106 protein-coding genes and 1 pseudogene (2 of these 107 running past the window's edge) are annotated in these 115,343 nt (G+C 55.8%); 57 read left to right on the forward strand and 50 right to left on the reverse strand.

Annotated features, from left to right (window positions below):
- The 3 genes in view from EGO56_RS09075 to EGO56_RS09085 are tightly spaced (at most 3 nt apart) and all read right to left on the reverse strand, a layout consistent with a single transcriptional unit that may run on beyond the window.
- Positions 1-423: the 5' portion of a hypothetical protein gene (locus EGO56_RS09075; RefSeq protein ID WP_135908627.1), read on the reverse strand. 6 nt of this gene lie to the left of the window's left edge; only the first 423 of its 429 coding nucleotides appear in the window; the start codon lies at positions 421-423; the stop codon falls past the left edge of the window.
- A complete protein-coding gene (locus EGO56_RS09080) occupies positions 401-817 on the reverse strand; it encodes a polymorphic toxin type 44 domain-containing protein (protein ID WP_135908629.1) in 417 nt (138 codons plus the stop codon). Before EGO56_RS09080 ends, EGO56_RS09075 begins: the two co-directional genes overlap by 23 nt.
- A 3-nt stretch (positions 818-820) precedes the next feature.
- The gene (locus EGO56_RS09085; protein WP_135908631.1) at positions 821-1,306 is read right to left on the reverse strand and encodes an Hcp family type VI secretion system effector; all 486 of its coding nucleotides are present in this window, start codon (positions 1,304-1,306) and stop codon (positions 821-823) included.
- A 435-nt stretch (positions 1,307-1,741) separates the two neighbouring features.
- Here EGO56_RS09085 and EGO56_RS09090 point away from each other — a divergent pair, with 435 nt between their 5' ends.
- Positions 1,742-2,977: an MFS transporter gene (locus EGO56_RS09090; protein ID WP_135908633.1), complete on the forward strand. Its 1,236-nt coding sequence runs from the start codon at positions 1,742-1,744 to the stop codon at positions 2,975-2,977.
- Positions 2,978-3,032: 55 nt separating this feature from the next.
- Here EGO56_RS09090 and EGO56_RS09095 read toward each other — a convergent pair whose 3' ends face one another.
- The 3 genes and pseudogenes from EGO56_RS09095 to pspF form a co-directional block, all read right to left on the reverse strand.
- Positions 3,033-3,524, reverse strand: a complete 492-nt coding sequence (locus EGO56_RS09095; RefSeq protein WP_135908635.1) for an Hcp family type VI secretion system effector — start codon at positions 3,522-3,524, stop codon at positions 3,033-3,035.
- A 242-nt stretch (positions 3,525-3,766) separates the two neighbouring features.
- Positions 3,767-4,288, reverse strand: a pseudogene (locus EGO56_RS09105) (DUF2778 domain-containing protein).
- Between the two features lie 376 nt (positions 4,289-4,664).
- The gene (gene pspF, locus EGO56_RS09110) at positions 4,665-5,666 is read right to left on the reverse strand and encodes a phage shock protein operon transcriptional activator (protein WP_135908639.1); all 1,002 of its coding nucleotides are present in this window, start codon (positions 5,664-5,666) and stop codon (positions 4,665-4,667) included.
- Between the two features lie 165 nt (positions 5,667-5,831).
- On the opposite strand from pspF, the gene pspA reads away from it, so the two are divergent.
- The 6 genes from pspA to EGO56_RS09140 are packed head-to-tail and all read left to right on the forward strand — an operon-like array spanning position 5,832 to position 9,846.
- Positions 5,832-6,497: a phage shock protein PspA gene (gene pspA / locus EGO56_RS09115; protein WP_135908641.1), complete on the forward strand. Its 666-nt coding sequence runs from the start codon at positions 5,832-5,834 to the stop codon at positions 6,495-6,497.
- A 35-nt stretch (positions 6,498-6,532) separates the two neighbouring features.
- A complete protein-coding gene (pspB, locus tag EGO56_RS09120; protein WP_013357982.1) occupies positions 6,533-6,760 on the forward strand; it encodes an envelope stress response membrane protein PspB in 228 nt (75 codons plus the stop codon).
- Positions 6,757-7,107 (forward strand): envelope stress response membrane protein PspC, encoded by a 351-nt coding sequence (pspC, locus tag EGO56_RS09125; protein WP_013357981.1) that lies wholly within the window; start codon positions 6,757-6,759, stop codon positions 7,105-7,107. The genes pspB and pspC overlap by 4 nt, the downstream gene beginning before the upstream one ends.
- Before the next feature lie 54 nt (positions 7,108-7,161).
- A complete protein-coding gene (gene pspD / locus EGO56_RS09130; RefSeq protein WP_135908643.1) occupies positions 7,162-7,410 on the forward strand; it encodes a phage shock protein PspD in 249 nt (82 codons plus the stop codon).
- A complete protein-coding gene (locus EGO56_RS09135; protein WP_135908645.1) occupies positions 7,391-8,788 on the forward strand; it encodes a YcjX family GTP-binding protein in 1,398 nt (465 codons plus the stop codon). Before pspD ends, EGO56_RS09135 begins: the two co-directional genes overlap by 20 nt.
- Positions 8,785-9,846 carry a YcjF family protein gene (locus tag EGO56_RS09140; protein WP_135908646.1) on the forward strand — a complete coding sequence of 354 codons (1,062 nt, stop codon included), beginning with the start codon at positions 8,785-8,787 and terminating at the stop codon, positions 9,844-9,846. The genes EGO56_RS09135 and EGO56_RS09140 overlap by 4 nt, the downstream gene beginning before the upstream one ends.
- Before the next feature lie 39 nt (positions 9,847-9,885).
- On the opposite strand, the gene EGO56_RS09145 is transcribed toward EGO56_RS09140, so the two are convergent.
- The 3 genes from EGO56_RS09145 to EGO56_RS09155 are packed head-to-tail and all read right to left on the reverse strand — an operon-like array spanning position 9,886 to position 12,661.
- Entirely contained in the window at positions 9,886-11,307 is a 1,422-nt protein-coding gene (locus tag EGO56_RS09145) for a hypothetical protein (RefSeq protein ID WP_238349015.1), read from the reverse strand.
- A 47-nt stretch (positions 11,308-11,354) separates the two neighbouring features.
- Positions 11,355-12,305 carry a glycosyltransferase family 2 protein gene (locus EGO56_RS09150; RefSeq protein WP_135908648.1) on the reverse strand — a complete coding sequence of 317 codons (951 nt, stop codon included), beginning with the start codon at positions 12,303-12,305 and terminating at the stop codon, positions 11,355-11,357.
- On the reverse strand, positions 12,305-12,661 hold the full coding sequence (locus EGO56_RS09155; protein ID WP_135908650.1) for a GtrA family protein: 357 nt from the start codon (positions 12,659-12,661) through the stop codon (positions 12,305-12,307). The genes EGO56_RS09150 and EGO56_RS09155 overlap by 1 nt, the downstream gene beginning before the upstream one ends.
- A gap of 229 nt (positions 12,662-12,890) precedes the next feature.
- Here EGO56_RS09155 and tyrR point away from each other — a divergent pair, with 229 nt between their 5' ends.
- Complete coding sequence (gene tyrR / locus EGO56_RS09160) at positions 12,891-14,456, forward strand: transcriptional regulator TyrR (RefSeq protein ID WP_135908652.1); 1,566 nt, start codon at positions 12,891-12,893, stop codon at positions 14,454-14,456.
- A gap of 49 nt (positions 14,457-14,505) precedes the next feature.
- Here the strand turns inward: tyrR and tpx are convergent, their stop codons facing one another.
- Positions 14,506-15,009, reverse strand: coding sequence for a thiol peroxidase (gene tpx / locus EGO56_RS09165; RefSeq protein WP_013357974.1), 504 nt, complete (start codon positions 15,007-15,009; stop codon positions 14,506-14,508).
- Between the two features lie 146 nt (positions 15,010-15,155).
- On the opposite strand from tpx, the gene ycjG reads away from it, so the two are divergent.
- Positions 15,156-16,139, forward strand: coding sequence for an L-Ala-D/L-Glu epimerase (ycjG, locus tag EGO56_RS09170; RefSeq protein ID WP_135908654.1), 984 nt, complete (start codon positions 15,156-15,158; stop codon positions 16,137-16,139).
- Here the strand turns inward: ycjG and mpaA are convergent.
- Positions 16,114-16,821: a murein tripeptide amidase MpaA gene (mpaA, locus tag EGO56_RS09175; RefSeq protein WP_135908656.1), complete on the reverse strand. Its 708-nt coding sequence runs from the start codon at positions 16,819-16,821 to the stop codon at positions 16,114-16,116. The genes ycjG and mpaA overlap by 26 nt on opposite strands.
- A 152-nt stretch (positions 16,822-16,973) precedes the next feature.
- Between mpaA and EGO56_RS09180 the strand changes: the two genes are divergently transcribed.
- The 3 genes from EGO56_RS09180 to ynaL all read left to right on the forward strand — a co-directional run bounded on the left by EGO56_RS09180 (position 16,974) and on the right by ynaL (position 20,142).
- A complete protein-coding gene (locus tag EGO56_RS09180; protein WP_135910550.1) occupies positions 16,974-18,593 on the forward strand; it encodes a peptide ABC transporter substrate-binding protein in 1,620 nt (539 codons plus the stop codon).
- A 118-nt stretch (positions 18,594-18,711) separates the two neighbouring features.
- Positions 18,712-19,695, forward strand: coding sequence for a zinc transporter ZntB (gene zntB / locus EGO56_RS09185; RefSeq protein ID WP_013357970.1), 984 nt, complete (start codon positions 18,712-18,714; stop codon positions 19,693-19,695).
- A gap of 300 nt (positions 19,696-19,995) precedes the next feature.
- Positions 19,996-20,142: a proline-rich small protein YnaL gene (gene ynaL, locus EGO56_RS22730; protein WP_272949258.1), complete on the forward strand. Its 147-nt coding sequence runs from the start codon at positions 19,996-19,998 to the stop codon at positions 20,140-20,142.
- 45 nt (positions 20,143-20,187) lie between these two features.
- Here the strand turns inward: ynaL and ttcA are convergent, their stop codons facing one another.
- From ttcA to EGO56_RS09200, 3 genes are all read right to left on the reverse strand, one after another.
- Entirely contained in the window at positions 20,188-21,123 is a 936-nt protein-coding gene (ttcA, locus tag EGO56_RS09190; RefSeq protein ID WP_033783198.1) for a tRNA 2-thiocytidine(32) synthetase TtcA, read from the reverse strand.
- Positions 21,124-22,248: 1,125 nt separating this feature from the next.
- On the reverse strand, positions 22,249-22,515 hold the full coding sequence (locus EGO56_RS09195) for a hypothetical protein (RefSeq protein WP_135908658.1): 267 nt from the start codon (positions 22,513-22,515) through the stop codon (positions 22,249-22,251).
- A 220-nt stretch (positions 22,516-22,735) separates the two neighbouring features.
- A complete protein-coding gene (locus EGO56_RS09200) occupies positions 22,736-23,392 on the reverse strand; it encodes an MgtC/SapB family protein (protein WP_013357964.1) in 657 nt (218 codons plus the stop codon).
- 184 nt (positions 23,393-23,576) lie between these two features.
- On the opposite strand from EGO56_RS09200, the gene EGO56_RS09205 reads away from it, so the two are divergent.
- Positions 23,577-23,852 carry a putative hemolysin gene (locus EGO56_RS09205; RefSeq protein ID WP_003853763.1) on the forward strand — a complete coding sequence of 92 codons (276 nt, stop codon included), beginning with the start codon at positions 23,577-23,579 and terminating at the stop codon, positions 23,850-23,852.
- Between the two features lie 46 nt (positions 23,853-23,898).
- On the opposite strand, the gene EGO56_RS09210 is transcribed toward EGO56_RS09205, so the two are convergent.
- Positions 23,899-24,891 (reverse strand): 2-hydroxyacid dehydrogenase, encoded by a 993-nt coding sequence (locus tag EGO56_RS09210; RefSeq protein WP_013357963.1) that lies wholly within the window; start codon positions 24,889-24,891, stop codon positions 23,899-23,901.
- A 145-nt stretch (positions 24,892-25,036) separates the two neighbouring features.
- Here EGO56_RS09210 and EGO56_RS09215 point away from each other — a divergent pair, with 145 nt between their 5' ends.
- Genes EGO56_RS09215 through EGO56_RS09225 form a run of 3 tightly spaced genes read left to right on the forward strand, consistent with a single transcriptional unit; the run spans position 25,037 to position 28,199 of the window.
- Positions 25,037-27,664, forward strand: coding sequence for a YdbH family protein (locus EGO56_RS09215; protein WP_135908659.1), 2,628 nt, complete (start codon positions 25,037-25,039; stop codon positions 27,662-27,664).
- Positions 27,661-27,849 (forward strand): YnbE family lipoprotein, encoded by a 189-nt coding sequence (locus EGO56_RS09220; RefSeq protein WP_013357961.1) that lies wholly within the window; start codon positions 27,661-27,663, stop codon positions 27,847-27,849. Before EGO56_RS09215 ends, EGO56_RS09220 begins: the two co-directional genes overlap by 4 nt.
- An 11-nt stretch (positions 27,850-27,860) precedes the next feature.
- A complete protein-coding gene (locus EGO56_RS09225; RefSeq protein ID WP_135908661.1) occupies positions 27,861-28,199 on the forward strand; it encodes a YdbL family probable chaperone protein in 339 nt (112 codons plus the stop codon).
- Between the two features lie 61 nt (positions 28,200-28,260).
- Here EGO56_RS09225 and EGO56_RS09230 read toward each other — a convergent pair whose 3' ends face one another.
- A complete protein-coding gene (locus EGO56_RS09230) occupies positions 28,261-28,860 on the reverse strand; it encodes an FMN-dependent NADH-azoreductase (RefSeq protein WP_135908663.1) in 600 nt (199 codons plus the stop codon).
- Positions 28,861-29,117: 257 nt separating this feature from the next.
- Here EGO56_RS09230 and hrpA point away from each other — a divergent pair, with 257 nt between their 5' ends.
- Positions 29,118-33,020, forward strand: coding sequence for an ATP-dependent RNA helicase HrpA (gene hrpA / locus EGO56_RS09235; protein ID WP_135908665.1), 3,903 nt, complete (start codon positions 29,118-29,120; stop codon positions 33,018-33,020).
- Between the two features lie 48 nt (positions 33,021-33,068).
- Here hrpA and EGO56_RS09240 read toward each other — a convergent pair whose 3' ends face one another.
- From EGO56_RS09240 to rstA, 6 genes are all read right to left on the reverse strand, one after another.
- Positions 33,069-33,878, reverse strand: a complete 810-nt coding sequence (locus EGO56_RS09240; RefSeq protein WP_008925243.1) for a trypsin-like serine peptidase — start codon at positions 33,876-33,878, stop codon at positions 33,069-33,071.
- 114 nt (positions 33,879-33,992) lie between these two features.
- On the reverse strand, positions 33,993-34,091 hold the full coding sequence (gene ydgU / locus EGO56_RS22735; RefSeq protein WP_008925242.1) for a small membrane protein YdgU: 99 nt from the start codon (positions 34,089-34,091) through the stop codon (positions 33,993-33,995).
- 81 nt (positions 34,092-34,172) lie between these two features.
- Entirely contained in the window at positions 34,173-34,697 is a 525-nt protein-coding gene (gene asr / locus EGO56_RS09245; protein WP_135908667.1) for an acid resistance repetitive basic protein Asr, read from the reverse strand.
- 159 nt (positions 34,698-34,856) lie between these two features.
- On the reverse strand, positions 34,857-36,344 hold the full coding sequence (locus tag EGO56_RS09250; RefSeq protein WP_135908669.1) for a carboxypeptidase M32: 1,488 nt from the start codon (positions 36,342-36,344) through the stop codon (positions 34,857-34,859).
- 19 nt (positions 36,345-36,363) lie between these two features.
- On the reverse strand, positions 36,364-37,665 hold the full coding sequence (gene rstB, locus EGO56_RS09255; RefSeq protein ID WP_013357954.1) for a two-component system sensor histidine kinase RstB: 1,302 nt from the start codon (positions 37,663-37,665) through the stop codon (positions 36,364-36,366).
- Complete coding sequence (gene rstA, locus EGO56_RS09260) at positions 37,662-38,387, reverse strand: two-component system response regulator RstA (RefSeq protein ID WP_013357953.1); 726 nt, start codon at positions 38,385-38,387, stop codon at positions 37,662-37,664. Before rstA ends, rstB begins: the two co-directional genes overlap by 4 nt.
- Before the next feature lie 178 nt (positions 38,388-38,565).
- Between rstA and EGO56_RS09265 the strand changes: the two genes are divergently transcribed.
- The gene (locus tag EGO56_RS09265; RefSeq protein ID WP_135910551.1) at positions 38,566-38,979 is read left to right on the forward strand and encodes a hypothetical protein; all 414 of its coding nucleotides are present in this window, start codon (positions 38,566-38,568) and stop codon (positions 38,977-38,979) included.
- Positions 38,980-38,996: 17 nt separating this feature from the next.
- Here the strand turns inward: EGO56_RS09265 and EGO56_RS09270 are convergent, their stop codons facing one another.
- Entirely contained in the window at positions 38,997-40,388 is a 1,392-nt protein-coding gene (locus EGO56_RS09270; protein WP_135908671.1) for a basic amino acid/polyamine antiporter, read from the reverse strand.
- Between the two features lie 205 nt (positions 40,389-40,593).
- Positions 40,594-41,547: a DUF1471 family protein YdgH gene (gene ydgH, locus EGO56_RS09275; protein WP_061062532.1), complete on the reverse strand. Its 954-nt coding sequence runs from the start codon at positions 41,545-41,547 to the stop codon at positions 40,594-40,596.
- Between the two features lie 539 nt (positions 41,548-42,086).
- On the opposite strand from ydgH, the gene pntA reads away from it, so the two are divergent.
- Both pntA and pntB read left to right on the forward strand, forming a co-directional pair.
- Positions 42,087-43,619: a Re/Si-specific NAD(P)(+) transhydrogenase subunit alpha gene (gene pntA / locus EGO56_RS09280; RefSeq protein ID WP_135908674.1), complete on the forward strand. Its 1,533-nt coding sequence runs from the start codon at positions 42,087-42,089 to the stop codon at positions 43,617-43,619.
- A gap of 3 nt (positions 43,620-43,622) precedes the next feature.
- On the forward strand, positions 43,623-45,011 hold the full coding sequence (gene pntB, locus EGO56_RS09285; protein WP_033732759.1) for a Re/Si-specific NAD(P)(+) transhydrogenase subunit beta: 1,389 nt from the start codon (positions 43,623-43,625) through the stop codon (positions 45,009-45,011).
- Positions 45,012-45,058: 47 nt separating this feature from the next.
- On the opposite strand, the gene uspE is transcribed toward pntB, so the two are convergent.
- On the reverse strand, positions 45,059-46,015 hold the full coding sequence (gene uspE, locus EGO56_RS09290; protein ID WP_013357947.1) for a universal stress protein UspE: 957 nt from the start codon (positions 46,013-46,015) through the stop codon (positions 45,059-45,061).
- Between the two features lie 117 nt (positions 46,016-46,132).
- The gene (locus EGO56_RS09295; RefSeq protein ID WP_010244686.1) at positions 46,133-46,885 is read right to left on the reverse strand and encodes an FNR family transcription factor; all 753 of its coding nucleotides are present in this window, start codon (positions 46,883-46,885) and stop codon (positions 46,133-46,135) included.
- A 316-nt stretch (positions 46,886-47,201) separates the two neighbouring features.
- Between EGO56_RS09295 and smrA the strand changes: the two genes are divergently transcribed.
- A complete protein-coding gene (smrA, locus tag EGO56_RS09300; RefSeq protein ID WP_013357945.1) occupies positions 47,202-47,768 on the forward strand; it encodes a DNA endonuclease SmrA in 567 nt (188 codons plus the stop codon).
- Here the strand turns inward: smrA and EGO56_RS09305 are convergent.
- A complete protein-coding gene (locus tag EGO56_RS09305) occupies positions 47,765-48,685 on the reverse strand; it encodes a LysR substrate-binding domain-containing protein (protein ID WP_003853723.1) in 921 nt (306 codons plus the stop codon). The genes smrA and EGO56_RS09305 overlap by 4 nt on opposite strands.
- Positions 48,686-49,007: 322 nt before the next feature.
- Between EGO56_RS09305 and EGO56_RS09310 the strand changes: the two genes are divergently transcribed.
- The 4 genes from EGO56_RS09310 to EGO56_RS09325 all read left to right on the forward strand — a co-directional run bounded on the left by EGO56_RS09310 (position 49,008) and on the right by EGO56_RS09325 (position 55,584).
- Positions 49,008-50,342, forward strand: a complete 1,335-nt coding sequence (locus EGO56_RS09310) for an MFS transporter (RefSeq protein ID WP_033732757.1) — start codon at positions 49,008-49,010, stop codon at positions 50,340-50,342.
- Between the two features lie 67 nt (positions 50,343-50,409).
- Positions 50,410-51,753, forward strand: a complete 1,344-nt coding sequence (gene hglS / locus EGO56_RS09315) for a 2-oxoadipate dioxygenase/decarboxylase HglS (protein ID WP_135908675.1) — start codon at positions 50,410-50,412, stop codon at positions 51,751-51,753.
- A gap of 428 nt (positions 51,754-52,181) precedes the next feature.
- Positions 52,182-53,702 (forward strand): carboxylesterase/lipase family protein, encoded by a 1,521-nt coding sequence (locus tag EGO56_RS09320; protein ID WP_135908677.1) that lies wholly within the window; start codon positions 52,182-52,184, stop codon positions 53,700-53,702.
- A 217-nt stretch (positions 53,703-53,919) separates the two neighbouring features.
- On the forward strand, positions 53,920-55,584 hold the full coding sequence (locus tag EGO56_RS09325) for a methyl-accepting chemotaxis protein (protein WP_135908679.1): 1,665 nt from the start codon (positions 53,920-53,922) through the stop codon (positions 55,582-55,584).
- Here the strand turns inward: EGO56_RS09325 and EGO56_RS09330 are convergent.
- Positions 55,542-56,423, reverse strand: coding sequence for a LysR family transcriptional regulator (locus tag EGO56_RS09330; protein WP_135908681.1), 882 nt, complete (start codon positions 56,421-56,423; stop codon positions 55,542-55,544). The genes EGO56_RS09325 and EGO56_RS09330 overlap by 43 nt on opposite strands.
- A 125-nt stretch (positions 56,424-56,548) precedes the next feature.
- On the opposite strand from EGO56_RS09330, the gene EGO56_RS09335 reads away from it, so the two are divergent.
- Together EGO56_RS09335 and EGO56_RS09340 are read left to right on the forward strand one after the other, a co-directional pair.
- The gene (locus tag EGO56_RS09335; RefSeq protein ID WP_135908683.1) at positions 56,549-57,715 is read left to right on the forward strand and encodes a methionine aminotransferase; all 1,167 of its coding nucleotides are present in this window, start codon (positions 56,549-56,551) and stop codon (positions 57,713-57,715) included.
- A gap of 62 nt (positions 57,716-57,777) precedes the next feature.
- Positions 57,778-58,554 (forward strand): transporter substrate-binding domain-containing protein, encoded by a 777-nt coding sequence (locus EGO56_RS09340; RefSeq protein WP_135908685.1) that lies wholly within the window; start codon positions 57,778-57,780, stop codon positions 58,552-58,554.
- Between the two features lie 36 nt (positions 58,555-58,590).
- On the opposite strand, the gene pepT is transcribed toward EGO56_RS09340, so the two are convergent.
- Entirely contained in the window at positions 58,591-59,817 is a 1,227-nt protein-coding gene (gene pepT, locus EGO56_RS09345) for a peptidase T (RefSeq protein ID WP_135908687.1), read from the reverse strand.
- 127 nt (positions 59,818-59,944) lie between these two features.
- Here pepT and EGO56_RS09350 point away from each other — a divergent pair, with 127 nt between their 5' ends.
- Positions 59,945-61,540, forward strand: a complete 1,596-nt coding sequence (locus EGO56_RS09350) for an ABC transporter substrate-binding protein (RefSeq protein WP_135908690.1) — start codon at positions 59,945-59,947, stop codon at positions 61,538-61,540.
- 262 nt (positions 61,541-61,802) lie between these two features.
- Here the strand turns inward: EGO56_RS09350 and EGO56_RS09355 are convergent, their stop codons facing one another.
- Positions 61,803-62,717, reverse strand: a complete 915-nt coding sequence (locus EGO56_RS09355) for a LysR family transcriptional regulator (RefSeq protein WP_135908692.1) — start codon at positions 62,715-62,717, stop codon at positions 61,803-61,805.
- A gap of 140 nt (positions 62,718-62,857) precedes the next feature.
- Here EGO56_RS09355 and EGO56_RS09360 point away from each other — a divergent pair, with 140 nt between their 5' ends.
- Both EGO56_RS09360 and EGO56_RS09365 read left to right on the forward strand, forming a co-directional pair.
- Complete coding sequence (locus EGO56_RS09360) at positions 62,858-64,279, forward strand: M20 family metallopeptidase (protein WP_135908693.1); 1,422 nt, start codon at positions 62,858-62,860, stop codon at positions 64,277-64,279.
- Entirely contained in the window at positions 64,276-65,544 is a 1,269-nt protein-coding gene (locus EGO56_RS09365) for an MFS transporter (RefSeq protein WP_135908695.1), read from the forward strand. Before EGO56_RS09360 ends, EGO56_RS09365 begins: the two co-directional genes overlap by 4 nt.
- Positions 65,545-65,772: 228 nt before the next feature.
- Here EGO56_RS09365 and aldA read toward each other — a convergent pair whose 3' ends face one another.
- Positions 65,773-67,209: an aldehyde dehydrogenase gene (gene aldA, locus EGO56_RS09370; protein ID WP_135908697.1), complete on the reverse strand. Its 1,437-nt coding sequence runs from the start codon at positions 67,207-67,209 to the stop codon at positions 65,773-65,775.
- Positions 67,210-67,405: 196 nt separating this feature from the next.
- On the opposite strand from aldA, the gene EGO56_RS09375 reads away from it, so the two are divergent.
- Positions 67,406-67,672: a DksA/TraR family C4-type zinc finger protein gene (locus tag EGO56_RS09375; protein WP_013357929.1), complete on the forward strand. Its 267-nt coding sequence runs from the start codon at positions 67,406-67,408 to the stop codon at positions 67,670-67,672.
- A 3-nt stretch (positions 67,673-67,675) separates the two neighbouring features.
- On the opposite strand, the gene EGO56_RS09380 is transcribed toward EGO56_RS09375, so the two are convergent.
- Together EGO56_RS09380 and EGO56_RS09385 are read right to left on the reverse strand one after the other, a co-directional pair.
- Complete coding sequence (locus EGO56_RS09380; RefSeq protein ID WP_008925225.1) at positions 67,676-67,774, reverse strand: YoaK family small membrane protein; 99 nt, start codon at positions 67,772-67,774, stop codon at positions 67,676-67,678.
- A 43-nt stretch (positions 67,775-67,817) separates the two neighbouring features.
- The gene (locus tag EGO56_RS09385) at positions 67,818-68,141 is read right to left on the reverse strand and encodes a hypothetical protein (protein ID WP_135908699.1); all 324 of its coding nucleotides are present in this window, start codon (positions 68,139-68,141) and stop codon (positions 67,818-67,820) included.
- 358 nt (positions 68,142-68,499) lie between these two features.
- Here EGO56_RS09385 and rhaT point away from each other — a divergent pair, with 358 nt between their 5' ends.
- A complete protein-coding gene (gene rhaT, locus EGO56_RS09390) occupies positions 68,500-69,534 on the forward strand; it encodes an L-rhamnose/proton symporter RhaT (RefSeq protein ID WP_095707163.1) in 1,035 nt (344 codons plus the stop codon).
- Positions 69,535-69,820: 286 nt separating this feature from the next.
- On the opposite strand, the gene rhaR is transcribed toward rhaT, so the two are convergent.
- Entirely contained in the window at positions 69,821-70,687 is an 867-nt protein-coding gene (rhaR, locus tag EGO56_RS09395; protein WP_135908701.1) for an HTH-type transcriptional activator RhaR, read from the reverse strand.
- Positions 70,688-70,698: 11 nt separating this feature from the next.
- Positions 70,699-71,520, reverse strand: a complete 822-nt coding sequence (gene rhaS / locus EGO56_RS09400) for an HTH-type transcriptional activator RhaS (RefSeq protein WP_013357925.1) — start codon at positions 71,518-71,520, stop codon at positions 70,699-70,701.
- A 291-nt stretch (positions 71,521-71,811) separates the two neighbouring features.
- Here rhaS and rhaB point away from each other — a divergent pair, with 291 nt between their 5' ends.
- From rhaB to rhaM, 4 genes are read left to right on the forward strand one after another with little or no spacing between them, the layout of a single operon-like run.
- Complete coding sequence (gene rhaB / locus EGO56_RS09405; RefSeq protein WP_135908703.1) at positions 71,812-73,284, forward strand: rhamnulokinase; 1,473 nt, start codon at positions 71,812-71,814, stop codon at positions 73,282-73,284.
- Positions 73,277-74,533 (forward strand): L-rhamnose isomerase, encoded by a 1,257-nt coding sequence (locus EGO56_RS09410; protein ID WP_135908705.1) that lies wholly within the window; start codon positions 73,277-73,279, stop codon positions 74,531-74,533. The genes rhaB and EGO56_RS09410 overlap by 8 nt, the downstream gene beginning before the upstream one ends.
- A gap of 10 nt (positions 74,534-74,543) precedes the next feature.
- A complete protein-coding gene (rhaD, locus tag EGO56_RS09415) occupies positions 74,544-75,386 on the forward strand; it encodes a rhamnulose-1-phosphate aldolase (RefSeq protein WP_135908706.1) in 843 nt (280 codons plus the stop codon).
- Positions 75,376-75,690: an L-rhamnose mutarotase gene (gene rhaM / locus EGO56_RS09420; protein ID WP_033732737.1), complete on the forward strand. Its 315-nt coding sequence runs from the start codon at positions 75,376-75,378 to the stop codon at positions 75,688-75,690. Before rhaD ends, rhaM begins: the two co-directional genes overlap by 11 nt.
- Before the next feature lie 33 nt (positions 75,691-75,723).
- On the opposite strand, the gene EGO56_RS09425 is transcribed toward rhaM, so the two are convergent.
- Positions 75,724-76,374 (reverse strand): TetR/AcrR family transcriptional regulator, encoded by a 651-nt coding sequence (locus tag EGO56_RS09425; RefSeq protein ID WP_135908708.1) that lies wholly within the window; start codon positions 76,372-76,374, stop codon positions 75,724-75,726.
- 308 nt (positions 76,375-76,682) lie between these two features.
- Here EGO56_RS09425 and bhsA (EGO56_RS09430) point away from each other — a divergent pair, with 308 nt between their 5' ends.
- Together bhsA (EGO56_RS09430) and bhsA (EGO56_RS09435) are read left to right on the forward strand one after the other, a co-directional pair.
- Positions 76,683-76,940 carry a multiple stress resistance protein BhsA gene (gene bhsA / locus EGO56_RS09430; RefSeq protein ID WP_135908710.1) on the forward strand — a complete coding sequence of 86 codons (258 nt, stop codon included), beginning with the start codon at positions 76,683-76,685 and terminating at the stop codon, positions 76,938-76,940.
- 37 nt (positions 76,941-76,977) lie between these two features.
- Positions 76,978-77,235 (forward strand): multiple stress resistance protein BhsA, encoded by a 258-nt coding sequence (gene bhsA / locus EGO56_RS09435; RefSeq protein WP_135908712.1) that lies wholly within the window; start codon positions 76,978-76,980, stop codon positions 77,233-77,235.
- Between the two features lie 78 nt (positions 77,236-77,313).
- On the opposite strand, the gene EGO56_RS09440 is transcribed toward bhsA (EGO56_RS09435), so the two are convergent.
- The 3 genes from EGO56_RS09440 to EGO56_RS09450 all read right to left on the reverse strand — a co-directional run bounded on the left by EGO56_RS09440 (position 77,314) and on the right by EGO56_RS09450 (position 80,464).
- Positions 77,314-78,498: a sugar transporter gene (locus tag EGO56_RS09440; protein ID WP_013357917.1), complete on the reverse strand. Its 1,185-nt coding sequence runs from the start codon at positions 78,496-78,498 to the stop codon at positions 77,314-77,316.
- Between the two features lie 286 nt (positions 78,499-78,784).
- Positions 78,785-79,045: a hypothetical protein gene (locus EGO56_RS09445; protein ID WP_033732735.1), complete on the reverse strand. Its 261-nt coding sequence runs from the start codon at positions 79,043-79,045 to the stop codon at positions 78,785-78,787.
- Positions 79,046-79,213: 168 nt separating this feature from the next.
- Positions 79,214-80,464, reverse strand: coding sequence for an MFS transporter (locus EGO56_RS09450; protein WP_095707170.1), 1,251 nt, complete (start codon positions 80,462-80,464; stop codon positions 79,214-79,216).
- 95 nt (positions 80,465-80,559) lie between these two features.
- On the opposite strand from EGO56_RS09450, the gene EGO56_RS09455 reads away from it, so the two are divergent.
- The 4 genes from EGO56_RS09455 (at position 80,560) to EGO56_RS09470 (ending at position 85,170) form a co-directional block, all read left to right on the forward strand.
- Positions 80,560-81,453 carry a LysR family transcriptional regulator gene (locus EGO56_RS09455; protein ID WP_135908714.1) on the forward strand — a complete coding sequence of 298 codons (894 nt, stop codon included), beginning with the start codon at positions 80,560-80,562 and terminating at the stop codon, positions 81,451-81,453.
- 130 nt (positions 81,454-81,583) lie between these two features.
- Positions 81,584-82,801, forward strand: coding sequence for a sugar metabolism global transcriptional regulator Mlc (gene mlc / locus EGO56_RS09460; protein ID WP_135908716.1), 1,218 nt, complete (start codon positions 81,584-81,586; stop codon positions 82,799-82,801).
- A 113-nt stretch (positions 82,802-82,914) separates the two neighbouring features.
- A complete protein-coding gene (gene bioD / locus EGO56_RS09465) occupies positions 82,915-83,613 on the forward strand; it encodes a dethiobiotin synthase (protein WP_135908719.1) in 699 nt (232 codons plus the stop codon).
- Between the two features lie 180 nt (positions 83,614-83,793).
- A complete protein-coding gene (locus EGO56_RS09470) occupies positions 83,794-85,170 on the forward strand; it encodes a nucleobase:cation symporter-2 family protein (protein ID WP_135908721.1) in 1,377 nt (458 codons plus the stop codon).
- A 451-nt stretch (positions 85,171-85,621) separates the two neighbouring features.
- Here EGO56_RS09470 and osmV read toward each other — a convergent pair whose 3' ends face one another.
- From osmV to EGO56_RS09490, 4 genes are read right to left on the reverse strand one after another with little or no spacing between them, the layout of a single operon-like run.
- Positions 85,622-86,758, reverse strand: coding sequence for an osmoprotectant ABC transporter ATP-binding protein OsmV (gene osmV, locus EGO56_RS09475; RefSeq protein ID WP_033732728.1), 1,137 nt, complete (start codon positions 86,756-86,758; stop codon positions 85,622-85,624).
- Positions 86,758-87,405: an osmoprotectant ABC transporter permease OsmW gene (gene osmW, locus EGO56_RS09480; protein WP_010244802.1), complete on the reverse strand. Its 648-nt coding sequence runs from the start codon at positions 87,403-87,405 to the stop codon at positions 86,758-86,760. The genes osmV and osmW overlap by 1 nt, the downstream gene beginning before the upstream one ends.
- A gap of 9 nt (positions 87,406-87,414) precedes the next feature.
- Entirely contained in the window at positions 87,415-88,326 is a 912-nt protein-coding gene (locus tag EGO56_RS09485; RefSeq protein WP_013357909.1) for a glycine betaine ABC transporter substrate-binding protein, read from the reverse strand.
- Between the two features lie 17 nt (positions 88,327-88,343).
- Positions 88,344-89,060 carry an ABC transporter permease gene (locus EGO56_RS09490; RefSeq protein WP_135908723.1) on the reverse strand — a complete coding sequence of 239 codons (717 nt, stop codon included), beginning with the start codon at positions 89,058-89,060 and terminating at the stop codon, positions 88,344-88,346.
- 392 nt (positions 89,061-89,452) lie between these two features.
- On the opposite strand from EGO56_RS09490, the gene EGO56_RS09495 reads away from it, so the two are divergent.
- Entirely contained in the window at positions 89,453-90,919 is a 1,467-nt protein-coding gene (locus tag EGO56_RS09495; protein ID WP_135908725.1) for an MDR family MFS transporter, read from the forward strand.
- Between the two features lie 39 nt (positions 90,920-90,958).
- On the opposite strand, the gene EGO56_RS09500 is transcribed toward EGO56_RS09495, so the two are convergent.
- Together EGO56_RS09500 and EGO56_RS09505 are read right to left on the reverse strand one after the other, a co-directional pair.
- The gene (locus tag EGO56_RS09500; RefSeq protein WP_013357905.1) at positions 90,959-91,255 is read right to left on the reverse strand and encodes a DUF1161 domain-containing protein; all 297 of its coding nucleotides are present in this window, start codon (positions 91,253-91,255) and stop codon (positions 90,959-90,961) included.
- A 45-nt stretch (positions 91,256-91,300) separates the two neighbouring features.
- Positions 91,301-91,624, reverse strand: coding sequence for a DUF1283 family protein (locus EGO56_RS09505; protein ID WP_135908727.1), 324 nt, complete (start codon positions 91,622-91,624; stop codon positions 91,301-91,303).
- 133 nt (positions 91,625-91,757) lie between these two features.
- On the opposite strand from EGO56_RS09505, the gene EGO56_RS09510 reads away from it, so the two are divergent.
- Complete coding sequence (locus EGO56_RS09510; protein WP_061063722.1) at positions 91,758-92,084, forward strand: YnfA family protein; 327 nt, start codon at positions 91,758-91,760, stop codon at positions 92,082-92,084.
- A 31-nt stretch (positions 92,085-92,115) separates the two neighbouring features.
- Here EGO56_RS09510 and ydfG read toward each other — a convergent pair whose 3' ends face one another.
- Positions 92,116-92,862, reverse strand: coding sequence for a bifunctional NADP-dependent 3-hydroxy acid dehydrogenase/3-hydroxypropionate dehydrogenase YdfG (gene ydfG / locus EGO56_RS09515; protein WP_033733008.1), 747 nt, complete (start codon positions 92,860-92,862; stop codon positions 92,116-92,118).
- A 402-nt stretch (positions 92,863-93,264) separates the two neighbouring features.
- Here ydfG and guaD point away from each other — a divergent pair, with 402 nt between their 5' ends.
- The 5 genes from guaD to dcp are packed head-to-tail and all read left to right on the forward strand — an operon-like array spanning position 93,265 to position 101,254.
- Entirely contained in the window at positions 93,265-94,593 is a 1,329-nt protein-coding gene (gene guaD, locus EGO56_RS09520; RefSeq protein WP_135908729.1) for a guanine deaminase, read from the forward strand.
- Positions 94,590-96,032 (forward strand): xanthine dehydrogenase small subunit, encoded by a 1,443-nt coding sequence (gene xdhA / locus EGO56_RS09525; RefSeq protein ID WP_135908731.1) that lies wholly within the window; start codon positions 94,590-94,592, stop codon positions 96,030-96,032. Before guaD ends, xdhA begins: the two co-directional genes overlap by 4 nt.
- The gene (gene xdhB / locus EGO56_RS09530) at positions 96,022-98,388 is read left to right on the forward strand and encodes a xanthine dehydrogenase molybdopterin binding subunit (RefSeq protein ID WP_135908732.1); all 2,367 of its coding nucleotides are present in this window, start codon (positions 96,022-96,024) and stop codon (positions 98,386-98,388) included. Before xdhA ends, xdhB begins: the two co-directional genes overlap by 11 nt.
- Positions 98,375-99,151, forward strand: a complete 777-nt coding sequence (gene xdhC, locus EGO56_RS09535) for a xanthine dehydrogenase accessory protein XdhC (RefSeq protein WP_135908734.1) — start codon at positions 98,375-98,377, stop codon at positions 99,149-99,151. Before xdhB ends, xdhC begins: the two co-directional genes overlap by 14 nt.
- A gap of 60 nt (positions 99,152-99,211) precedes the next feature.
- Positions 99,212-101,254 carry a peptidyl-dipeptidase Dcp gene (gene dcp, locus EGO56_RS09540; protein WP_135908736.1) on the forward strand — a complete coding sequence of 681 codons (2,043 nt, stop codon included), beginning with the start codon at positions 99,212-99,214 and terminating at the stop codon, positions 101,252-101,254.
- Between the two features lie 42 nt (positions 101,255-101,296).
- Here dcp and hpxO read toward each other — a convergent pair whose 3' ends face one another.
- Positions 101,297-102,454 (reverse strand): FAD-dependent urate hydroxylase HpxO, encoded by a 1,158-nt coding sequence (hpxO, locus tag EGO56_RS09545; RefSeq protein WP_135908738.1) that lies wholly within the window; start codon positions 102,452-102,454, stop codon positions 101,297-101,299.
- Positions 102,455-103,082: 628 nt separating this feature from the next.
- Between hpxO and EGO56_RS09550 the strand changes: the two genes are divergently transcribed.
- The 5 genes from EGO56_RS09550 to EGO56_RS09570 all read left to right on the forward strand — a co-directional run bounded on the left by EGO56_RS09550 (position 103,083) and on the right by EGO56_RS09570 (position 106,800).
- The gene (locus EGO56_RS09550) at positions 103,083-104,264 is read left to right on the forward strand and encodes a glycosyltransferase family 4 protein (protein ID WP_135908740.1); all 1,182 of its coding nucleotides are present in this window, start codon (positions 103,083-103,085) and stop codon (positions 104,262-104,264) included.
- Between the two features lie 67 nt (positions 104,265-104,331).
- On the forward strand, positions 104,332-104,577 hold the full coding sequence (locus EGO56_RS09555; RefSeq protein ID WP_033783134.1) for a hypothetical protein: 246 nt from the start codon (positions 104,332-104,334) through the stop codon (positions 104,575-104,577).
- Between the two features lie 30 nt (positions 104,578-104,607).
- On the forward strand, positions 104,608-105,762 hold the full coding sequence (gene ampC / locus EGO56_RS09560) for a class C beta-lactamase (protein ID WP_135908742.1): 1,155 nt from the start codon (positions 104,608-104,610) through the stop codon (positions 105,760-105,762).
- Between the two features lie 88 nt (positions 105,763-105,850).
- Entirely contained in the window at positions 105,851-106,303 is a 453-nt protein-coding gene (gene parS / locus EGO56_RS09565) for a type II RES/Xre toxin-antitoxin system antitoxin (RefSeq protein ID WP_135908744.1), read from the forward strand.
- Positions 106,303-106,800 carry an RES family NAD+ phosphorylase gene (locus tag EGO56_RS09570; protein WP_135908746.1) on the forward strand — a complete coding sequence of 166 codons (498 nt, stop codon included), beginning with the start codon at positions 106,303-106,305 and terminating at the stop codon, positions 106,798-106,800. Before parS ends, EGO56_RS09570 begins: the two co-directional genes overlap by 1 nt.
- 9 nt (positions 106,801-106,809) lie before the next feature.
- Here EGO56_RS09570 and EGO56_RS09575 read toward each other — a convergent pair whose 3' ends face one another.
- From EGO56_RS09575 to EGO56_RS09585, 3 genes are all read right to left on the reverse strand, one after another.
- The gene (locus EGO56_RS09575; protein WP_135908748.1) at positions 106,810-108,633 is read right to left on the reverse strand and encodes a glycoside hydrolase family 15 protein; all 1,824 of its coding nucleotides are present in this window, start codon (positions 108,631-108,633) and stop codon (positions 106,810-106,812) included.
- A 92-nt stretch (positions 108,634-108,725) separates the two neighbouring features.
- Positions 108,726-109,619 carry an SDR family oxidoreductase gene (locus EGO56_RS09580; RefSeq protein WP_135908750.1) on the reverse strand — a complete coding sequence of 298 codons (894 nt, stop codon included), beginning with the start codon at positions 109,617-109,619 and terminating at the stop codon, positions 108,726-108,728.
- Between the two features lie 263 nt (positions 109,620-109,882).
- Positions 109,883-110,917, reverse strand: coding sequence for a LacI family DNA-binding transcriptional regulator (locus tag EGO56_RS09585; protein ID WP_135908752.1), 1,035 nt, complete (start codon positions 110,915-110,917; stop codon positions 109,883-109,885).
- A 222-nt stretch (positions 110,918-111,139) separates the two neighbouring features.
- Between EGO56_RS09585 and EGO56_RS09590 the strand changes: the two genes are divergently transcribed.
- The 3 genes from EGO56_RS09590 to EGO56_RS09600 form a co-directional block, all read left to right on the forward strand.
- Positions 111,140-112,162, forward strand: a complete 1,023-nt coding sequence (locus EGO56_RS09590; protein WP_135908754.1) for an ABC transporter substrate-binding protein — start codon at positions 111,140-111,142, stop codon at positions 112,160-112,162.
- Between the two features lie 88 nt (positions 112,163-112,250).
- Positions 112,251-114,476: an ABC transporter permease gene (locus EGO56_RS09595; protein WP_135908756.1), complete on the forward strand. Its 2,226-nt coding sequence runs from the start codon at positions 112,251-112,253 to the stop codon at positions 114,474-114,476.
- Positions 114,473-115,343, forward strand: partial view of an ABC transporter ATP-binding protein gene (locus tag EGO56_RS09600; RefSeq protein ID WP_135908758.1) — the 5' portion only. Its footprint extends 191 nt past the window's final position; the window shows 871 of its 1,062 coding nt (coding positions 1-871); it begins with the start codon at positions 114,473-114,475; the stop codon falls past the right edge of the window. The genes EGO56_RS09595 and EGO56_RS09600 overlap by 4 nt, the downstream gene beginning before the upstream one ends.

The raw sequence follows: 115,343 nt of genomic DNA on the forward strand, positions 1-115,343 counted from the left end.
GGGAGAGGCGTTGAGGAACACCGGAACCGAATAAAGAACATCGTCAATACGAATGCCAGGCGAACTGTAAAATGCAAAAATCTCTCCTTTAACCCTCAGATAGACCGCCTTGTCCTGAACCCGTTTAAAAGCGTTACCATCAGAGGTAATCAGGAAAGGTTGCAGGTTGTCGGTTAGGTTTTCTTTAAAAGACTCATCGTTTCTGGATGCATCATAAAGATAAAAGCGATAAGAGAAGTCTGTTGTGGCCCCCGCACTGGCTTTAGTGATGTAAAGATTAATCCGGTTACTTATGTTTACTTTTTTAATAATCGACTGTTCCAGCGGTGACAATTTAGAGAGTTGCCAGCCTGTAAAGACAAATATTATCAGCATCAACACCAGTAACAGTAAACGCTTTTTAAAAACCGGAGCGTTTTGCATAGTCGATCCCTGCTCTTATCCAATATTGATCATCAGGATCATCGCCAAAAGGAGATGCCCCATACCAGTAATTAAATTCCTCTTTACTGGTTCCGGCCCTGCTTTGCGCCCAACCCGCAGCGCGAAGTAAAACCGCTTCTCTTATTCCAGCGGCATAACCCACAGCACCATAATGAAAGTTACCAAAATGCTCATATTGAGTCCCATACTGGAATTTGTAATCCCAGGGACCATGTCCTTTAACCTGGTTATAAAACCAGACATATGTAAGGGCTGACGGTCCTCTGTGAAAACGTGCAATCATCATATTGTTTATTAGAGAAACTCCAGGTGGCGTAAAAGATTCAATATCATAAGGCGGGGCTGGGGACGCAGCCAGAGCAGGATATCTCATGATTTATGCCTTATCATTCCAGCTATCTGAAAAAATAATATTACCATCACAATGCTTCCAGGTTATTTTCTCATAAGCAAACTCAACGCACTCCAGATGATTATGGTTTTCTTTTTCGGGATCTTTTGTGTCATGCATTATGGGCGAAATACCGACAACCTTGACATTTTCAAGTAGTATATTAAAATATTCTTCTTCCTGACCTGCATGGTTGATATTATACCATTTTAACTCGGCGGACATTAATGTCTTCCCTGTGGCTACAGCTTTATAAAGATAGGGAGAAGATGAATCGAACTCTTTTTGAACGATAATGGGTGCATGTTTTCTTGTGCCTGTTGGCTTGCCTGTCATTGAATCAGTGGGCAGTCTTAAGTTATGAGAAAAACCAGTTACTTCTACGCTTCCTTCTCTATCTTTAACATCTACCGAACCTTTGATGATCGCTCCGCCATCATCCTTCAGCCAGAGGTAAGCTGGGATAGCCATAGTAAAATCCTTTCAACTGTGAAGTAGTTTCCCTTTCGTACTGGTATTTAATGCCGGATTTATATATTTCTCAAATGCATATTTTAAAAATAGAGCGCATGATGATTGAGATCAAGTTTTACTTAGTGCTTATGTATTATTCAGCGCTTTGACATGCCACTGTTGTGTGATAAAAAAAGAAATGGACTAACTCATTCATATCAATCTGCTTCAAGTGTTACATCAATCATTAACTTTCCTGCTGTCATGTTTGTGTCATTGTATTTTATTCGGGTGCTAATCAGAAAGGTTGGAGAAACTTTTCATTCAACTTTTAAATGAGTTAATGTCAGCTGTCGCTCCGTGAATCTGATATGGGATAATGTAATGCTGTGCTTAACATTTGCAGAAACGCGGTTATCATAAGCCCAACCTCCGGCCATCACATTCCTGACAATGAATAAATTCCAGAAAAATGCTCAGGCTTTTCAGCATTCATCCTTTCGTTATCTCTTTTTCGGACGTCTGTTCACGGTACTGGGGAATGGGATTGCACCCATTGCGCTGGCCTTTGCGGTTCTGGATATTGGCGGCTCTGCCTCAGATTTAGGCGTAGTGGTGGCATCACGTTCTCTGTTCAACGTGCTGTTTCTGCTGGTGGGGGGTGTTATTGCCGACCGCTACTCTCGCAGTCGGGTATTAGTGATTTCAGCGGGGGTTGCGGCGGTTTCACAAGCAATCGTTGCCTGGTCTGTGCTCGATGGGTCAGCCACCTTAATCAGCCTTACTTTGCTGGGTGCCCTCAATGGAGCGGCAGCAGGCATCGCGCTGCCTGCTTCAGCTGCGCTGGTTCCACAGGTCGTGCCTGCAAAGCATCTGCGTCAGGCCAATGCTTTAATTCAGCTTGGTGTTTATGGTGGCACGGTGATGGGGGCATCGCTGGGAGGTGTTATCACCAGCGCTGTCGGACCGGGTTGGGGACTGGCAATTGATTCCCTGGGCTTTGCCGCTTCTGCACCCCTATATTTCTTCATTCGTGCGAGCGCAGAGAAGGCAGGAACCTTGCCGGGCAACATCCTGCAGGATTTAAAAGAAGGCTGGGCGGAATTTGCTGGACGAAGCTGGATTTGGTCGATAGTCGTCCAGTTCGCTGTTATCAATGTCGCTTTCAATGGCATTGTCGTGGTACTGGGCCCAATGATTGCTGACGCCTCATTCGGACGCACGCAGTGGGGGATAATTGTAGCCGCCCACAGTGCAGGGTTAATTGCGGGTTCTTTACTGGCCATGAAATGGCATCCACGTCGCGATCTCTTGACTGGCGCTATGCTGGCAGGACTTTACGCACTCCCGATATTTATGCTGAGCCAGAATGCAACAGCAATATGGCTGATAGCCGGGTTCTTTATTGCCGGCACTACATTAGGTCTGTTCGGCGTAATATGGGCGCACGCATTACAGACTCATATCCCACCGGATAAGCTCGCCCGCGTGTATGCCTATGATGCAATGGGTTCTTTTATTGCCATTCCCTTTGGACAGCTGGTAGCGGGTCCGCTGGCAGCACAATATGGTATGAGCAATGTGCTGCTGATGTCAGCGCTGGCCGTGATAATCGCTACGGCTGGCGTCGGACGGGTTCCCGCTATCCGGCAGCCTGAAAAGATGGGTGTTCAGCCGCGCAGTCTGTAAATGATATATTTCTGAAGGCCTGAACAGTCCGTTTGATACCGGACTGTTTTAACACCTAAAGCACAGGCCTTTCGTTCCATGCATCTGAGTAATGAATATTACCGTCGATAATTTTCCAGGTGATTTTTTCATACTGCAGACTCACACTTTCGATGTGATTCATCCTGTCGTTACCCGCTAATTTGACATTCGGGACGCCGCAGTTGACGCCGGTGATTTTTACATTTTCCATCAGGACGCTGTAATAGCAGACTTCCTGACCGGCGTCGTTAATATGGTAAAACTTAATCTCTGCGCTTTCGAGTGTCTGGCCGGTCGCGGCAGCTTTATAGAGATAGGGGGTAGAGCGGTCAACATCTTTTTCAATCATCATGCAAGAATGCTGACGCGTGCCGGTTATTTTGCCATTGGCGCTATCGACAGGCAGATTAATGCCATGACTCAGCCCGATGATTTCTATACTGCCTTCGCGGTCTTTCACATCCACGGATCCTTTGATATCTGCGCCGCCATCATCTTTAAGCCACATGTAGGGAGGAATTGGCATCTTACTTTCTCCTTATTTTTTTGATTAACGTCATTGTTACGAGGTAAAAAACGGTGCTGATAATCAATAAAATGATTAAATCTATATATGAATATGCATCATACATAGAATCAGCGCTTTCATTATCGTTAATAAATAACGCTAATTTCCTGGCCATTTCATAGTTAATGTAAAGCTCCGGCGTGGGTAAAATATGTCCAGCGCAAAAAATCAAAACTATAAAGTAGCCAATTTTAAATAATCTACGGACAACTTTTTTTATAGCCACCTGCTACTACCTCCACCCAACCGCGCGCCATGAGTGACCGTGTACAGGGAACATTAATAAGTGAAGTATTCATCAGGGCATTACGGATCATTGCAAAATCTGAATTGTTAGCAATGGTAATGCAGCCCTTAGACACGGTTCCAGGATGCAGGTGGAAATTACCCCGCATGACACCCTCAATCCATGTGTAATCATCTATCCCCCAGTCATCGCACCAGAGAGCAAACCAGTCAGTTCTACCGAACTCATGGCGACCGATCCGGCTATTCAGCCAATCATGTACCTCTGCTTTCTTTTGAGAGAGCCAGTTGCCCTCCTTACGATCAATAATCCAGTATTTACCTGGAGAAGTGGGGCCGTAGTTTGGGAATGCCGCGCAATTTGCATTGTTCTTTTAGGCTCCCAGCCCAGAGTGAGCCATAAAAACCCCGACGCCGTACAGATTAAACGGCGCATAATCAGCACCATTGAGAATCATTTTTCCATGCAGTGCCATGCTTAATCCTTAAGCCTGTTAAAATAACCGTTAATTAATCTTTAAAACGACAGGAATGATGCGTCTGAATGACTGAATTAAAATAAAACGCTTTTTTTCAAAAGTAAATGGTCGGGCGGGTCATATTGGTTTGCGCATTGACTGAGTTAACATGTAATTCACATTGATCAGTGCAAATATGTGAAATCGAGATTCATAGCCACTTATTCATATTACAGGAAAGAGTATTGTCAGGAAGGCTGGAGTCATTCTTTCAGACAGTGCTGACTTTTATCAGCCTTAATTCTGATATGGGCAAGGAGCCTTGCCCATAAATCAGTTGCCTCGCGTAAGGCAATGTTTTACCGGGAAGAGAGTATAAATCCTATAATATGGATTAACTCTCAGCCTTTATATCGTGCTTTTTCATCATCGCGCGCAGCTGATGGTAAGTAACGCCTAATAATCCGGCGGCGCGGCGCTGGTTGTAACGAGCCTGGTGCAGGCTGGCATCGACCAGATCCCGCTCCTGCTGATTCTGCCATTGACGCAGATCCAGCGGCAGGGCAGGCAGGCCGCCGCTCTCCGTCTCCTGACTGGAGCGCGGGAGCACAACCGGTTCGGATCGTGAAGCGAACGGATTAATAATGACATTATCCAGCGGCAGCTCGCTGCTGTTGTGACGATAGACGGAGCGCTCAACCACGTTTTTTAGCTCGCGAACATTGCCGGGCCAGTGATAATCAAGCAGGGCTTGCTGCGCTTTAGCGGTAAAGCCGGGAAACAGCAACAGGCCAAGCTCGCGGCACATCTGAATCGCAAAATGCTCGGCCATCACCAGAATATCACTGCGGCGTTCGCGCAGTGGCGGCAACTGCACCACATCAAAGGCAAGACGATCCAGCAAATCGGCGCGGAATTTCCCTGCCGCTGCCAGGGCGGGCAAATCTTCGTTGGTGGCGCAGACCAGCCGTACGTTAACCTGCAAGGCATGATTGCCGCCCACGCGCTCCAGCTGGCCGTACTCAATTACCCTGAGCAGTTTTTCCTGCACCAGCATCGGTGCGGTTGCCAGCTCATCCAGAAACAGCGTACCGCCGTCAGCACGCTCAAAACGTCCCAGATGGCGCTTCTGTGCGCCGGTAAAGGCGCCGGCTTCATGACCAAACAGCTCAGAGTCGAGCAGATTCTCATTCAGCGCGGCGCAGTTCAGCGAGATAAACGGTCCCTGCCAGCGGTCAGAGAGATAGTGTAGCCGGCTGGCGATCAGCTCTTTACCCGTGCCGCGCTCGCCAATCACCATTACCGGTTTCTCAAGGGGAGCCAGTTTTGAAACCTGCTCCAGTACCTCCAGAAAATTATTAGACTCACCCAGCAGATTATCATTCGTGCCTGTCATGATGAATTTCGCTACCCCTTAATCATTTTGACTATCTTAAAACATGGCGAAAAGCCTGTAAAATTTAAAATGTGATTTAAATCAAAAAGATAAAAAGTTGGCACGCATATTGTATTAATCAGGCAGGACATCACGTTTTAAAACATTAAAAAGAGGAACATCATCATGGGTATTTTTTCTCGTTTCGCTGACATCGTAAATGCCAACATTAATTCCCTGCTGGAGCGCGCAGAAGATCCACAAAAACTGGTCCGCCTGATGATTCAGGAAATGGAAGACACCTTAGTTGAAGTACGCTCTACCTCTGCGCGGTCGCTGGCTGAAAAGAAACAGTTGTCACGCCGTATTGAGCAGGCTGAGCTGCAGCAGGCCGACTGGCAGGAAAAAGCGGAGCTGGCGCTGCGCAAAGACAAAGACGATCTGGCGCGTTCGGCGCTGATTGAAAAACAGAAACTCACCGACCTGATCGTCTCCCTGAAACAGGAAGTGGGCCAGGTTGAAGAGACGCTGGAACGCATGAAAGGCGAAATCAGCGAGCTGGAGAAAAAACTGACCGAAACACGTGCCCGTCAGCAGGCGTTAACCCTGCGTCATCAGGCGGCTTCTTCATCACGCGATGTGCGTCGTCAGCTCGACAGCGGCAAAATCGACGAAGCGATGGCCCGGTTTGAATCTTTTGAACGTCGCATTGACCACATGGAAGCGGAAGCTGAAAGCCACGGTTTTGGTAAACCGAAAACCCTGGACCAGCAGTTTACTGACCTGAAAGCGGATGATGAAATCAGCCAGCAGCTTAATGCGCTGAAAGCCAAAATGAACCGCAGTGAGTAATCATCGACGTTGCGATAAGTGATTAAGGAGAGTCAATGAGCGCACTTTTTCTCGCCATACCGCTAACGATCTTCGTGCTGTTTGTCGCACCGATCTGGTTATGGCTGCATTACAGCAACAAACGCAACGGCGGTTCGGAACTGTCGCAAAGCGAAATCCAGCGGCTGCAGCGCGTCACGCAGGATGCGCAGCGGATGCGTGAACGTATTGACGCGCTGGAAGCGATTCTGGACGCTGAGCATCCCAACTGGAGGCAGCCATGATGAAAGGTCGTAAGTTATGGCGCAAGCCTGATGAAGGTAAGCTGATGGGCGTCTGCGCGGGTCTGGCGGAGTATCTCGACATCCCGGTTCGCCTGCTGCGGGTTATTGTGGTGTTATCGCTGTTCTTTGGACTGTTTGTCTTTACGGTGATCGCCTACTTCGTGCTGGGTTTTGTGCTGGATGAGAAGCCTGCCAACGCCAGTGACGGCGAACGCCAGCCAACCGCCAGCGAGTTGCTGGATCAGCTGGAGAGCACCCTGCAACGGGATGAGCGCAATGTGCGCGACCTGGAGCGCTATGTCACGTCTGAAACCTTCAGCGTGCGCAGCCGCTTCCGCCAGATTTAATTCTGCTATTGCCGGGCCTGTTTCAGGCCCGAACGCTGGCTCAATGGAGGTTTAATGTCTTTTTCGCGATCCACTGCTTTTCGTCACCGCGCGGCACCTGCATTGAAGTCGGCGGCTAAATTCATCATTATCAATGCTGTTACCTACGGTCCCGCTGGTGTGACTGGCTGGGCGGTGAAATCGGTAGCGCGACGCCCGTTACGTCTGTTGCTGGCTGTGGCACTGGAGCCACTGCTGAAACGCGTAATGAACCGGGTGGCTTCGCGCTTCATCAGGGAGAACGATGAAAAGACTACAAACTGAATTAGTGGCGTTGATGAACCGTGGCGTCGATCGCCACCTGCGGCTGGCGGTAACCGGCTTAAGCCGCAGCGGTAAAACCGCTTTTATAACCTCACTGGTTAATCAGCTTTTAACGGTTCACAGCGGCGCACGTTTGCCGCTGTTTTCCGTTGTGCGGGATGAACGCCTGTTGGGCGTAAAACGGGTACCACAGCGTGACATGGGCACGGCACGTTTTACCTACGACGAAGGCCTGGCTCAGCTCTACAGCACGCCACCTGCCTGGCCCACGCCAACCCGCGGCGTCAGCGAAATGCGTCTTGCGCTGCGCTACCGGCCCAATGATTCACTGCTGCGCCACCTGAAAGAGACGGCGACGCTCTATCTTGAGATTGTCGACTATCCCGGCGAATGGCTGCTGGATCTGCCGATGCTGGCGCAGGATTACCTCGCCTGGTCCCGACTGATGAACGGTCTGCTGCAGGGCGACCGCGCTGAGTGGGCTAAGCCGTGGCGCGCACTCTGCGAAAAACTCGACCCGCTTGCCCCCGCCGATGAAACCCAGCTGGCGGAAATTGCTGCCGCCTGGACCGACTACCTGCATCGCTGTAAAATGGAAGGCTTACACTTTATTCAGCCCGGCCGCTTCGTGCTGCCTGGCGATATGGCCGGTGCGCCTGCGCTGCAGTTCTTCCCCTGGCCGACCTCTGATGAGGCGCAACTGACTAAACTGGCGCAGGCGGACAAAGGCAGTAACTTCAGCATGCTGCAGCAGCGTTTTAACTACTATTGCCAGCATGTGGTGAAAGGCTTCTATAAGAATCACTTCCTGCGGTTTGATCGCCAGATTGTACTGGTTGACTGCCTGCAGCCGCTGAATAGCGGTCCCCAGGCGTTTAACGATATGCGGCTGGCGCTTACGCAACTGATGCAGAGTTTTCATTACGGTCAGCGCACCCTGTTCCGCAGGCTGTTCTCACCGGTAATCGACAAATTACTCTTTGCCGCTACCAAGGCGGACCACATTACCAGCGATCAGCATGGCAACATGGTCTCCCTGCTGCAGCAACTGGTGCAGGATGCCTGGCAAAACGCGGCGTTTGAAGGCATCAGTATGGACTGCATCGGGCTGGCGTCGGTGCAGGCGACGCAGAGCGGGCTGGTCGATCACCGTGGCGAGAAGATCCCGGCCCTGCGCGGTCATCGTCTGACCGATGGCGAGCCGCTCACCGTCTATCCCGGCGAATTACCGCCGCGCCTGCCCGGTAATGCCTTCTGGCAGCAGCAGGGCTTTCAGTTTGAACAGTTCCGGCCGCAGCAGCTCGACGTTGATCGTCCGCTGCCGCATATCCGCATGGATGCCGCGCTGGAATTTTTATTGGGAGATAAATTGCGATGAACGATCCGCTGAAGCCGCGTATCGATTTTGCCCGTCCGCTGGATGAGAGCAGCACGACGCCGCTGCGCCCGGCGCAGACCTTTGAAGCCGAAGCGCAGGCTGCATTTCTGGCGGTGCAGGATGAGGATGCCGCCGTTGAAGAGGAGGGCGCAGGTGAGCGGGCGGTGGAAGCCGCGCTGAAGCCTAAGCGCAGTCTGTGGCGTAAAATGGTGACGGCAGGCGCACTGCTGTTTGGCGTCAGCGTGATTGCACAGGGTGTACAGTGGACGCACGATGCCTGGCTGGCCCGCGACTGGTTTTCGCTGGGCAGCGGCGTGGCAGGTGGCCTGATTGTGCTGGCGGGTGTGGGTGCGCTGACCACCGAGTGGCGTCGCCTCTATCAGTTGCGTCAGCGCGCGGAAGAGCGGGATGTGGGCCGCGAGCTGCTGCACAGTCATGGCATCGGCAAAGGCCGCGCATTCTGCGAAAAGCTGGCGCAGCAGGCGGAGCTGGATCAGGCGCATCCGGCCCTGCAGCGCTGGCATGCTTCACTGCATGAAACCCACAATGACAGTGAAATTGTCCGTTTATATGCACAGCTGGTGCAGCCAGTGCTGGATCGCCAGGCGCGACGCGAGATCAGCCGTCATGCAGCGGAAGCCACACTGATGATTGCGGTCAGCCCGCTGGCGCTGGTGGATATGGCGTTTATCGCCTGGCGTAATCTGCGGCTGGTCAACCGTATCGCGGCAATCTATGGCATCGAGCTGGGCTACTTCAGCCGCATCCGGCTATTCCGTCTGGTGCTGCTTAATATGGCCTTTGCCGGCGCGTCTGAGCTGGTGCGGGAAGTGGGTATGGACTGGATGTCGCAGGATATCGCCGCCCGGCTTTCCACGCGTGCCGCGCAGGGTATTGGTGCAGGTTTATTAACCGCCAGACTGGGTATCAAAGCGATGGAGCTTTGCCGTCCGTTGCCCTGGCTGGAGCAGGATAAGCCAAGGCTCGGCGACTTTCGTCGTGAACTGCTGGGGCAGATGAAAGAGGCGCTGCAGAAGGGCGGCAATAAGTCAGCCTGAATCTCTGTTGGATGATAAAGGCGGCCTGGCCGCCTTTTTTTAGTGTGGCTGGCGCAGGACCTGCCTCGAATCGATAATCAGGCATTTACCCGGACACGCCGCTTCATCGGTGATAACCGGATTCGCTGGCAGCGTAAAGGCCATTCCGTTTTTCTCCCGGATAAAATGCGCCATCCCGGCGAATGTCCATGACATGCTCAGCCCAAGCCCACCGAAATCATCATATTTTCGTAACGTCGCAACCTTCGGCAAATACTCGCCAGTCAGGCGATAATAGAGTGCGCCATTGAAATCTTTCGGCACCTGCTGAATGATCGCCTGATCGAGCAGGGCAAACTCTTTGCGAGCCGGAACTGAATAACCGTTGATCAGATGGCTTATCGTCAGCGAGCCAGCCACTATCACCAGCAGCGCATAGAATGGCTTTTTCCATTTTAACTTTTTGCTGATTTCAAACAGGCCGAGAATAAATGCGCTGGTGGTTATCAGCGCACCGGCAATCAATGTCCGGTAAGCGGCCATGCTTTCGCTGACAATCAGATTAGGCAGTGCGGCAATCAGCAGTAAGACAAACATCAGATAAAATTTGTCGTTGCCCGCGGCTTTAATTTTCTTCAGGCCAAAACCAATAATGATCGAAGAAATGATCACCGATACCGTTTTTGCGCCGAGGTCAAAGTTGCAGATCACGTTCTTCAGGTATTCGGTAAAAAACCATTTCAGTTTAACCAGGATGTCGTAGCTGAATGCCGAGCGTGGCAGCGTATGACCATAAAGCTGGACGGGCAGCACCTTCGAGGCGATTAGCGCTGCAAACATGCCTGCGCCCAGCACCATCAGTGAGATGAGCGCCTGTTTCTTATCAATTTTCCGCACGGAAAAGCAGAGGTGCAGCGCAGCAAAGAAGGTAAAGCTCATCGCAGCCGGTTGATAGAGACAGAAAGCGATTGTCAGCAGGCAGAATGCTGACAGGCGGGCGGGGATGCCCGGTTTAATCGACCAACGGTAGCTGGCACTCGCCAGTAAAATCGCAGCGATATAGGGGAAACAGGATGCCCATGCAACGTAAACCTGGAATGAAGGGAGCAGACAAAGCAATAATGCAAAAGTAATTCGCTGAGCCTGATTCTCCAGCAGTGCCTCTTTCTGACACAGGCTGTAGATGTAATACCCGGTAAAAATAAGCAAAACAATCGCGACTGAACGCAGCAGTGCCAGCTTTTCTACGCTCTCCACCAGAAATGAGGCGCTGTACTGAATGATCCCATACACCGGCCTGCCGGATAACGTATCCCAGTTTAAAATACTCAGCCTGTCAAAGTTAGCCCAGTAGAGATTCGTCCAGTCATCGGTATAGGCGTACTGGGTTAAATAAGCAGGGCTGTAAGCAATCAGAAAAACTACCGCAATAAGTAAAAAAACCTTACGACGTGTCAGTCCGGTATCAGTGGCGAACATCATTCATCCTTTTTTAATCTGGCCATCTTCTCTGCGTCTGAACGGGCAGTTTAATCCGTGTTCTGAGGCGGGTTTAGTCTGGTCGTCGCGGATTTTCGCAAAATATAGCGAGGCCGGTTTTTGGTTTCCATATAGATGCGGCCAATATATTCACCCAACACGCCAATGCCAATAAGCTGAACCCCACCGAGAAACAGCACCGAAACCAGAATAGAGGGGTAACCCGGCACCGGATTACCAAACAGCAGTTTATCCACGATCATCCAGAGTCCATACAGGAAGGCCAGCGAGGCCACCAGAAAGCCCAGATATGACCAGATGCGTAGCGGAACGGTTGAGAATGAGGTCAGTCCCTCCAGCGCAAGATTCCACAGCTTCCAGCCGCCGAATTTACTGCGGCCTGCGATCCGCTCAGTGCGCACATATTCCACGATGTCCGTCTGTCCGCCGACCCAGCTCAGAATGCCCTTCATAAAGAGATTCTTCTCGGGCAGCAGCTTAATGTTCTCAACCACTTCACGTGACATCAGCCGGAAATCACCGACGTTCTCCTCTATCTGCGGATCGCTGATGCTGTTGTGCAGTTTATAAAACCAGTGCGCTGTTTTACGTTTGAGGTGACCATCGGCACGTCTGTCAATCCGCTTGGCTAACACGATATCAGCGCCTGCCTGCCATTTACGGATCATGTCGGGAATAATCGTGATCGGATCCTGCAAATCCACATCAATCGGGATCACGGCCTCGCCGGTGGCGGCTTCCAGGCCGGCAAACAGTGCCGGTTCCTTGCCGAAATTACGAATAAACGACAGACTGCGCACCAGCGGATCGCGCTGGCTCAGCTGGGATATCAGTTTATAGGTTGCGTCTGTGCTGCCATCATCGATAAAAACAATCTCAACCTGCCACTCTGCCAGCGCTTCATATTTTCTGACCGCATCATAAAAAAGAGGGATAACCTCCTCTTCATTAAATACCGGCACCACCAAAGAGATTTTCATTATTCTCCCTTGAAGACGATAAAGCGGGAAAAAAGAAAGCCACACACCAGGCTGATAGCCGATGAGGTGACAAGGGTAATAATCGGATAGAGGCCTAATCGATCGGCCAGATAACCCACGCTGAATGCCATCGCACCCATAAAAACGACGTAAAGAATATAACGCCACGCGGTCGCCTGCTGTTTAAAGGTCCAGCGCGCATTCACAAAGAAAGAGAAGGTAACGGCCATGCAAAAGGCAATCAGGTTAGCGGTCGACTGCATGAGACCCAGGCTCAGGACGATGAAAAAGGTCACCCAGTGAATCAGGGTATTAACCATACCCACAGTCAGATATTTTGCGAAGAAAGTCAGCATTTTATAATCAATTCTAATCAGTTATGAAAAATATACCCTGGTTAGCCCGCAATCAACAGTCCGGTGCTGACAAAGACTGACATTCAACCGGCAATGACAGTCGACAGCAGGTCCGTACAAAAGTCCACCATACGCGCTGTAACTGTCAACATTTCCTGACAGATACCTTTCTGCAGGTGCGCCACATAGCGTATTATTGTTTTATCTGAACCTGATTAAGGCGAACGCAATGCGTCTGGAAGTGTTCTGTCAGGACCGTATCGGTCTGACGCGTGAACTGCTTGACCTGCTGGTGGCACGCAACATTGATTTACGCGGTATCGAAATCACGGCGCTGGGCCGCATCTACCTGAACTTTTCAGCACTGGAATTTGACGCCTTCAGTAATCTGATGGCGGAAATCCGCCGTACACCCGGCGTAACAGATGTGCGCACGGTGACGTACATGCCCTCTGAACGGGAGCATCGCGCGCTGAGTGCGCTGCTGGTGGCGATGCCGGATCCGGTTTTCTCCATCGACCTGAAAAGCAAGGTTGAGCTGGCCAATCCGGCCGCTCAGAACCTGTTTAATCTCGATGAAGAGAAGATGCGCAACTTTAGCGCCGGTCATCTGATTAACGGCTTTAATTTCCTGCGCTGGCTGGAGAGCGATCGGGTTGAGGCGCAGGCCCAGCATGTCGTCATTGAGGGGCGTGATTTTCTGATGGAAGCGCGTCCTATCTATCTGCCGGGTGAAGAGGGCCAGAGTGACAGGCCGGTTGGGGCGATGGTAATGCTGAAGTCGACAGCCCGCATGGGCCGACAGTTGCAGAATCTGGTGGTCACCGACGAATCGGAGTTTGACCATATCATTGCCGTCACGCCGAAGATGCGTCAGGTCGTTGATCAGGCGCGCAAACTGGCGATGCTCGATGCGCCGCTACTGATTGTTGGCGACACCGGCACCGGGAAAGATATGCTGGCACGCGCCTGCCATCTGCGTAGTGCCCGCGGAAAAAATCCTTTCCTGGCGCTGAACTGTGCCTCTCTGCCCGACGACGTGGCGGAAAGCGAGCTGTTTGGTCATGCTGCCGGCGCTTATCCGAATGCGCTGGAAGGCAAGAAAGGCTTTTTCGAGCAGGCCAATGGCGGATCGGTTCTGCTGGATGAGATTGGCGAGATGTCGCCAAGAATGCAGACGAAGCTACTGCGTTTTCTGAATGACGGCACTTTCCGTCGCGTCGGTGAAGAGCATGAAGTGCATGTCAATGTGCGGGTGATCTGCGCCACGCAGAAGAACCTGATTGAACTGGTGCAGCGCGGGGAGTTCCGCGAGGATCTCTTCTACCGTCTCAATGTGCTGACGCTGCAGCTGCCACCGTTGCGCGACCGTCCACAGGATATTCTGCCACTGACCGAGATGTTTGTGGCCCGCTTTGCGGATGAGCAGGGGATGGCGCGTCCGCGTCTCTCGCCACAGCTCAATGCGTTTCTGACCCGTTATGCCTGGCCTGGCAACGTGCGTCAGCTAAAAAATTCCCTTTACCGCGCATTAACGCAGCTGGAAGGCTACGAACTGCGTCCGCAGGATATCGTGTTGCCTGAACAGGCGCTGGATGTGTCACTGGGGGATGAGGCGCTGGAAGGCACGCTGGATCAGATCACCAGCCGTTTCGAACGTTCAATTCTGACGCGGCTTTATCTCTCATATCCCAGCACCCGAAAACTGGCAAAACGGCTGGGCGTGTCGCACACCGCGATTGCCAATAAGCTGCGGGAATATGGTCTGGGGCAGAAGCGCAACGAAAGCGAATAAGCGGCAAACAGAAGGTGAAAGCGGATAACCGGGTTATCCGCTTTTTTTATTACTTCAGCGCGGCCAGCGCAGCGTCGTAATCAGGCTCAGTGGTGATTTCATCCACCAGCTGGCTGTAGATCACTTTATCGTTCTCATCCAGCACGATCACTGCACGAGCAGTCAGACCTTCCAGCGCACCATCGGCAATTTCCACGCCATAATCATATTTAAACTCTGAGCCGCGCAGCGTCGACAGGGTCACTACGTTGCTCAGGTTTTCTGCGCCACAGAAACGTGACTGGGCAAACGGCAGATCCGCAGAAATACACAGCACCACCGTATTATTCAGTTCGCTCGCGGCCTGATTGAATTTGCGCACTGATGAAGCACAGACGCCGGTATCAACACTCGGGAAAATGTTCAGAATTTTGCGTTTTCCTGCATACTCAGAGAGCGCAACGTTGACCAGGTTTTTAGCGACCAGCGTGAAAGCTTTGGCTTTATCGCCAGCCTGAGGAAACTGACCAGCAACCGGTACGGCGTTACCCTGAAAATGAACAGTCTGAGACATAGTGATTCCTTTTGATGAGAAAAAATATCCAACACAAAACGGCTAAAGATAGCCGTTGTTTATGACATAAATGTTAAGGGTTTACGAGTTCAATTGTTGAATTTGACGTGGCGGTCTGCCACTACGTCCTGCATTGTGGAGTGGAAATGAGAACGGTAAAAAGTTATCCCGAAGCCTGGCCATTGCATACGCCGTTTGTCATTGCCCGTGGAACGCGAACCGAAGTCAAAGTGGTGGTGGTTGAAATTGAGGAAGACGGCGTCAAAGGCGTCGGAGAAGCGACGCCTTATGCGCGCTACGGTGAAAGCGAAGCCTCGGTGCTGGCGCAAATCGCCACGCTGCTGCCCGCGCTGCAACAGGGCATGACGCGCGAAGCGCTGCAACAGGCACTGCCTGCTGGTGCTGCACGCAACGCCATTGACAGCGCACTGTGGGATCTCGCCGCACATCAGCAGCAGAGCAGCCTCTGGCAGCTTAGCGGCGTTAGCGCGCCTGAGGATGTGGTTACCGCACAGACCGTCAGTATCGATACCCCGGAGGCGATGGCCAGCAGCGCACTGGCGCTGTGGCAGCATGGTGCAACGCTGCTGAAGGTTAAGCTGGACGATGATTTCATCACCGAACGCCTGATGGCGATCCGCGCCGCCGTGCCGGACGCGACGCTGATTGTGGATGCGAATGAGTCATGGCACGCCGAAGGCCTGGCGGCACGTTGTCAGCTGCTGGCCGATATCAATGTCGCGATGCTGGAGCAGCCTCTGCCCGCGGATGAGGATGCGGCACTGGAGAACTTTATCCATCCGTTACCAATCTGCGCGGATGAGAGCTGTCATACCCGCGAAAGCCTGGCGGCACTACGAGGTCGCTATGAGATGGTCAACATTAAGCTGGATAAAACGGGCGGGCTGACCGAGGCGCTGGCGCTGGCCGATGCGGCTCAGCAGCAGGGTTTTACGGTGATGCTGGGCTGCATGCTTTGTACCTCGCGGGCGATACGCGCTGCGTTGCCGCTGGTGCCGCAGACCCGCTTCGCCGATCTCGACGGGCCAACCTGGCTGGCGGTCGATGCAGAACCGGCGATCAACGTGCGCAACGGTCAGCTGATTATTGCTGCCAGCGCAGCAGATTGACCATCATCTCAAGGTAAGTCTCTGTGGCTTCATCCACGGAAATCACCGGCATTTCAGCGGTGACGCAGGGCAGACTGAGATCGTGACACCAGCTGCCGAATGAGCCTGGCGTGTCATAGCCGACGCTGCTGACGCGGGGAAGGCCGGTGTGGCTGGCCAGCCAGCCGCCAATCTCCACCTGATGCGGATCGTCAATGCAGCCCAGCGGTTCATGCCATGAAACGATCCAGCACGGCTTAAGCTGATGAATCAGGGCACAGAGCGCCTGGGTTTCCGGTTCAGAGCCCGGATGCGTGCCGGTTGAGAGGGCCACATCACGCGCATCGGCCGCGCTGTTCCAGCGATACACCGTCTCGCCTGACTGCCAGTTTGCTGCCGGGAAGTTACGGTTGAGATCGACGCCATTTGCGTTAGCGCGCAGCCCAAGCTGACAGCCATCCGGATTGACCGCTAATACCACATGGTGCCGACGCATGCCGTCGGGCAGCGTGCGTAATGCGGCGGAGAGCGTCGCGATGGCCGCATTCTCATCACCGTGGGTGCCGGCAAGGATCAGACCGCTGTCAGGGTCGCCGAGCGGAGCCGGAAACCACAGCAGCGGTGCGCCCAGCACAGAGCGGCCATACTGCTGATAGGGAACGTCAAGTTTGCCCCGCAGGGGTCGCGGATGGAGTGTTGACATACTCATTTCCTCAAAGGGTTTTACTCAAAGTAGCGGAAAAGCCGTGCGCGGAAAATAGCTATTTATCTGTCAGCCATTTGCGCTAAAGTGCCCTGCACAAGCTGTATCAGCAACAGACTGATGCAGCACTTCTTTGGGGTAAAGGAGTGATGATGGTTAAGACCTTTCGTATGACGCTGGCAGCAATCAGTCTGAGCAGTGTTATCACACCCGCTATCGCGGCGAATCCACCCGCTGGCGCACAGCTGGCTGAACAGCAGCAGATCGTTCGCCACATTAAAGATGAACCCGCTTCACTTGATCCGCTTAAAGCAGTCGGACTGCCGGAAATTCAGGTGATTCGCGATCTGTTTGAAGGCCTGACCAATCAGGATGCGCAGGGCAAAATTGTGCCGGGCGTGGCACAGAGCTGGAGCAGTAACGATAACAAAACCTGGGTCTTCACCCTGCGCAATAACGCGCGCTGGTCAAACGGCGATCCGGTGACTGCGCAGGATTTTGTCTACAGCTGGCAGCGCCTGGTCGATCCTAAAAACAGTTCACCCTTTGCCTGGTTCGCGGGCTTAAGCGGCATTGAAAATGCGGCAGCGATTACCAAAGGCGAAATGACGACCGATAAACTGGGTGTGGTCGCTCAGGGTAAAACGCAGCTGAAAGTGACGCTGGATCGTCCGGTGCCGTGGTTCCCGGCGCTGGTGGCTAATGTGGCGCTCTTCCCGGTTCCTGAGAAGACGATTGCGCAGGAGGGCGACAGCTGGACGGCACCCGGCAAACTGGTGGGCAACGGTGCCTATCAGCTCAGCGAGCGGGTGGTAAATGAAAAAATCGTCCTGATCCGTAATCCGGACTACTGGGATGATGCACATTCGGTGCTGACAAAAGTGACCTTTGTCCCGATCAATGAAGAGTCGAGCGCCACCAAGCGCTATCGCGCGAATGATGTCGACATCACTGAGTCCTTCCCTAAGAATATGTATGCGATGCTGAAAAAAACGTTGCCGGGAGAGGTCTACACACCTGACCAGTTAGGCACCTATTACTATGCCTTTAACACGCAGAAGGGGCCGACTGCCGATGTACGGGTCCGCAATGCGCTGTCATGGTCTATTGACCGTAAAGTCATTGCTGAAAAAGTGCTGGGCACCGGTGAGAAGCCAGCGTGGCACTTTACGCCAGATGTGACAGCAGGCTTTAAGCCCTTGCCCACTTTCATGCAGCAGCACGATCAGAACACGCTGAACGCGCAGGCGAAAGCACTACTGACATCAGCCGGATATGGTCCTGGCAAGCCATTGAAACTCAAGTTGCTCTATAACACCTCTGAAAGCCATCAGAAGATTGCGATTGCCGTGGCCTCAATGTGGAAAAAGAACCTCGGGGTGGATGTCACGCTGGAGAATCAGGAGTGGAAAACCTATATCGACAGCCGTAATAGCGGGAACTTTGATGTGATCCGTGCTTCGTGGGTGGGTGACTACAATGAGCCCTCTACCTTCCTGAATCTGCTGACCTCAGGCAACAGCAGCAATATTTCGCGTTTCAGCAACGCGGATTATGATGCGGTCATCGCCAAAGCAAGCAAAGAGACCAATGACCAGGCGCGCAACAGCGACTACAACCGGGCGGAGCAGATCCTGGCTGAACAGACACCCATTGCCCCTATCTATCAGTATACCAATGGCCGCCTCATTAAACCCTGGGTCAAAGGCTATCCCATCACCAATCCTGAAGACGTCGCCTATAGCCGTGAACTCTGGATTGAAAAGCACTAAGCCACTGGTGGCCGGTTTTCCGGCCATCGGCTGACATCTTTCTACACAGCCCGGAGATTGCAACTCAACGCCGTCACGCTAGACTGTATCGTATTGATTTCAGTAGAGAGGGGACGGCGTGGACGTTATTGAAGGAAAAGCATTACAGGTTTCAGATGCCATCATTTCCTGCCAGCTGGATGGCAAGGGTGGAATGATCCCGATTGCTGAAGATGAAGTCATCCAGTGTGAGCAGCCCTGCTGGCTGCATCTCAACTATACCCATCGCAAGAGCGCCGAATGGCTGCAGTCAACGCCACAGATCCCCGATACGGTGCGTGACGCCTTAGCAGGCGACAGCATGCGTCCTCGCGTCAGCCGACTGGGCGACGGGTTTATGATCGTACTGCGCAGCGTCAACCATAATAGCGATGCACGTCGCGACCAGCTGGTGGTCATGCGGGTCTTTATCAACGACAAGCTCATCGTCTCGACCCGGCGGCGCAAAGTCTCTGCCGTCGATGAAGTGCTCACTGATTTGCAAAACGGCAATGGCCCGATTGACTGTGGCAGCTGGCTGGTGGATGTCTGTGATGCGCTGACCGATCACACCAGCGAATTTATCGAAGAGTTACATGACAAAATCATCGAGCTGGAAGATGCGCTGCTTGATCAGCGGATGCCCGCGCGCGGCGAGCTGGGCCTGCTGCGCAAGCAACTGATTGTGATGCGACGTTATATGGCACCTCAGCGCGATGTCTATGCCAGGCTGGCCAGTGAAAAACTGGCCTGGATGGATGACAGCGAACGCCGCCGGATGCAGGAAATTGCCGACCGTCTGGGACGCGGGCTGGACGATCTGGATGCAGGCGTGGCGCGCACCGCGATTCTGGCTGATGAGGTCGCCTCTGCGATGGCGGAATCGATGAACCGCCGCACCTATACCATGTCACTGATGGCGATGATCTTTCTGCCCGCCACGTTCCTGACCGGCCTGTTTGGCGTCAACCTGGGCGGTATTCCGGGCGGTGAATGGAAATATGGGTTTTCAATCTTCTGTCTGCTGCTGGTGGCGCTGGCAGTAGGGGTCGCGGGCTATCTGCGTAAACGGCGCTGGCTCTGATGCGCCAAAGGGAATGCGGCAATCACGATATGTGGGCTGAAAATCCCGTTAAGCGAGCAAAAGCTGATCGACATCAAGAACCCGTTGTCGCTGCTGACGCAAACTCTCTCCCGCAGGTGAATGCAACGTCAAGCGATGGGCGTTGCGCTCCATATTGTCTTACTTCCATATTTAGAATTATTGCATAGCACATTTAATTCGAAACATGCCGGCCAGTGTGCCGGCTTTTTTTTGTCTGCCTGGCTGTAACGCCGTTCCTTATCTAAGCTTAAACTCCATTCGCAAGAAAAGGAGTACGGCATGAGCGTGATTCTTAACAGCGAGCCGATCCCCACGGATCCAATCCCGATTCCTGAACCCATTCCCCAGCCGCAGCCGCAGCCTGATCCACCAACCGATCCGGAATTTCCGCCGATAATGGATCCACCGCCACATCGAAACATATAAAAAAAGGGCGTGCTGCCTGCAGCACGCCCTTAAACTTTCCCGCACTTATTTAATCTGTAGTACATCCAGACGCGCGCTGATATCGGGTACATCGTCTTCATCGACCCGCCAGCCCACAGGCTGAGCTGGCAGCGTTTCCCGGTCAAAGGCGAGATCGCCGCCATCAACGACTGCATCGCCATGTTTGATGCCTTTAAAATCGAACAGATTGATATCTGCCAGGTGCGACGGCACCACGTTTTGCATCGCGCTGAACATGGTTTCGATACGGCCAGGATAGCGCTTATCCCAGTCACGCAGCATATCGGCTACCACCTGACGCTGCAGGTTCGGCTGAGAACCGCAAAGGTTGCACGGAATAATCGGGAACTGACGTGCTTCGGAGAAACGAATGATATCTTTCTCACGGCAGTAGGCCAGTGGACGGATCACAATCTGCTTGCCATCGTCGCTCATCAGCTTTGGCGGCATGCCTTTCAGTTTTCCACCGTAGAACATGTTCAGGAACAGCGTCTGCAGGATGTCATCGCGATGGTGGCCCAGCGCAATTTTTGTGCAACCGAGTTCTGTTGCGACACGATAGAGAATGCCACGGCGCAGGCGCGAGCAGAGTGAACAGGTCGTTTTGCCTTCCGGAACCTTATCTTTGACGATAGAGTAGGTATCTTCTTCGACAATCCGGTACTCAACACCCTGCGACTCAAGATATTGCGGCAGGATGTGCTCAGGGAAGCCCGGCTGTTTCTGGTCAAGGTTGACGGCAATCAGACTGAAGTTTACCGGTGCGCTTTTTTGCAGACTGCGCAAAATTTCCAGCATGGTGTAGCTGTCTTTACCGCCCGACAGGCAGACCATGATGCGGTCGCCTTCTTCAATCATATTAAAATCTGCAATGGCTTCGCCGACATTACGACGCAAACGCTTCTGCAGTTTATTCAGGTTGTACTGTTCTTTCTTGTCAACCGTTTGATTATCTTGCATTTTCACCTATCTCAAAAACCAGAAAGCGTAGCTAAAGGGCGTATTAATGCGCGCGCCCAGCCGGTCACTTCACTGTGATGTCACGAATATGCAGCGTATGGTACGGATTGTTGCCACGAATGCCAGCACTGGAGTGAAGTAATCAGCGGATAATCGCCGTAAGAGTCACAGGCCGCTTTCCCGTCAGGGCGATGATTGCCGGAATGCGGTACTGCGAAAGAGCGCGAGCAAAGAGGGCGGGTTTTGCTTCGTCGTGAGCAAACCGGCGGGCTGAGGCGACTCGAAAAGGATTCAGCTGCGCGATGTCAGCTGACGGGCACATCTTTCCACTGACAATCAATTTCATCGCTGTGCGTTGAACAGGACGGCGGTGATGACGGGTAAGCATCAGTCCGCGCATGCTCTCTTTTTACCGCACAAGCTGTGGTCATAAAAATGACAGAGATAATTAAAAAAATTTTCATCAGCACTACCGGATTAATAAAAAACACAGCATGCGCTGCTATAACTCAATCAGGCCTAAATGCATTCCGGGTTGTATCGGTCTGATTTGATGCACATCAAAAGAAATGTTTTCATTAAATTCACAGCGAGTCGGATATTAATCGCTGCTTTCATTTTTCAGGTGATAATCTTAAAAACAGGCTCTGTTGAATGTGCGTTGACCCGTCAGGTTTATAATAATAAATTCAGACGCACTGACGTGTTGTGTATCTCATTAAAAACGATAGTTTTATAATTCCTGTGGCGCGCACTAAAAAAATGACTTTCCAGTGAAATCAGGTGATGTTCATGACATCCGATAAGCCGACGGCGTAAGAGCGGGCGTTTACATTTATGCTTATATGCAACACAGAGTCTCTTACATTGACCTGTCGGTTCGCACATTTCGTCAATACAGACTGCCTGTGAAGCCGTTTAATATCGGGCTATCAATGTGAAAAAAATGAATCAATATTTAATGTCTATGAGGCATCCGGATAAAAATCGCAAAATAAAAAAGTACGGCATCAGATTTATTATGACGCTGATTCTTTTTTTACTTTGCTATGTTGCGGTTATGTATTGCGGCGTTATGCTGCTGGTCAACCGGCATGGCTTACTCCATTTTATGCTGCACTGAATTCAGCCGCAGGCCTTAAAAATCCAGCGATAAGCATGATGTAAAAAATGCCTGAGTACTTCCAGAATATCTTCCGCACCTTCTCCAGCAAGACATTGTCCGGTCTCCAGCGCATTATTAACCGAGTTCCGATGATCCAGGATCATCATGATCGTCACAGCGCCCGCGCCCGCAATCAGCGTAAAAATCAGCACCATTAATGCAGGCTGGTAATTTTTTCGCGCAGCAGCAGGCAGGGTATCTTGAGAATGGTCAGAGTTTTGGCGCATTGGTCCCCGGGGAAAATTATTACAATGATAAACAATAACGGATTATGCCATTAATTACCGGCTCGCTCTATGTCTCAGGTCAGGCTGTAAGCTTCTTTGGTTTGCGGGCAGATGGATTCGGATGGGGGAGTGCAGAAGGCGCTGGCTGCTACTAACTGCCTTCTGCGATGTACGGATGCCTGCAGGAAGACATCTGGTCTGAGCCCTGTTTCCGGCGGGATTACATCATTTCCAGCGACTGAACACCCTTGATCTCCATGACCTTGTCATAGAGGTGCGCATCGTTTGATTTTCGTGAAAGCGTCACCTGAACACTCAGTTCGCACAGACCGCTCTCTTCATCACGATTAATCACCGTCACATTGCCGTAGCGAATGCCTTCGCGCTGCATCACCAGCAGCACCAGCGGCACGCTTTTAGGCTTAAGGAAAACCAGCAGCGTATGGTGTTTGCCGATTAAAACATGGCTCAGGCGGCGGAACACCTCCAGCACCACCAGCGCCAGCACCGTGCCATAGATGCCGATCTCATACATGCCGCTGCCGATTACCAGACCAATCGCTGCCGTCACCCACAGGCCCGCCGCGGTGGTTAAACCCTTCACCACCTGCTTCTGGATCATAATGGTGCCCGCGCCAAGAAAGCCCATTCCGCTGACCACCTGAGCGGCAATACGGCTGGGGTCCAGTGCCACGTGGTCGCTACTGAGCATGTCGGCGAAGCCATATTTCGACACCAGCATGAACATGGCACTGCCGATACCGACCAGAATATGGGTACGCAGCCCCGCTTCCTTGGCTCGCATCTGACGCTCCAGGCCAATCAGGCCGCCGAGAATGCCCGCCAGCGCGATGCGAATTAACATATCCATTAGCATGGCTTTACTCCGAATTAAAAAGTGCCGGAAAAGGGTGGCAGGTCAGCGATAACAGGTAAACAGGATAATTCTGCTTGCAAATGACGCCGGAGAATTTTGTAAAAAGCTGTTTCACCTCTCGACCCCTTGTGCCGCCTGACATATGCTGAGCCAGCCTATTACACCCATTCCCGGAGTCCGACTGATGAAAGCAGCCACCTTTTTGCTGGCCGGTGCCGCGCTATTACTCTCTGCCTGCAGCAGCAACAGTGATGATAACGAGCCACCACAACAAGCCACCGCCGCCCATATCCAGCCACGGGTGGTGATGTCTTCCCTGGCAGAAAGCACCTGTTCAAATGCGGGCGGAACGCTGGCGTTTTCACATCAGCTGGATGGATCGCGCGTGGGAATGTGTCAGTTAGTGAATGGCCGTCGCTGTGATGAGCAGGCGTTAATTGGCGGAAATTGCGCGCGCTGATGAACAGGCCGGATTGCTCCGGCCCGCATAGCTATACAGAGAATAATCAGGCAGAGAGTCGGTTCGGACACTCCTCACCACGGTCGAGCTGGCTGAGATTACTGAGCGTCGTTTCAGAAATGGCAGTCAGCGCTTCGGCGGTTAAAAACGCCTGATGGCCGGTGAACAACACGTTATGGCACGCTGACAGACGACGGAACACATCGTCCTGAATCACATCATTCGACTTATCTTCAAAGAACAGGTCGCGTTCATTCTCATAAACATCCATGCCGAGCGCGCCGATCTTCTGCTGTTTCAGCGCGTCAATCGCCGCCTGTGAATCAATCAGACCACCGCGACTGGTGTTAATAATCATCACGCCATCACGCATCTGTTTAAACGCGTCAGCGTTGAGCAGATGATGATTCTCCGGCGTCAGCGGGCAGTGCAGCGTAATGACGTGGGATTCAGCAAACAGCGTCTTCAGATCGACATATTCCGCGCCCAGTTCCAGTGCCTGCTCGCTTGGGTAAGGGTCAAATGCCAGCAGCCGCATACCAAATCCTTTCAGAATGCGCATCGTCGCAATCCCGATTTTACCGGTGCCGATTACGCCCGCAGTTTTGTTGTGCATGTTAAAACCGGTCAGGCCATCGAGCGAAAAGTTTGCATCACGGGTACGCTGATATGCACGATGAATACGTCGGTTCAGGGTCATCATCAGGCCGATTGCGTGTTCAGCCACCGCTTCCGGTGAGTAGGCCGGAACCCGGACGACTTCCAGACCCAGCTCTTTCGCGGCAGCCAGGTCGACATTATTGAAACCGGCACAGCGCAGCGCGATATATTTCACACCCAAACCGGCCAGCTCTTCCAGCACCGGGCGACTCCCGTCATCATTGACAAAGATGCAGACGGCATCGCAGTCCACAGCCGTTTTCGCCGTGCTTTCAGAGAGTAAAAAGTCAAAAAACACCAGTTCAAAACCGAACTGCTGATTAACCTGCTCAAGGTATTTCTGATCGTAATGTTTGGTGCTGTAAACCGCGATCTTCATCGTTATGCTCCTGCAGAGTGATAAACCAAGGATAACGTTTTCTGACTGACTTTGCTGAAACAGCTGATTTGCGCCAGGCACAGGCCTTCACCTCTGGCAGATTACATGCCATCATTCCTGTCAGGATACTGTAAGGAAAAGGATTATGGCTTTTATGCCACGGATTTTCCGGCGACGGCTGGCGGCTATTCTGGCGCTGATTCTGCTGCTGCTCGGCCTGATGTTGACTGTCACGCAATGGCTGCCACGGCTGGCCGGCATCTGGCTGCCTGACGGGACGCGCATTGCGCTGTCAGGCGCGCCGCGCTGGCGGAACGGTGGACTGTGGTTGCCTCAGATTCGTTATCTCGCCGGTGATTGCTCGCTGGCCACCGTAAAGGCGGTGTCACTGGGCTGGCATCATTCGCGCTGGAAACTCAATGCGGAAGCGCTGACGCTGGATAGTGACTGCCTGCAAAAATTACCGGCCAGTAACAGTACGGCTGCGCCCAAAACGCTGGCCGAATGGCAGGCAATGCTGCCTGGCGCCGACGTTCATCTGGGCAAACTCATTGTCTTGCCCTGGCAGACCTATGCGGGCGCGCTGGATCTCACGCTGGAAAAAGATCGCCAGCAACTCAATTACCACGGCGATAATCTGCAGCTGGCGGCCACGCTGACCGGTCAGCAGCTCGCTATCCGTGACCTGACGCTCACCCATCCTGCACTGCCTGAACCCGTCACGCTGAGTGGTCATCTGACGTTGCCCACCTTCGCCACTGATCTGCCGGTAAACGGTGAGATGGCCGGGCAACTGGCGCTGGACGCGCTGCCACACCCGCTGCAGCTGTCGCTCAACTGGCAGCAGCAGCAGGGCGAGCTGCGGGTGGCAATGGCGGAAGAGAGCAGGCCGCTTCTCCGGTTACCGTGGCAGATCAGCCACGATCAGATTCGGATTGAAAAGGGCGAATACTTCTGGCCACTGGCGGACCAGCCCTTGTCTGGGTTTGTTAACCTGACGCTGGATAACTGGCAGTCGGGCCTTGAAGGCAGCCAGATTACGGGTCGCGTTAACCTGCTGACGCAGGGACGCGGCGGCAAGGGCAACGTGGTGCTGGGCGTCGGTCCCGGTAACCTCAGTCTGACCAACAGCAACCTGCCGTTTCAGCTGACCGGTGAAAGCAAACTGGCCGATCTGCAACTTTACGGCTCGATTCCGGGTGTGCTTAGTGGTTCGCTGCTCGATCCTCAACTGGTGCTGCAACCTAAATCGCTGCTGCGTCTGCGTGGCCGGCTGCTGTCAACGCTGGAAGTGGACGAGGCGCGCTGGCCGCTGGCGGGTGTGCGTCTCTCCTCACAGGGCATAGATGGTCGCCTGCAGGCGATTCTAAACGCACACGATGCCAGTTTTGGCCGCTTCCGGCTGCATCTCGATGGACGCGCCACAGATTTCTGGCCCGATAAGGGTGAATGGAACTGGCGCTACTGGGGCGGAGGCGAGATGCTGCCGCTGCAGGCTCGCTGGGATGTTAAAGGAACCGGCGGCTGGCATGACACACTGATCCAGCTTGATACTCTTTCTGCCGGCTTTAATCAGCTGGCCTACGGCAGCGTCAACATAGCAAAACCGCGTCTGACGCTGACTGAGCCGGTAAACTGGCAGCGTGATGCGGCACATCCTTCCTTTAATGGCCATTTCAGACTGCAGGCGGGACCGACCCGCTTCACTTATGGCGGCCGTCTGGCTGACTCAGTTCTCGACTTTGAAGCTAAAGGCCGGGATCCCGGCTATTTCCTCTGGCGGGGCGAGTTAAAAGCGGGCAAGGTTGGCCCGCTGCGGGTGAATGGTCGCTGGGATGGCGAACGATTACGCGGCCAGGCCTGGTGGCCGGCTCAGTCGCTGACGGTATTTCAGCCGCTGATCAGCCCCGACATGAAAATGCAGATTCAGGGCGGCAGTCTGCAGGCACAGGTCGCTTTTTCCGCCGCCAGCGATCAGGGCTTCCAGGCCGGGGGCCACTGGACGGTTAAGCAGGGCAGCGTCTGGACGCCGGACAGCCAGGTAAACGGTATCGACTTCTCGCTGCCGTTCAGATTCCACGAGCAGCAGTGGCAGTTTGGTCAGCATGGCCCGGTTTCACTACGCATTGCCGAGGTGAAGAACCAGTTTGCGATGCAGAATATTCGTGCCGACCTGCAGGGTAACTGGCCATGGTCTGAACAGGCGCCGCTGACGCTGCAGGATGTCAGCCTTGACCTGCTGGGCGGACAAATCACGCTGCCCTCCCTGCGTATGCCGCAGCATGAACCCGCACGGGTGTCGCTGCGTCAAATCAGCCTCAGCGAGCTGGTGACGGCACTGAAGCCGAAACAGTTCGCCATGTCGGGCAAGGTTAACGGCGAGCTGCCGCTGTGGCTCAATAATCCGCGCTGGCTGGTGGAGAAGGGATGGATTGCCAACAGCGGCCCGCTGACCTTCCGGCTGGATAAAGATATGGCGGATGCCATTACCCGCAACAACGTAGCGACCGGCGCGGCGCTGGACTGGTTACGCTATATGGAGGTTTCCCGCAGCTGGGCCACGATTAATCTGGATAACCTCGGCGACCTTACTATGGAAGCACAGGTGCAGGGCGTCAGCCAGTTCAGTAACCGTCGGCAGACGGTCAATCTTAACTATCATCATCAGGAAAACCTGTTTCAGCTCTGGCGCAGCCTGCGCTTCGGCGATAATTTGCAATCCTGGTTAGAGCAACATGCGACTTTGCCATCGAACAAGGACACTTCACCATGAGCCTGAGGCCACTACTGGTTCTGGCAGCCGGACTGCTGAGCATTGGCTGCGTGCCGCGCATCGAAGTCACGGCACCCAAAGATCCCATCACCATTAATATGAACGTAAGAATCGAGCATGAGATTCACATCAAAGTCGACAAGGATGTGGAAGCGTTACTGAAAAACCAGAGCGGTCTGTTCTGAGGAGAGCAACGATGAAACGCATAAGTGCGGCGCTGTTACTCGCCCTGGCGATGGCGCAGCCTGCCTGGGCACTGACGCTCGATGAAGCGCGGCAGGCGGGTCTGGCAGGCGAAACGCTCTCAGGCTATCTGGCGGCACGCTCACAGGACAGTGAAACGCTGGCGCTGGTGCAGCGGATTAATGCCGGACGTAAGCAGGAGTATCAGCGGCTGGCAGAGCAGAATAATCTCTCCACGGCTGATATCGCCAGTATCGCCGGACAGAAGCTGGTGAGCCGTGCGGCAGCGGGGGAATATGTGCGCGGCATTAACGGTCAGTGGCTGAAAAAGGAAACAGGCAGCGGCCAGTGACAGGCGAAAAAAAACCGGGCGCATGGCCCGGTTTTCAGCGTCATCCTGAGATGACGGAGACTTATGCGGTCACGATCTGCTTAATTGTGTCTTTTGCTTCAGCGGTCGCTTTGCTGGCCACTTCCGGACCGTACGCGATGCCTTCTGCAAACACGAACTCAACGTCAGTGATGCCGATGAAGCCCAGGAACAGCTTGACGTAAGGGGTCAGCAGGTCAGTTGGGGTATCTTTGTGAATGCCGCCACGGCTGGAGATCACCACGGCCTTTTTGCCTTTAACCAGACCTTCCGGGCCTGCTTCGGTGTAGCGGAACGTCACGCCAGCACGGGCAATCAGGTCGAAGTAGTTTTTAAGCTGAGTTGGAATGTTGAAGTTGTACATTGGCGCGGCAATCACCACTTCATCATGAGCCTGCAGTTCTGCAATCAGTTCATCGGACAGATCCAGTGCTTCCTGCTGACGGGGTGACAGCGGCGTTTCGGATGGGCGCATTGCACCGACTAACTCACCATCCAGAACCGGAATCGGGTTAGCGGCCAGATCACGTATAGTGACGTCTTTACCCTGTGCTTTTGCCTGTTCGATGTAGAAGTCAGCGAGCTGGCTTGACTGTGAGTAGCCTGCAAGGATGCTTGATTTCAGAACTAAAACTTTGCTCATGGTGGTTTCCTGTCTGTTACGCGGAAGACTTTCCGCTCAATGGTTTACACTCTACGGTTATCGATGGCGCGGTGAAAGCGCAATATTTCGAGACCCATGTTCGAATTTATTGAATAAGCGTAACCGGGGCCAGCCGCCGGAACGGTTCAGAATGTGCTATGATGCGCACAATTATTTTTATTGAATCAGCTGGTTATCCCGGCTTGCAGGGCGCTGCTTCAGGCAGCGACACCGTCTGAGTAAGGTACGTCACTATTATGTCATCTCCCGATACTTCCCCACTGGCAGCGCTCTGGCCACGGCTCGACGGTGTCATGCTGCGCGATCGCCAGCGTCTGCAGCGCCGCTTGCAGGGTGCCAGAAAAGCTAAAAATCCCGAGGCACAGCAGGGCATTGCCCGCGAGCTGGAGCAGGAATTTATTGCTGCTGAACAGCGCGTAGCCCAGCGCCGCGCGGCAACGCCAGCCATAACCTTCCCGGACAATCTGCCGGTCAGTCAGAAGCAGCAGGATATTGCGGCGGCGATTCGCGACAATCAGGTGGTGATTGTTGCGGGTGAAACCGGTTCAGGTAAAACCACGCAGCTGCCGAAAATCTGCCTGGCATTGGGACGCGGAATCACGGGTCTGATTGGTCATACGCAGCCGCGTCGTCTGGCTGCGCGCACTGTGGCGAATCGCATTGCTGATGAGCTGAGTACCTCACTGGGCGGCTGTGTCGGCTATAAGGTGCGGTTTAACGACCAGGTCAGTGACCTGACGCAGATTAAACTGATGACCGACGGGATCCTGCTGGCGGAGATCCAGCAGGATCGCCTGCTGATGCAATATGACACCATCATCATTGATGAGGCGCACGAGCGCAGCCTGAATATCGATTTCCTGCTCGGTTATCTGCGTGAGCTGCTGCCGCGCCGTCCCGATCTGAAAGTGATTATTACCTCGGCGACCATCGATCCGCAGCGCTTCTCGCGTCACTTTAATAATGCGCCGGTCATCGAAGTTTCCGGCCGGACTTACCCGGTCGAAGTGCGCTACCGGCCGGTGGTTGAAGAAGCGGATGATGGCGATCGCGATCAGCTGCAGGCAATATTTGATGCGGTGGATGAGCTGGGACGCGAGAGTCGCGGCGATATCCTGATTTTCATGAGCGGTGAGCGCGAAATCCGCGACACCGCCGATGCGCTGAACAAACGCGACCTGCCGCACACCGAAGTGCTGCCGCTCTATGCGCGACTGTCGAACGCCGAACAAAACCGGGTGTTTCAGTCGCACAGTGGCCGTCGCATCGTGCTGGCGACCAACGTGGCGGAAACCTCGCTGACAGTGCCCGGGATCAAATATGTTATCGATCCCGGCACGGCGCGTATCAGTCGCTACAGCTTCCGCACCAAGGTGCAGCGCCTGCCGATTGAGCCGATATCGCAGGCCTCCGCCAACCAGCGAAAAGGGCGTTGCGGCCGTGTTTCAGACGGTATCTGTATTCGCCTCTACTCGGAAGATGACTTCCTGAGCCGTCCGGCCTTTACCGATCCGGAAATCCTGCGTACCAACCTGGCGTCGGTGATCCTGCAGATGACCTCGCTGGGACTCGGCGATATCGCCGCCTTCCCGTTTGTGGAAGCGCCCGATAAGCGCAACATTCAGGATGGTATCCGCCTGCTGGAAGAGCTGGGTGCGCTGACTCTGAATGAGGAGAGCGGACACTACAAACTCACCGGCTCCGGTCGTCAGCTGGCACAGCTGCCGGTCGATCCGCGTCTGGCGCGAATGGTGCTGGAAGCGCAGAAATTTGGCTGCGTGCGTGAAGTGATGATCATCACCGCCGGTCTGTCGATTCAGGACCCGCGCGAGCGCCCGGCAGAGAAAAAGCAGGCGTCCGATGAGAAGCACCGGCGCTTTGTCGACAAAGACTCCGACTTCCTCGCCTATGTGAATCTCTGGAACTACCTGGCGGAGCAGCAGAAAGCGCTGTCCGGCAACCTTTTCCGCCGCCAGTGCAAAAGCGACTTCCTGAACTATCTGCGCGTACGGGAATGGCAGGATATTTATACCCAGTTGCGACAGGTGGTGCGTGAACTGGGCATTCCGGTTAACAGCGAACCGGCTGAGCTGCAGCCCGTTCACTGCGCGCTGCTCAGCGGTCTGCTGTCGCACATCGGTCAGAAGGACACCGACAAGCAGGAGTACACCGGCGCACGCAATACCCGCTTCTCGATTTTCCCGGGTTCCGGGCTGTTTAAGAAGCCGCCGAAGTGGGCCATGGTGGCAGAGCTGGTTGAGACCAGCCGCCTGTGGGGCCGCACGGCGGGGCGGATTGAGCCGGAGTGGATTGAGCCGCTGGCGCAGCATCTGATCAAGCGCAGTTACAGTGAACCGCACTGGGAGAAATCGCAGGGCGCGGTCATGGCTGCCGAGAAGGTTACGCTCTATGGCCTGCCGATAGTGGCCGCGCGCAAGGTGAACTATGGCAGCATTGATCCCACTCTGAGCCGTGAGCTGTTTATCCGTCACGCGCTGGTGGAGGGCGACTGGCAGACGCGTCACGCCTTCTTCCGTGCTAACCAGAAGCTGCGCAGTGAAGTCGAAGATCTGGAACACAAATCCCGCCGTCGCGATATTCTGGTGGATGACGAAACGCTGTTTGCTTTTTATGACCAGCGCATCGGCAAAGAGGTGGTCTCAGCGAAGCATTTCGACAGCTGGTGGAAAAAGGCCAGCCGTGAAAACGCGGAGCTGCTGAACTTCGACAAACAGATGCTGATCAAAGAGGGCGCGGATAAGGTCAGCCAGCTTGATTACCCTAACTTCTGGCATCAGGGCAACCTTAAACTGAAGCTGAGTTACCAGTTCGAGCCGGGTGCCGATGCGGATGGCGTGACGGTACATATTCCGCTGCCGTTGCTGAATCAGATTGAAGATAGCGGTTTTGAATGGCAGATCCCCGGGGTTCGCCGTGAGCTGATCATCGCGCTGATTAAGTCACTGCCCAAGCCGTTACGCCGCAACCTGGTGCCGGCACCCAACTACGCCGAGGCGTTCCTGGGACGCGTCAACGCAATGGAGATGCCGCTTCCCGATGCGCTGTCCCGTGAGTTTCGCCGCATGACCGGCGTCACGCTGGAGCGGGAAAACTGGCAGTGGGAACAGGTGCCCGATCATCTGAAAATGACCTTCCGGGTGGTGGATGAGCACAACCGTAAACTGCTGGAAGGTAAAGATCTCACCGCGCTCAAGGCACAGCTGAAAGGCAAGGTGCAGGAGACGCTGTCGAAAGTGGCAGATGACGGGCTGGAGCAGAGCGGTCTGCATATCTGGAGCTTTGGTGAACTGCCGCGCAGCTACGAACAGAAGCGCGGTAGCTATCAGGTCAAAGCCTGGCCTGCGCTGGTCGATGAGAAAGAGAGCGTCGCCATTCGCCTGTTTGACAGCGAGCAGGAGCAGCAGAAAATGATGTGGCGCGGTCAGCGTCGTCTGCTGCTGCTGAATGTGCCGTCACCGGTTAAATATCTGCACGAGAAGCTGCCGAACAAAGCTAAGCTCGGACTTTACTTCAACCCCTATGGCAAAGTGCTGGAGCTGATTGATGACTGCATCGCCTGCGGCATCGACAAACTGATGGGTGAAGCGGGCGGTCCGGCCTGGGATCAGACCTCGTTTGAGCAGTTGCGTGACAAAGTTCGCGGCGAACTCAATGAGACCGTCGTGACCATTGCGAAGCAGGTTGAGCAGATCCTGACGGCCGTCTTTAACATCAATAAGCGTCTGAAAGGCCGGGTTGATATGACGATGGCGCTGGCGTTGTCCGACATCAAGGCGCAATTAAGTGGTCTGGTTTATCGCGGCTTTGTCACCGGCAACGGCTGGCAGCGACTGGCGGATACGCTGCGTTACCTGCATGGCATTGAGCGGCGGCTGGAAAAACTGCCTGCCGATCCACACAGCGATCGTGCGCGCATGTTAAAAGTGCAGGCAGTGGAACAGGCGTATCAGGCGTGGCGCAACAAATTGCCACCGCAGCGTCAGGATGATGAAGAGGTGAAGAACATTCGCTGGATGATTGAGGAGCTGCGTATCAGCTACTTTGCTCAGCAACTGGGCACGCCGTATCCCATCTCAGAGAAGCGAATTCTGCAGACAATGGAGCAGATAGCAGGGTAAAAGCCATGATGCGCGCCGTAACAGGCGCGCCTGATAGTAAAGAAGCGATTACTGCGCGAGAGATTCCAGCTTATCTTTAAACGAGGTGACTGAAATCGCGCGGTTATCCGCCAGATAGCGATCTTTCGCTGCCGGCGCAGAGCTTTGTACCGCGATTAACTGCCAGCCTTTATCACTTTTGAGCAGCAGCGGTGATCCACTGTCACCCGGCAGGGTGTCACACTGATGCGACAACACGGCGCGCTGCGCCCAGCCGGTAATCAGGCAATCACTGTGAGAATAGAGCGTATCCAGATGATCGGCCGGATAGCCTGCCTGCGTCACTTTTCGTCCGGTCAGCTTCAGCGCTGCAGTAAGATCGCTGCGTGAGCCATCGAACAATGGAATCGGCGTAATCGCGGAGGGCGGATTGCGTAAAATCACGATGCCATAATCATAGGGCGCCGCACTGCTCGGCACGATCCAGCCTTCACCATCCGCTTTTAATTTTGACGCCAGCGAGGGTTCAACCCGCGCATCAATATCATGAAGTTCGTAGCGCCAGCCTTTATCACTGGCCATAAATCGCAGCGCAACCGGCTTATCGAAATTACCCGGCGGGGAGAGCAGACAGTGTCCGGCCGTCAGCGCCAGATGCGGAGAGATGAGCGTGGCAGTACAGAGGTTGCCGCTTTCGGTTTCCAGCTGACCAATGGCATCCCAGGGGGCAGCAGTAATATCGGTGATTGCCTGGCGATGATCCTTGCCGAAGAACAGCATCTTAATTTCAGCAGGAGTAGGCGAGTCATCGTCATCATCGGCGTGAACCGTGGTGGCAAAGCTGAAGAGTCCAACCATTAACAGGGTAGCCAGGCGCATAGAAATCTCAATGGCGAGAAAAATTAACGTTATTGTTATTACGTAAGTACGGTAACTATAGTCGGTGAGCGTTGAAAAAGGGAGTTTTATTGGTTAATCAGTACGCTACAGCGGCTAAATAAAAAAACTGGCTGCAACAATGCCACACAGGATCATAACAAGCAGAATAATTTCGAAGCGATAGCGACGCACTATTTCATCCACTCTCGTCATTTCATCCACTCCAGTAAAGAAACACCCGGCAGAACCGGGTGTTTTTAATTATCATCTCGTGGCCGTGCGCTGAAGGCGACCTTAGTTTTTAGCTGCTGGTTTCACAACTTTTTTGTGGTGAACTTTTTTAGCGGCCTGCGCTTTCTGAGCAGGTTTTACTACTTTTTTGTGGTGCACTTTTTTAGCAGCCTGGGCTTTCTGAGCAGCTGGCTGAGTTACTTTTTTGTGGTGAACTTTTTTAGCAGCCTGGGCTTTCTGAGCGGCTGGTTTAGTTACTTTTTTGTGGTGAACTTTTTTAGCGGCCTGCGCTTTCTGTGCAGCAGGTTTTACCGCTTTCTTGTGGTGCACTTTTTTAGCAGCCTGCGCTTTCTGCGCGGCATCTTTTTTCACTGCTTTTTTGTGGTGTTTCTTAGCAGCCTGGGCTTTCTGAGCTGCTTTATGGTGTTTCTTGTGCGCAGTTTTGTGAACGGTTTTAGCCGGAGCTGCAGCGGTAGTAGTAGTTGTTGCGGCTGGCGCAGCAGCTGGAGCAGCTGTGGTGTCAGCAGCGAAAGCAACAGAAGACATACCCATAGCAGCGGCGACAACCAGTGCAAATAATTTTTTCATTGCAAATCCCTCGGAGACTATTTTTTCATGTGTAGCCCACTGCGGGGCCGGTGAAGAGACTATAGGGAAATCAATGAACGGTGTCCGTGGGTGTTTGGTATCGGCGTGTAACCGATTGTACAAAGGGGGGAAAGGGCGGTCAGCAGACCGCCCGGAAGCTTAGCTATTCAGGTAGCGTTGTTCAAGATGCTGGCGGAAGAAAGCCGGATTCAGGGCTTCGCCGGTGGCATTGATCAGCAACTGGTCGGTGGAGAAACGGCTGCCGTGCTGCCAGATGTTCTGTTGCAGCCAGTCAAATACCGGCTGCAGTTCACCGTGCTGAATCAGCTCGCTGAGCTGAGGAATGGCATTCTGTACCGACCGGAACAGCTGTGCGGCATACATCGCGCCCAGCGTATAGGTCGGGAAGTAACCAAATGCGCCGTCGGTCCAGTGGATATCCTGCATACAGCCATCGCGGTAGTTACCACGGGTATCCAGCCCTAGCGACTGCATCATCTTCTCATCCCATAACGCCGGGATGTCCTCAACCTCAATCTCGCCTTCAATCAGCGCCTGCTCGATTTCATAGCGCAGAATGACGTGCGCCGGGTAGCTCAGCTCATCGGCGTCAACCCGGATCAGACCTGGTTTCACCTGCTGAGTCAGGCGCACGAAATTATCCGCCTGCAGGGCGGGCTGATCGCCAAAGGTCGCGATCACCTGCGGCAGAATGCGCTGCAGGAATTCGCGGCTGCGACCCAGCTGCATCTCCATAAACAGGCTTTGTGATTCATGAATAGCCGTGGAGCGCGCCAGCGCCACCGGCTGACCGCGCCACTGCTGCGGCAGATTCTGCTCATAGCGGGCATGACCGGTTTCGTGAATTACGCCCATCATGGCGCTGAGAAACTCATTCTCGTTGTAACGGGTGGTGATGCGCACATCTTCCGGGACGCCGCCACAGAAGGGATGCGCACTGATGTCGAGGCGGCCATGGTTGAAGTCGAAACCCAGCGTCTCCATGATGCTCAGACCGAGCTGGCGCTGTGCAGGCACGGCGAATGGACCCTGCGGCGTGATAATCGCCTGTTGCGCCTGTTTTTCCACCACCTGCTGCAGCAGATCGGGCAGCCAGGTTTTCAGCTCGCCAAAGGTTTCATCCAGTCGGGCGCGAGTCATACCCGGCTCATAGAGATCCAGCAGCGCATCGTAACGCGAACAGCCACTGGCGTCAGCGCGGCGCTGTGCCTCTTCGCGGCTCAGTCGTACGACTTCTTTGAGGTTGGCGGCAAAGCCCTGCCAGTCGTTAGCGGGACGCTGAGTGCGCCACGCATGTTCACATACGGAACCGGCGATCGATTTAGCTTCCACAAAGTCATCAGGGAGCAGGGTGGCCTGCTGATAGGCGCGCTGCATCTCGTTGAGATTGGCCCGCTCGACATCGTTCAGGGACTGCTGCTCAGCAGCTTTTAGCCACTCACCGACCTGTGGGGCGGTCAGGATCTGGTGCTGCAACACGCTCATTTCGGCCAGTGCTTCACCACGCGCCTGACTGCCGCCTGGCGGCATGGTGGTTTGCATGTCACAGCCAGCGATAGCCGTGACGTGACTGAAACGGGAAAGGCGCTGGAAGGTTTTGGTCAGTTGTTGATACGCTGAGGTCACGTAAGACTCCTTGTGGATTTTAACGCAGCGGAATTTCCCGCAAGGTTAGATCAACCGGCCAGCAAAAGCGAACGCTGGCGCCGCCCAGCGGGCTGGACTCAATGGTTACGTTGCCGCTCAGCGCCTGGGCAATGGAGTGAACAATGGCCAGGCCCAGTCCGCAGCCGCCTGTTGCGCGATCGCGGCTGGGATCAAGCCGGACAAAGGGTTCGAAAACCCGTTCACGTTCGTCGGGCGGAATGCCCGGACCGTCATCTTCCACCTGCAGACACCCGACCGGACCGTCGAACCATAAACTGACGCGCAGCCGCTGCTGCGCATAACGCAGCGCGTTGTTCACCAGGTTATCCAGCACCCGCTCCATGAGTCGGGTGTCAGAAACACCGATGTTTTCACGCTGCGGCAGGTCAAGGTCAAGTCGTATGTCCGGGTTGATGGTGCGGAAATCGTCCAGCCGCTCACTCAGCCAGCTGGCCAGATCCAGCGATTTCAGATTCAGATCGACGCGCGGCCGATCAAGACGTGCATAGGTCAGCAGCTCCTCAATCAGGCTTTCAAGCTGGCCGATGTCGCGGTTCAGCGCCACCCGTTCGCCATCCGTAAGGTTATCGCTCATCTCCAGCCGGTAGCGCAGCCGCACCAGCGGCGTTCGCAGCTCATGGGCAATACCGTCAATCAGCTGCTTCTTACTGGCGACCAGCGTGTTGATGTTCTCGGCCATCTGATTAAAGGCGATGCCCAGCCGAAACAGGCTGGAGGTGCTGTCGAAATGCGTCCGCACATCCAGCTCGCCCCGGCCAAAGCGCTGCGCCGCTTTTTCCAGGCGCTGCATCTCCTGCCAGTGCGGACGCAGCCAGATAAATACCGGCAGCGCCAGCGACATGCCAATAAACACCAGCAGAGCAATATCCAGCAGTCGCATCTGGTGCAGATAAAAGAGATAGGGAATCGGCCCCACCGATAAGACATAGTGGCTGCGCGGAATATGCTGCAGAAAGGTGTATTGATCGTCGAGCGCGACAATCTCTCCGGCGTGTAACCGGCGCATATTGCTTTCATCAAGCTGATATTTGTTCATCGGCTCAATGTGCAGATCAAACGACAGGCCGAGATCGAGACTCTTGATGGTTTTGTTCCAGTCACGCGGCGGGATCTCACGCAGTTCGCTGCGGATCAGGTAGAGCGAGCTGGCCATCAGGTCATTCATTGACTGCCGGCCCGCGCGCTCAGCGGTGAACTTATAGACCAGACCTACCAGCAAAGCCATGACCAGAAAGCAGACAAACAGCAGCAGATAGAACTGAATAAAGAGCTTTCTCATAATTCGCGGGTATCCCAGGCCTGGGGGGCGAACAGATAGCCTTTATTGCGGATGGTTTTAATGCGGAACGGCTCGGTAGCGCTGTCGTGGAGCTTTTTACGCAGGCGGGAGATGGCCACGTCGATGCTGCGGTCCAGGCCGTCATAACTGACGCCGCGCAATGTTTTCAGCAGTGCATCCCGGTTAAGCGTCTGACCCGCATGGCTGGCGAGAACCCACAGCAGATCGAAATCCGCAGTGGAGAGGGCGATCTGCTCATCAAACAGCGTCACCTGGCGATTCAGGGCATCAATGGTCAGCGAGCCAAAACGCAGCATACGATTCGCGGCAGGCGCAGCAGGCGCATCTTCCGGCTGCCCGTGCTGGGACTGGCGCAGATGCAGACGCAGGCGGGCCAGCAGCACAGCGGGTGGTGTGGTTTTCAGAATGTAATCCTGCGCACCCATCTCCAGGGCCAGAATATGGTTCATGTCGCTGTCCAGTGAGGTAAGCAACACGATCGGTCCCTGCCAGTTGGCCCGCAGATCGCGACAGATGGTCATGCCATCTTTGCCCGGCAACATGATATCCAGCATCACCAGGTCGGGCTGCTGTTCGGCGATAACCGCTTCAGCACGGTCGCCACGTGTTTCAACAATGACTTCAATATCGTGACGGCCAAGATAGGCCGCAATCAGTGAACCCACTTCGGGTTCATCTTCTACATAAACAATTTTGTTCATAGTTCACAGGGCAGAGTCAGGGATGGATGAAAGCATATCTTTTCCTGGTCCTGAGCTCTACGCTATCGCACGAAATATCCAGGGCTTGCTGGTATATATCCGGCAAAATGTGCAATCATTAGCGCGGCCTTTTTGCGCCAGGTTTGGGATATTGATGATTACCATGAGGAGCGTTAGTGTGTCTGATAAAGAGCTGGCATCAGCCATATACCCCGACCGCATCTGCTTCAATTACAGTGACTTTCTTTCCGCTTCCTGCAAAAAACGCTGGAGCTTCGTCGATGCTATTTATGGTGTGATGCCAATATTTGGCATGGTGACACGTAAATCGGCACACCGTTTACAGGGCAGTGACGACCCGTTAAAAGAATTAGCATTACAAATCATTTCCACTCAGGTCAGCGACGAAATTAATATCGCGCGCCTGATTACTCTCGCAGAACAGCAGCAGATTAGTCGCTTTGATATCCAGCTCCCTTATCCGCTCTCAGCGGAGCAGCTGGACGCTATCCACTATGAATATGCGAAGCCGCTGAATCTCACACAGCAGGATGACCTGCTGTGCGTATCCATTCCAGCACTTTCACACTGAAGCCTTTCTGTCAGGCTTTACGTCGTCAGCTCCCACACGGCGGGCAGTGTCGCGGCAATCAGCAATCCCATCGCAATCCGCTCCAGCGAGGTCAGCGCAATATCGGCGCGGCCGCCGCGTCGTGCAAACAGGAACAGCAGCAGGCCCGGCGTGTAGAGCACCACTGACATCATCAGGTGCATGGGTCCCGAGGCGTACAACAGCCAGATGCCATACACGCTGGCACCCACACCGATCGCCATCGCCAGCGGCTTATGCTGTCCGCGCACCACTTTGATCAGATATAACCCCACCAGCAGATAGGGCACCAGAATCATCTCCGAGGCGATGGTCAGCAGGCTGTTGTAGTCAGCACCGGTCAGGGCAATCAGGATCAGGCAGAGCTGAATACTGCCGTTGGTCAGCCACAGCGAGGCGGCTGGCGCGTTATGGCGGTTCTGCCGGGCGATACTGCGGGGAAAGGCACCCTGTTGCGCGGCAATCAGCGGCACTTCCGCGGCCATAATCGTCCAGCTCAGATAGGCCCCGCACACGGAGACAATCAGACCCACCGCAATCACCGCATCGCCCCAGTTACCCATCAGTCGGGTCATTAATCCGGCCATTGAAGGATTACGCATCTCAGCCAGTTCAGCACGCGGCACCACGCCCAGCGACAGCAACGTGACCAGCAGATAGACCAGCAGCGCAGCCAGCACGGCGAAAAGGGTGGCGCGGCCCACATCCTTTTTCTGGCGAGCACGGGCAGAGACGACCACCGCACCTTCGACCCCGATAAAGACCCATAGGGTGATCAGCATGGTCTGCTTAACCTGCTCCCAGAGCGGTTTTCCCAGCGTGACGCCGGAAAAATCGAAGCGGAAACGATCATAATTGAACGCCATCACCGCCAGTACAATAAACAGCAGCAGCGGCACCAGCTTGCCCAGCGTCGCCATCAGATTGATGCTGGCCGCGGTCTGCACGCCGCGCAGCACCAGCCAGTGCACCAGCCACAGCAGCACGGACGCTCCCAGCATCGCCTGCCAGGTGTTGCCATCGCCAAAGATGATCCGGTCGGGCGTATCGGTAAAGAAGCTCAGGGCAGAGAAGACAATCACCAGATAGGAGACGTTGGCGATCACCGCGCATAGCCAGTAGCCCCAGGCGGAACAGAACCCCATCAGTTCGCCGAACCCGGCACGCGCATAGGTAAAGATGCCGCCGTCCAGCTCGGGTTTAAGGCGCGTCAGCAGCAGCATCGCCAGCGACAGAAAGATAATGCCGACACCGGTAATCAGCCACCCCAGCAACAGCGCGGCCGGACCAGCCACTGCGGCCATGTTTTGCGGCAGACTGAATACGCCCGCGCCCAGCATTGAGCTGAGCACCAGCGCGGTCAGCGCACCGAGACCTAATTTTTTCTCCAAAACAACCTTCCCGCTAGCATATATGGCTGGGTAAACCGGATTTCATCACTGAGTTATCGCAGCGCAGCGGCAAAATACAGAGACAATATCCGGTAAAACAGGCGGAGGATTTTACGGAGAGTGACAGGGGATGGCAATGCGTGACTATGCAAAACAGCGCAGGAATTATGCAAACAGCAGGGCGGCGGGTGCCGCCCTGAAGGGATTACTTAAACAGGTCAGCCGTAACGGTCAGGTTACCGCCACTCTGGTTCTGCCACTGGCGGGTGACGTGGTAGAACTTCGCACCTTTATCGGCTGCACGCTTCGCCACTTCTTCTGAAATCGCTGTTGGTGTACCGAAGTGCCCGGTAAAGGTGACGGTATCAAACGGCTGCATCTGCGCAGCAGTGATTGCGTTCACTTCCTGCACGGATTTACCGTTTGGCAGATTCACCGTATAGCGCTTACCGGTAGAGCTTTGGGTTTCAAAGAAACGGCCCACTTTATTGCTTGGTGTTTCAGACGAGGCTACGCCTGGAATCTCGACGTTAGCAGCTGCAGCACCACCGGTTGCCAGCGCGGCTTTACCTGCTTCTGAATCGGCAGGAATCGCATTCGGTGTCTGCACCTTGCGCTCTTTAGCATCCGCTTTATAGACATAGGCGGTGACATACTGATTGCCGCCACTGTTGGCATCGATCTGGCGAACGATAAAGAAGGAGGCTGCGCCTTTCTGTTTAGCCGCTTTCGAAATCGCGTCGTTCACATCCGGCTGGCTGGCAAAGAAGCCGCTGACCGAAACGGTATCGAACGGTTCAAGCTTATACGCTTCTGCTTTAGGCAGTTCGTTGACGCCGTTGAAACGACGATAAGTCGTGGACTGCGTGGCTGCGGGGGCATCGGCTTTATAGAGGTCAGCCGTGACGCGCCAGTTACCGCTGTTGCCGTTGCTGTCGTTGATCGCCTGGATGTAATAAGAGGCAGCGCCCATCTGATCTGCACGCTTAGAGACCGCATCGGCTGCGTCGCCAATTGCGTTGAAACGGCCGGTGATATTAATACGTTCGAATGGCTTCAGCGCGGCCGCTTTTTCTGGCGTTAACTCCTGCGCAGCGAATGCATTGGCTGCCAGCAGAGACAACAGAGTGGACGCCAGAATAGTGTTCTTCAGCTTCATAAAAATAATCCTTCGCCTTACGCAAAAATGAGTACGAAAACGTGCTGGACTCTTGATGTATAACAGATTAGCCGCTGATTATTGCATGTTATAAACAGACTGTCGCAGCGATTTTTTGTGTCAGATCGCGTTATTCAACCATGATTTTTTCATTTGTTTGTCATCAAACGCAGTTATGGCGCGTTTTCGTGCGGGTTACCACTAAAAGCGGTAACTGTTAACGCTTAAACAGTTAATGCATTGTTAAATAAAGGTTTTTATTGATGGTTAATTCGGCCGGGCACAATTTTTTCTGGCAGAATATCTGCCTGCAGGACTGTTTCGCAGTGGGATAACGCAGCTTTTTTAGCAGAATCCTGAATAATCATGTGAATGTCACTACTCTGCGTAGCCGCTCTGGATCGCTCGTCACATTTTCAGTAGGTTATAAACACTTTGAAATACATGCATTCCGACTATAAGTAGCTGAAACGCTGTTTCAGCTGCGCTGTCGTCGTGCAGATTCGGGCCATCATCCTTAACCGATGAAAGGAAACACTATGTTAATTGGAATCCCCAAGGAAAGGTTGCCAAACGAGTCGCGCGTGGCTGCCACGCCAAAGACCGTGGAACAACTTATTAAGCTGGGTTTCAGCGTCACTCTTGAGCATGACGCCGGTCAGCGCGCCAGCTTTGATGATGAAAGCTACAGAGCAGCAGGTGCCACACTCGGCAGTCAGGAACAGGTCTGGCAGTCCGATATCGTTCTGAAGGTAAATGCACCGGATGAGGATGAGATTGCGCTCATCCGTGCCGGCAGCACGCTGGTCAGCTTTATCTGGCCTGCACAGAATCCCGACCTGCTTTCAAAGCTGGCTGCGCGTCAGGTCACGGTTATGGCGATGGACTCAGTGCCGCGTATTTCGCGTGCGCAGTCGCTGGATGCCCTGAGCTCCATGGCGAACATTGCCGGTTATCGCGCTATCGTCGAAGCCGCCCATGAATTTGGTCGCTTCTTCACCGGTCAGATTACCGCAGCCGGTAAAGTGCCACCGGCCAAAGTGATGGTGATTGGGGCCGGTGTGGCGGGGCTGGCGGCGATTGGTGCAGCGGGCAGCCTGGGCGCGATTGTCCGGGCCTTTGATACCCGCCCTGAAGTTAAAGAGCAGGTGCAGAGTATGGGCGCCGAATTCCTTGAACTCGATTTCGAAGAGGAAGCGGGCAGTGGCGATGGCTACGCCAAAGTCATGTCCGAGGCGTTCATCAAGGCAGAGATGGCGCTGTTTGCCAGTCAGGCCAAGGAAGTAGACATCATTGTCACCACGGCGCTGATCCCAGGTAAACCAGCACCGAAACTGATCACCGATGAGATGATCGCCAGCATGAAGCCTGGCAGCGTAATTGTTGATCTGGCGGCGCAGACCGGCGGCAACTGTGCGCTGACCGTCGCCGATAAGGTGACCGTGACGCCCAACGGCGTGAAAATCATCGGTTACACCGATCTTCCCAGCCGTCTCGCGACACAATCTTCACAGCTTTACGGCACCAACCTGGTCAATCTGATCAAGCTGCTGTGTAAAGAGAAAAATGGCGAAATCCAGGTCGATTTCGACGATGTGGTGGTGCGGGGCGTGACTGTCGTGCGCGAGGGCGAAGTCACCTGGCCGGCACCGCCGATTCAGGTCTCTGCTGCGCCACAGGCTAAACCGGCAGCTCAGAAACCCGCAGAGAAGGCTGAAGCAAAGCCGGTGTCTCCGTGGCGCAACTATTTGCTGATCGCACTGGCTATCGTGCTGTTTGGCTGCCTGGCCAACGTAGCGCCAGCTGAGTTCCTCTCCCACTTTACCGTGTTCGCGCTCGCCTGCGTGGTGGGTTACTACGTGGTCTGGAACGTTAGTCATGCGCTGCATACGCCGCTCATGTCCGTCACCAACGCCATCTCCGGCATTATCGTCATCGGTGCGGTACTGCAGATGGGCCACGGTGGCTGGGTCACCTTTATCTCCTTTATTGCCGTGCTGATTGCCAGCATCAATATCTTTGGTGGCTTTACCGTCACCCAGCGCATGCTGAAAATGTTTCGTAAGGGGTAACACATGTCTGGCGGATTAGTCACTGCAGCCTATATTGTGGCTGCAATTCTCTTCATCTGTAGCCTTGCGGGTCTCTCGCGTCACGAGACCTCAAAGCGCGGGAATATTTTTGGTATCAGCGGCATGGCGATTGCGCTGGTTGCTACCATCTTTGGCCCGGACAGCGGAAACGTCGTCTGGATCCTGCTGGCGATGGTCATTGGCGGCGCTATCGGGATTCGTCTGGCGAAGAAAGTCGAAATGACAGAAATGCCGGAGCTGGTCGCGATTCTGCACAGCTTTGTCGGCCTGGCCGCCGTGCTGGTCGGCATCAACAGCTATATCGACCACGCACCTGGCCTGCCAGCCGTGATGGAGAATATCCATCTGAGCGAAGTGTTTATCGGTATCTTTATCGGTGCCGTCACCTTCACCGGCTCGCTGGTAGCGTTTGGCAAGCTGTGCGGCAAAATCTCTTCAAAACCCCTGGCGTTACCGCATCGCCACAAGCTGAATCTGCTGGCGCTGGTCGTCTCGTTCCTGCTGCTGCTGTGGTTTGTTAACACCAGCAGCACCGGTGCTCAGGTGTTTGCACTGCTCCTGATGACGGTGATTGCGCTGGCGTTTGGCTGGCATCTGGTTGCCTCTATCGGCGGCGCGGATATGCCGGTTGTGGTGTCGATGCTCAACTCCTATTCAGGCTGGGCAGCAGCCGCAGCGGGTTTCATGCTGAGCAACGATCTGCTGATTGTTACCGGTGCGCTGGTGGGCTCGTCGGGTGCAATTCTCTCCTACATCATGTGCAAAGCGATGAACCGTTCGTTCATCAGCGTGATTGCGGGCGGGTTTGGCACGGAAGTCAGCAGCGGCGATGAAAGTCAGGAAGCGGGCGAGCATCGTGAGATCACAGCTGAAGAAACCGCAGAAATGCTCAAGGCATCCAGCTCGGTGATTATCACCCCAGGCTACGGTATGGCAGTGGCGCAGGCGCAGTACCCGGTCGCGGAAATTACTGCCCGACTGCGTGCGCTCGGCATCAACGTGCGCTTCGGCATTCATCCGGTGGCGGGGCGCTTACCAGGTCACATGAACGTGCTGCTGGCCGAGGCCAAAGTGCCTTACGACGTGGTGCTGGAGATGGACGAAATCAACGATGACTTCAGCGACACCGACACGGTGCTGGTGATCGGTGCCAACGACACGGTTAACCCGGCGGCGCAAGATGATCCCCGCAGTCCGATTGCCGGCATGCCAGTGCTGGAAGTGTGGAAAGCGCACAACGTGGTGGTGTTCAAACGCTCAATGAATACCGGCTATGCCGGGGTGCAGAACCCGCTGTTCTTCAAAGAGAATAGTCAGATGCTGTTTGGCGATGCCAAAGCCAGCGTAGAAGCCATTCTTAAAGCGCTGTAATAAAAAAAGGGCGGCTAATCAGCCGCCCGTCTTTTATCAGGAGAAAATCAATCCTCCTCATCCTCTTCGTCATCCAGGTCAATCGGCGATTTGAAATCGTCAGGCTTAAGCGCCAGCAGATCGCAGCGCAGATGATCAATCACCTGTTCCGCCGTATTACCCAGGAAGGCTGCCGACAGGCCGGTGCGTCCTATGGTACCTAATACCACCACACCCGCACCGAGATGCGCAGCCAGATCCGGGATGACTTCTTCCGGCAGGCCTTTAGCCACATGGGTGAACTCTTCACCAATCGAGAACTTCTGCCGCAGCGCTTTCATCGCCACCAGATGCTGACCACGAATCGCATCGTTATAGACACTGGGATCAAAGTCCGGCAGTTCGATAGCGATGTTGATAGGGGTTATCGGGTAAGCACCGACCAGGTGAACTTCGGTTTGATTCACTTTTTCTGCCAGTTTGACAGTTTCACGAATCAGCTTCTGATTCAGGCCATCGTGATGTGGTTCTTCACTGGCAAGATTGACCGCGACAATGGCTTTACCGCCTTCCGGCCACGGCTGATCTTTGACCATCCAGACCGGGCACGGGCATTTACGCAGCAGATGCCAGTCGGTCGGCGTGAAGATCACCGATTCAAGCCGGTCATGCTGATGCGCCATCTTCAGCACCAGGTCGTGCTGATGGGCAAGCACTTCCTGAATGATGGCCTCAAAAGGGCGGTTGTGCCAGATCACTTTGATGTCAATTTCGACACCGGCATCCAGATAAGCGCGGGCCTGCTCACGGATCCATTCAGTGCGCTGGCTGATGACGCCCTGGCGCATCGACGCGCGTTCGTCAGGCGAAAGCAGGGTGGTCATCTCATATGAGAAATCGTAGATAGGCAGGAAAGCTTTAATCCTTCCGCCAATGCGTTGATTCAGATAGACCGCACGTCGCAGCGCGGGCTGATCGTCTTGCTGGGCATCGATGGCGACCAGAATATTTTGGTACTGGGACATGAGGCGTTCTCCTTAAACCAGAGCGACTGGAATAAAGATAGCCTATGTTGCAAAGCGGAAGAAGGGAAAAAGTTACTGCTGGATCAACAAAATAAGATTTATTGATCCAGCTGCGGATCAGGCGGCCTGATGGCTCTGACCGGCTAACTCTTCCAGCAGGGCGTGGTTTTCAATAGTGATGTATTTGCCTTTCACCGCCAGCATGCCGGACTTCTGGAAACGACCCAGCAGGCGGCTAATGGTTTCAACCGTCAGGCCCAGGTAATTACCAATGTCACCACGCGTCATGGTGAGGCGGAATTCACGCTGTGAAAAACCGCGCTGGCCGAAACGACGGGACAGGTTCCAGATAAACGCCGCCAGGCGCTCTTCGGCATTTTTCTTCGACAGCAGCAGGATCATATCCTGATCGCCTTTGATTTCACCGCTCATCAGACGCATCATCTGCTGACGCAGGGCAGGCATTTTTCCTGACAGGTCATCCAGGGTTTCAAACGGAATTTCACAGACCATTGCCGTTTCCAGCGCCTGCGCAAAGCTGGGATGGCTGGAACCCATGATGGCATCAAAGCCGACTAAATCGCCCGCCAGATGAAAACCGGTGATTTGCTCATCACCCTGTTCGGTAATAGTGTAACTTTTGATCGTGCCGGAACGAATCGCATACAGAGATTTCAGTTCGTCGCCTGCTTTGAAAAGGGTTTGCCCTTTCTGGATCGGTTTTTTACGCTCAATGATATTGTCGAGCTGATCCAGCTCATGTTCATTTAACGTGAAGGGGATGCAGAGCTGACTGATGCTGCAATCCTGGCAGTGAATGGCACAACCGCCCGACTGAATACGACGAATGCTGCGTTTTTCAGGGATCATAATGGTTTGCTCGACGATTATTGACTGGGGTCAATTTTAACATTTTTTGTGCTGAAGGGAACTCATCCGAGCAGTTTTACACCCACAAACATTATGGATGAAGCACACATCGACAAACGCTGATGTGACGGGCTTCTCAGAATGCAGCTACTGCTGACTGTCACGAAAAGTTTCCGCTTTTGTGATCTGTCACCCCTATTTTCATCGGCGGCAACATGGGTTAAAGCGGGGTAGTCCGGTGATTACAGCTTTTGCTACGCTAACTGTTCAGGCCTGTTTTACCGGCTCCATCAATTTTAATCAGGTGTGAGAAACCATGAACCTTGATGATAACGATCTCTTTCGGGATGCCATGGGCGATGTCACGCCGTTAAAAGACACCACCACAACCTTATGGCTTAAGTCGCCCTCAACTAAAGCACCACGCAAACCGCCAGGAGAAACAGAGCAGGAGAATTTCCTGACACGGGGTTATCTGGAGATTGTCCCGCTTAACACACCGCTGGAGTATAAAGCCGACGGCATACAGCAGGGTATTCTGGATAAACTGCGTCGAGGTGAGTACAAACTGGATGCCAGTCTCAACCTGTTGCGGCAACCGGTAGAGACCTGCCGTCAGGCCCTGTTCAGCTTCATGATGCAGGCGCAAAAGCAGGACTTACGAAATCTGCTCATTATTCATGGCAAGGGCCGTGATGACGAATCCCATGCCAATATCGTGCGCAGCTATCTGGCGCGCTGGTTACAGCAGTTTGATGACGTACAGACCTTTTGCGTGGCCCAGACCCGCCATGGTGGAGCCGGGGCGCTCTATGTGGGATTGCGGAAAAGCGATAAGGCGCGCCTTGAAAACCGCGAGCGGCATGCCAAACGCAGCCGCTAGCTGTGAAACTTACGAATGGTGGACATTAACACTTCGGCACTCAGACTCAGCTCGGCGCCGGTCCGGGTAATGATGCCCACCGGCTCGCCTGGCCCGGAGGAGTTAATCGGCAGCGCACAGACCGCGTTATGGCTGAGATCCTCTTTAATCGCGCCGGACGGCACGAACCAGATGTAGTCGTAGCGGAGTGCCAGCTGACGCGCCAGTGAAGTCGATGATGTTTCAATGCAGTGGGGTGGCAGCGTACAGCCTTGTTCATCCAGCATCTGCTGCGCAATCCGGCGCGGTGCGGTGCCCTCGGGGGAAATCACCACCGGCCACTGCATTGCCCGCGACAGCGTGACGTTGTCACTTAAAAGCGGATGTTCAGGTCTTACTACCAGCTTCAGGGACTCCAGAAACAGCAGCTCATAGGTCAGCCCGGTCATCATGTCGCTGTCCGCCATCCGGCCAATGCCGATGTCAAACTCGCCGCCGCGTAACCCCGCCAGTAACACATTGTTATGCAGCGTCGCCACCTGAATGGTGGTGTTAGGCTGCAGCTGATGAAAACGATCAAGGATACGTGGCAGCATACCCATTGCGGCGGTGGTTAATGCACCCAGCCGGATAATCACCGGCGCATCACCCGGCTGCTCATTAAAGCTCTGTCCGGCATGATTCAGTGCGTCAAGCACCCGCACAGCATGGGTCAGAAACTGTTCTCCCATCGTGGTGAGCTGAGCGCCCAGGCGGCCACGCTCAAACAGTCGCACGCCCGTCAGCTCTTCCAGCTCATTCAGGGTTTTGGACAGGGCAGGCTGACTCAGGCTTAGCGTCTCTGCCGCACGGCCCAGTGTGCCTTGCTGCGCTACCGCAACAAAGGTATGTAGATGGCGCAAGCGAATGCGCTGATTGAAAAGGATATTTTTTTCCATACCCTAAACTTAATGAGAATGACCGCCTTCAGGCAACTGTTTAAAATGAATTCTGTTAACTTTGCTGCAAATTTATTTTAACAAACAGGGCAGGATGGCAACTTTATCCGTTAACTCTCTGATTAAAAAGCGCTCGTCTCACTTTATTACTAACTTGGTGGTTCCTGAGAGTACGCGATATCAAGAGCTTAACGGCCTAAAGTTGAATAATTCTCACTATCATATAAAAATCTGACCGCTTAAGGTTAACGATGGGCTATCATAAGCGCCGTTTTTTTTACTTAATCTGATGCCAGATTGCGCTATTGCCAGGGAGTGTCCATTGACCAGCATCGGGGCGGTAGATGTCCGCCAGCTTATCAACCAGCAGAGCCTGAGCCACTGGCAAAAACGGCTCATTGCGCTCTGTTTTATTGTGGTGGCACTCGATGGCATGGACATTGCGATCATGGGATTTATTGCGCCAACGCTTAAAGCTGCATGGGGCGTAACCAATCACCAGCTCGGGGTCGTCATCAGCGCAGCATTGATCGGGCTGGCGCTGGGTGCCATGGTGGCGGGGCCGCTGGCTGACCGCTATGGCCGTCGCATGATGATTATCCTCAGCGTTTTCTTTTTTGGTCTCTGGACACTGGCAACAGCGCTGTCTCAGAACATCGAACAGATGATGCTGTTCCGCTTCCTGACCGGTCTGGGACTCGGTGCGGCAATGCCCAACGTCGGCACGCTGGTGGCGGAATATGCGCCTGAGCGGAGACGGGCTTTCATTATTACTGTCGTGTTCTGTGGCTTTACCTTTGGTGCCGCCAGCGGCGGATTTGCCGCGTCCTGGCTGTTACCACGCTATAACTGGCACTCGGTGTTGCTGCTGGGCGGCATTCTGCCGCTGCTGGTGTTGCCCTTTTTAATCCGTGGCCTGCCGGAGTCAGTGCGGTTTCTTATCAGTCGTGGCGCACCCGCTGCCCGCATTCACGCTATCCTCGAACGGATGATGCCGGGCAAAACCGCGCCCGATTGTGCATTTCACGCGCCTGAAGCGACATTACCCGCAGGCGGCGCGATTAGCACGGTGCTGTCGCGCCGCTATCTGTTTGGCAGCACAATGCTGTGGGGCGGCTATTTCATGGGGCTGTTCATGGTCTACCTGATTGGCAGCTGGCTGCCATCTCTGGTGAATACCCTGGGCATGTCGGTCACCGAAGCGGCGATAATCACCGCCATGTATCAGGCAGGCGGAACGCTGGGCTCACTCTTTGCGGGCTGGATGATGGATCGCTTCAACGCCAACCTGGCGCTGGCCGCGATCTACGGCTGCGGCGGACTGTTTATTGTGGCACTTGGCTTCTCGCCCGCCGAAGTAGGCATGATGAGCGCGATCGCCTTTTGCAGCGGCTTCTGTTTTAACGGTGCCAATACCGGCATGAATGCCTTATCTGCCAGCTACTATCCTACTCACGCACGCGCCACGGGCTCCAGCTGGATGCATGGCGTGGGTCGCATCGGCGCAATTCTGAGCGCCTTCGTGGGGGCAGAGATGATGTCACTCGGCTGGTCTTTCAGCGTTATTTTTCTGCTGCTGGCGATACCGGCTGTGATCACCACCCTGATGCTGCTGTTAAAAAACCGCTACGGCTTTAAGCCGATCACAGATTCGTGATTTTTTCCACTGAGGCCAGCGCGTTGCATTACATTAGCAGCAACGCTCATGGTGTCAGGTGGATAAGATGGACAAGTTTCTCAGTGCGGATCTCATCCGCACCCGTTTCTCTCAGGCGATGTCAGCGATGTATCAGCAGGAGGTGCCGCAATATGGCACGCTGATGCAGCTGGTCGCCACCGTCAACGAGCGCACGCTGGAAGCCGATATCGCGCTCAAAGATCGTCTCACCGCCGCGGATGAAATTAGCCGGCTCAGCCTTGAACGTCACGGCGCAATCCGCGTTGGCACGGCAGACGAATTAACTACGCTGCGGCAGCTGTTTGCGGTGATGGGGATGTCCCCGGTAGGCTATTACGATCTCTCTCAGGCGGGTGTGCCGGTGCACTCCACGGCGTTCCGGCCAGTCACCGATGCGGCGCTGCGGCGTAATCCTTTCCGGGTCTTTACCTCGCTATTACGTCCTGAACTGATCGACGATCCCGCGCTGCGTGAAAAGGCGGCTGAGATCCTGGCCGCACGCGACATTTTCACTTCCCGTTGCCGGGCGCTGCTGCAGCTACATGAGCAGCAGGGCGGATTAACTGACGCTCAGGCTACCGAATTTGTTACCGAAGCACTGGAAACCTTCCGCTGGCACGCCCACAGCAGCGTGGACAGTCAGACCTATCAGGCCCTGAACCAGCAGCATCGCTTGATCGCAGATGTCGTCTGCTTTCCCGGCTGCCACATCAACCATCTCACCCCGCGTACGCTCGATATCGACCGCGTCCAGCAACTGATGCCGTCGCGCGGCATCGATCCGAAAACGCTGATCGAGGGGCCGCCGCGTCGTCAGGTGCCGATTCTGCTGCGCCAGACCAGTTTCAAAGCGCTGGAGGAGCCGATCATCTTTAAGGACGGGCATCAGGGCACCCACACAGCGCGCTTCGGTGAAATTGAGCAGCGCGGCGCGGCGCTGACGCTTGCAGGGCGTGCGCTCTACGATCGACTGCTCAGCGAGGCGGGCAGTGGTCAGGACAATCAGCAGCATCAGCAGCATCTGGCGGCCATTTTCCGTGACTTCCCCGACGACGAGACCACACTACGCCAGCAGGGGCTGGCCTGGTTCCACTATCGCCTGAGTGAAAAGGGCGTCGCGACACCGCCGGACAAGGGTGAAGCGCTGGAGGATCTGATCAGACAGGGACGTGTGCTGGCAGACCCGATCGTCTATGAGGATTTTCTGCCCGTCAGCGCGGCAGGGATTTTTCAGTCCAACCTCGGCGATCGGGCGCAGGTCCGTTCGGCGGGACAGGCGAGCCGGCAGGCGTTTGAAGCGGCGCTGGGCTGTGCGGTACTGGATGAGATGGCATTGTACGAAGAGCGCCAGCAGCGCTCGCTGGCGCAGTGCGGAATACAGACGGCCTGATATTATCGCCGGGCAACTTCTCCGTTGCCCGCACCACCTTCACTAAGGCGGTTTTTAAAACCCTGGTCCTGACGCGGAGCAATAAGGGAAACAGGCTGATCTTATTGAAGAAAAATTACGCTTTACCGGCCAGCGCAGGTTTCGCGGCGTGAGTATCTTAAACAGTTAGCGAGCTGACTTCTTAGCTGTGTAAAAAACAGCACAGAATCAAAGCCGGACACCGCTTACAGGCGGAGTGGCACGGTATTCACCCTGAGCAAAAAGATAAACAATGCTTAACCCTGGCTGAGACTGGCGCTCTGAACCTGTTGACGAGCATGTTCATGCCCATCTCTGACGCTTCGGCATATTCTGCAAATACCCTCCGTACCTGGACAATGGTGGCGGGCCTGCAAATAATGGAGGAACGTCTGAACAGGGAAACAGGAATGAAAAACGAAACAGGTCTGAGGATCATGACGGCCGAGGGGGAGTTGCGTGGATGCATGGACGATGACCTTTTCGTATTCAAAGGCATACCTTATGCGGCGGCTCCGGTTGGCGCACTGCGCTGGCGTCCGCCACAGCCGGTCACGCCCTGGCAGCAGATGCGCGATGCCACCGCATTTGGGGCTGCCGGCTGGCAAAATCGCACATACTGTCAGGCGGTGGGCGGTGGCGATCCCGGTGAGTTTAGTGAAGATTGCCTCTACCTGAATGTCTGGACACCCGATGTTGCGCCGTCAAAGCCGTTGCCCGTAATGGTGTGGCTGCACGGTGGAGGCTTCACCATCGGTGCTGGCGGGCTGGCTCCGTACAACGGCAAGCCGCTGGCTTCACGTGGTGCGGTGGTGGTTACGCTGAACTACCGTCTGGGTCACCTCGGTTTCTTCTCCCATCCTGCGCTGGATGCAGAATACCCTGCTGCGGGTACGGTAAATAATTTTGGCCTGCTCGATCAGATTGCCGCACTGCAGTGGGTGCAGCGCAACATTCCAGCTTTTGGCGGCGACCGCCGTAATGTGACACTTTTCGGTGAATCCTCTGGTGCGCGCAGCGTGCTCTCGCTTTGCTGTTCGCCGCTGGCAGAAGGGCTGTTCCACAAAGGGATCGTGCAAAGCGCCTATAGCCTGCCGGATACGCCGCTGAAAAAAGCGCGTCAGCATGGCTTGGCAGTGGCGCGCCATTTCGGCCTGCCGCCCGATGCCAGCGCGGATGACCTGCGCGCACTGCCCGCCGATGCCTTCTGGCCGCTTGAGGGGCAACTGGCGATCCCGCCGGTGCCGATTGCCGGTGATGCCGTTCTGCCCGAGCCGATGCTGAAAACCTTCATGGCTGGCAAACAGCACCGTCTGCCGCTGATGGCGGGCAGTAACAGTGATGAAGCCAGCGTGCTGGAATATTTTGGTGTGGATGCCACCGCGGTATTGCATCAGCTGCGTGATAAAAACCGGCTCACCTATCGGACGCTGAAATGGATGTATGACATCCATGACGATCAGTTGCTGGGACGTGCCGTGGCGCGTGATATGGCCTTCAGCCTGGTGCCGTGGCTGGTGATGCGGGCGCAGCACAATGCCGGTATGCCGGGCTGGCGCTACTGGTTCGATTATGTTTCTGAACATGCTCGCGATCTTTATCCTCATGGCACCTGGCACGGCAACGAAGTGCCTTATGTCCTGAACACCCTGAGTCAGATGCCGGATCCCAATGAAGCGCGGCCATTCAGTGAAGCCGATCGCGCTTTTGCGGCCCGTGTCAGCGAATACTGGTTTACTTTCGCCCGTGACGCTACGGAATATAAGCATCAGCTTGAAGGCGAGGTTATCTGGCCAGCCTGGCATCCCGGCAATGACGTGACAATGTCACTTGGGGATGAGCATAAAAACGGACTGGTTCTGAAACGAAACTTTATGCGCGCCCGCATGCGGCTTTTCAGGCTGTTGATGACGCGTATGGTCCGGCTATAGGGCAGTGGTGATAGTTAACCTGCTAACCATTAAACTGCGTGAATGGAATTTTTCTGCTTTTTAAAGTTTAACTTATTGAAATTATAAAAATTTCTCTAAACGCATGCATGAGGACGCTGTAAAAAATCAGGTAACAAAACAGTTACATTTTCACTATCTCATGCCGATAAATCTCCTATGCCCGACGCTTGCGGGTCAACGTGTATAGGATTTTGGTATGGGAATGCTCAAAAATTTTACCATTCGCGCAGTGATGCTCACGATTCTGGGGCTGTTCTGTTTACTGTGGAGCGGCGTCGGGCTGTACAGCATCCACTCGCTTGGTGCGCTCAGCGAAGGCAATGACGTTGACCGTCATCTGGTTGAGCAAATGACGGTGCTGAGCAAAGGCAACGATCAATATTTTCGCGTCATCACGCGCCTGTCCCGCGTGATGGAAGGCAAAGCCGCGGGTAAAACGCTGACCGATGAGGCCTATGCTCCTGTGCAGCAGGCGCTGGATAGCATGACTCAGCAACTGGCGCGCTTTAAACAACTGGCTCCCGGTCCGATGAATCCGGACGTCGTCGATGGCGTCATTCAGAGCTGGCAAAAGCTGCTTGATGAGGGCGTGACGCCACAACTGCAACTGGCCCGTCAGGCCTCACCGGACGCATATCGCCAGCAGGCGAACAATGTCACCCCGCCGCTCAGTCGTGCCTTTGGCATCAGCGCAGAGAAGTTTAACCAGGGCGCAGCCGAAAAGCTGGACAAAACCCGGGTTGAAGTCGACCACCTCACCGCGATGACCAAGACGATTATTACCATCACGGTGATTATTGGCCTGCTGATTCTGCTGTTTACCGACCGCTATCTGGTGGCGATGCTGGTCCGTCCGCTGGAAAGTATTCGTACCCACTTTGCAGTAATCGCGACAGGCGATCTCAGCCAGCCGGTAGCCGATTTTGGTCGCAACTGTGTCGGTAAACTGGTGCCGCTGCTGAGCGCCATGCAGGATAGTCTGCGTGAAGCGGTCAGCGCCATTCGCAGCGGGACCGAGAATATCTCGCGCGGTGCTGCTGAGATTTCTGCCGGTAATAATGACCTCTCTTCACGTACCGAAGAGCAGGCCGCTGCGCTGGAGCAGACGGCAGCCAGCATGGAGCAGTTGACGGCTACGGTGAAATTCAACGCCGATAACGCCCGCCAGGCCAGCCTGCTGGCAGAAACCGCCACCACCACGGCACAACGTGGCGGTCAGCTGGTGAGTGAAGTGGTCAGCACCATGGATGGCATCTCTGGCAGTTCGAAGAAGATTGCTGAGATTACCAACGTGATTAACGGCATCGCCTTCCAGACCAATATTCTGGCGCTGAACGCCGCGGTCGAAGCGGCACGTGCCGGCGAACAGGGTCGTGGTTTTGCGGTCGTGGCATCTGAAGTACGTAATCTGGCACAGCGCAGCGCTAACGCCGCCAAAGAGATCGCGACGCTGATTGAAGACTCGGTGCAGCGTGTAGGAAAAGGCGCGGAGCTGGTCAGCACGACGGGCGGCACCATGAATAATATTCTGAAGTCGGTGCAGGATGTGGACGCGATTATGAAACAGATCGCTTCTGCGTCGGAAGAGCAGAGCAAGGGTATTTCTCAGGTGGGCACCGCAGTTACCGAGATGGACAGCGTGACGCAGCAGAACGCCTCACTGGTTGAGGAGGTCTCCGCCGCCGCGAGTGCGCTGGCGCTGCAGACTGAAGCGCTGCAGGCCTCTGTGTCGAAGTTCCGCCTTTCCAGCAACCGTCCGGTTTCACCTTCCGTCAGCAATACACCGGCTGCGCCAAAAGCTCCTGCGCTGAGTGCGCCTCAGGCGAAACCTGCTGATAATGGCGACTGGGTGACGTTCTGATCCCTGCAGAGCCACGCCACTAGCTCCGCGAGGAACGGTGGCGCATCCTGCGCGGGCCGCTGCAGTAAACTGTAAACGGCTCCGGTTTTAACCTCGCCAGCGAACGGCTTAATCAGCCTGCCGCTGGCGATGTCACTCTCCACCAGGTTGCTGTCGGCAATCGCCACGCCATACCCCTGAATCGCTGCACTGATCGCTAAATCCATCGTGGCAAAATGCTGGTTTCGCTTCATGCTGAGCGTTAGCTGCTGCGCCTGTAACCAGCACTGCCAGTCACGCGTGTCTGACGTGGGATGCAAAAAGGTCATTGCGGCCAGCGCCGCCGTCGTCTCCGGGCAGGGCTGACCAGCCGCTATTACCGGCGTCAGCGATTCGCTGAACAGGCAAATCCCGTCAGGATGCGGCTTGCCGTAGACAATCGCCGCATCAAAGTTTTCAAGCTGCGCCGCGTGATCCAGGGTGGTGGTCAGGGCCACATGCAGTTCAGGGCGGTGAAGCTCCAGCGCCATCAGCCGCGGCACCAGCCAGCGCATGGCACAGGTCGGCGCTTTCAGGCGAAGGCTGACCTGACTGCGACGGACCTTTTCGCTGGCCTGAACCATCAGCTCAAAGCCCTGGCTGAGTTCAGGCAGCAGCGCGGCACCCTGCGGGGTCAGTCGCAGCCCGCGCGCATGGCGGTCAAACAGCGTCACGCCCAGCCACTGCTCCAGTGCGGCAATCTTACGACTGACAGCACCCTGCGTCAGGCAGAGTTCGCGGGCAGCATGGGTCAGATTAAGGTGACGGGCCGTCACCAGAAAGGCGTGAATGGCATTGAGCGGCAGCGATGAGCGTGACACGGTGGACCTCAGCTATGCAATTTTGTCATGGCTATTATGACGACATTTCGCTTGCCGACTCAAGCCGCAGCCCGTTGAATAACGATGTATCGCATCTGACCAGTTATGCACCTGACGGAGAATATATGTCCCTGAAAACGCCTGTCGCTATCCACTCAAAATTGCCGGACGTCGGCACCACTATCTTTAGCGTCATCGGCCAGCTTTCGGCGCAGCATCAGGCGATTAACCTGTCGCAGGGCGCGCCCAGTTTCCCCTGCGATCCGGCGCTGGTCGACTCAGTCAGCCGTGCCATGCAGGAGGGGCACAATCAGTATGCCGCGATGATGGGCCTGCCCGCCTTACGCGAGGCACTCGCTGGCAAAGTGCAGACGCTCTATGGACAGAAATATGATGCCGCGAGTGAAGTGCTGATCACCGGTAGCGCCAGCCAGGGACTCTATATGGCGATTACCGCGCTGGTTCATCAGGGCGATGAGGTGATCTTCTTTGAACCGGCGTTTGACAGTTATGCGCCGGTGGTGCGGTTACAGGGTGGTACGCCGATAGGCCTGAAGCTGCAGGTGCCGTCGTTTGCTATCGACTGGGATCAACTGCGGGCGGCGATCACGCCGCGCACCCGGATGATCATTATCAATACGCCGCACAACCCCAGCGCGCAGGTACTGACCCGCGACGATCTCAACCAGCTGGCGGCTCTGATTCGCAACACCGATATCGTGGTGCTCTCCGATGAGGTTTATGAACATATTCTGTTTGATGGTTGCCCGCACTGCGGCATGGCGACGCATCCGGAGCTGGCCGCACGCAGCGTCATCGTCTCCTCATTTGGTAAAACCTTCCACGTCACCGGCTGGCGGGTCGGATACTGTCTGGCACCGGCGGAGCTAATGACCGAGCTGGTGAAAGTGCATCAGTTTATGATGTACGCCGCCGACACGCCGATGCAGGTGGGATTCGCACACTATCTGCAAACGCCGGAAAACTATCTGTCGCTCAACGCTTTCTATCAGCAGAAGCGCGATCGGCTAATCGACCTGATGCAGAACTCGCCGTTCCGGCTGCTGCCGAGCGCCGGTTCGTTCTTTATGCTCGCCAGCTATGGACATTTCAGTGACGAACCGGACAGTGAGATGGTAAAACGTCTTATCGTCGATTACGGTGTGGCAACCATACCGCTGTCGGCGTTTTATATGGATGGCACTGACAACAAACTGATTCGTCTCTCTTTTGCGAAAGACGAGGCGACACTAGAGGCTGGCGCGGCTGCGCTTTGTGCTTTTTCTCACTGAATCACGCGAGCGTGATTCAGTACGGGGAACAGGTAACCAGGACTTTTCGGGGTAATTAAATAATGAAAAAACTGAACGCGCTTTTTCTCGCTCTGGGCATGATGACCACGGTACAGGCACTGGCTCAGGATTTGCGTTACGGCGTGGAGTCACAATATCCGCCGTTTGAAAGCCGCAACGCTAAGGGTGAGCTGGAAGGCTTTGATATTGAGCTGGGCAATGCCATCTGTAAGGCAGGCAACTTCAGCTGCCACTGGGTTGAGAGCAGCTTTGATGCGCTGATCCCGGCACTGCAGGCGAAAAAGTTCGACGCCATTAACTCGGCGATGAATATCACCGAAGCGCGCGCCAAAAGCATCGCGTTTACGCAGCCGATCTACCGTATTCCGACCATGTTAGTGGCGAAAAAGGGCGAAAATCTGTCTCCGACCGCCGAAGGTCTGAAAGGCAAAAGCATTGGTGTATTGCAGGGATCGATTCAGGAAACCTATGCGAAGAAGCACTGGGAAACCCAGGGCGTAACGGTGACGTCGTATCAGGATCAGAACCAGGTTTATAACGACATGGTCGCGGGCCGCCTTGATGGCACGCTGGTGATGTCCGCTGCCGGTCAGTCGGGCTTCCTCGATAAGCCGCAGGGCAAAGGATTTGGTTTTGTGGGCAAGCCCGTCGAAGATGATGCGATTCTGGGTTCAGGCATCGGCTACGGCCTGCGTAAAGATGACGCGCCGCTGAAGCAGTCACTGGACGCGGCAATCGCCAAAGTGCAGGGCGATGGCACCCTCAAAAAGCTGGCTGAAAAATACTTCCCGGGTATTGATGTCAGCGCGAAGCCATAACAGCAATCGGGCGCGTTCTGCGCCCGATTTCTCCGCTTAACCCGCAGCCAGATAACAGAGCTTTTCTGCCACCTGATAGGACTTCACAAACGATGTGACTGGCAGAAACTCGAAACGTGAATGGAAGTTATGCGCGCCGGTAAAGAAGTTCGGCGTCAGCAGGCCTTTGGCTGACAGCGCGGCACCGTCCGTGCCTCCCCGCATCGGAATTACTTTCGGCTCAATCTCCAGCGCGGCAAAGGCGCTGAAGATCAGATCTATTGCCCGGCGATCCTCACCCAGTGCATTGCTGATATTGCTGTAGATATCGCTGATCGTAATGCTGACCTCGCCGGTTGGATAACGCGCCGCCAGTTCCTCTGCCGCCTGCTGCAACTGTTGCTTACGTGTCGCGAAGCTGGTGAGATCAAAATCACGAATGGAGGCCTTCAGCGTCGCCTTGCTGGCGTTGGCCTGAATCTCATTAAACCAGATATAGCCTTCACGACCTTCGGTGTGCTCCGGTGTCTGCTGACGATCAAACAGACTGATGTAGTCATGGGCCATCAGCAGCGGATTGACCAGCACGCCTTTGCCCGACATCGGGTGTGCCGGAACGCCGGTAAACACAATCTCAGCCGCGGCTCCATTAAAGTTCTCGTAAACCACTTCGCCCAGTTCGCAGCAGTCGATGGTCCAGGCAAAATCGACATTAAACCGCGTGTCCAGATCCAGCGCTTTCGCCCCGCGCAGGCCAATCTCTTCGTCCGGCACAAACGCTACCACGATATCGCCATGGTCGCCTTTGAGGTTCGCCATCAGCGTCATCACCACGGTGACCGCCGCTTTATTGTCTGCGCCCAGCACGCTGGTGCCGTCGCTGAAGATCACCTGCTGGCCGACGTAGGGCGCGATCTCCGGATGTTCATCGCGGCGCAGCCAGATATCCTGCTCTGTATTCAGACAGAGATCGTCACCCTGCCAGGTGAGGATCTGCGGGTGGATATCGGGCGATAAGCCCACGTCAACGGTATCGATGTGCGTGATAAACCCGATGCGCGGAGCGTCTGGACGGTTGCCCCGTTTAACCGCCGTCACCGTAGCATGTTCATCAATCACCACCTCGTCCAGCCCCAGCGCCCGCAGCTCGTCCGCCAGCAGTTCCGCCATGGCGTGCTGGTTCGGCGTACTAGGCAGAGTCGTAGACTTGGCATCGCTCTGACTGCTGACGGCGAGGTAACGGAAAAATCGTTCGGTGAGTTGCGACTCAAGTTTGTCTGTCATCACTATTCCTTATTAGTCAGTCACGGGCGGGGTTCGCTATGGTGCCGAATCGTGCTATCAATGAAGCATCTGAATGATTCATTTAGATATTGTGATCACCGGAAGTCAATACAAAGCGAGGATGATAATGAAAATCAAGATAGCCACCTTAGCGCTTGTTACGGCTGGGATAGCGCTGGCTGGCAGCGTTAACGCCAAAACGCTGGTCTACTGTTCTGAGGGATCGCCAGAGAATTTTAACCCTCAGCTCTATACCTCGGGAACCAGTGTTGACGCCAGCGCAGTGCCGGTCTTCAACCGGCTGGTGGACTTCACGCCCGGCACCACCAATCTGGTGCCCAGCCTGGCAGAAAGCTGGGAGATCAGCCCGGATGGCACCGTCTACACCTTCCATCTGCGCAAAAATGTGAAGTTCCAGAGCAACAAACAGTTCAGACCCAGCCGCGACTTCAATGCCGATGATGTGATCTTCTCGTTTATGCGCCAGATGGACCCGAAAAATCCCTACCACAATGTCTCTGGCGGCACCTATTCCAACTTTGAAAGTCTCGAGCTTTCCACGCTGATTAAAAGCATCGACCGGGTGGATGACCATACCGTGCGCTTTACGCTCGCCCATCCGGAAGCGCCGTTCCTTGCCGACCTCGCCTGGTATTTCGCCTCGATTCACTCAGCAGAATATGCCGACGCCATGCTGAAAGCGGGGACGCCGGAGAAGGTCGATATGAACCCGATCGGCACCGGTCCGTTTGAGCTGGTGCAGTACCAGAAAGATTCCCGCATCCTCTACAAAGCCTTCCCGGACTACTGGCAGGGCAAGGCGAAGCTGGATCGACTGGTGTTCAGCATTACGCCGGATGCTTCGGTGCGTTACGCCAAGCTGGAGAAGAACGAGTGTCAGGTGATGCCATTCCCGAACCCCGCCGATCTCGACAAGATGCGCGCCAACCCGGATATCACCCTGGAACAGAAGGCGGGTCTGAACACCGGCTTCCTGGCGTTTAACACCACTAAAGCGCCAACCGATAACGTTAAAGTGCGGCAGGCGCTGGCGATGGCGATAAACAAACCGGCGATCATCGAGGCGATATTTAAAGGTACCGGCACGGTCGCGAAAAATATCCTGCCGCCTGGCGTCTGGAGTGCTGACAAAGATCTGAAAGATTACGACTACGATCCAGAAAAAGCCAAAGCGTTGCTGCAACAGGCGGGTGTGAAACCCGGCACCGAGATTGCGCTCTGGGCGATGCCGGTTCAGCGGCCTTACAACCCGAATGCACGCCGCATGGCGGAGATGATTCAGTCGGACTGGGCCAAAGTCGGCATCAAAGCCAGTATCGTCAGTTATGAGTGGGGCGAATACCTGAAACGCGTGCGCAGCGGCGAGCATCAGGCGGCGCTGATGGGCTGGACCACCGCGACCGGCGATCCGGATAACTTCTTTGGCCCGCTTTACAGCTGCACCTCTGCGCAAGGCGGTTCTAACTCATCAAAATGGTGCTATCAGCCGTTTGAGAAGTTAATTACCGAAGCCCGCGCCGAGCCGGATCAGGGCAAACGTACTGCGCTCTATCTGCAGGCGCAGCAGATGATGCATGACCAGATGCCTGCGGTGATGATTGCGCACTCCACCATCTTTGAACCGGTGCGCAAATCGGTCAGCGGTTATCAGGTCGATCCGTTCGGCAAGCATATCTTCTATCAGGTGGATATTAAGCAGTAAGCGATTGCCACAAACCCAGAGGCCTACTCCGTAGTTAGTCTCTGCTTATGCACCAAAGTCAGGATAAATCTGACAGCGATAAATAAGCTCAACGCGAAGGGAACATGATCCGAAGAGGAAAGCGTCCCGCACCAGGGACGGTGCGGGCCGAGCATGCCATGGATGGCGGCTTTTGCGACTTTCCGATCGGGTCGTGTTCCCTTCGCCACCTCAATCCCATAGCCATCCGGAACCGGCCTGGTTATTCACAACCCTGTAATCCTTATCCCATCCTCACCTGCTGATCCATCTCCGTCAGCCGCTGCTGCAAAAACTCCAGAAACAGCGTCAGAGCCGCATTGCGCTGACGACCCGACACCGTCTGAAGCTGCAACGTCCGCTGACTCAACTGATCCACCCCCAGCGATCGCAACACCAGATTCTGGGACTCGCGCTCAAACAGCAGGGTAAATGCGCTGCAGATGGTCACCGCCTGTGGCGTATGCAGCAAAAAGTGATAGAGCGTGGCGAAATAGTCGCAGGTCAATACCGGTTCAACCACGCAGTCATTCATCTGACAGGAGAGATCAAACAGCTGCCGCACGGTGGTGTGATGGCCCGGCAGCGCCAGCGGCCAGCGATGCAAATCGCCCAGCGTCACCTCGCGTGACGCCAGCGGATGTGACTGATGCATCGCCAGTAAAACCGGGGCAGGCCACGAGCCGAGTACCTCGACGCTGCGCTCCGGTTGCAGACTGAACTGCAGCGCCACATCGCATTCACCCGCCCTGACGCATGCCGCCACGCCCTGAGAATGCGTCACGTTAATCGCAAACAGTGCGCCAGGATTTGCCAGTCGAAACGCCGCCAGCAGGCCAGGTAACAGACTGAACGCCATGCCATCCGTGCAGGCGATACGGATCAGGCTGCGGCGTACCGCTTTCAGGCCCTTAATCTCCGCCAGCGCATATTCCATATCAAGCTGACTTTTACGCACGTGATGCGCAAAAATTTCCCCCGCCTCATTCAGCACCATGCCGCGTGCATGCCGTTCAAACAGCGGAACACCGACCTGCGCTTCCAGCCGCTGAATCTGACGGCTGATCGCCGACACCGCCACAAACAGTTTCTCACTGGCGGCGCTCAGCGAACCGCTCTCGACGACCGCCAGGAAATAGCGTATCTCGCTGCTTAACATGGTCACTCCAACAAAACGCATCATAAAAGGGCAGCAAAGCCTTGCTTTAAAAGCAAAGACCACTCGATAAATTGATAATTGTGGCAAAGAGAGAAGTTTGTCAAAGATAAAGCACGATAAAAATAACAGACAGGGCAAACATGACAGAGCAACAGGCAGTTGACCAGGCGATGCACTATTTCGATGGCGGTGAGTTTCAGCAACTGCTGGCACGGCGCGTCGCCTGCGTGACCGAAAGCCAGCACGCCAGCAGACGGACAGAGCTGGACCACTATCTGCAGCAGGAAATTGGTCCGCAGCTGGCGGCGATGGGATTCACGCTACACCCGTTTGACAATCCGCAGCCCGGCAGCCCGCCGTTTCTGATCGCCACCCGTATCGAAGATCCGTCTAAACCCACGCTGCTCTGCTATGGCCACGGCGATGTAGTGTTTGGTGACGATGAAAACTGGCGTGAAGGGCTATCGCCGTGGCAACTCACAGCCGAAGGCGATCGCCTGTATGGACGTGGCAGCGCGGATAACAAAGGCCAGCACTGCGTGAATCTCGCGGCGCTGGAGCAGGTGTGGCAGGCACGCGGCGGCGCGCTGGGCTTCAACTGCAAAATCCTGTTCGAAATGGGCGAAGAGATCAGCTCGCCAGGGCTGGCTGAGATCTGCCAGCAACAGCAGGCGCTGTTAAAGGCCGATCTTTTTATCGCCTCGGATGGCCCACGCCTCAATGCGCTGCGGCCAACACTGTTTCTGGGTTCACGTGGAGCGGCGAACTTTCGTCTGACTATTCAGGCGCGTGACAACGCCTACCACTCCGGCAACTGGGGCGGACTGCTGAGCAATCCTGGTACTCAACTGGCCAGTGCGATCGCCTGCCTGGTGAATGCGCAGGGCGTATTACAGGTTGCCGCGCTGAAACCAGACTCCCTGACCGATGCCGTGCGCGCCATTCTCAGTGATATTGATGTGGGCGGCATGCCAGGCGACCCGGCGCTGGCGGAAGGCTGGGGTGAGCCTGGCCTGACCCCTGCCGAGCGTCTTTACGGCTGGAACACCCTGGAGGTGCTGGCCTTTGAAACCGGTAATCCGGCACGACCCATGAACGCTATTCCGGGCAGCGCTACGGCGGTGTGTCAGCTGCGTTTTGTAGTCGGCACCGACTGGGAAAATCTGGTGCTGCATGTCGAACGTCACCTGCATCAGCATGGCTTTGATAACGTCAGCGTGGAGTTTCTGCGCGGCTCACCGGCGACGCGGCTTGATCCGCAGGATCCGCTGGTGGACTGGGCGCTGGATACGCTGGCCCGCAGCAGCGGCAAAAAACCGGCGCTGCTGCCTAATCTCGGCGGTTCACTGCCCAATGAGGTCTTCGCCGATATCCTGGGACTGCCGACGCTATGGGTGCCACATTCTTATCCCGCCTGCGGCCAGCACGGCGTTAACGAACATATGCTCACCTCAATTGCACGCGAAGGCCTGGCGATTATGACTCGGCTGTTCTGGCAACTGGGCGAAGAGGGCGAACAGCTGATGACGCGCCACCATCAGTGGCGGAGAGGTGAACAATGAGCAGCATCGCGCAAAGTGCCCCGCAGGTGAAACCGAGCCTGCACAAAACGCTGTTCGCCACCTGCATCGGGAACGCGCTGGAGTGGTTCGACATTGCGGTTTATGGCTTTTTCGCCAGCTACATCGCCCACGTTTTCTTTCCGGTCAGCGATCCGTCGGTGTCGCTGCTGCTGACCTTCGGCAGCTTCGGTATCTCCTTTCTGATCCGTCCGCTGGGAGCCATCGTCCTGGGCAACTATGCCGACCGGCATGGCCGCAAAAAGGCGCTGCTGCTGTCGATTAATCTGATGATGCTGGGCGGGGCGATCATTACGTTTATGCCGGGTTACGCCACTATCGGTCTGGCTGCGCCGCTGCTGATTATTCTGGCGCGGCTGATACAGGGCTTTTCTGCCGGCGGTGAATTTGGCAGTTCGACCGCCTTTCTGGTGGAGCATTTTCCCGAGCGCAAAGCGTTCATCGCCAGCTGGCAGTTCGCCACCCAGGGTGCCAGTACGCTGATGGCATCGGCTTTCGGACTGGGGCTGACACAGTGGCTGAGCGAAAGTGAGATTCAGGCGTGGGGCTGGCGCATCCCGTTTGCTTTCGGCTTGCTGATTGGGCCACTGGGGATCTACATCCGCCGTCATGTGCAGGAACCCGCCAGCTTTGCGTCGCAGGAAAAGGAAGCCGCACCGCTGAAAACGCTGTTCGGGCGGCAGAAAGCGCTGATCACGCTGGCGATTGGCGTGATGGTGATTTCGACCGCAGTCAACTACATGCTCAACTACATCCCGACCTACGCCACTAAAACGCTGCACCTTCAGGGATCGGTCGCCTTCACTGCCACGCTGATAGCGGGAATTATACTGACGGTGGTGACGCCCATCATGGGATTGTGGGCGGAGCGGATTGGGCGGTTGCCGCTGATGTGGGGATCGCTGCTGTTGCTGGTGGTCACTATCTATCCCGCGTTTAAATGGATGGTCGATCACACCACGCCCACCACGCTGATCCTGCTGGTGGCCTGGATGGCGCTGCTGAAGTCGATCTACTTCTCGACGGTGCCATCGGTGATGGCCGATCTCTTCCCGGCGACTACCCGCGCCAGCGGAATGGCGATCAGTTACAACGTGGCCGTGACGGTATTCGGCGGATTTGCGCCGCTGATTTGCAGCATGCTGATTGCCGCCACCGGCAGCAGTCTGGCACCAGGCTACTACCTCATGGCAGTGGCAGTGCTGAGCGGTATCGCGCTGCTGCGTTGCAGTAAGCGGGTGGCATAGCAGAGCCAGGAACGTTCTGTGGTGAGATCGAGCCTGCGCAGAAAACACGGTCAGATCGGAAAGTCGCAAAAGCCGCCATCCCTGGCATGCTCGGCCCGCACCGTCCTGGCGCGGGACGCTTTCCTCCTCTGACCGTGTTCCCTGCATGTTGAGCCTATGGGGTGCTGCCAGATTCACACTGATTCAGTCTTGTCACTAATCTGTCAGGTCTGAAAATCGAGCCTGCGCTTAACTGAACTGCAGATAGGCAACATGGGTCTGCAGATACTCCTCCAGACCATGTTTTCCATCGGCTCCGCCGACACCCGACTTACGCCATCCGGCGTGAAAGCCCTGCATCGCTTCGAAGTTCTCACGGTTCACATAGGTCTCGCCAAACTTCAGCTTGCGCAGCGCGATCATCGTGGTATTGAGATTCCGGGTATAAATTGATGAGGTCAATCCATACTCGCAGTCGTTAGCCAGCGCAATCGCCTCATCCAGCGTTTTAAAGGTCATCACCGGCAGCACCGGGCCAAAAATCTCCTCTTGCATAATCGCCATATTCTGACGCACATCGGTCAGCAGCGTAGGCTGGAAGAAGAAGCCTCTCTCTCCGGCGCGCCTGCCGCCCAGAACGACTTTTGCACCTGCGGCAACGGCATCGGCCACTTTCTGCTCGACCCGATCCCGTGCGGCGGCATTAATCAGCGGTCCCATATCGATATCACTGCGTTCGGCGGGATCGCCAAACGTCACCTGCTTAAACGCGGTAGTCATTGCGCTGATAAACCGATCGTAAATGCCTTCCTGCACATAGACGCGCTCCACGCAGTTACAGACCTGGCCGCTGTTGATCACGCGTGAACTGATTATGGATCGCACCGCCAGATCCAGGTCGGCATCCTCCATCACGATGGCGGGCGCTTTGCCGCCCAGTTCCAGCGACACTTTGGTCACATTTTTAGCCGCGGCTTCCATGGTGGCGATACCTGCGCCGACGCTGCCCGTCAGACTCACCAGCCCGACCTTTGGATTGGCCGCCAGTTCCTGTCCCACTTCCGGCCCCAGACCATAGACAATGTTAATGACGCCAGCTGGCAGACCCAGCGTCTGGATAATCCTGGCAAACAGTGCGGCATTGTTCGGCGTCAGCTCGCTGGGTTTAATCACAATCGTGTTACCGGTGATCAGGGCAGGCGCTGCTTTGCGGGCGATCAGGAAAAAGGGAAAGTTCCACGGTAAAATTCCGGTGGTGACGCCAATCGCTTTTTTAAACAGGAAGATGTTTTCGTTAGGCCGGTCGCTGTTGATGATCTCGCCTTCATAACGCCGTGCCCACTCCGCCATATAATCGAGATAGTCGGCGGTGAACAGCACTTCCGTCTTCGCCAGGCCCTGGGTTTTGCCGCCTTCCGCCACGATGGTCGCCGTCAGTTCAGGCTCGCGGTCGCGGATGGCGCTGGCGATTTTGTGCAGCCAGACACCGCGTTCAACCGCAGGCAACGCTTCCCACGCTGGCTGAGCAGCTTCGGCGGCATTGATCGCAAGGCTGGCATCCTGACGGCTGCCCTGGGGAATGCGTGACAGCAACGCTTCAGTGGCCGGATTGATGACCTCAATCCACTGGTCACCCTGATGGGCGACAAACTCGCCATTAATGTAATGTTGATGATGTGTTGTCATTCGCTTGGCTCTCCGCTATCGATACGTTGCAGTAATGTGATAGCAGGGTGAAACAGATCGCTAAGCGTGACCTTTAGCTTATTGCCAGCTTGCGCGTCCGGCTGGCAGCCAATCACAGATATCGGTGAGTTCTGCGGCAAAAACGTCAATCTGTTGTAGATTTAAAGGAGTGAAATCGTGAAAAAGGGGTTAAATAATGGCAAGCGGATGGGCAGGAGACGGCGCAGTACAGGAACAGATTGATAGCACTGTTAACGACGGGATTGAGCGGGTCAGACAATCGCTCGGGCAGGGCGAAAGTGCCACCGAATGTGAACTCTGCGGCGAACCGATTCCTGAAGCGCGCCGTCAGGCACTTAAAGGCGTGCATTACTGCGTGGCGTGTCAGGAAAAAATCGATAAACAGCAGCAGACCAGCAGCTTATATAACCGTCGTGGCAGTAAAGACAGTCAGCTGCGCTAACGCTCAGGAGCCTGGCATTGCCAGGCCGCTGCCAATAAACCACGCCAGAAAGCCCACGCCCGCCACGATGATGGCGATCGGAAACAGAATTCCAATTCTCATATTCAACCTGCTGCAAACAGCGATTTCAGGGAGCGCGATCTTATCATGAGATCTGGAGGACTGCGCGGTGGGTTTTCAGCAGGGTGAAAAGCTGGAATTGCGTTGCCTCGTTCTCCTCACGCAGCACCTCGCCTTTTTTATAAATAATATGGTGCACTTGGCCGAGCTGACGCCAGACCACAATCGCCGAGGCGATCAGGGCGCAATGTTGCTCCGCCTGCACACACTCAATGGTGGCATAGTGCGTTTCATCCAGACCATTCACAAACACCTTTATCGCATCTGCAGGTAGTATCGCCCGGAGATCATCCAGCATCACCCGGCTGACTGACTGCGAAAGAAACAGTGTTAACCACTTCGTTGTCATTCCAATCCCTGATCCCATCAATTTGCCCCAGTTTATACGACCTTGTCTGCGGTAAAGAAGGCTTCTTTGCCCTTTTGCCACCATACCAGTTTAAATGGCAGTCAGTTTAAAAGTGTGCTGCGCCACACAGCAAAACGATAAAAAAGTCAGAATAATAAGTCACTTACCTTATTCATTGTCCGGTTATCTGACAACTGTGAAATTGTGATCCTTAACGTTAATAACGGGTAAATATTGCCACTCCGTTGCGGCTTCCGGCATTTATCCAAAGGCTGAGGAATTCCTGCAAAACGTAGACTGCCTGCTGAACGGAAGCTGACAGGTTTCCGACAGGCCTCAACCTAACCGGGGAATAACAATGAACAGCGCCATTATTGCAGGTATCTTCTGGCATTTTGTCGGTGCTGCCAGCGCCGCATGTTTTTACGCGCCTTTTAAACAGGTGAAAAGATGGTCATGGGAAACCATGTGGTCAATTGGCGGCCTGATGTCGTGGCTTATCCTGCCGTGGGCGGTCAGTGCTATTTTATTGCCAGACTTCAGGGCCTATTACAGCAGTTTTACGCTGTCGCAGCTGACGCCGGTTTTTCTGTTTGGCGCGATGTGGGGCATAGGCAATATTAACTACGGCCTGACCATGCGTTACCTCGGCATGTCGATGGGGATCGGTATCGCGATTGGCATTACCCTGGTGGTCGGCACGCTGATGACGCCACTCTTGCAGGGCCGTTTTGGCGAACTGTTTGCTTCGGCAGGGGGCCGGTTAACCCTGCTGGGCGTGCTGGTGGCGCTGATTGGCGTTGGGATAGTGACGCGTGCCGGGCTATTAAAGGAGCGGGCGCTGGGGATAAACGCCGAAGAGTTTAACCTCAGAAAAGGACTGCTGCTGGCGGTGATGTGCGGCATTTTCTCAGCGGGTATGTCCTTTGCGATGGACGCGGCGAAACCGATGCATCAGGCCGCCGCTAATCTGGGCATCGATCCGCTCTATGTGGCTTTACCCAGCTACGTCATCATCATGGGCGGCGGGGCACTGGTGAATCTGGCCTTCTGTTTCTGGCGGCTGGCCACCCGGCCTGAACTGTCGGTACGAAAAGACTTCTCTGTCGGAAAGTCGCTGCTGATTGCCAATACCGCTTTTGCGGTGCTCGGCGGCACCATGTGGTATCTGCAGTTCTTCTTTTACGCCTGGGGCCATGCCCGCATCCCGGCGCAGTATGACTATGTCAGTTGGATGCTGCATATGAGCCTTTACGTCCTGTGTGGTGGGCTGGTAGGCCTGCTGATGAAAGAGTGGAAGTCAGCAGGGCGTCGCCCGGTAAGCGTTTTATCGATCGGCTGTGTGGTGATTATCATTGCCGCTAACATCGTCGGGCTGGGTATGGCGGCCTGAATGCGAATATAAAGACAGTGTCTTTATAAAGAAGGCCCTTAGAGTTAGCAGAATGGCGGTCAGATCGTGCCCGCTCAGGGAACACGGTCAGATCGGAAAGACGCAAAAGCCGCCATCCATGGCCTGCTCGGCCCGCGACGTCCTGTCGCGGGACGCTTTCCTCTTCTGGCCGTGTTCCCTGCGCTTTTTAGCATAATCATTGCTGCTAATAATTCATTGGGGGAATTTCAGTGCGCTAAATTGCTTGCCGGAAGGGTGTTGAAAGGGCCTGCTATGCAGGCCCTTTTTAGTCAGACTCGGTACTCTTGAGCGCCTGCCGGGGCGCAATAAATCGCTGACGCCAGGCACTGGGCGTTAAACCGGTATCACGGGTGAAGACCACCGAGAAATAGTTACTGTCATCAAAGCCGCAGCGGGCGGCGACCTCACTAATCAGGCAATCCTGTGTGCGCAGCAGATATTTTGCCTGGCAGAGCTGCAGCTGGCGCAGGTAATGACCAATGGTCATCCCGGTCTGCTGACGAAAAAGCTGCCGCAGCGCCCGCTCGCTGAGCTGATTCTGCTGACAAAACGCCGCCAGATCGAAGGGACGGGCAAGGGCACCCTGTAAGGCTGACATCAGCAGATCAAGCTGTTCACCCTCCGGCAATGCCCAGGGACGATCGGCGGCGTAGCCATGGCGGCGCAGAATCAATGCCAGCTGTAAAAACAGCGCCTCAGAGAGCTGTACTGACAGCGGATCGCTTTTGCGGCTTTCACGCTCCAGCTGGCTGATAACGCCACGGGCCAGTGACATGCCGCGTGTGGTCAGACGCCAGCAGCCGGGCGTGTCCGGTCCCTGTTGAGGCAGCAGTTGATTCCAGTCAAGGCCAAGGCCAAAGCGGTCACGGCAGTAGAGGATATTATCCAGCACCAGATTGTTAACGCTATCGTAGCTATGGCAGTCACTGTCGCGGATATAAAAAACGTCGCCGCAGGTTATCAGCCAGGGACGATCGTTGAGGACATGCAGGCCGTTACCGCGCCAGACAATCACGATTTCACTGAACTCGTGTTGATGGGGCGGAAAGGAGGGTTGGGGCATCCTTTCGGCAACCGCCACCGGTAAACTGGTGGCGGGAAAATAGTCATCCCGACTGAGTATCAATGCCATACGTTGCTCCTTTACAACATCTGCTGGCGCTCCGCTCGCGGTGCACAGCCAAATTCGCGCCTGAACAGGGTTGAGAAATGGTTACTGTCACCAAATCCACACTGGAAGGCGATATCGGTAATTCGCATATCACTGTGACGCAGCAGATGACGAGCCTGTAACAGCCGCAAACGGTTCAGATAGCGCTGCGGCGTACTGCCGGTTTGCTGCTTCATCTGCCGATGCAGGGTTCGCAGTGACAGGGAGAAGCGATCAGCCAGTTCCTCCCAGACAATCTCGTCACTGTAATGGTCGCCAAGCCAGTCGAGCAGGCGATGCAATCGTGCTTCCTGATCCTGACTCTGCCCGTCAATACAGGCTTCCCGCAGCAACACCAGCAACTGCAAAAAGAGCTGTTCCTGGTGCGCCTGTTTCTCCAGCGACCAGGTATCATCCTGCTGCATCTTCGCTGTCACACTCAGCGCCTGCGCCATCACTTTGTGATTGATACGCCAGTGAGAGGTGTATTGCCCGTCCTGATCGCAGGGCAACAAAGCCTGCAGCCCGGAGAGAAAGCGAAACGCGCCGGGACTGCGATAAAGCACATTGGTCAGGCAAAGATTTTCGGTCTGCTCATAGAGATGACGATCGTGATCGCGCACAAAGCAGACACAGCCCGCACACAGCGTCTGCGGCTGACCATTAAACACATGAATGCCGGAGCCTTGCTCCACCAGTACAATTTCATGAAAATCATGATGATGTTCCGGAAAAGCTGCCTGCGGTATGCGGGGTTCAATCGCTATCGCGTAATCGCCTTCGGGAAAAAAATCTGCACTGTGCAATATGGTCATCGTCGTCTCTCGCTGCTTAACAAAACCGTAACGCAGTCTAATCAGGACGCCGTTACCTTACCTTGAATTTTCAGCTGGACTCAGCAGGAATCATGCTGATTTTTCAAGAAATCCCCGGCAGTTACCAGATTTGCGGCAGGGGTCACATCGCCTCTGCTGCCATCTCTGTGATCTCCCTCACGAAGTTCTTTGCCCATCTGCCAGCCACTTACGCCTGTTGGCATTCTGGGGAAGGTGACAACCAGGCAAGATTTTTACTCTGTGACCACTTAATCACAGGGAAAAGTCGCCATGACCAGGAGAAACATTGTTGCTATCGATCTCGGCGCATCCAGCGGACGGGTCATGCTCGCCAGCTGGGATGCCGCGCAGCGCCAGCTGGCACTGCGTGAGGTCCGGCGCTTTAAAAATAAGCGCCAGCGTCGTGCCGGTTATGACTGCTGGGATCTGGCTATGCTGGAGCAGGAGATACGCGCCGGGCTGGCTCAGTTAGATGATGAAGGCGTTGTCCCTGACAGTATCGGCATCGACACCTGGGGTGTTGATATGGTGCTGCTGGATGCAGAGGGTGAGCAGGTGGGTGAAGCGGTCAGCTATCGTGATGCGCGCACGCACGGTCTGATGGAGCAGGCACAGCATGAGCTGAGCCGCAGCGCCATTTATGGCCGAACCGGCATTCAGTTTCTGCCGTTCAATACACTCTATCAGATGCGCGCTCTGCATCAGCAGCAGCCAGACTGGCAGGCCCGCGTGGCGCATGCGCTGATGATACCTGACTACCTGCATTATCGCCTGACCGGTAATCTCAACTGGGAATACACCAACGCGACCACCACGCAAATGCTCAATATTCACAGCGGTGAGTGGGATCGCGATTTGCTCGCCTGGGCGGGCGTTGACGCGCGGTGGTTCGGTCAGCCGCAGGCACCCGGCAATACCGTTGGTCACTGGATCAATCGCGCAGGCACGGCGGTTCCGGTGATCGCCGTCGCCACTCACGACACTGCCAGCGCAGTTCTTGCAACGCCGCTGATGCAGGACGACGCCGCTTATCTCAGCTCAGGAACCTGGTCGCTGATGGGCTTCGAAAGTCTGCAGCCCTATGCCTGCGATACGGCACTGCGCGCCAACATCACTAACGAAGGCGGCGCTGAGGGGTATCGCGTACTGAAAAACATCATGGGGCTGTGGCTGTTGCAGCGTATCTGCAGCGAACTGCAGATTGACGATCTCAGCATGCTGATTGAAGAAACTGCCCGTCAGCCCGCCTGTGTTTCACTCATCAGTCCCAATGATGCGCGCTTTATCAATCCGGACAGCATGGTTAATGAGATTCAGAACGCCTGCGCAGAGCAGGGCATGCCGGTGCCGCAATCTGCCGCTGCGCTGGCTCGCTGCATATTTGACAGCCTGGCGCTGCTCTACCGTGAAGTCATTCAGGAGCTGGCACAGTTGCGCGGCAAGCCTTTCAGCCAGTTGCACGTGGTGGGAGGCGGCAGCCAGAACCGCTTTCTTAATCAGCTCTGCGCCGATGCCTGCCAGATCCCGGTACTGGCAGGCCCGATTGAAGCCTCCACGCTGGGTAACGTTGGTTGCCAGCTGATTGCCCTGGGCGAACTGACCGATGTGGCTGATTTCCGCTGCAGCGTCATTAACAACTTCCCACTCGAAAAATTCGAACCGCAAACACACAGCGTCTTCAGTGCCAGTCAGGCACGCTTCGCGACGCTGAGTCAACCCGCTAAGGAACCCGCTTATGACTAAGCAGATTGAACAGGCTTTTGAACTGGCTAAACAACGCTACGCTGATAATGGGGTTGATGTTGAGCAGGCCATCCGCCAGCTGGACCGCATTCCGGTCTCCATGCACTGCTGGCAGGGTGATGATGTCCGGGGATTCGAGAACCCACAGGGCGCACTGACCGGCGGCATTCAGGCGACCGGCAACTACCCGGGACGGGCACGGAATGCCAGTGAACTACGCAGTGATATCGACAAGGCTATGTCGCTGATTCCTGGCGCGAAACGTCTGAACCTGCACGCTATCTACCTTGAAAGCGACAAGCCGGTGGACCGGGATGCCATTGAACCTGCCCATTTCGCCAACTGGGTCGCCTGGGCCAAAGAGAATAAGCTGGGCCTCGATTTTAACCCAAGCTGCTTCTCGCATCCAAAAAGCGCGGACGGCTTTACGCTGTCGCACAGTGATAAAACCGTCCGTCAGTTCTGGATCGACCACTGCAAAGCGAGTCGCCGCATCTCTGCCTCATTTGGTGAGCAGCTGGGCACGCCGTCAGTGATGAATATCTGGGTGCCGGACGGCATGAAAGATATCACCGTAGATCGACTGGCTCCGCGTCAGCGCCTGATGAGCGCGCTGGATGAAGTCATCTCAGAAAAACTCAATCCGCAGCACCATATCGATGCGGTAGAGAGCAAGCTGTTTGGCATTGGCGCTGAGAGCTACACCGTAGGCTCTAACGAGTTTTATCTCGGCTATGCCGCCAGTCGTCAGACGGCGCTATGCCTGGATGCAGGGCATTTCCACCCAACCGAAGTGATCTCCGACAAAATTTCCGCCGCCATGCTCTATGTGCCGCGCCTGCTGCTGCACGTCAGCCGTCCGGTGCGCTGGGACAGCGACCATGTTGTGCTGCTGGATGATGAAACCCAGGCTATCGCCAGTGAGATCGTCCGTCATCAACTGTTCGACAAAGTGCACATTGGCCTCGACTTCTTCGACGCCTCAATTAACCGGATTGCCGCCTGGGTTATCGGCACCCGTAACACCAAAAAAGCGCTGCTGCGTGCCTTGCTGGAGCCAACCGACCGCTTACGCCAGGCCGAGAACAGTGGCGATTACACCGCGCGGCTTACCCTGCTGGAAGAGCAAAAATCACTGCCATGGCAGGCGGTCTGGGAAGCGTGGTGCCTGCGCCACGACGTCCCGGCTGATGCCAGCTGGTTAGGCGATGTCCGTCATTATGAACAACAGATCTTGAGCCAACGTTAAGGATTTCACTATGCAAAGCATTCTTTCTTCCGGGTTTGTTAAGGGAATGGTCAAAGCGACCAGCGACATGTGGCTGAAGGGCTGGGACGAGCGTAACGGCGGTAACGTCAGCCTCCGTCTGCTGGAGGAGGAGGTGAAACCCTTTGCCGCCGATTTCTGTAAAGAGCCGCGCTGCATTGAGCTGACCCAGCCTGCGCCAGCGCTGGCGAACGACTGGTTTCTGGTGACCGGGTCAGGAAAATTCATGCGTAACGTCCAGCTCGATCCGGCGGATTGTCTGGCGCTGCTGCAGGTCGATGACAAGGGACTTTCTTATAAAATTCACTGGGGCCTGTCGAATGGCGGTTTGCCGACCTCTGAGCTGGCATCACACTTTCAGTCTCACGCGGTACGTAAAGCCGTCAGTAAAGGCGCAGATCGGGTGATTATGCACTGCCATGCGACCAACTTTATGGCTCTGAGCTACGTGGTTGAGATGGACTCTGCCCGCTTTACCCGTTTGCTGTGGGAAGGCAGTACCGAATGTCTGGTGGTCTTCCCGGATGGCGTGGGTGTGCTGCCATGGATGGTGCCTGGCACCGATGAAATCGGCACGGCGACTGCCGGACAGATGCAGTCACACACCCTAGTGATGTGGCCATTCCACGGCGTCTTTGGCACAGGCCCGACACTCGATGAAACCTTTGGTCTGATTGATACGGCGGAAAAATCGTCAGAAGTAATCGTCAAAGTGCTGTCGATGGGCGGAATTCGTCAGAGCATCACCACCGAACAGCTGATCGCGCTGGGTGAGCGCTTTGGCGTTAAGCCGTGGCAACCGGCGCTGGATGTGGGCCCAGCCAATGCTGCGTAAAGCCTTTGTGATGCAGGTGAATGCCGACTGTCATGCAGAGTATGAACGTCGGCACTCCCCAATCTGGCCTGAACTGGCTGAGACGCTGAAGGCACACGGCGCGCACAACTATGCCATCTGGCTGGACGCAGAGCGGAATCTGCTGTTCGCCAGCGTTGAGATTGAATCTGAAGCACGCTGGGAAGCGGTGGCAGAAACGGAGGTGTGTCAGCGCTGGTGGGCGTCAATGAAAGATCTCATGCCGTCTAACGCAGATAACAGTCCTGTCAGTCAGCCGTTAAAACCGGTGTTTTTCCTGAACTAGATGACGAAAAGGGCGGCAATGCCGCCCTGTTTTCTAGCCCCTGGCCTGACACAAGCCGGTTAGCGTTGGCCACATGGCCATCAGCGTATCAATAATACCCTCAAGATCGTCACGCTCTGCGCCTTCACGGGCCCGTACCGACATGCCCTGCAGCATACAACCCAGATAACGTGATAGCGCAGGAATATTCACTGCTGCACTCAGTTCGCCACGCTGCTGGCGCGCCAGCAGAAAATCACTCAGCACATGCTCCTGCGACTGATGCTGCTGTTGCAGCATGGCGGCAATCTCTGCCGAAGCCGCCGACAGGGCAGTTGAAGTACAGATAAAGAAGCATCCGCCGGGAGAGTCGCGTTCGGTAAAACAGGCCGCAGTAGAGCGGAAATAGGCCTCAATGGCCCGATCTACCGGTAACTGGTCATCGCCTAATGCTGCTTCACGCCATGCGCTGAACTTCTCTACATAACGCTCCATCGCTGCGCGAAACAATCCCTCTTTATTCACAAACTCTGCGTAGAGGGTTGGTGCTTTTGCGCCAGTGGCGGCAACCAGATCGGCGAGAGAGGTTCCCTCGTAACCGTGTGTCCAGAACAGGGTCAGAGCTTTATCGAGCGCAGCTTCGCGATCGAACACTTTGGGACGGCCGCGGCATTTCTTTACATCGCAATCCTGAACCTGACTCATACACCCTCACAGACAGTAAAACATCCTATTAAATTACCGATCATTATAAAAATGTGCAAGGCCCACTGAAAATGTCAGCCGCAGGCGTTGTCATTTTGTGCGCCAGCGCATTTTTACCGCCCCTATGGTTAAGTCAGAAAAGGGGTGGAAGCCCATAATCACGCCACTTCGCGAATAAAATAACGCTCATTAAATAAATATTGACGACGAACCAGATCGGGGTCTATCATTTATTTAACGGTCGTTAACTAAATAGCGACAACCCAATTCAGACACACCGAATTCAAATACCGAACAGAGAGAATATTATGAAAACCATCAAAACCACCCTGGCAGCACTGGCACTTACTACCCTGGCTTTTGGCGCATCGGCCGCTGATCTCGTCACCAGCGATCCGGCTAATCAGCAGCCCGTTGGCACCATCTCCGTACTGGGTGGCACCAACCTGAGTTCTGTTGAAGCACAGCTGAGTGCCAAAGCGGATGAAGCCGGTGCGAAATCATTCCGCATCACTTCAACCAGTGGTCAGAACAAACTGCACGGCACGGCTGTGATCTATCAGTAACAGGCAGTTCATCAGATAATGTGAGAAGGGGTTCGTTATGAAACGTATCAATATGATGGTGGCGGCGGCGGTGCTAAGTGGCCTCTCCTTTGCCAGCGTGGCGGCCCAACAGGTGAGCAGCACCCCGTTGGATCAGCAAAAAATCGGTGTCATCAGCGCAACGGGCAGTATGAATCTGACCTCGCTGGAGCAGCAATTGTCAGAGAAGGCCAGCGATATCGGCGCAAAGTCTTTCCGCATCACTTCGACCTCTGGCAGCAACAACCTGCATGGCACAGCCATTCTTTATAAGTAACAGATGCTATAAATAATCATAAACAGGCTTCAGATAAACCCACTTATCTGAAGCCTTTTTTATTTGGTACGGCGCTGATTATCCGTTGCTGCGTAACTGCGGATAGCGTCGGAAAATATAAACACACCACAGCAACGCCACCAGACCAATCATCCCGCCGACATTCCCCACTTCCGCCATGCTCAGATGGAGACTGACCTGATTACCCAGCAGCGCGCCCGCGCCAATACCAATATTGTAGATACCGGACATCAGGGACATCGCGACATCCGTGGCGTCCGGTGCCAGCGAGAGCACCCGCACCTGCATACCCAGCCCAATCATCATCATCGCCACTCCCCAGACAACGCACAGCGTGGAGATAGCGGCAGGGCGAACGGCGGCAAAGATCAGCAGGCCCATGCAAAGGGTGATCAGCGCAATGGCGGCAATCAGCAGGGCGGAAGGGAATTTGTTACCCAGCGTACTGAAGAGCAGGCTGCCGACAATGCCCGCTGAACCAAACAGCAGCAGCAGCAGGGTTGTGAAATTGCCGCTGGAGTGGGCGACGGTCTGCATAAATGGCTCGATATAGCTGTAGGCGGTGTAATGCGCGGTCACCACCAGCGTCACCAGCAGATACATGCTGACCAGCGCCGGACGGCGAAACAGCATCGGCACACTGCTCAGCGAGCCGGTATGCTCACTCGGCAGGCGCGGCAGAATACGTACCAGCATGATCATCAGCACCAGCGCCGACAGACCAATCGCGCCGAAAGTGGTGCGCCAGCCAAGATACTGACCCACCACGCGGCCAATCGGCACGCCCAGCACCATCGCCAGCGCGGTACCGGTCGCCAGCATACTCAGCGCCTGGGTTTTCTTACCCGCCGGGGCAACACGAATCGCCAGCGAGGCGGTGATCGACCAGAACACCGCATGAGACAGAGCGATGCCGACGCGCGACACCATCAGCGACCGGAAATCCCAGGCGACGGTTGAAAGCACGTGGCTGACGATAAATATCAGGAACAGCACGCCCAGCAGCAGCCGTCGCTCAATATTGCGGGTCAGCAGCATCAGCGGCAGTGAAAGCAGCGCGACGACCCAGGCGTAGATGGTCAGCATGATCCCGACATCAGCCGTCTGCATTGAAAAGTCAGCAGCGATATCAGATAACAGGCCAACCGGCACGAACTCGGTGGTATTGAAGACAAATGCGGCGATGGCCAGCAATACCACGCGTAGCCAGGCAGTTTTACGTGAAACAGTTGTTGGTTGCATGAGGAGTCAAGTCAGTCAGTACAGCGAAATCGGATGTGGCAGAAACATCCAGCGAAAGTGACCTGCGTCACAAATTACTGACCATTGTAGTGAATAAAGCGGGAAGCGAAACCTTATAAATGCCTTTTATTGCTGATTTTTTATTATCGCCCTGTGACAGGGCGATAGCCTGAGGTTATCGAGGACGAAGCGGTGCAGACATCATTCAAAGCAGGGGGTTGCCCTCAGGCAGAATGTAATTGAACAGCACGGCGGAAAGCGTTTTACCTCCGTGCTGTCCAGTCGATTAACGCGATGGCGGAGTATGTTTTAGGGCCACGCTGAGCTGACTGGCCTGCGGGTCGCTGTGATTAAGCGGACAGCAGTTTTCGCAGCCGATGGCGCCCGCATAATATTTTTTTGCCTGCAAAATAGCGGCATTCACATGATAAAAACTTCCCAGAAACAGTCGGTTATCCATGTCGGGAAGATGGGGGCAGCCCGCGGCATGAACAACATGATTATCGTTATATCCCGATTGTTTATTAACGTAGTAATAGAGAGCCACAGGCGTTCCTTGTTGCCGTGTTAAAAGGCAAAGCAGATGAATTATTACAATAAAAAGGATTATAGCGGGAAAAGCACGTTTTGTTTGTTATGGATCTGAAGGGAATGTTCAGCGTGACAAGCTGCCAGGCCCGCCGGGGAGGTCGGGGCCTGGCATAAGAGAAATCAGTCAGAGTCTTTTACTATGCAGACGCCAGGCAACCAGCAGCGCCAGAATTAACAGGACGCTGATAAACAGCGTGATTCCGCTCCAGCCAAAATTATGCCAGAACAGACCGCCCAGCGTGCCCGCCACGCTGGAACCCACATAGTAGCTGAACAGATAGAGCGACGAAGCCTGCCCACGCGCCCGGCGTGCACGGGGACCAATCCAGCCGCTGGCGACCGCATGGGCGGCAAAAAAGCCGGCGGTGAACAGCATCATTCCGGGCAGAATCAGCCAGAGTGAGTTGAAGGCAGTGACCAGCAGACCCAGCAGCATGATGGCTGTCGCGCCCAGCATCACCGGCCCGCGTCCCAGGCGACTGGTCAGCGCACCCGCTTTAGGTGAACTCCAGGAGCCGGTGAGATAGACCACCGACAACAGACCCACCACGGCCTGACTGAGGTGCCAGGGCGCATCCAGTAAACGGTAGCCAATGTAGTTAAACAGGGTGACAAACGCACCCATCAGCAGAAAACCTTCGGCAAACAGCCAGGGCAGGCCCGGATCACGCCAGTGCAGCCGGAAGTTAATCAGCAGATTGCGCGGGCGCAGCGTAATAGGGCGGAAATGACGCGATGCAGGCAGGATTTTCCAGAACATCAGCGCTGAGGCCAGTGAAAAACAGCCAATCACCGCCACGGCGATGCGCCAGGAGAAGAGGTCGGTCAGGACACCGCTTAACAGACGCCCGCTCATTCCGCCAATGGAGTTACCGCTGATATATAACCCCATCGAAAAGGCGACGACCCGCGCATCCATCTCCTCGCTCAGATAGGTCATACCGACCGCCGCAACACCGCTGAGCGACAGTCCCATCAGCGCCCGCATAATCAGAATGCCGTGCCAGCTGGTCATGGTGGCGGAGATCAGCGTGCAGATGGCCGCCAGCATCAGAGCGGTCACCATCACCGATTTTCGCCCGATGGCATCAGAGAGCGGCCCGGTCACCAGCAGGCCCAGCGCCATCAGGCCGGTAGAGATAGAGAGCGACAGACTGCTGGTCGCCGGAGAAACACCAAACTGCTGTGACAGCACCGGCAGAATCGGCTGCACACAGTAGAGCAGGGCAAAGGTCGCCAGCCCGGCAGAGAAAAGCGCCAGCGTGACGCGCATAAAAGCGGGTGTTCCCCGCCGGATATAACCTGCTGCGGCAACAGACGCCTGCGGTTCAGTCACCGCTTTCTCATCCACTGTTGCCTGTATTGAGCGACTCACACATCTTCCTCTTAGTCAGAAAACCTGTCGTCAGCTTAGGAAAGCGGCATTATGCTGTCTAATATATTAATAATCTCAAATAAGACGTTTAAAATATGAATATCGAACTGCGTCATCTGCGCTACTTCATTGCAGTGGCGGAAGAGCTCCATTTCGGGCGGGCGGCCCAGCGTCTGAATATTTCTCAGCCGCCGCTCAGTCAGCAGATTATTCAGCTGGAAGCGGAGACCGGCGCAAGGCTGTTCAATCGCACCAACCGCAGCGTGCAGCTTACCGCTGCCGGACAGCAACTGCTGAGTGATGCCCGCACGATAATCCTGCAGGTTGAGCAGGCAGCCGATCGTGCCGCCCGGCTGCATCGTGGCGAAGAGGGAGAGCTGCGTATCGGCTTTACCTCGTCGGCACCCTTTACCGCTGTCGTTTCTGATGCGCTCTTCCGGTTCCGGCAGCGCTGGCCACAGGTGCATATTCAGATGCAGGAGATTAATACCCGCCAGCAACTGGCCCCGTTACATGACGGACGGCTCGACCTCGGCGTGATGCGCAACACGCCGCTGCCCGCCGACCTGCGTCATCAGCTGCTGCTGAGCGAGCCGCTCTATGCTGTGGTGCACAAGGCGCATCCGCTGGCTGAGGCTGAAAAGATCTCTGTGACGGCGCTGGCGGCTGAACCCTTTGTCTTTTTCGATCCTCAGGGCGGAACCGCGCTCTATAGCGACATACTGGCACTGCTGCACCGCTACCACATCAAGCCGTACATCACTCAGGAAGTCGGTGAGGCGATGACCATCCTGGGGCTGGTGGCAACCGGTTTAGGCGTTTCCATTCTGCCCGCCTCTTTTCGCCGGGCGCGGCTGGCCGATCTGGTCTGGCTGCCGTTAACGGAAGAGGATGCGATTTCAGAACTCTGGCTGGTCTGGTCAGCCGGACGCGAAATAAATGCACAGATGGAGAATATGATGGCGTTGCTGCGGGAAAACCGGGCCTGAAGCGAGCGCGACGCAGCATCAATCTGTGCGATAAATCACATTTCTAATCAAATATTTGACGCTGTCGCCTGATCTGCCTCACCATGGCGCATGTTTATTTAGAAGCGCGAAAATAACCGGGAGCAGGGTTGTGAATCCGGACAGTCAACCTGGCCACATTGACCAGATCAAGCAGACCAATGCAGGTGTCGTATATCGATTAATTGACCGTTACGGTCCCATTTCGCGTATCGAACTTTCCCGCCGTGCTCAGCTTGCTCCGGCCAGCATAACCAAAATTGTGCGTGAGATGCTGGATGCGCATCTGGTGCAGGAAACCGAGTTTCAGGATCCCGGCAGCCGTGGCCGTCCGGCGATTGGCCTGATACTTGATACCGACGCCTGGCACTATCTGGCGATTCGTCTGCATCGCGGTGCCATGACCTTTACGCTGCGCGATCTCAGCAGCCGTGAGCTGGCAGAAGAGAGCCTCCCGCTGCCCGATGAATCTGCTCAGCCCTTACTGACCTCGCTGATTGAACAGGTTGATGCTTTCTTTATTCGTCATCAGAAGAAGCTGGAACGTCTCACGGCCATCGCCATTACGCTGCCGGGGTTGATCAACGCCGCGTCAGGCGTGGTGCATCGGTTGCCGGGTTATCAGGTACGCGATATGCCACTGGGCGATGCGCTGGCGGCGCGAACCGGCTTGCCGGTGTTTGTACAGCACGACATTTCAGCCTGGACGCTGGCGGAGTCGCTGTTTGGTGCCTCGCGCGGTGCCCAGGATGTGATTCAGATTGTGATTGATGAAACTGTGGGTGCTGGCGTTATCAGCGGCGGTCAGCTGCTGCATAAGAGCGGTCGGGCGCTGGTCGAGATTGGCCATACTCAGATCGACCCTTATGGCCAGCAGTGTTACTGCGGGAATCATGGTTGTCTGGAGACGGTAGCCAGCACTGGCAGTTTACTGGCGCTGGCGGCGCAGCGACTGCCTGCCCAGCCTGACAGCCTGCTCAATAACCAGCCCCTGACGCTTCAGTCACTGTGTGCGGCCGCGCAGTCGGGCGATCGTCTGGCGCGTGACACCATTGCCAGCGTCGGGCATCACGTTGGGCGGATCCTGGCAATGATGGTCAACATCTTCAATCCACAACATATTCTTATCGGTTCTCCTCTTAATGCCGCCGCTGATGTGCTGTTTCCCGCGGTAAGCAACACTATTCTGCAGCAGTCACTGCCTGCCTACAGCGCCGGCATTCAGCTGGCACCCACTGAATTCAGCGAGCCTGGAACCTTGGGCGGTGCCGCGTTGATCAAAGACGCACTCTACAACGGGCACCTGTTAGTGAAACTGTTGCAAGGTTAAGCAGGCCTGAACTTGCGCTAACGCAATCCATTCTCATCCTTCATTCCTTAAAATGCCGTTTCGCAGCAAGGTTAATCACCGATTAACCGCAACGGTTCGAGAGGAGAAGTTGTGTGAACAGACTATTTGTTACCGGCACCGACACCGCAGTGGGCAAAACGGTGGTGTCCCGTGCGCTGTTACAAAGTTTTATCCAGACCGGACAGAGTGCAGTGGGCTACAAGCCCGTTGCGCGCTGTGCCGTAAAAACCGCTGATGGCCTGCGTAACAAAGATGCACAGGTTCTGCAAAGTTCGTCATCTATCGACTTACCCTATCTGGCGATCAATCCGCTGGCTTTCCAGGAAGAGGAGATCTGCACCCATCCGGGGCAGATTATCGATTACGGATTGCTGACCCGGGGATTAATCAGCCTGACGCAGCAGGCCGATCGCGTGGTGGTTGAGGGCACAGGCGGCTGGCGCAGCCTGATGAACGACGGACGTCCGCTCTCCTGCTGGGTCGTTGAGCAGCAGCTTCCGGTGGTGCTGGTGGTTGGGATCCAGTCGGGTTGTATCAGTCACGCCCTGCTGACGGCAGAGGCGATAGCGCGGGATGGACTGCCACTGGTCGGCTGGGTTGCGAATCGCATCAATCCGGGACTGGCACAATACAGCGACATTATTGAGGTCCTGCAGGAAAAAATTGCTGCGCCACTGCTGGGCGAACTGCCTTATCTGCCGCGCGCTGAACAGCGTGATCTCACGTCCTGGATCGATATTTCACTGCTGGAACAGGATGCTCTGCACGCTGTGAGTGCAAAGATCGCCTGATGATGAAACAAAACAAATCAACTGAGTCCGGGATGAGCCTAAAGTTTCAGGCTCATCCCGGACTGTCTGCAACTATTTCTGTTTAAATTTGAAAGACCTGGATCGACTGTCGCGAAACCCTGACGTCATGGCGCAGAAAATGCATTAACTCCGCTTATCACACAGAGCCGGAGCACCACCATGTCGCACTCGCACGAGAAAGGTTTGTTATATGGGCTTGAAGCCCGCATTGGCCCCGTCCCGGCGTTCTTCGCCGCGCTGCAACATCTGCTGGCCAGCGTGGTAGGGATTATCACACCACCGCTGATTATTGGCTCGGTTCTGGGATTGCAGGCCTATATTCCTTATCTGATTAGCATGTCGCTGTTCGTCTCCGGTTTAGGCACGTTTATGCAGGCCCGACGTTTTTATGGCGTTGGCGCGGGCATGATCTGTCTGCAGGGAACCAGTTTTGCATTTCTGGGTGTTATTCTCTCCGGTGGCCTGATGGTAAAAGGGCGCGGCGGCTCGCCGGAAGAGATTATGGCGATGCTGTTTGGCTGCAATCTGGTCGCGGCGCTGATCCCGGTTCTGATCAGTCGCTGTGTCGGCACGCTGCGTAAAGTGCTGACGCCAGTGGTGACCGGTACGGTCATTACCCTGATAGGCATCAGCCTGATTAAAGTCAGCATCACTGACTGGGCAGGTGGTCACAACGCCACAGATTTTGGCTCACCGGGTAATCTGGCGCTGGGCGCACTGACGCTGCTGGTGATTGTGGCGCTGAACCGCTCACGTAACCGCTGGGCGCGACTGGTGGCGGTGGTGGCTGGCATTGCGGTGGGATGTATTGCAGCAGCCTTAACTGGTCACCTGCAACTCAGGGCCGCGCCGGAGAGCAGCTGGCTGGTGCTGCCTGCTTTCTTCCGGTTTGGTTTCGACTTTGACTGGACCATTTTTCTGCCGATTGCGCTGGTGTCTGTGATTGCGGTGATTGAAGCGGTCGGGGATCTCACCGCTAACTGCCTGATTTCACAACAGCCGATTACCGGCAAACCTTTTCAGCAGCGGTTGCAGGGCGGCATTGTTGCCGATGGCCTGAGCTGCGTGCTGGCCGCAGTCTTTTCTGCCTTTCCTAACACCACGTTTGCGCAGAACAATGGCGTGATCCAGATGACCGGCGTTGCCAGTCGATATGTCGGTATGCTGCTGGGGATTATGCTGGCGCTGCTGGGGCTCTTTCCCTATGTCGGGTCGCTGTTGCAGCAGATCCCGCCACCCGTGCTGGGCGGGGCGACAGTGGTGATGTTTGGCAGTGTAGTCGCTGCCGGTATCCGGGTGATGACGCAGACGCCGCTGGGCCGCCGCGAGATGCTGATTGTCGCGATCTCATTCGGGATTGGACTGGGGGTGGAAGCGGTGCCGGAGGTACTGAAGCAGTTCCCGCCGCTGATTAACAATTTATTTGGTCACGCGGTGACGACCGGCGGCATTCTGGCGATTGTGCTCAATCTGGTGCTGCCAGATGAGGCACCTGCGGTGGACGAGGTTGAAGCGGAAACGCTGACTGAAAGTTAAAAGCAGATGATCAGGAAGTTTAGAAACACAGAAGGATCAATGTATTTCTTACAGACAACACAGAAATTAAAGCGATGGGAGCATACGCCAGTAGCAAAGCATAGCGGGCCAGGGATGGCCCGCGCTGAGCCCGCCATGGATGGCGGGTTTTGCGTCTTTGCGGAGGGCGTATGCTCCCTGAGCCATTACCTGAAACACCAGAAAGAATGGTCCCATGCAGCCCGTAAACTGATTCGCTTTAAGATTGAGTCTGCGAAGGGAACTGGGTCAGATCGGAAAGACGCAAAAGAGTCATCCCTGACTGCTCGACCCGCGCCGTCCCTGGCGCGGGACGCTTTCCTCTTCTGACCCAGTTCCCTGCGCATTAAGCTTTTGTATTGCTGTCAGTTTCACCCAAATTAGGGTTTCTCTGCGATTGAATGGGCCATGGCGGCCCTTTCGTCTGACTGGACTATGGATTCAGACGACGACGGGTTCGACCCGAGCTGAGGTAATCCGCGATATAATCCTGCGAAATCTCACCGCTGTAGCGACCCTCTTCATCGACAATCGGCATCCAGACCGTGTTGTGCTCATAAAGTTTCGACAACACCACACGCAGGTTCTCTTCGGCTTTACCGGTGACCTTAAAGGTATGCAGCTTCTCTTCACAACGGCCACTGACGTTTCGCGCCTCACGCCGCTTCACGAAGCCCAGCGGTTTGCCATCCTCATCGACCACGGTAATCGACCGCATATCGTTCTCATCCATGGTGCCAAAGGCTTCTTCCAGCGGCGTCGAGCGGCGCACGGTGATAGTCGGCTGCTGATCGGTCACGTCACCAGCCTGCACCAGTAGCAGGCGCTTAAGCGTACGGTCCTGACCGACAAATGAGCCGACAAACTCATTGGCAGGGGTCGCGAGCAGTTCATCAGGACTGGCGCACTGTACGATCCTGCCCTGACCAAATACTGCGATGCGATCGCCGAGCTTCAGCGCCTCATCAATGTCATGGCTCACCAGCATCACGGTTTTCTTAAGCTGACGCTGCATGTCCAGAAACTCGTTCTGAATCACTTCACGGTTAATCGGGTCGACAGCACCGAACGGCTCATCCATGAGCAATACCGGTGGATCCGCGGCCAGCGCACGAATCACGCCGATACGCTGCTGCTGACCGCCGGACATCTCACGCGGATAGCGGTGCAGGAACTTTTTAGGGTCCAGCGCAACCATGCTCATTAACTCTGTAGCGCGCTCATGACACTGCTTCTTATTCCAACCCAGCATGCGCGGCACGACGGTAATGTTCTCCTCGATGGTCATGTTGGGAAACAGACCAATCTGCTGGATCACATAGCCAATGTTGCGGCGCAGGGTGGTTGTGTCCTGGGTACTGGTGTCTTCGCCATTAATCAGGATCCGGCCACTGGTGGCCGGAATCAGGCGGTTAATCATCTTCAGCGTGGTGGTCTTACCGCAGCCTGATGGACCCAGCAGCACGCACATCTCACCGGCTGGCACATGCAGGCTGACGTTATCGACGGCTTTATTGGTGGTGCCGTTTTTCTGGGTAAAGGTTTTCGTCAGGTTTTCCAGCGTAATCATTATCGAATCCCCTTTGGAGTCAGCGCCTGCTGCAAACGGTGCAGCAGCCAGTCAAGAAAAATAGCCAGCAGACAAATCATCAATGCGCCGGCAATTAACATACGAATATCACTGCCGCTGATACCATCCAGCAGCAGCTGGCCCAGACCGCCCGCGCCAATGACGGCGGCAATCGCCATCACGCCAACGTTCATCACCACGGCGGTTCGGATGCCGCCGAAAATTACCGGCAGCGCCATCGGGATTTCAACCCAGCGCAGACGCTGCCAGAAGGTCATGCCGATGCCGCGACCGGCTTCACGCAGACCGTCCGGCAGATTCTCCAGCGCGGTATGCGTATTGCGCACAATCGGCAGCAGCGAGTAGAGGAACACGGCGGTAATCGCTGGCAGCGCGCCGATGCCCTGACCGATCAGCGAAAACAGCGGGATCATCAGACCAAACAGCGCAATAGTCGGAATGGTCAATACTACGGTGGCGATACCGAGAATCGGTGTAGCCAGCCATCTGACGCGCACGATCAGAATGCCCAGCGGCACACCAATCACGATGGCCAGACCAACCGCAACCAGCACCAGCCAGCTGTGCTGCCAGCTCAGGGTGAGCAGGGTGCTCCAGTTATCCATGATGTAGTGAAGGGTATCCACAGTGCCTCCTTACAGCATGTTTTTGGATTGAAGGAAATCACGTGCCACTTTTTCCGGTGACTCATGGTCGATATCGACCCGCTTGTTCAGCTCGGTAATCGCCTCATTGGTGATCTGTGCAGAGAGCTGATTAAGGGCACTATCCAGTCCTGGATGGCTCGCCAGCACATCCTGACGCACGACCGGCGTCACGTTGTAGCTTGGGAAGAAGTGTTTATCATCCTCCAGCACTTTCAGATTAAAGCCCTTAACCCGGCCATCGGTGGTGTAGATCAGACCGGCATCCACGAATTCGTCACGAATAGCGTTATAAACCAGACCCGGATCCATCTGACGGATCTGCGGGCGATCCAGCGCCAGGTTGTAAGTCTTCTGCAGCGGTTTCAGGCCGTCTGAACGACCTGCGAATTCCAGATCCAGTCCCAGCCGCCAGTTGTGGTCCGGGTCAGACTGCCGAACCTGTTCAACTTTCGCGACCAGCTGTGACATCGTATTGATGCCCTCTTTTTTGGCCCGCTCCTGAGTCATGGCAAAGGCGTAAGTGTTATTCATCGGCGCCGGGTTCAGCCAGACCAGCCCCAGTTTGCCGTCCAGCTGTTTTACCGTCTCATACGCCTGCTGTGAAGACATCGGCTGGCTGATGTGGTTGAAGATAATCAGTGACGTACCGGTATACTCCCAGACCATATCAATCTGCTTATTCAGCAGCGCGTTACGGCCAATGGTGGTGGCGATATTGCGTTTAGGGACTACCTCAAAACCTTTCTTTTGCAACCAGAGTACCGTCATGGCTGACAGGATATGCTGCTCGGTAAAACTCTTGGTTGCCATTACCAGTGGGGCAGCCGCCTGTGCCGTCTGGCTTAGCAACAGCGTCGCGGTCAGCGCGACAGCGCTTTTCTTAATCCACTTCGTTAGCATTACAAAGCTCCTTGTGGTCAGGCCGCAGCGTGCGGACTCAGAAAGCGGCCCAGCGCGGCCAGCATCATATCCAGAACCAGTGCCACCAGCGCAGTCGCAACGGCACCCAGAATCAGGGTCGGGAAGTCATTCAGATAGATACCCGGGAAGATCAGCTCGCCAAAACTGCTGGCACCAATCAGGAAGGCCAGTGGCGCGGTGCCAACGTTGATGGCGGTGGCGATACGCACGCCAGAGAGGATCACCGGCATCGCGTTGGGCAGCTCAACCTGGCGCAGACGTTGCCATTTGGTCATGCCGATGCCGTTGGCGGCCTCAATCAGCGACGGAGTAACCGCGCTCAGACCCGAGAAGGTGTTGCGGACGATGGGCAGCAGCGACGCCAGAAACAGCGCAATCAGCGCCGGACGGTCGCCAATTCCGATAATAACCATCGCCAGTGCCAGCACCGCGAGCGGTGGCAGGGTGTTACCGACATTGAAAATCTGCATCACATACTCGGCCCAGCGACGCGCAAACGGGCGACTAAGCAGGATGCCGCTGGGAATACCGACCAGCAGGGCGAACAGCATTGACCAGAAAACTAAGAAAAGGTGTTGTTGCCCGAGATAAAGCAGATCGACTTTACGTGCGACCAGCTGATCCCAGCCTAAGCCCCAGATCAGCACCGCGATCACCGCGACCACTGCAAGCAGTGCCAGACCGGCGCGTCGGGCCAGTGAAGCATTTTGCATAGGAGAATCTCCCTGATAACGATCTCAATTGTTATAACAACCATAAACAGCCCGACAGGTACGGCAAAAACTGCCGCCGCGCCCAATACCGAAACTGCGATAAAATGTAGATAAAATGACTGTTTATCCACTCTTTTTCAGTGAATACCGAATAAGATGGTGTAATGCTATAGCAGGCCTTTTTTGTACAAGCCAGCTTTTAAGCCCGAAATCAGGCAGATAGAAACAGGTTAAAAGCGTGTTAAAGCCGCGTAGCCGCTGGGCTAATGCGACAATAAAAAAAATTCATCGACTTTAGGTGACACCGTCACAGATGGCGCAGAAAATGCGCACGCGTGGGAAACTGTACTGGCTGTTTTTCAGCTAGCCTTGCAGATTAAAAAAGGAACCCTATGACTGACAGCGCACAACTCCAGACCGGACATCGCCACTGGATCTTAATCGCCTGCATGCTGGCGATGTTTATGGCGGCCATTGAAGTCACGATTGTGGCCACCGCGATGCCGACCATCATTGCTGACCTTGGCGGTTTTTCGCAGTTTGGCTGGGTCTTCTCCATCTATCTGCTGACGCAGGCGGTCAGCGTGCCGCTCTATGGGCGGCTGGCGGATATGGTGGGGCGCAAAACGATGTTTTTTGTCGGCACCTCGATTTTCCTGGTGGGATCGGTGCTGTGTGGCTTCGCCCATACCATGACCTGGCTGATCCTTTTCCGGGCCTTTCAGGGCCTTGGCGCGGGGGCCATCATGCCGCTCAGCTCCACCATCGTGGCCGACATTTACTCGCCGCGTGAACGCGCCAGTGTGCAGGGCTGGCTCTCCAGTGTCTGGGGTGTGGCGGCGATAGTGGGGCCGCTGACCGGCGCCTGGCTGGTGCAGCATTTTAGCTGGTCGGTGATTTTCTGGGTCAATCTGCCGATTGGCCTGATCAGCATGCTGATGCTGGCACGCTGGTTACCGGCGCATCAGAAAGAGGAGTCATCGCAGCCGCTGAACCTGGCGGGCAGCAGCTGGCTGATGCTCTGTGTGACGGCCCTGTTGATTGCACTGCTGCAGGCGGAACAGCTGGGCCTCTGGCTGGTGCCGTTCCTGCTTTTCTCTCTGTTCGCGGGCTGGCAGCTCAAGCGTCACGAGCAGCGTGCTGCGGCACCGCTGTTTCCGCTGGTGATCTGGCGCAGCCGGCTCATTGTGGCAGGCAATGCGGGTAACCTGATTATCGGGGCGGCGATGATGGGCATCAGCGCGTTTCTGCCCACCTGGATTCAGGGTATCAGCGGCGGCTCACCGTTACAGGCGGGCAGTGTGCTGGCAATGATGTCGATTGGCTGGCCGCTGGCCAGCACGCTGAGTGGCAGATTGATGCTTCACACCTCCTACCGCTTTACTGCCCAGCTCGGCGCGCTACTGCTGGTCGCCGGCAGTGCCCTGTTGCTGTTCCTGCAGCCCGCCAGCTCCCTCTATCAGGCGGGCTTCACGGCGTTTCTGATTGGCACCGGCATGGGGATGACCAGCACCACCTTCCTGGTCTCTGTGCAGAACCAGGCGGACTATCAGATCCGCGGCATCTGTACCGCCTCTATCATGTTCAGCCGGATGATGGGTTCGGCGGTGGGGACGGCGATTATGGGGGCGGTGCTGAATCTTAATCTGCAGTGGCGTCTGCCGCAGGTGCAGGATCCGGTGCAGCAGATTATGTCCGAGCCCAGCCGCCAGCAGTTGCAGCCGGAAAACCTGCAGCAGATGGTCGCAGCGATAGCCGCATCCCTGCACTGGGTGTTCGTGGTAGCCCTGGTGATTGCTCTGTTTGCGGTGGGAGTGGCATGGATGATGCCGCGTCAGCGGCCGGAACAGGCGGAATAACGGGCAGGGCGACAGGATGTCGCCCTGGTTTGGTGCTTACTATTGTGCTGGCGCGTCCTGAGAACTGCCGGCACTGGCTGGGACGCTGGCTTCATCGTCACGGCCTGTACGCTTGTAAACAATCTTTTGTGTGTCGTTTTCACAATGTCCGACGACCTGACCGCCCGCCTGATCAACCTGATCGTTGGCAACGATATCGAGACTAAAACCCGATTCAGGTACGCCGTTCTGAATAATCTTCTGGCTGATATCGGCTTTTACCGATTCGCAGGATGCCTGCGCCATCAGCGGCAGAGCAAATAACGCCGCGCTTAACAAAACCCTCTGTAGCTTCATCACGTCTTCCTTATGTTAGTCGTCCGTCATTACTATAGCTCAAATTTACGGCGCTACCGGGCGACCTGAACGGCGATCCAGACAACGCAGGGTGTTAGGTTCCCAGTACGCGTTGAGATTGAGGCTCTGCTCGCACTTGTCGCGGGTATCAAAGGCGCGATCGGTTTTATCAAACTCTTTTTCGACGCGGGTGTTCACTTTGTTGCGCAGCATACGCGTGTCATTCCATTGCTCTTTGTCCTGACGCGCTGCTTCATTGCTCAGCGCAGAACTGCCATCTTCAATGATCAGACGATTAGTATTCGCAGTGGCAGCCAACGCCGCTGTGGAGAGCAGCACCATCAGCACGGCAGGGATCATTTTTTTCATCACAATTTCCTTTAGTTAACGCAAACATCGCCATCCGGGACGGCTGTTGCAGCGAGTACTCATAGTATATCATCGCCGTTTCTTTGCTCACCAGCGGTGAGTCGTTTGTTTACGTTCAGGAGAGGTAAGGGTGCTGATTAAGACCGCCTTGCTGTTTTTTATTACCGCGCTGGCGGAGATCACCGGCTGCTTTCTGCCGTGGCTATGGCTGAAAAAAGGGGGATCGGCGTGGCTGTTACTGCCCGCTGCGGCGAGTCTGGCGCTGTTTGTCTGGCTGCTGACCCTGCATCCTGCCGCCAGTGGACGGGTCTATGCCGCTTATGGCGGTGTCTATGTGCTGACCGCACTGCTCTGGTTGCGCGTAGTGGATGGTGTGAAGTTAAGTGCGTGGGACTGGAGCGGTGCATTGATTGCCTTCAGCGGCATGCTGATCATCGTCATGGGCTGGGGACGCGGCTAGCGCCAGCCGTGATGGCTGGCGCGGCAGAGGCTTACGGCTTATGCACTTTCAGGCCCGCCAGCGTCTGGCTGACCGGCATCATTTCCAGGCTATTGATATTGACATGCTTAGGCAGTGTGGCGACCCACCAGACTGCTTCAGTCACATCTTCCGGCGTCAGGGCGGTAGCGCCCTCATAGACCTGACCGGCTTTGTCATCATCGCCTTTGAAGCGCACGTTGGAAAACTCAGTGCCGCCAACCAGACCCGGCTCAATGTCGGTCACACGCAGCGCGGTGCCGTGCAAATCGGTACGCAGGTTCAGGCTGAACTGACGCACAAAGGCTTTGGTCGCTCCATAAACGTTGCCACCGGCATAAGGCCAGCTGCCGGCAATGGAACCGATGTTGATGATATGACCCACATCCCGCTCCACCATCTGTGGCAGCAGGGCGCGGGTCATATAGACCAGCCCCTTGGTGTTGGTGTCGATCATATTTTCCCAGTCTTCGACGTTAGCCTTGTGCGCAGGCTCAATGCCCAGCGCCAGACCGGCGTTGTTAACCAGCACGTCAATATTGCGCCATTCGGCCGGTAACTGTGCCACCGCCTCTTCAATAGCGGCACGGTTACGCACATCCAGCTGCACGGTATAGAGGCTGTCGCCCAGCTCATCCTTCAGCGCTTTCAGACGTTCCGCGCGGCGTCCGGTGGCGATCACTTTATGACCGTTCTCAATAAAGCGGCGGGTGATGCTTTCACCAAAACCGGCGGTCGCGCCGGTGACAAAAATAATCATCTCACTGTTCCTTATGCCATTTTCAGAGTCGATGGCTTCACCATAGCATTTCGTTTCTGCTTCTGCGCGTGGAAAAGCAGACTGACCTGTAAACGGATTTAAACGGATATCCCGCTGCGCCTTTTCAGGGCAGTCTGCACCGTAAAAGGGCAGATTGTCGGGTGGCAGGCCATACTCAGGTTAACCTGTCTGCGTGATATCGCATCGCAACCGTTTGCATCAGCTCCGCAAACGGTTGCTACGCTATCAGAAGGCACTTTTGTTGCGCAACGCGCTATTTTTGTAGTTAATTTACTGATATTTAAGGTTTTTATTGCATTCCAGATCTGGCACGCAGGTTGCAGGGTTTTTATCAGAGATTCCTCTGCAGATAATCAATCGCGCTTTCAGAAAGGACATACCATGCTATCAGCAACCGATACGGCGATACGCGCCAGCTTCTTTGACTTCACTGGCGTGGTGGATCATCCCGACGATTTGACCGGAAAGGCTCGCTATCTGGAGGATGGGGTGCTGCTGCTGCGTGACGGACACGTAATTGGGCTGGATAGCTGGGAGAACAGCGAGGCGAAGCTGGCAGGTCATCCCGTGACCGATCTGCGCGGCAAACTGATTGTGCCGGGTTTTGTCGATACCCATATTCACTATCCGCAGACGGAGATGATTGGTGCCTTTGGCGAACAGCTGCTGGAGTGGCTGAATCACTACACGTTCCCGGTAGAAGCGCAGTATCACTGCCCGGATCACGCGGCAAAAATGTCCGCTTTTTTCCTGCATCAGCTGCTCTCCAACGGCACTACCAGCGCGCTGGTGTTTGGCACCGTGCATCCGCAATCCGTCGACGCGCTGTTCAGCGCCGCCGAAGCCCTGAACATGCGGCTGATTGCCGGCAAAGTAATGATGGATCGCAATGCGCCCGACAATCTCATCGAAACCCCGGAACAGAGCTACCAGCAGACGCGGGCGCTGATTGAGCGCTGGCACAAACGTGGACGGCTGAATTATGCGCTGACGCCGCGCTTTGCGCCGACCTCATCCCCGCAGCTGCTGGAAAAAGTGCAGCAGCTGCGTCAGGCGTTCCCGGATACCTGGCTGCACACCCATCTCAGCGAAAACCCGCAGGAGGTTGCCTGGGTGAAAGAACTGTTCCCGGAGCGCGAGGGTTATCTGGATGTTTATCATCATCACCAGCTGACCGGTCGCCGCAGCGTCTTTGCGCACTGCCTGCATCTGGAAGAGCAGGAGTGGCAGTGTCTGCACGATACCGATTCCTCCATTGCCTTCTGTCCCACCTCAAACCTGTTCCTCGGCAGCGGCCTGTTTAACATCAAACGCAGCTGGCAGCAGGGCGTGAAAGTGGGGATCGGCACCGATGTCGGCGCAGGCACCACCTTTAACATGCTGCAGACCCTGGGCGAAGCCTACAAAGTCGGCCAGCTACAGCACTACCGGCTCAGCGCCGCCGAAGCCTTTTATCACGCCACGCTGGGCGGGGCGCGTGCGCTGGATCTCGACCATGAAATCGGTAATTTCAGCGTTGGCAAAGAGGCGGACTTTGTGGTGCTCGATCCGGCGGTCTCTGCGCTGCAGCAACTCCGCATCGGCAACAGCAAAGATATCTGGGAAAAGCTGTTCGTATTAATGACGCTGGGCGACGACCGCAACATTGCCCAGACCTGGGTCGGCGGTCGTCCGGTCTGGCAGCGCGATGCACAGGAGCAAGCCGCATGATCCAGTTTCTGTTAAACAATCAGCTGGTCAGCGAAGACGCGCTCGACCCGAATCTTACCGTGCTTAACTATCTGCGCACCCGTCAGCATCGGCCTGGCACCAAAGAGGGCTGTGCCTCCGGCGACTGCGGTGCCTGCAGCGTCACGCTGGGCAAAGCTGTTGAGGGAGAGATGCAGTATGAAACGGTCAACAGCTGCCTGACGCTGGTCTCCGCCTTACAGGGCAAGCAGCTGATCACGGTTGAGGATCTGCGTCACGGTCGCGCACTGCATCCGGCGCAGCAGGCGATGGTTGACTGCCACGGTTCACAATGCGGGTTCTGTACGCCAGGCTTTGTGATGTCGCTGTTCAGCCTGCAAAAAAAGGCAGCGGGCTGGGATCGGCATCAGGCGGAAACCGCACTGGCGGGCAATCTCTGCCGCTGCACCGGCTACCGGCCAATCATGGCTGCCGCTGAACAGCTCTGCTCGCAGCCGGTCAATGATCAGTTCGATCACAGTGCTGCCAGCACCGTACAGCGGCTCGAGGCGCTGGCCACCCCGGAAATGCAGGAAATAGGCGATAAGGGTCATCGCTGTTTTCTGCCCAAAACCCCGTCTCAGCTGGCGGCAATCTATCAGGCGCATCCCGACGCGAAGCTGATTGCGGGTGGCACCGATCTCAGCCTGCAGATCACCCAGCAGCATAAAAAAATACCGCTGCTGATTGCACTGGAGCAGGTTGCTGCGCTCAAAGTCTGCAGCGAATTTGATGACCACTACCTGCTGGGTGCAGGCGCCTCGCTGCAGCAGGTCAGCGAGTTTCTTGACAGCCGCATTCCCGGCGTCAGTGAAATGCTGCAGCGCTTTGCTTCACTGCAAATCCGTTTACAGGGGACACTCGGCGGCAACATCGGTAACGCTTCTCCTATAGGCGATGCTTCGCCGGTGCTGCTGGCCCTCAATTCCAGCTTGCTGCTGCAGCGCGGTGAGCAGCAGCGCAGCCTGCCGCTTGACCAGTTCTTTACCGGCTATCGCCAGACGCAGCTGGAAAAAGGGGAGTTTATCCGCGCCATTCGTATCGATAAAGTGACAGTGTCACCTGATTTTGTCGCATGGAAAGTTTCAAAGCGGCTGGATGATGATATCTCTGCCGTGTTCGCTGCCTTTAACCTGCAAATGGAACAGGGCATTGTCAGTTCCGCCCGTATCGCCTTTGGCGGCATGGCAGCCACACCGCAACGCGCCCGGCACTGTGAAGCGGCGCTGGCCGGTCAGCCGCTGAATGCCGTGACGGTGTCACGGGCAGCCGCTGCGCTGGCTGAAGATTTCCAGCCGCTTTCTGATTTCCGCGCCAGCAGTGACTACCGCCTTCAGGTGGCACGCAACATGCTTCGCCGCTACTGGCATCGCCATAACGGCGAAATAACCTGTCTTGAGGTCTCCCGCTATGTCTCATAACCGTCCTGAACTCAACGAAGAGGTGATTAAGGCGCAGTATGCCGCGGATTTACAGAGCGGCGTGGGTCACAGTCACCGTCATGAGAGCGCGGAAAAACATGTCTCCGGCGAGGCGCGTTTTATCGACGACAAGCCTGAACTGCCGGGTCTGCTGCACCTCTGTCCGCGCCTGAGTGAACATGCGCATGCGCGCATCCTGCGCATAGATGTGCAGCCCTGTTATGCCGTGCCTGGCGTTGTCAGCGTCTTAACCTGGCAGGATGTGCCGGGCATTAATGATGTTGGCCCGCTGGAGCCGGGCGATCCGCTGCTGGCCCATGACAAGGTGGAGTATCTGGGGCAGATCGTGATCGCCGTGGCGGCGGAATCGCCGGACGCTGCACGTCTTGGCGCAGCCGCGGCGGTGATTGAGTATGAGGTGCTGGAACCGCTGCTGGATGTGGAGCAGGCGCTGGCGCAGGGCAGCTTTGTGCAGGAACCGCACATCCATCAGCGCGGTGACGTGGACGCGGCACTGGCGCGTGCGCCGCATCGGGTCAGCGGATCGTTTCATATCGGCGGGCAGGAGCATTTCTATCTGGAAACCCAGACGGCGATGGTCATTCCTGGAGAAGATCAGCAGTTGCAGGTTTTCTCCTCGACTCAGAACCCCACCGAAGTGCAGAAGCTGGTGGCGGAAGTGATGGGCATCAGCCTGAATCTGGTGACCATCGATATGCGCCGGATGGGCGGCGGCTTTGGCGGCAAAGAGACGCAGGCAGCGGGTGTTGCCTGCCTCTGCTCTATCGTGGCGCGCCAGACCGGGCGGGCGGCGAAGATGCGACTTTCACGCCGCGACGATATGCGCGTGACCGGCAAACGGCATCCATTCTTTGTGCGCTACGACGCAGGCGTGGAAGAGGACGGGCGTCTGTGCGGCATCAAAATCGATCTGGCCGGTAACTGCGGCTATTCGCTGGATCTGAGTGGATCCATTGTCGATCGTGCCATGTTCCACGCCGATAACGCTTATTACCTCGGCGATGCGCGGGTAACCGGCTACCGCTGCCGCACCAACACGGCCTCGAACACCGCCTATCGCGGTTTTGGCGGGCCGCAGGGCATGGTGGCGATTGAACAGATCATGGATCATATCGCCCGAGACCGTGGACTGGATCCGCTGGCGCTGCGCAAGCGCAACTATTACGGCAAGCAGGATCGCAACATCACCCATTACCACCAGCAGGTAGAGGACAATCTGCTGGATGAGATCACTGAACAGCTGGAGCTGAGCAGCGACTATCAGACGCGCCGCGCGGAAATCACAGCGTTTAACGCCCGCAGTCCGCTGCTGAAACGCGGTCTGGCGCTGACGCCGGTGAAATTCGGCATCTCCTTTACCTCCAGCTTCCTCAATCAGGCGGGCGCGCTGATCCTGATCTACACCGATGGCACGGTGCAGCTTAACCACGGCGGCACCGAAATGGGCCAGGGCCTCAACACCAAGGTGATTCAGATTGTCGCCGAAGTGCTCCAGATTGAGACCGATAAAATCCAGATCACCCCCACCGACACCGGCAAAGTGCCCAACACCTCGCCGACGGCGGCCTCCAGCGGCGCTGATCTCAACGGTAAAGCGGCGCAGAATGCCGCGGAAATCCTGCGCGACCGCATGACCGCCATGCTCTGTAAGCTGCATCAGTGCGATGCGTCAGCGGTGAGCTTCCGCAACGGCGTGGTGCGCGCTGGTGAAAAGCATTACACCTTTGCCGAGGTAGCGAAGCTGGCCTGGCTCAATCAGGTGCCGCTCTCCGCCACCGGCTACTATCGCGTGCCGGGCATTCATTATGACAGGCTGGCCGGGCGCGGTACCCCGTTCTATTACTACGCCTTCGGGGCAGCCTGCTGCGAGGTGGTGATCGATACCTTAACCGGCGAATCCCGCCTGCTACGTGCCGATATCCTGCATGACGTCGGCGCCTCGCTGAACCCGGCTATCGATATCGGCCAGGTTGAAGGGGGCTTTGTCCAGGGCGTCGGCTGGCTCACCTGCGAAGAGCTGGTGTGGAGTGATAAAGGACAGCTGCTGACCGATGGTCCGGCGAGCTACAAAATTCCTGCCATCAGCGATGTCCCGGCTGATCTGCGGGTGACGCTGGTGGAAAACCGCAAAAATCCCAAAGACACGGTGTTCCACTCCAAGGCCGTGGGCGAACCGCCGTTTATGTTAGGGATAGCCGCCTGGTGCGCACTGCAGGATGCGGTCGCCAGCGTTAACGATTACCGTCAGCACCCGGGGCTGGATGCGCCTGCTACGCCGGAGCGGATCTTCTGGGGCGTACAGCGCCTGACGGGAGCCATTGATGATCTATCATGACTGGATCGGCGTGCTGCATCAGCTGCGTGAAAAACGCCAGAGCTGCGTATTAATTACCGTGCTCAGCGAGCAGGGTTCGGTGCCACGTGATAGCGGCAGCAAAATGGTTGTCACGCAGCAGGAGAGCTTTCTCACGATCGGTGGCGGTCATCTGGAGTTTGCGTGCATTGCTCAGGCCAGATCAATGCTGCAAAGTGGAGCAACTGCGCCACACACCGAGGATTACAGTCTCGGCGCGCGGCTCGGACAGTGCTGTGGCGGCAAAACCACGCTGCTGTTTGAGCCGCTACTACAGGCGCAGCCGGAAATCTATCTGTTTGGCGCGGGCCATGTCGGACAGGCGCTGGTGAATCTGCTGGCGACGTTACCCTGTCACATAAAATGGATCGACAGTCGTCCGGATCAGTTCAGCCACGTTCCGGCTGGCGTGGTCACACTGCAGCCGGACGACCCGCTCGACTGTGTGGCCCAGGCACCTGCGGGCAGTTACTTCATCATTATGACCCATCATCATCCGCTCGACTTTGAACTGTGCGAAGCGGTGCTGAAACGCGGCGACTTTCGCTATGCCGGCGTCATCGGTTCCGCGACGAAAAATCAGCGTTTCCGCTACCGGCTGGCGGGCAAAGGTGTGGCCAGCGAGCCGCTGGCGCGCCTGCGCTGTCCGATTGGCCTGCCGGACGTTAAAGGCAAGCTGCCCGCCGAGATTGCGGTGGCCATTGCCGGTGAGATCATCAGCGTGTATCAGCAGCAAATCGCCTGAGTTGCGCTTTCGCGGCAACCTGTCAGGATAAGACTTTGCGATGCCCATCAGGAGCGAACCATGAACGCCCGTCAGAATCCCTTCTTTAGCGTCAGCACACTGCCTTACCAGGCGCCTCCCTTTGACCAGATTGAGGAGCAGGATTTCCTGCCCGCGCTGCAGGCGGGCATTGAGGAGAAGCGTCAGGACGTTGAGGCGATCGCCCTGAACAGCGAAGCGCCCACCTTTCTCAACACCTTTGAGGCGCTGGAGAAGAGCGGACAGCTCCTCAATCGGGTGAATCTGGTCTTCAGCGCCATGACTTCGGCCCATACCAGCCCTTATCTGCAGCAGGTAGATGAGGAGATTGCGCCGCAGCTTACTGCGCTCAACGACGACATCATGCTGAACCGTCCGCTGTTTTCACGGCTCGATGCGGTTTATCTGCAGCGCGCCAAACTGGATGCCGAATCAAAACGGCTGGTTGAGGTGATCTGGCAGCGTTTCCAGCTGGCGGGCGCCAATCTCCCGGAGGCGCAGAAGCAACAGCTTAAAGCCCTGAATCAGGAAGCGGCGCGCCTCAGTACCCGTTTCACCAATAAACTGCTGGCCGCCACCAAAGCGGGCGGACTGGTCGTTAATGATCTGCAGCAGCTGGCGGGACTGTCACCGGCCGACCTGGCGGTGGCCCAGGCGGAAGCGCAGGCGCGCGGACTGGAAAAAAGCTGGCTGCTGGTGTTGCAGAATACCACGCAACAACCGGCGCTGCAGAGCCTGGCCGATCGCGCAACCCGGGAAGCGCTGTATAAAGCGGGCGTGACGCGCACGGAAAAAGGCGATGAGAACGATACCCGTGAGCTGGTATTACGGCTGGCGCAGGTCAGGGCGGAGCAGGCCCGGCTGCTGGGTTTTACCAGCTATGCCGAGTGGAAGCTGCAGGATCAGATGGCGAAAACCCCCGATGCGGCGCTGGCCTTTATGCGCAACATCGTGCCCGCCGCGCGCGCCCGTGCGGAACGTGAAGCGGCGGCCATTCAGCAGACCATCGATCAGCAGCAGGGCGATTTTACTCTGCAGGCATGGGACTGGCGTTTTTATGCCGAACAGGTACGGCGTGCCCGCTACGATCTCGATGAGAGCCAGATTAAGCCTTACTTTGAGCTGAATTCGGTGCTGCAGAATGGGGTCTTCTGGGCGGCGACGCAGCTCTATGGCATCCGTTTTACCGCGCGACAGGATCTGCCGGTTTATCATCCTGACGTGCAAGTGTATGAGATTTTCGATGCCGACGACACGCCGCTGGCGCTGTTCTATACCGACTTCTTCAAACGCGACAGTAAAGGCGGCGGTGCCTGGATGAGTAACTTCGTCAACCAGTCAACGCTGCTCGACAGCAAACCGGTGATCTACAACGTCTGTAACTACACCAAACCGCCCGCCGGGGAATCGGCGCTGCTGAGCTGGGACGACGTCATCACGATGTTTCATGAGTTCGGCCACACGCTGCACGGCCTGTTTGCCAGCCAGCGCTACCCAAGCCTGTCGGGCACGGAAACCCCGCGCGATTTCGTTGAGTTTCCTTCGCAGATCAATGAGCACTGGGCCAGCGAGCCCGCGGTGTTCCTCAATTACGCCCGCCACTATCAGACTCAGGCGTTAATGCCTGCTGAGCTGCATGACAAGATCGTCCGGGCCGCGACGTTCAACAAAGGCTATGAGATGAGCGAGCTGCTGTCTGCCGCGCTGCTGGACCTGCACTGGCACAGCCTTAACCGTGATGCCGCGCCGCAAAGCGTGGAAGGGTTTGAGCAGCAGGCGTTGCAGAGCGACAATATGGCGCTGACGGCGGTGCCGCCGCGCTATCGGTCCAGCTATTTTCAGCACATCTGGGGTGGAGGCTATGCCGCAGGGTATTACGCCTATATCTGGACGCAGATGCTCGCCGACGATGGCTATCAGTGGTTTGCGGAGCATGGCGGACTGACGCGTGAGAACGGTGACATCTTCCGGCAGAAGATTCTGTCGCGCGGCAACAGCAGCGATCTCAAAGCGCTGTATGAAAGCTGGCGGGGCGCAGCGCCTCAGCTGGAGCCGATGCTGAAGAATCGCGGTCTGGCGGATTAATAATAAAAGGGCTGTCGCGGTGACAGCCCCTGTTTTTCTGGATTAGCCCAGCGGGCCGCCTTCAATGGTTTCGCACATTCCGGCCAGCACCCGCTCACCGGTTTCGTTTTTCAATGACTGATACCATTCCGCCGTAACCGCCGGGTCGCGCGCATGGGTCACATCACAGCGTTTACGCGCTTTCAGCACCAGATCTTTTACCCGCTCAACCCGTCGTGCCTGATAGCGCAGCAGGGCATCTTCGATGCCCAGCGAATGCGAAGCCAGCGTCGTGGCCAGCACCACGGCATCTTCCATCGCCGCACAGCCACCCTGACCAATATCAGGCGTGGTGCTGTGGGCGGCATCGCCAAGCAGCGCTACGCGCCCTTTGACAAAGCGGCTGAACGGTTCGATGTCGTGGATCTCAACCCGATTGGTGGTGTCGGGATGAATTGCCGCAATCAGTTGCTGCACCGGCTCCGCCCAGCCCTGGAAGTAGCCAGTTAAGTCCGCTTTCACGGTGCTGCGATCCTGCGGCAGTCCCTTCGGCAGCGGCACATCAAAGAAGAAGTAGAACCGATTGCCGCTGACCGGCATCAGTGAAACTCGCTTGCCGTCACCGACAAACGTGGTCCACTGATCGGCGGGCGCAATGCGCTCATCAATGGTAACCAGACCGTTCCAGTTAACGTAACCGGCATAACGTCGTTCCAGCTTCTCTTCCAGCACATAGTCGCGGACGACGGAATGAGTGCCATCGGCGGCAATCAGAAAATCGCCGTGCGCCTGACTGTTGTCAGAGAAGGTTGCGATAACGCCATTTTCAGTCTGTTCGACCTGGATCACGCGCTTGCCAAACTGCACCCGTTCACGTCCGAAGGTGTCAATCAGCATCGCCTGCAGTTCTGCCCGCGCCACAGGACAGGGATATTCGCCCACCTGCTGCACCAGCGGTGCCATGCTGAAGCGGGTCAGAGGTGTACCTGTTGCGCCATCGTGATAGGCCATATAGGCCATATTGCCGCCCAGCTCACGCAGCGCGGTTTTCATTCCCAGCGCATTCAGGCATTTAACGCCGTTGGGCCAGATGGAAATGGCCGCGCCGACGGGCTTCATTTCCTGAACGGCTTCAAAGACCTCAACGTCGATTCCGGCTTTCTCCAGCGCAATCGCGCTGCTCATTCCACCAATACCGCCACCAATTACGATTGCTTTCATAATGCTCTCCTTTCTGCATAAAGAGACTCCTGCAACTTTTGTACCAGCAACATGGCTAAGCGTGATGTAATTATAAAATTCAATAAAAACAGTTAATTATGAGTATTTCAGTGGAGTGAGGCGAGCATAGCCTTTCTGACGCGATGCACTTAAATGTCGCAAATCAGGGCGCAATAAGAGTGCAAATGTGAGCGGGCTGCATCTTTTGTTTCATCATTTGCTTTATTATTGCTGCCAGGTTTCCGGAATACTTATCAGCCAGTAAGAACCGGCCTCCCGTTATCCCGCGCGGTTAATTACTTTAAAAGTTATGAACTATTAAGTCGCTTCGCTTTGATAGCATTGCTGACAAATAATTAAACATAGACATAACAACTGGCGTGAATATTGCCCGAAAGATTCTCATTTTATTCAACAATGAGTTAGGGTGACACAATTAAACACACCTGTTAATAAAAAACGCAGATTCATAATCAGACGCAACTGTGACCGTTTTATCACCGGTCGAAATCATTAGTAAAACTGTGCAAGCCGCAGCAGAAAAGGCTTTTAGGATATTGCTCAAACGTATCAGCCGCGATCGCGTGATATAGATCACTCTGGACATAAAGGACTCTGGAAGACGATCATGAAAATTGGAATTACGAATAACCAGTATCCGGAGCAACGTAATATCTTAGTTAATCCGGAAAACGAATATATAAATCTGAAAAAGAGCAATCTGTTCTATTTTATTAATCCGTTACGCACCCGATTACTTAAAAAGAATAAAACCTTTGTCTTTCAGCCTGTGCCTTTTTCCGGGGCATCGCGGGCTGACATCCTTCACCTGTTCAACGAAGTTGCGATTACTCAGCAGAAGTGGGTTGCCTCGTTTGAAACTGAACTGCCGCGCGTGCTGCCGGTGGCGGGTGTCGCCAAGCAGGACAATCCCGAGCTGAAACGGCTTGTTCCTTATCTGTTAAAAGATAACTGTCTGGGGCTGATTGCCATCTCAGACGCCACGCTGAACATCCAGATGAAACTGTTCAAACCGGATGTTGCGCAGCAAATCCGCCGTAAAACCCTGGTGCTGCATCCGCCGCAAAAGCTGTTCGTTCAGCAAAAAACGCCGCGTCAGCCAGGTGTCCTGAAGCTGATTTTTGCCGGCAATGAGTTCTACCGTAAAGGCGGGGCGGAAGTGGTGCTGGCAATCAGTGAGCTGATTGAAGAGCACCGGCTGGATGAGTCGCAGCTGGACCTGCAGCTGATTGGCGATCTCACCAAACGTCGCAACGTTGCTCATCGTCAGTTCCAGGATGATGATGCTTTCTGTCGCGACATTGAGAACCGCATCAAGCGCTATCGCTGCATTACGCATCATTCACAGATGGAAAACAGTGCGCTGATGCAGCTGTTCCGTCAGAGCGATGCCGGACTGTTACCGACCTGGCAGGAGACTTACGGTTTCTCCGTGCTGGAGATGCAGGCCAATGGCTGTCCGGTCATCACCAGCAACGTGCGTGCGCTGCCGGAGATCAATCCTGCCAATGCGGGCTGGGTGATTGCGAGTCCGCTGAACGCCGATCGCGAATACAGCATCACCTCGGCGGAGCAAAAATCGCAGCTGCGCCGGTCGCTGGTGGACGGGCTGAAATCGACGCTGCTCGCCATCATTGAACGTCCTGAAATATTGCAGGAGAAAGGGGAAGCGGCCATTCTGCGCATCAAAGAGCAGCATGACACCCAGCGTTATATCGCCCGGCTCAACGATATCTATAGCCGTGGCGTGATGAATGTCACTCAACACCCTCCTGTTGTCTCAATTTGATGAGATTTCTCTGACGGCACGCGCCAGACTGGCCATACTTAGTGCTGCGTACCTCAGGAGAAATGTTATGAAAATTATCCTCACTCTGCTGCTGTCCGGATTACTGGGCAGCAGCGCTTTCGCTCAGCCTGCACCGCTTTTTCCGGCCCGCGCGCCGCTGGCGCAGTTGACCCCCGTTGCTGATCGCTGCGATCTCTCCACCTGTCAGACCAATTGCTACGTAGAGCAGTCCCACTGCAACACCCGGGATAGCGGTGCCTGTAGCTCAAAGGCGCAGATGTGCGTACAGGCCTGTTCCAGCCAGTGTAAATAATTCGATTCAGTGAAGAACGCATAGTTAATAATGAAAAAGCCATTGTTTTACCTTGCTTTATTTTCTCTCTCTGCCAGCTGTGTTGCCGCCGATCTCTCCTCACAGCAGGTCACTTCTCTGGTTAAAGCCGCGATCGAACCGCTGATGGAGCAGCAGACGATCCCCGGCATGTCGGTGGCGGTGCTTTACAAGGGCCGGGCGCAGTTTGTGAACCTCGGCGTGGCCGATCCTGAGTCACGCCGGCGGGTCACAGAAAACACGCTGTTTGAACTGGGGTCGGTGAGTAAAACCTTTACCGGCACCCTGGCCGGGGTCATGATCCGCAACGGCGAAATACGCCTTAGCGATCCGGTGCAGAAGCGCTGGCCACAGCTGACCGGTGAGCAGTGGCGTCCGGTGCGCATGCTGCATCTGGCGACCTATACCGCAGGTGGCCTGCCGTTACAGCTGCCTGATGAGGTTACCGATCAGGCTTCGCTGCTCCGCTTTTATCAAAACTGGCAGCCAACGGCAGCACCCGGTTTGCAGCGCCAGTACTCTAACGCCAGTATCGGTCTGTTTGGCTCGCTGATGGTGAAGGGCGATTATGAGCAGGCGATGGAGCGACATGTGTTCCAGCCGCTGCGCCTGACGCGCACGTACATTACCGTGCCGCCGTCGATGATGCTCAACTATGCGTGGGGCTACAAAAATGGCCAGCCGGTGCGGGTTTCGCCCGGCATGCTTGATGCGGAAGCGTATGGCATTAAATCCACCGCGCGGGACATGCTCACTTTTATGCAGGCGAACATCGATCCAAACCGTTTATCGGCGGGCAATGCGGTGCTGCGGAATGCCATCCGTACGGCGCAGTCGCGCTACTTCAACGTCGGCAGTCTCTATCAGGGGCTGGGCTGGGAGATCTACGACTGGCCCGTCGATGCTGAGACGCTGCTCAGGGACAACGATAATGCTGTTGCGCTAAAGCCGCGTCCGGCCACGCAGGTTAATCCGGTCGGGCCATCGCAGCGCGCCAGCTGGGTGCATAAAACCGGTGCCACCAGGGGTTTTGGTGCCTATATCGCCTTTATTTCAGAGCAGAACAGCGGCATCGTTTTACTTGCCAACAAAAATTACCCCAATCCGCTTCGCATCAGGGTGGCGTGGCAGATTCTGCAGGCGCTCCAGCAGGGGACTCCGGAATAAAACACCTTACGCCTGCTCAGGCCGGAGCAGGCTGGCACATTCTGTTCATTTGCGCTAAAATAAAAATCAAATGAACAGGAGGGCTGCTATGTCCATCGCCATCTACACACCCACTCAGCATCAGCCTGACCGTTCGCTACTTCACGCCCTGAATCTGCCGGAAACGCTGCCTGATGCACACCAGCGTATTGCAACAGGATTCAGCAGCGGCGTACTGAAACGCACCGCGTCATTGTCCACTTTTGACGAGGGCTGGCTCTGCCGTCTGGCGGGCATCGATCGCACCACATATAACCGTAAAGTCAAAGATCCGCAGCAGACCTTCTCGCCCGATCAGAGCGGACGGATCTATATGCTGATCCGCGTCCTTTCTGCCGCCAGCAAACTGTTTCGTGACGACAGAGAGCGGCTGGTACAGTGGCTGGAAACGCCCGCCAAAGCGCTGGGCGGTAAAAAACCGGCTGAGATGACCACCACGGTGGCCGGTGCTGAAGCGGTGATTAACCTGATTGGTCAGCTTGAGCATGGCGTGATCACCTGATGGCGGTGCCTTTCTTTCGCCTGGTGAAGCGTGAGTATGCGATGACCGCCTTTGATGGGTTCGGTGCCCGTACCTATGGCGGGCGCTGGAATTCTGTGGGAACGGTCTGTGTCTACATGGGATCGAGCCGGGCGCTCTGTGTGCTGGAGGCGCTGGTGCACCTCACCATTCAGGATCTGGCGCACGACTACGCAATGCTGGCGATTAACGTACCGGAATCACTGATCACCGAGCTTTCACTGGGGGCATTACCCGCTGACTGGCAGGCCGATCCTGCGCCATCTTCTACCCGACAAATTGGTGATGACTGGCTCGCCAGCCCGGACAACGGCCTGGTGCTGAAGGTGCCGAGCACGCTGACGGGTGAATGGAACGCGCTGTTCAATCCCCGTCATCCGGCAGCGGCTGGCATCATCAGTAAAGTGGTGGTGGAACCGTTTTTCTTCGACCCGCGCTTCGGGCTGCACCGGGACGCCGGTTCCCCGACCGCCCAGTAACACCACTCATCACGCTGTCGCCTGCGATTCTGATAACGCCTGCGCCGCGCAAATCAGCGCCAGATGGCTTAGTCCCTGCGGCATATTGCCGCGCCAGCTCTGACTGCGGACGTCATACATCTCATTGAAGATATCGACGTTACCGTGGCCGTCCAGCGTTGCCAGAATCTCCTGCATCGCCTGTTCTGCCTGGTCTGTTTCGCCCATCTCTGCCCAGGCTTCCACCAGCCAGAAGGCGCAGGCAAGAAAGGTACTCTCTTCCTCTCTGACGCCGCTGTAGCGATAGAGCATGGCGCTGCCGTCGCCCAGCGCCTGCTGAATCGCGCGGTAGGTCGAGAGCATCCGCTCTGGATTGACCGCATTGCCGTAGCTGTGAACCAGCGCCAGCGATGCGTCGAGACGATCGTCGCTGCCCGCGTAGAAGAGATAAGCCTGTTTCTGTTCTGACCAGCAGTGCGACTCAATCCAGTCACGGATGCGATCACGTTCCCGCTGCCAGCGCCCCAGCCACGTCGGTTCGATATGCTGGCTTTCGGCCAGGGCGACCGCCCGGTCCAGCGCCAACCAGCAGGCCATCTTGGAGTGGGTGTAGTGTTGCAGCTCCGGCAGTTCCCAGATGCCGCAATCTTTCTGCCGCCAGTGATCGGCGCAGCAGTTTGCCAGCTCGCCCAGCATGCGCGAGGTGGTGATATCCAGCACGTGTCCCGCTTCAATAAAGTGCTGTGCGGTGACCAGCAAGTCGCCATACATGCTGAGCTGCAGCTGGTCGCGTGCGTTGTTGCCAACCCGCACCGGCTGAGAGTTTTTATAGCCGCTCAGCGGCGGATAACGTTCGGCGGGCACCTCATCACCGTTCAGGGCATAGCAGGCGCGCAGCCTGACGCCGTGACGTATTATGGTCTGTGACAGCCAGGAAAAGGCCGCCTTACAATCTTCCAGCGCCCCGATATAGACGAACGCTTTAATAATCAGGCAGGCGTCGCGCACCCAGGCGTAGCGGTAATCATAATTTTTCTCGCCGCCGATCCCTTCCGGTAAAGAGGTCGTTGCGGCAGCCGCCAGCGCGCCGGTCGGCGAGTACCAGAGAAACTTCAGCGACAGGGCAGAGCGCTTCACCAGTGCCGGATAGCTGCCCGCGTAGCTCAGGCTCTCCACCCAGTTGGTCCAGCCGGTGTGACTGGTTTCAATCCGCTGATCGATAGCCTCCAGTGGCGGCACCGCCAGCGGCTCTTTTTCGGTTACCAGCAACGCGCAAAGCGATCGGGAACCGGCCGTCGTGCGCAGCGTGGCGCAGACCTGCTCGTCATCCAGCTCGGTTATCTGAATATCATCGCTGGTGCGGAACATCGCCATGATCTCCGCGATGTGAAAGACCTTGCCTTTCTCATTATCAGCCACCCAGGGCGAACGGGTTTCGGCGGCAGTGCCGAAGCGCAGGGTGATCGCTAATTCCACCTCACCGCTGACGCCCTCAATGCGGCGTGCCAGTTCACACCATGGCAGACGGCCCGCCAGCGTGCTGTTGATGGATTCAGTCAGCAGCACGCTGCCGCTGTCCGTCTCAAAACGGGTTTCCAGCACATTGCTGTTGTCACGGTAGCGGCGCGAAACCTGATAGGGCGTGCGCGGCACGATCTGAAAGTAGCCACCGAGTCCGGCATCGAGCAGGCGATCAAACAGCGGTTTCGCGTCGAGATTAGGCGCGCACCACCAGTCAATCGCCCCATCCGGCGCGATCAGCGCCACCGAACGGCCTTCACCTATGGCGGCATAATCACCCAGACCCGCAAAGCCATCTTCTCTGATCGGCGAATGAAAGATCGGGTTTTCCATGGTCTGCTTCCTTATTTCACGGTAACGGGAATTCTTCTGTGGGCAAAAGCGGGACAAAAAAATGGCCGCGTTATGCGGCCATCAGAGACAATTTACAGCGTGCCGGTGCCGCCATCCGAGCACCAGACCTGACCGGAAGAGTAACTGCTCTCGGTTGAGGCCAGAGTGACGTAGAGCGGGGCGATCTCAACCGGCTGGCCCGGACGGCCCATCGGGGAATCTGCACCAAACTGTTTCACTTTTTCCATCGGCTGTCCGCCGCTCGACTGCAACACGGTCCAGTATGGGCCAGGTGCTACGGCGTTAACCCGGATACCATCGCCACCCAGCTGCTTCGCCAGGGATTTAGTAAAGGCGACGATGGCTGCTTTCGTCTGCGCATAGTCGAGCAGAATATCGCTGGGTTTAAACGCCTGTACTGACGAGGTATTAATAATCGATGCACCGCGTGGCAGATATTCCAGCGCTGCTTTGGTGATCCAGAACATCGCATAAACGTTAGTTTTAAACGTCGCGTCAAAATCTTCCGTACTCAGGGTACGAATGGACTCATTAAATTGCTGACGACCGGCGTTATTAACCAGAATATCCAGACCGCCTAATTTATCCGCAGCGTCTTTCACCAGCTGCTGACAGAATTCTTCAGAACGAATGTCGCCGGGAATAGCGAAAACTTTACGGCCTTCCGCTTCGATTAATTTAACGACTTCATCAGCGTCGGGCTGTTCTTCGGGCAGATAGTTAATCACCACGTCTGCACCTTCACGGGCATAAGCGATAGCCACTGCGCGGCCAATACCGGAGTCACCGCCCGTAATCAGCGCCTTGCGGCCGGTCAGTCGGCCAGTACCGCGGTAGCTGGTTTCACCGTGGTCCGGAACCGGGATCATCTTGCTGGCCAGGCCTGGTGCCTGTTGTGGCTGGTCCTCAAACGGAGGCTTAGGAAAGTGATCCAGATCGAGCGTCTTGTTAGTTGGTGTAGCCATTGTATGCTCCTTGAACAGAGTTATCTGAGACATTAAGCCTGGCACAAATGTGATATTTGTCACATCTGACTGCTGATTCATTGAGCAGGTAAAACCAGAAGAACTTAATAATGCAGATAAAGCGTAGTCAGGAAATCGGTATTGTGTGCTGCACTGTCCGATTATTTTTCAGAGGAGGCAGGGAATAATTAAAGCGAAGCGTAAAAACGGCTGGGGATTATTTCAGTACGTGAAATGTTCCGGCTGAAAATAAAAAAGGGCGGTTAACCACCGCGTACCGAACCGCGCCAGACCACATCGACCGCATATATTCTGCGCTCCTGCTGCTGTTCATTTTTGGGTGTTAATGTTTCCGGTTGCGCTTCCGTCTCCACCAGCCAGGCAATGGCATCGCGGGCAAACTGCTCCACCGGCTGCGCAAAGGTGGTGAGGTTGTACGAGGACCAGCCCGACTGCGGAATGTTGTCATGTCCCATGATGCAGAGATCCTCCGGAATGCGCAGCGCAAAGCGGTGACGCGCCTCATCCATAAAGCCGCAGGCGAGCAGGTCGGTAGCACAGTAAACCGCATCCGGGCGAATGTTACGCGTCAGCAGACGCTGGGCCAGAATCTGGCCGCTTTCATAGGAGGTGGTGCCAAAGCGTTCTAACTGAACCGTAACGCCTGCGTTCTGCGCTGCCGCCAGAAAATCGGCTTCGCGCTTCAGCAGGCTCGGCGTGCCCGCCAGCGAATTCACAAAGGCGATGCGATGGCAGCCCGCCCGGACAAAAGCGTTAACCGCCATTTCAGCGGCAGGGCGGGAGTCGAGATTAATATTGAGCGTACCGGGCAGGGATTCGTCGCGGTTAATCAGCACCAGATGCTGACCATGTTTATAGCAGAGCCGGGTAATGCCGCTGTCCGGCATGCCGGAGAGAATGATAGAGGCGTCGGCACGGAAATTAATCGCCTGCTGCAGTGCGTCGGAAACCCGCGCATCCGAGCGGTCGGTGTTGATCAGCATCGCCACTTTTCCCGCTTCCTGCAGATACTGGGTCATCCAGCGCACCAGACTGGCACGGTAGGGCGTGTCCACCTCGGAGGCGATTAAGCAGACAATGCCGCTGCGGTTGCGTACGAGGCCGCGAGCCAGATGATTGACGTGATAGCCCAGCTCTTCAGCCGCTTTCATCACCCGCTGACGGGTGGACTCCGACACGCTGGCCCCTTCTGTAAAGGTGCGTGAGACCGCTGACCGGGAGACGCCCGCCCGGTCAGCCACATCCTGCGCACTCACTACCGCTTTAAGCTGCTGCATCTTTTTTCCTCGCCCCTGTGTTGCCTGCACTGAGTCTGCCTGAATTTGCAAGGCTGTGCAAAGGATGCCTGTACGCCAGATGTTTCAAATTTGTGACAGAGCCTGACAATTGCACAACAACTCAATTGACAGTGTCGCCGGGTCGCCGTACTACTTTGCTCATACCTTTGCACACATGTGCAAAAGCTGGCGCACCTGCGTCATCCAGCCCAGGAGAACACCATGCGTTATCCCTCTCTGCTCGCTGCTGTCATCGTCTGCCCTGTGGTGCCGTTTGCTGCCCCGGCGGCGGGCCTTAATATGATCTGCTCTGCTGATGTGGTGGTGTGCGAACAGATGACCACGCTGTTCAGCCAGAGTCATCCCGACATCAAACTCAGCATGGTGCGGCTCTCTGCCGGTGAAGCTTATGCCCGTATCCGCAGTGAAGCGCGCAATCCCCGTACCGATATCTGGTGGGCGGGCACCGGTGACCCGCACATGCAGGCCGCCGAAGAGGGCTTAACCCAGGCCTACAAGTCACCCCTGCTCGATCAGCAGCAGCCCTGGTCACAAAAAGTGGCGGAGATCTCCGGCTATCGCACCGTGGGCGTCTATGCCGGTGCGCTGGGCTGGGGCTACAACACGAAACTACTGGCGGAGAAAAAGCTGAAGGTCCCGGCCTGCTGGGCTGACCTGCTCGACCCGGGCTTTAAAGGCGAGATTCAGATCGCCAATCCCAACTCCTCCGGCACGGCCTATAACACCCTGGCGACGCTGGTGCAGATCATGGGTGAAGACAAGGCCTTTGACTACCTGAAGAAGCTCAACGCCAACATCTCGCAATACACCAAGTCCGGCTCTGCACCGGTCAAGGCCGCCGCGCGCGGTGAAACCACCGTCGGCATTGTCTTTATGCATGATGCCGTGGCGATGGAGGTGGATGGCTTCCCGATTAAGCCCGTCGCGCCCTGTGAAGGCACCGGCTATGAGATTGGTTCGATGTCGATCATTAAAGGGGCGCGCAATCTGGCCAATGCTAAAAGCTGGTATGACTGGGCGCTCAGTGCGGAGGCGCAGTCGCATATGAAAGAGGCGAAATCGTTCCAGCTGCCTTCCAACCGCAAGGCGGCGATCTCTGAATACGCGCCGCGCTTCGAGAACATCAAACTGATCGATTATGACTTCAAAACCTATGGCGACTCGGCAAAACGCAAAGCGCTGCTGGGCCGCTGGGATAAAGAGATTGGTGCCAGCGCGCAATAACGGGGGTACCAGCCCGGCCGCCTGAGCCGGGTTAGTGCCAGACCGCGGTGGCGTAAGCCTGATGTCCGCTTCCTGATGGAGGTGATTTATGAATGCGCATAATCGTCGCTTAATCGGCGCGCTGCTGGCGGGTGCCGTCGCGCTGACGCTGCTGCCCTGGTATAGCCTGGAGCAGGGCGTCTTCAGTGGTGACTGGCTGTTCAGCTTCTGGGGCGATGAGAACAACGCACCAGCGCTGGGACAGCTCGCGTTGCACCGCTGGCTGGGCATCGCCGTGGCGCTGTGTCTGCTCTCGGCGGCCAGCGTCTTCCTGCCGCCAGGACGCACGCGCAGCACGCTGCTGCTGCTGTTCAGCGTGGCGGGCATCCTGTTTCTGGTGCTGGAAGGGCATGCCATTGGGTTTAGTGGCTGGAACTGGCTGTGGCTGGAGAACCTCTTTGGCCCGCTGGCGCAGGGGCAACCGGCGATGGGCGCGGGCGCACTGCTGCTGCTGACCGTTTTTCTGCTGATCTTCGCCTTTGCCCTGGCGGAGCGCGGCGTGCTGAAAGGCGATGCCTTTGTGGTGGCGTCGATTGTGCTGCTGGTGGCGCTGGTGACGACCTTTGTGCTCTATCCGGTGCTGAGCCTGTTTGTCGCCTCAGTGCAGGATAATGACGGCAGCTTTAAACCGGATGGACTGATTGCCAATATGCAGGACCCCGCCATCTGGAGCCTCGCCTGTTTCACCGGCGGCACCTGCGGCACAGCCTGGCGCACGCTGGGACTGGCGCTGATGACCGCCAGTGGTTCCACGCTGCTGGGCCTGGCGTTTGCGCTGGCGGCCACGCGCACGGCGCTGCCCTATAAAAAAGCGCTGCGGATGCTGACCATTCTGCCAATTATCACGCCGCCGTTTGTTATCGGTCTGGCGCTGATCCTGCTGTTTGGCCGCTCCGGCGTGGTGACAGCATCGCTGGCGACGCTGTTCGGCATCGAGCCGGGTCGCTGGCTCTATGGCATGACCGGCATCTGGATTGCCCAGGTGCTGTCGTTTACTCCCATTGCGTTTCTGGTGCTGATTGGCGTGGTTGAGGGGGTCAGTCCGTCACTGGAAGAGGCGTCGCAGACCCTGCGCGCCAGCCGCTGGCGCACCTTCTCCCGCATCTCGCTGCCGCTGATGGCGCCAGGTCTGGCCAACGCGTTCTTAATCAGCTTTATCGAAAGCATGGCCGATTTCGGTAACCCGATGGTGCTGGGCGGCAGTCACGGCGTGCTCTCAACGGAAATCTTCTTCTCCGTGGTCGGCGCACAGAACGACCCGAGCCGCGCGGCGGTGCTGGCGATGATCCTGCTGGGCTTTACCCTGACTGCGTTTCTGGTGCAGCGCGTCTGGCTCTCCGGCAAAAGCTTCGCCACCGTGACCGGCAAGGGCGACGGCGGCCGTCATGTGATGCTGCCGCGCCCGGTACGTTACAGCGTTTATGGCATGGTGATTCCGTGGGGACTCTTCACCCTGGTGATCTACGGCATGATCATGATTGGCGGCTTTGTGCAGTCGTGGGGTCTGAATAACAACCTGACGCTGGATCACTACATCCGCGCCTTCAGCATCAGCGTGAATCAGGGGCAGCTGGTGTGGAGTGGCGTCGCCTGGAACTCCTTCTGGACCACGCTGGAAATCGCCCTGATTGCCGCACCGCTCACTGCCATTGTGGGGCTGCTGACCGCCTGGCTGATCGTGCGGCAGAAGTTTGCCGGCCGTCAGACCTTTGAATTCATGCTGATGCTGAGCTTTGCCATTCCCGGCACGGTGATAGGTGTGAGCTATGTGATGGCCTATAACCTGCCGCCGCTGGAGATCACCGGCACCGCGATGATCCTGATCGCCTGTTTTGTCTTCCGTAATATGCCGGTCGGCGTGCGGGGCGGTATCGCAGCGATGAGCCAGCTGGATAAAAGCCTGGATGAAGCGTCTCTGACGCTGGGCGCCAACAGTTTCCGGACGCTGCGCAAAGTGGTGCTGCCGCTGCTCAAACCGGCGATCAGCGCCGCGCTGGTCTACGCCTTTGTGCGGGCGATTACCTCGATCAGCGCGGTGATTTTCCTGGTCAGTGCGCAGTACAACATGGCGACCTCGTACATTGTCGGGCTGGTGGAGAACGGAGAGTATGGCGTCGCGATTGCCTACTCCTCGGTACTGATCGTGGTGATGCTGCTGATCATTGGCCTGTTCCAGCTGCTGGTGGGCGAACGTCGCCTGCGCCGTGCAGCCCAACCGGCGGTGATCGTTGCCGCACCCTCTGTATCCACGCTGACTCAGGAGAGAGCCGTATGACGACCATTAACGCCGGATCGGTGGTGTTTGAACATGTCGCGAAGCGTTTTGCCGGTTTTACCGCGGTGCCGGATCTGTCGCTTACCGTAGAGCCGGGCACGCTGGTCACGCTGCTCGGGCCATCCGGCTGCGGCAAGACCACCACGCTGCGGCTGCTGGCCGGGCTGGAGCATCCCACCTCGGGGCGGATTCTGATTGGCGGCAAAGAGGTGACCCATCTGCCCGCCAACGAGCGCGACGTGGCGATGGTGTTTCAGTCCTACGCGCTGTTTCCGCATATGAACGCCCTCGACAACATTCTTTACGGGCTGTTATCCGGGGGCATGAATAAACGCGAGGCGCAGGACAGGGCGCGCGAAGGGCTGAAGCTGGTGGGACTGGAGAGTCAGGGCCAGCGGCTGCCGTCCGAACTGTCTGGCGGACAGCAGCAGCGTATTGCGGTGGCGCGTGCGCTGGTGCTGGAACCGCAGGTGCTGCTGCTCGATGAGCCGCTGTCGAACCTTGATGAGCGTCTGCGCCGGCGGGTGCGCACTGACATTCGTGATCTGCAGCAGCGGCTCGGGTTCACTGCCGTCTACGTGACCCATGACCAGGAGGAGGCGCTGGCGGTCTCCGATAAGATTATTGTCATGAAAGAGGGGGATATTGCCCAGCAGGGTGCGCCGGAGACGCTTTACCACTCGCCCAACTCGGTCTTTATCGCAGACTTTATGGGAGAGGCGAACATTCTGCCCTGTGAAGTAGAACAGGCCGATGCGGATGACGCGCTGGTTCGTCTGGGAAATCAGCGCTTCCGGGTGCGGGGTGCCGGTGCAAAAACCGGCAGTGCCCAGCTGGCGGTGCGACCGCAGTTTATTACGCTGTCCG

This window comes from Pantoea vagans, from assembly GCF_004792415.1.
GTDB lineage: Bacteria > Pseudomonadota > Gammaproteobacteria > Enterobacterales > Enterobacteriaceae > Pantoea > Pantoea vagans.

Bases quoted from the DNA above. Each gene is read 5' to 3' on its own strand.
- EGO56_RS09080 (WP_135908629.1), bottom strand. From the start codon at position 817: ATGAGATATCCTGCTCTGGCTGCGTCCCCAGCCCCGCCTTATGATATT.
- EGO56_RS09085 (WP_135908631.1), bottom strand. From the start codon at position 1,306: ATGGCTATCCCAGCTTACCTCTGGCTGAAGGATGATGGCGGAGCGATC.
- EGO56_RS09090 (WP_135908633.1), top strand. From the start codon at position 1,742: ATGAATAAATTCCAGAAAAATGCTCAGGCTTTTCAGCATTCATCCTTT.
- EGO56_RS09095 (WP_135908635.1), bottom strand. From the start codon at position 3,524: ATGCCAATTCCTCCCTACATGTGGCTTAAAGATGATGGCGGCGCAGAT.
- pspF (WP_135908639.1), bottom strand. From the start codon at position 5,666: ATGACAGGCACGAATGATAATCTGCTGGGTGAGTCTAATAATTTTCTG.
- pspA (WP_135908641.1), top strand. From the start codon at position 5,832: ATGGGTATTTTTTCTCGTTTCGCTGACATCGTAAATGCCAACATTAAT.
- pspB (WP_013357982.1), top strand. From the start codon at position 6,533: ATGAGCGCACTTTTTCTCGCCATACCGCTAACGATCTTCGTGCTGTTT.
- pspC (WP_013357981.1), top strand. From the start codon at position 6,757: ATGATGAAAGGTCGTAAGTTATGGCGCAAGCCTGATGAAGGTAAGCTG.
- pspD (WP_135908643.1), top strand. From the start codon at position 7,162: ATGTCTTTTTCGCGATCCACTGCTTTTCGTCACCGCGCGGCACCTGCA.
- EGO56_RS09135 (WP_135908645.1), top strand. From the start codon at position 7,391: ATGAAAAGACTACAAACTGAATTAGTGGCGTTGATGAACCGTGGCGTC.
- EGO56_RS09140 (WP_135908646.1), top strand. From the start codon at position 8,785: ATGAACGATCCGCTGAAGCCGCGTATCGATTTTGCCCGTCCGCTGGAT.
- EGO56_RS09145 (WP_238349015.1), bottom strand. From the start codon at position 11,307: ATGATGTTCGCCACTGATACCGGACTGACACGTCGTAAGGTTTTTTTA.
- EGO56_RS09150 (WP_135908648.1), bottom strand. From the start codon at position 12,305: ATGAAAATCTCTTTGGTGGTGCCGGTATTTAATGAAGAGGAGGTTATC.
- EGO56_RS09155 (WP_135908650.1), bottom strand. From the start codon at position 12,661: ATGCTGACTTTCTTCGCAAAATATCTGACTGTGGGTATGGTTAATACC.
- tyrR (WP_135908652.1), top strand. From the start codon at position 12,891: ATGCGTCTGGAAGTGTTCTGTCAGGACCGTATCGGTCTGACGCGTGAA.
- tpx (WP_013357974.1), bottom strand. From the start codon at position 15,009: ATGTCTCAGACTGTTCATTTTCAGGGTAACGCCGTACCGGTTGCTGGT.
- ycjG (WP_135908654.1), top strand. From the start codon at position 15,156: ATGAGAACGGTAAAAAGTTATCCCGAAGCCTGGCCATTGCATACGCCG.
- mpaA (WP_135908656.1), bottom strand. From the start codon at position 16,821: ATGTCAACACTCCATCCGCGACCCCTGCGGGGCAAACTTGACGTTCCC.
- EGO56_RS09180 (WP_135910550.1), top strand. From the start codon at position 16,974: ATGGTTAAGACCTTTCGTATGACGCTGGCAGCAATCAGTCTGAGCAGT.
- ynaL (WP_272949258.1), top strand. From the start codon at position 19,996: ATGAGCGTGATTCTTAACAGCGAGCCGATCCCCACGGATCCAATCCCG.
- ttcA (WP_033783198.1), bottom strand. From the start codon at position 21,123: ATGCAAGATAATCAAACGGTTGACAAGAAAGAACAGTACAACCTGAAT.
- EGO56_RS09195 (WP_135908658.1), bottom strand. From the start codon at position 22,515: ATGCGCCAAAACTCTGACCATTCTCAAGATACCCTGCCTGCTGCTGCG.
- EGO56_RS09200 (WP_013357964.1), bottom strand. From the start codon at position 23,392: ATGCTAATGGATATGTTAATTCGCATCGCGCTGGCGGGCATTCTCGGC.
- EGO56_RS09205 (WP_003853763.1), top strand. From the start codon at position 23,577: ATGAAAGCAGCCACCTTTTTGCTGGCCGGTGCCGCGCTATTACTCTCT.
- EGO56_RS09210 (WP_013357963.1), bottom strand. From the start codon at position 24,891: ATGAAGATCGCGGTTTACAGCACCAAACATTACGATCAGAAATACCTT.
- EGO56_RS09215 (WP_135908659.1), top strand. From the start codon at position 25,037: ATGGCTTTTATGCCACGGATTTTCCGGCGACGGCTGGCGGCTATTCTG.
- EGO56_RS09220 (WP_013357961.1), top strand. From the start codon at position 27,661: ATGAGCCTGAGGCCACTACTGGTTCTGGCAGCCGGACTGCTGAGCATT.
- EGO56_RS09225 (WP_135908661.1), top strand. From the start codon at position 27,861: ATGAAACGCATAAGTGCGGCGCTGTTACTCGCCCTGGCGATGGCGCAG.
- EGO56_RS09230 (WP_135908663.1), bottom strand. From the start codon at position 28,860: ATGAGCAAAGTTTTAGTTCTGAAATCAAGCATCCTTGCAGGCTACTCA.
- hrpA (WP_135908665.1), top strand. From the start codon at position 29,118: ATGTCATCTCCCGATACTTCCCCACTGGCAGCGCTCTGGCCACGGCTC.
- EGO56_RS09240 (WP_008925243.1), bottom strand. From the start codon at position 33,878: ATGCGCCTGGCTACCCTGTTAATGGTTGGACTCTTCAGCTTTGCCACC.
- ydgU (WP_008925242.1), bottom strand. From the start codon at position 34,091: ATGACGAGAGTGGATGAAATAGTGCGTCGCTATCGCTTCGAAATTATT.
- asr (WP_135908667.1), bottom strand. From the start codon at position 34,697: ATGAAAAAATTATTTGCACTGGTTGTCGCCGCTGCTATGGGTATGTCT.
- rstB (WP_013357954.1), bottom strand. From the start codon at position 37,665: ATGAGAAAGCTCTTTATTCAGTTCTATCTGCTGCTGTTTGTCTGCTTT.
- rstA (WP_013357953.1), bottom strand. From the start codon at position 38,387: ATGAACAAAATTGTTTATGTAGAAGATGAACCCGAAGTGGGTTCACTG.
- ydgH (WP_061062532.1), bottom strand. From the start codon at position 41,547: ATGAAGCTGAAGAACACTATTCTGGCGTCCACTCTGTTGTCTCTGCTG.
- pntA (WP_135908674.1), top strand. From the start codon at position 42,087: ATGTTAATTGGAATCCCCAAGGAAAGGTTGCCAAACGAGTCGCGCGTG.
- pntB (WP_033732759.1), top strand. From the start codon at position 43,623: ATGTCTGGCGGATTAGTCACTGCAGCCTATATTGTGGCTGCAATTCTC.
- uspE (WP_013357947.1), bottom strand. From the start codon at position 46,015: ATGTCCCAGTACCAAAATATTCTGGTCGCCATCGATGCCCAGCAAGAC.
- EGO56_RS09295 (WP_010244686.1), bottom strand. From the start codon at position 46,885: ATGATCCCTGAAAAACGCAGCATTCGTCGTATTCAGTCGGGCGGTTGT.
- smrA (WP_013357945.1), top strand. From the start codon at position 47,202: ATGAACCTTGATGATAACGATCTCTTTCGGGATGCCATGGGCGATGTC.
- EGO56_RS09305 (WP_003853723.1), bottom strand. From the start codon at position 48,685: ATGGAAAAAAATATCCTTTTCAATCAGCGCATTCGCTTGCGCCATCTA.
- hglS (WP_135908675.1), top strand. From the start codon at position 50,410: ATGGACAAGTTTCTCAGTGCGGATCTCATCCGCACCCGTTTCTCTCAG.
- EGO56_RS09320 (WP_135908677.1), top strand. From the start codon at position 52,182: ATGAAAAACGAAACAGGTCTGAGGATCATGACGGCCGAGGGGGAGTTG.
- EGO56_RS09325 (WP_135908679.1), top strand. From the start codon at position 53,920: ATGGGAATGCTCAAAAATTTTACCATTCGCGCAGTGATGCTCACGATT.
- EGO56_RS09335 (WP_135908683.1), top strand. From the start codon at position 56,549: ATGTCCCTGAAAACGCCTGTCGCTATCCACTCAAAATTGCCGGACGTC.
- EGO56_RS09340 (WP_135908685.1), top strand. From the start codon at position 57,778: ATGAAAAAACTGAACGCGCTTTTTCTCGCTCTGGGCATGATGACCACG.
- pepT (WP_135908687.1), bottom strand. From the start codon at position 59,817: ATGACAGACAAACTTGAGTCGCAACTCACCGAACGATTTTTCCGTTAC.
- EGO56_RS09350 (WP_135908690.1), top strand. From the start codon at position 59,945: ATGAAAATCAAGATAGCCACCTTAGCGCTTGTTACGGCTGGGATAGCG.
- EGO56_RS09355 (WP_135908692.1), bottom strand. From the start codon at position 62,717: ATGTTAAGCAGCGAGATACGCTATTTCCTGGCGGTCGTCGAGAGCGGT.
- EGO56_RS09360 (WP_135908693.1), top strand. From the start codon at position 62,858: ATGACAGAGCAACAGGCAGTTGACCAGGCGATGCACTATTTCGATGGC.
- EGO56_RS09365 (WP_135908695.1), top strand. From the start codon at position 64,276: ATGAGCAGCATCGCGCAAAGTGCCCCGCAGGTGAAACCGAGCCTGCAC.
- aldA (WP_135908697.1), bottom strand. From the start codon at position 67,209: ATGACAACACATCATCAACATTACATTAATGGCGAGTTTGTCGCCCAT.
- EGO56_RS09375 (WP_013357929.1), top strand. From the start codon at position 67,406: ATGGCAAGCGGATGGGCAGGAGACGGCGCAGTACAGGAACAGATTGAT.
- EGO56_RS09380 (WP_008925225.1), bottom strand. From the start codon at position 67,774: ATGAGAATTGGAATTCTGTTTCCGATCGCCATCATCGTGGCGGGCGTG.
- EGO56_RS09385 (WP_135908699.1), bottom strand. From the start codon at position 68,141: ATGACAACGAAGTGGTTAACACTGTTTCTTTCGCAGTCAGTCAGCCGG.
- rhaT (WP_095707163.1), top strand. From the start codon at position 68,500: ATGAACAGCGCCATTATTGCAGGTATCTTCTGGCATTTTGTCGGTGCT.
- rhaR (WP_135908701.1), bottom strand. From the start codon at position 70,687: ATGGCATTGATACTCAGTCGGGATGACTATTTTCCCGCCACCAGTTTA.
- rhaS (WP_013357925.1), bottom strand. From the start codon at position 71,520: ATGACCATATTGCACAGTGCAGATTTTTTTCCCGAAGGCGATTACGCG.
- rhaB (WP_135908703.1), top strand. From the start codon at position 71,812: ATGACCAGGAGAAACATTGTTGCTATCGATCTCGGCGCATCCAGCGGA.
- EGO56_RS09410 (WP_135908705.1), top strand. From the start codon at position 73,277: ATGACTAAGCAGATTGAACAGGCTTTTGAACTGGCTAAACAACGCTAC.
- rhaD (WP_135908706.1), top strand. From the start codon at position 74,544: ATGCAAAGCATTCTTTCTTCCGGGTTTGTTAAGGGAATGGTCAAAGCG.
- rhaM (WP_033732737.1), top strand. From the start codon at position 75,376: ATGCTGCGTAAAGCCTTTGTGATGCAGGTGAATGCCGACTGTCATGCA.
- EGO56_RS09425 (WP_135908708.1), bottom strand. From the start codon at position 76,374: ATGAGTCAGGTTCAGGATTGCGATGTAAAGAAATGCCGCGGCCGTCCC.
- bhsA (WP_135908710.1), top strand. From the start codon at position 76,683: ATGAAAACCATCAAAACCACCCTGGCAGCACTGGCACTTACTACCCTG.
- bhsA (WP_135908712.1), top strand. From the start codon at position 76,978: ATGAAACGTATCAATATGATGGTGGCGGCGGCGGTGCTAAGTGGCCTC.
- EGO56_RS09440 (WP_013357917.1), bottom strand. From the start codon at position 78,498: ATGCAACCAACAACTGTTTCACGTAAAACTGCCTGGCTACGCGTGGTA.
- EGO56_RS09455 (WP_135908714.1), top strand. From the start codon at position 80,560: ATGAATATCGAACTGCGTCATCTGCGCTACTTCATTGCAGTGGCGGAA.
- EGO56_RS09470 (WP_135908721.1), top strand. From the start codon at position 83,794: ATGTCGCACTCGCACGAGAAAGGTTTGTTATATGGGCTTGAAGCCCGC.
- osmV (WP_033732728.1), bottom strand. From the start codon at position 86,758: ATGATTACGCTGGAAAACCTGACGAAAACCTTTACCCAGAAAAACGGC.
- EGO56_RS09485 (WP_013357909.1), bottom strand. From the start codon at position 88,326: ATGCTAACGAAGTGGATTAAGAAAAGCGCTGTCGCGCTGACCGCGACG.
- EGO56_RS09490 (WP_135908723.1), bottom strand. From the start codon at position 89,060: ATGCAAAATGCTTCACTGGCCCGACGCGCCGGTCTGGCACTGCTTGCA.
- EGO56_RS09495 (WP_135908725.1), top strand. From the start codon at position 89,453: ATGACTGACAGCGCACAACTCCAGACCGGACATCGCCACTGGATCTTA.
- EGO56_RS09500 (WP_013357905.1), bottom strand. From the start codon at position 91,255: ATGAAGCTACAGAGGGTTTTGTTAAGCGCGGCGTTATTTGCTCTGCCG.
- EGO56_RS09505 (WP_135908727.1), bottom strand. From the start codon at position 91,624: ATGAAAAAAATGATCCCTGCCGTGCTGATGGTGCTGCTCTCCACAGCG.
- ydfG (WP_033733008.1), bottom strand. From the start codon at position 92,862: ATGATTATTTTTGTCACCGGCGCGACCGCCGGTTTTGGTGAAAGCATC.
- guaD (WP_135908729.1), top strand. From the start codon at position 93,265: ATGCTATCAGCAACCGATACGGCGATACGCGCCAGCTTCTTTGACTTC.
- xdhA (WP_135908731.1), top strand. From the start codon at position 94,590: ATGATCCAGTTTCTGTTAAACAATCAGCTGGTCAGCGAAGACGCGCTC.
- xdhB (WP_135908732.1), top strand. From the start codon at position 96,022: ATGTCTCATAACCGTCCTGAACTCAACGAAGAGGTGATTAAGGCGCAG.
- xdhC (WP_135908734.1), top strand. From the start codon at position 98,375: ATGATCTATCATGACTGGATCGGCGTGCTGCATCAGCTGCGTGAAAAA.
- dcp (WP_135908736.1), top strand. From the start codon at position 99,212: ATGAACGCCCGTCAGAATCCCTTCTTTAGCGTCAGCACACTGCCTTAC.
- hpxO (WP_135908738.1), bottom strand. From the start codon at position 102,454: ATGAAAGCAATCGTAATTGGTGGCGGTATTGGTGGAATGAGCAGCGCG.
- EGO56_RS09550 (WP_135908740.1), top strand. From the start codon at position 103,083: ATGAAAATTGGAATTACGAATAACCAGTATCCGGAGCAACGTAATATC.
- EGO56_RS09555 (WP_033783134.1), top strand. From the start codon at position 104,332: ATGAAAATTATCCTCACTCTGCTGCTGTCCGGATTACTGGGCAGCAGC.
- ampC (WP_135908742.1), top strand. From the start codon at position 104,608: ATGAAAAAGCCATTGTTTTACCTTGCTTTATTTTCTCTCTCTGCCAGC.
- parS (WP_135908744.1), top strand. From the start codon at position 105,851: ATGTCCATCGCCATCTACACACCCACTCAGCATCAGCCTGACCGTTCG.
- EGO56_RS09570 (WP_135908746.1), top strand. From the start codon at position 106,303: ATGGCGGTGCCTTTCTTTCGCCTGGTGAAGCGTGAGTATGCGATGACC.
- EGO56_RS09575 (WP_135908748.1), bottom strand. From the start codon at position 108,633: ATGGAAAACCCGATCTTTCATTCGCCGATCAGAGAAGATGGCTTTGCG.
- EGO56_RS09580 (WP_135908750.1), bottom strand. From the start codon at position 109,619: ATGGCTACACCAACTAACAAGACGCTCGATCTGGATCACTTTCCTAAG.
- EGO56_RS09585 (WP_135908752.1), bottom strand. From the start codon at position 110,917: ATGCAGCAGCTTAAAGCGGTAGTGAGTGCGCAGGATGTGGCTGACCGG.
- EGO56_RS09590 (WP_135908754.1), top strand. From the start codon at position 111,140: ATGCGTTATCCCTCTCTGCTCGCTGCTGTCATCGTCTGCCCTGTGGTG.
- EGO56_RS09595 (WP_135908756.1), top strand. From the start codon at position 112,251: ATGAATGCGCATAATCGTCGCTTAATCGGCGCGCTGCTGGCGGGTGCC.